The 114,542-nt window shown below is 64.4% G+C and carries 108 protein-coding genes, 3 tRNA genes and 3 pseudogenes (2 of these 114 running past the window's edge); 48 read left to right on the top strand and 66 right to left on the bottom strand.

Annotation, left to right across the window (positions count from 1 at the left end; translation table 11 throughout):
• From HBA99_RS09360 to HBA99_RS09335, 7 genes and pseudogenes are all read left to right on the top strand, one after another.
• Positions 1-1,690: pseudogene (locus HBA99_RS09360) on the top strand (DUF4132 domain-containing protein); its annotated part reaches 1,265 nt to the left of the window's first position; the annotation flags it as partial.
• Positions 1,691-1,711: 21 nt separating this feature from the next.
• Positions 1,712-1,927: pseudogene (locus HBA99_RS25105) on the top strand (hypothetical protein); the annotation flags it as partial.
• The gene (locus HBA99_RS09355; RefSeq protein ID WP_070951156.1) at positions 1,924-5,109 is read left to right on the top strand and encodes a DUF4132 domain-containing protein; all 3,186 of its coding nucleotides are present in this window, start codon (positions 1,924-1,926) and stop codon (positions 5,107-5,109) included. The pseudogene HBA99_RS25105 and the gene HBA99_RS09355, both read left to right, overlap by 4 nt.
• 19 nt (positions 5,110-5,128) lie before the next feature.
• A complete protein-coding gene (locus HBA99_RS09350; RefSeq protein ID WP_070951157.1) occupies positions 5,129-6,217 on the top strand; it encodes an ATP-binding protein in 1,089 nt (362 codons plus the stop codon).
• Positions 6,214-8,490 carry a DUF5682 family protein gene (locus HBA99_RS09345; RefSeq protein ID WP_070951158.1) on the top strand — a complete coding sequence of 759 codons (2,277 nt, stop codon included), beginning with the start codon at positions 6,214-6,216 and terminating at the stop codon, positions 8,488-8,490. The genes HBA99_RS09350 and HBA99_RS09345 overlap by 4 nt, the downstream gene beginning before the upstream one ends.
• A 26-nt stretch (positions 8,491-8,516) precedes the next feature.
• Complete coding sequence (locus HBA99_RS09340) at positions 8,517-9,635, top strand: VWA domain-containing protein (protein ID WP_070952271.1); 1,119 nt, start codon at positions 8,517-8,519, stop codon at positions 9,633-9,635.
• On the top strand, positions 9,628-11,577 hold the full coding sequence (locus tag HBA99_RS09335) for a hypothetical protein (RefSeq protein WP_070951159.1): 1,950 nt from the start codon (positions 9,628-9,630) through the stop codon (positions 11,575-11,577). The genes HBA99_RS09340 and HBA99_RS09335 overlap by 8 nt, the downstream gene beginning before the upstream one ends.
• A gap of 401 nt (positions 11,578-11,978) precedes the next feature.
• Here the strand turns inward: HBA99_RS09335 and HBA99_RS24815 are convergent, their stop codons facing one another.
• A complete protein-coding gene (locus HBA99_RS24815) occupies positions 11,979-12,197 on the bottom strand; it encodes a cold-shock protein (protein WP_070951160.1) in 219 nt (72 codons plus the stop codon).
• A 61-nt stretch (positions 12,198-12,258) separates the two neighbouring features.
• Here HBA99_RS24815 and HBA99_RS09325 point away from each other — a divergent pair, with 61 nt between their 5' ends.
• Complete coding sequence (locus tag HBA99_RS09325) at positions 12,259-12,690, top strand: DUF2628 domain-containing protein (RefSeq protein WP_081347705.1); 432 nt, start codon at positions 12,259-12,261, stop codon at positions 12,688-12,690.
• Between the two features lie 34 nt (positions 12,691-12,724).
• On the opposite strand, the gene HBA99_RS09320 is transcribed toward HBA99_RS09325, so the two are convergent.
• Positions 12,725-13,039, bottom strand: a complete 315-nt coding sequence (locus tag HBA99_RS09320) for an HNH endonuclease (RefSeq protein ID WP_235732351.1) — start codon at positions 13,037-13,039, stop codon at positions 12,725-12,727.
• A gap of 74 nt (positions 13,040-13,113) precedes the next feature.
• Between HBA99_RS09320 and HBA99_RS09315 the strand changes: the two genes are divergently transcribed.
• Both HBA99_RS09315 and HBA99_RS09310 read left to right on the top strand, forming a co-directional pair.
• On the top strand, positions 13,114-13,332 hold the full coding sequence (locus HBA99_RS09315; protein ID WP_070951162.1) for a hypothetical protein: 219 nt from the start codon (positions 13,114-13,116) through the stop codon (positions 13,330-13,332).
• Positions 13,333-14,253: 921 nt separating this feature from the next.
• On the top strand, positions 14,254-14,730 hold the full coding sequence (locus HBA99_RS09310; protein WP_070951164.1) for a hypothetical protein: 477 nt from the start codon (positions 14,254-14,256) through the stop codon (positions 14,728-14,730).
• A gap of 94 nt (positions 14,731-14,824) precedes the next feature.
• Here the strand turns inward: HBA99_RS09310 and HBA99_RS09305 are convergent, their stop codons facing one another.
• Together HBA99_RS09305 and HBA99_RS09300 are read right to left on the bottom strand one after the other, a co-directional pair.
• Complete coding sequence (locus HBA99_RS09305; protein WP_199253019.1) at positions 14,825-15,187, bottom strand: DUF4333 domain-containing protein; 363 nt, start codon at positions 15,185-15,187, stop codon at positions 14,825-14,827.
• A 6-nt stretch (positions 15,188-15,193) separates the two neighbouring features.
• Complete coding sequence (locus HBA99_RS09300) at positions 15,194-15,544, bottom strand: hypothetical protein (protein WP_131822789.1); 351 nt, start codon at positions 15,542-15,544, stop codon at positions 15,194-15,196.
• Positions 15,545-16,369: 825 nt separating this feature from the next.
• Between HBA99_RS09300 and HBA99_RS09295 the strand changes: the two genes are divergently transcribed.
• Positions 16,370-17,107 carry a hypothetical protein gene (locus tag HBA99_RS09295; protein ID WP_070951166.1) on the top strand — a complete coding sequence of 246 codons (738 nt, stop codon included), beginning with the start codon at positions 16,370-16,372 and terminating at the stop codon, positions 17,105-17,107.
• Positions 17,108-17,136: 29 nt separating this feature from the next.
• On the opposite strand, the gene HBA99_RS09290 is transcribed toward HBA99_RS09295, so the two are convergent.
• The 13 genes and pseudogenes from HBA99_RS09290 to HBA99_RS09230 all read right to left on the bottom strand — a co-directional run bounded on the left by HBA99_RS09290 (position 17,137) and on the right by HBA99_RS09230 (position 27,284).
• Positions 17,137-18,012 carry a deaminase gene (locus HBA99_RS09290; RefSeq protein ID WP_070952273.1) on the bottom strand — a complete coding sequence of 292 codons (876 nt, stop codon included), beginning with the start codon at positions 18,010-18,012 and terminating at the stop codon, positions 17,137-17,139.
• 68 nt (positions 18,013-18,080) lie between these two features.
• Positions 18,081-18,359, bottom strand: coding sequence for a hypothetical protein (locus tag HBA99_RS09285; protein WP_081347573.1), 279 nt, complete (start codon positions 18,357-18,359; stop codon positions 18,081-18,083).
• Between the two features lie 149 nt (positions 18,360-18,508).
• Positions 18,509-18,724 carry a hypothetical protein gene (locus HBA99_RS09280; protein ID WP_070951167.1) on the bottom strand — a complete coding sequence of 72 codons (216 nt, stop codon included), beginning with the start codon at positions 18,722-18,724 and terminating at the stop codon, positions 18,509-18,511.
• A gap of 13 nt (positions 18,725-18,737) precedes the next feature.
• Positions 18,738-20,237, bottom strand: a complete 1,500-nt coding sequence (locus HBA99_RS09275) for a terminase large subunit domain-containing protein (RefSeq protein WP_070951168.1) — start codon at positions 20,235-20,237, stop codon at positions 18,738-18,740.
• Complete coding sequence (locus HBA99_RS09270) at positions 20,237-20,512, bottom strand: hypothetical protein (protein ID WP_070951169.1); 276 nt, start codon at positions 20,510-20,512, stop codon at positions 20,237-20,239. Before HBA99_RS09270 ends, HBA99_RS09275 begins: the two co-directional genes overlap by 1 nt.
• Positions 20,513-20,602: 90 nt before the next feature.
• A complete protein-coding gene (locus HBA99_RS09265; RefSeq protein WP_131822791.1) occupies positions 20,603-21,202 on the bottom strand; it encodes a hypothetical protein in 600 nt (199 codons plus the stop codon).
• A gap of 268 nt (positions 21,203-21,470) precedes the next feature.
• Positions 21,471-22,175: a hypothetical protein gene (locus tag HBA99_RS09260; protein ID WP_070951171.1), complete on the bottom strand. Its 705-nt coding sequence runs from the start codon at positions 22,173-22,175 to the stop codon at positions 21,471-21,473.
• Positions 22,172-22,498, bottom strand: coding sequence for a hypothetical protein (locus HBA99_RS09255; protein ID WP_070951172.1), 327 nt, complete (start codon positions 22,496-22,498; stop codon positions 22,172-22,174). Before HBA99_RS09255 ends, HBA99_RS09260 begins: the two co-directional genes overlap by 4 nt.
• A gap of 439 nt (positions 22,499-22,937) precedes the next feature.
• Positions 22,938-23,486: pseudogene (locus tag HBA99_RS09250) on the bottom strand (recombinase family protein); the annotation flags it as partial.
• A 341-nt stretch (positions 23,487-23,827) separates the two neighbouring features.
• Positions 23,828-24,286 carry a hypothetical protein gene (locus tag HBA99_RS09245; RefSeq protein WP_070951173.1) on the bottom strand — a complete coding sequence of 153 codons (459 nt, stop codon included), beginning with the start codon at positions 24,284-24,286 and terminating at the stop codon, positions 23,828-23,830.
• Positions 24,283-24,777 carry a hypothetical protein gene (locus HBA99_RS09240; protein WP_070951174.1) on the bottom strand — a complete coding sequence of 165 codons (495 nt, stop codon included), beginning with the start codon at positions 24,775-24,777 and terminating at the stop codon, positions 24,283-24,285. The genes HBA99_RS09245 and HBA99_RS09240 overlap by 4 nt, the downstream gene beginning before the upstream one ends.
• 458 nt (positions 24,778-25,235) lie before the next feature.
• Entirely contained in the window at positions 25,236-26,873 is a 1,638-nt protein-coding gene (locus HBA99_RS09235) for an AAA family ATPase (protein WP_070951175.1), read from the bottom strand.
• Between the two features lie 171 nt (positions 26,874-27,044).
• Positions 27,045-27,284: a helix-turn-helix domain-containing protein gene (locus HBA99_RS09230; RefSeq protein ID WP_070949257.1), complete on the bottom strand. Its 240-nt coding sequence runs from the start codon at positions 27,282-27,284 to the stop codon at positions 27,045-27,047.
• 53 nt (positions 27,285-27,337) lie between these two features.
• On the opposite strand from HBA99_RS09230, the gene HBA99_RS09225 reads away from it, so the two are divergent.
• From HBA99_RS09225 to HBA99_RS09215, 3 genes are all read left to right on the top strand, one after another.
• Positions 27,338-28,003 carry a hypothetical protein gene (locus HBA99_RS09225; RefSeq protein WP_131822793.1) on the top strand — a complete coding sequence of 222 codons (666 nt, stop codon included), beginning with the start codon at positions 27,338-27,340 and terminating at the stop codon, positions 28,001-28,003.
• The gene (locus HBA99_RS09220; RefSeq protein WP_070951177.1) at positions 28,000-29,406 is read left to right on the top strand and encodes a site-specific integrase; all 1,407 of its coding nucleotides are present in this window, start codon (positions 28,000-28,002) and stop codon (positions 29,404-29,406) included. The genes HBA99_RS09225 and HBA99_RS09220 overlap by 4 nt, the downstream gene beginning before the upstream one ends.
• Positions 29,407-29,494: 88 nt before the next feature.
• Positions 29,495-30,826 carry a hypothetical protein gene (locus HBA99_RS09215; RefSeq protein ID WP_070951178.1) on the top strand — a complete coding sequence of 444 codons (1,332 nt, stop codon included), beginning with the start codon at positions 29,495-29,497 and terminating at the stop codon, positions 30,824-30,826.
• 92 nt (positions 30,827-30,918) lie between these two features.
• Here HBA99_RS09215 and HBA99_RS09210 read toward each other — a convergent pair.
• The 4 genes from HBA99_RS09210 to HBA99_RS09195 form a co-directional block, all read right to left on the bottom strand.
• Positions 30,919-30,993, bottom strand: a tRNA-Val gene (locus HBA99_RS09210).
• Between the two features lie 31 nt (positions 30,994-31,024).
• The gene (locus HBA99_RS09205; RefSeq protein ID WP_070951179.1) at positions 31,025-31,486 is read right to left on the bottom strand and encodes a peroxiredoxin; all 462 of its coding nucleotides are present in this window, start codon (positions 31,484-31,486) and stop codon (positions 31,025-31,027) included.
• Entirely contained in the window at positions 31,486-31,911 is a 426-nt protein-coding gene (locus tag HBA99_RS09200; protein WP_030095376.1) for a DUF3052 domain-containing protein, read from the bottom strand. Before HBA99_RS09200 ends, HBA99_RS09205 begins: the two co-directional genes overlap by 1 nt.
• 91 nt (positions 31,912-32,002) lie before the next feature.
• A complete protein-coding gene (locus HBA99_RS09195) occupies positions 32,003-32,560 on the bottom strand; it encodes a hypothetical protein (protein WP_070951180.1) in 558 nt (185 codons plus the stop codon).
• 140 nt (positions 32,561-32,700) lie between these two features.
• Between HBA99_RS09195 and aceE the strand changes: the two genes are divergently transcribed.
• The 8 genes from aceE to HBA99_RS09155 all read left to right on the top strand — a co-directional run bounded on the left by aceE (position 32,701) and on the right by HBA99_RS09155 (position 42,333).
• Positions 32,701-35,499 carry a pyruvate dehydrogenase (acetyl-transferring), homodimeric type gene (gene aceE / locus HBA99_RS09190; protein WP_070951181.1) on the top strand — a complete coding sequence of 933 codons (2,799 nt, stop codon included), beginning with the start codon at positions 32,701-32,703 and terminating at the stop codon, positions 35,497-35,499.
• A gap of 51 nt (positions 35,500-35,550) precedes the next feature.
• Positions 35,551-36,831, top strand: coding sequence for a PucR family transcriptional regulator (locus tag HBA99_RS09185; RefSeq protein ID WP_070951182.1), 1,281 nt, complete (start codon positions 35,551-35,553; stop codon positions 36,829-36,831).
• 159 nt (positions 36,832-36,990) lie between these two features.
• On the top strand, positions 36,991-37,899 hold the full coding sequence (locus HBA99_RS09180) for an ACP S-malonyltransferase (protein ID WP_081347574.1): 909 nt from the start codon (positions 36,991-36,993) through the stop codon (positions 37,897-37,899).
• A 126-nt stretch (positions 37,900-38,025) separates the two neighbouring features.
• Positions 38,026-38,325, top strand: coding sequence for a meromycolate extension acyl carrier protein AcpM (acpM, locus tag HBA99_RS09175; RefSeq protein ID WP_030095371.1), 300 nt, complete (start codon positions 38,026-38,028; stop codon positions 38,323-38,325).
• A 5-nt stretch (positions 38,326-38,330) separates the two neighbouring features.
• The gene (kasA, locus tag HBA99_RS09170) at positions 38,331-39,584 is read left to right on the top strand and encodes a 3-oxoacyl-ACP synthase KasA (protein ID WP_046253323.1); all 1,254 of its coding nucleotides are present in this window, start codon (positions 38,331-38,333) and stop codon (positions 39,582-39,584) included.
• Positions 39,585-39,614: 30 nt separating this feature from the next.
• Positions 39,615-41,036 (top strand): acyl-CoA carboxylase subunit beta, encoded by a 1,422-nt coding sequence (locus HBA99_RS09165; protein ID WP_030095369.1) that lies wholly within the window; start codon positions 39,615-39,617, stop codon positions 41,034-41,036.
• Positions 41,033-41,866 carry an alpha/beta fold hydrolase gene (locus HBA99_RS09160; protein ID WP_070951183.1) on the top strand — a complete coding sequence of 278 codons (834 nt, stop codon included), beginning with the start codon at positions 41,033-41,035 and terminating at the stop codon, positions 41,864-41,866. The genes HBA99_RS09165 and HBA99_RS09160 overlap by 4 nt, the downstream gene beginning before the upstream one ends.
• Before the next feature lie 59 nt (positions 41,867-41,925).
• Positions 41,926-42,333 carry a DoxX family protein gene (locus HBA99_RS09155; RefSeq protein ID WP_070951184.1) on the top strand — a complete coding sequence of 136 codons (408 nt, stop codon included), beginning with the start codon at positions 41,926-41,928 and terminating at the stop codon, positions 42,331-42,333.
• Positions 42,334-42,338: 5 nt separating this feature from the next.
• On the opposite strand, the gene HBA99_RS09150 is transcribed toward HBA99_RS09155, so the two are convergent.
• Both HBA99_RS09150 and HBA99_RS09145 read right to left on the bottom strand, forming a co-directional pair.
• On the bottom strand, positions 42,339-42,869 hold the full coding sequence (locus HBA99_RS09150; protein WP_070951185.1) for a DUF3145 domain-containing protein: 531 nt from the start codon (positions 42,867-42,869) through the stop codon (positions 42,339-42,341).
• A 178-nt stretch (positions 42,870-43,047) separates the two neighbouring features.
• Positions 43,048-43,866: a serine hydrolase domain-containing protein gene (locus HBA99_RS09145; protein ID WP_070951186.1), complete on the bottom strand. Its 819-nt coding sequence runs from the start codon at positions 43,864-43,866 to the stop codon at positions 43,048-43,050.
• Positions 43,867-43,890: 24 nt separating this feature from the next.
• On the opposite strand from HBA99_RS09145, the gene HBA99_RS09140 reads away from it, so the two are divergent.
• Complete coding sequence (locus tag HBA99_RS09140) at positions 43,891-44,979, top strand: S-(hydroxymethyl)mycothiol dehydrogenase (RefSeq protein ID WP_070951187.1); 1,089 nt, start codon at positions 43,891-43,893, stop codon at positions 44,977-44,979.
• A 7-nt stretch (positions 44,980-44,986) separates the two neighbouring features.
• On the opposite strand, the gene HBA99_RS09135 is transcribed toward HBA99_RS09140, so the two are convergent.
• The gene (locus tag HBA99_RS09135; RefSeq protein ID WP_070951188.1) at positions 44,987-46,051 is read right to left on the bottom strand and encodes a GGDEF domain-containing protein; all 1,065 of its coding nucleotides are present in this window, start codon (positions 46,049-46,051) and stop codon (positions 44,987-44,989) included.
• 75 nt (positions 46,052-46,126) lie between these two features.
• On the opposite strand from HBA99_RS09135, the gene HBA99_RS09130 reads away from it, so the two are divergent.
• Entirely contained in the window at positions 46,127-47,500 is a 1,374-nt protein-coding gene (locus tag HBA99_RS09130; protein WP_070951189.1) for a styrene monooxygenase/indole monooxygenase family protein, read from the top strand.
• Here the strand turns inward: HBA99_RS09130 and HBA99_RS09125 are convergent.
• Genes HBA99_RS09125 through HBA99_RS09110 form a run of 4 tightly spaced genes read right to left on the bottom strand, consistent with a single transcriptional unit; the run spans position 47,497 to position 52,446 of the window.
• Positions 47,497-49,251 (bottom strand): AMP-dependent synthetase/ligase, encoded by a 1,755-nt coding sequence (locus HBA99_RS09125; RefSeq protein WP_070951190.1) that lies wholly within the window; start codon positions 49,249-49,251, stop codon positions 47,497-47,499. The genes HBA99_RS09130 and HBA99_RS09125 overlap by 4 nt on opposite strands.
• Positions 49,248-50,459, bottom strand: a complete 1,212-nt coding sequence (locus HBA99_RS09120) for a lipid-transfer protein (RefSeq protein WP_070951191.1) — start codon at positions 50,457-50,459, stop codon at positions 49,248-49,250. The genes HBA99_RS09125 and HBA99_RS09120 overlap by 4 nt, the downstream gene beginning before the upstream one ends.
• Before the next feature lie 8 nt (positions 50,460-50,467).
• Positions 50,468-51,628, bottom strand: a complete 1,161-nt coding sequence (locus HBA99_RS09115; protein ID WP_070951192.1) for an acyl-CoA dehydrogenase family protein — start codon at positions 51,626-51,628, stop codon at positions 50,468-50,470.
• Complete coding sequence (locus HBA99_RS09110; protein ID WP_070951193.1) at positions 51,628-52,446, bottom strand: CoA transferase; 819 nt, start codon at positions 52,444-52,446, stop codon at positions 51,628-51,630. The genes HBA99_RS09115 and HBA99_RS09110 overlap by 1 nt, the downstream gene beginning before the upstream one ends.
• Before the next feature lie 81 nt (positions 52,447-52,527).
• Here HBA99_RS09110 and HBA99_RS09105 point away from each other — a divergent pair, with 81 nt between their 5' ends.
• Positions 52,528-53,112 carry a TetR/AcrR family transcriptional regulator gene (locus HBA99_RS09105; RefSeq protein WP_070952275.1) on the top strand — a complete coding sequence of 195 codons (585 nt, stop codon included), beginning with the start codon at positions 52,528-52,530 and terminating at the stop codon, positions 53,110-53,112.
• Here the strand turns inward: HBA99_RS09105 and HBA99_RS09100 are convergent.
• Positions 53,096-54,016 (bottom strand): alpha/beta fold hydrolase, encoded by a 921-nt coding sequence (locus HBA99_RS09100; RefSeq protein ID WP_070951194.1) that lies wholly within the window; start codon positions 54,014-54,016, stop codon positions 53,096-53,098. The genes HBA99_RS09105 and HBA99_RS09100 overlap by 17 nt on opposite strands.
• A 102-nt stretch (positions 54,017-54,118) precedes the next feature.
• Between HBA99_RS09100 and HBA99_RS09095 the strand changes: the two genes are divergently transcribed.
• Together HBA99_RS09095 and HBA99_RS09090 are read left to right on the top strand one after the other, a co-directional pair.
• A complete protein-coding gene (locus HBA99_RS09095) occupies positions 54,119-54,760 on the top strand; it encodes a TetR/AcrR family transcriptional regulator (RefSeq protein WP_131822794.1) in 642 nt (213 codons plus the stop codon).
• A gap of 72 nt (positions 54,761-54,832) precedes the next feature.
• Positions 54,833-56,335, top strand: a complete 1,503-nt coding sequence (locus tag HBA99_RS09090; protein ID WP_234798034.1) for a carotenoid oxygenase family protein — start codon at positions 54,833-54,835, stop codon at positions 56,333-56,335.
• On the opposite strand, the gene HBA99_RS09085 is transcribed toward HBA99_RS09090, so the two are convergent.
• On the bottom strand, positions 56,332-56,844 hold the full coding sequence (locus tag HBA99_RS09085) for a MarR family winged helix-turn-helix transcriptional regulator (protein WP_070952277.1): 513 nt from the start codon (positions 56,842-56,844) through the stop codon (positions 56,332-56,334). The two genes, HBA99_RS09090 and HBA99_RS09085, sit on opposite strands and share 4 nt — an antisense overlap.
• A gap of 92 nt (positions 56,845-56,936) precedes the next feature.
• On the opposite strand from HBA99_RS09085, the gene HBA99_RS09080 reads away from it, so the two are divergent.
• A complete protein-coding gene (locus tag HBA99_RS09080) occupies positions 56,937-57,911 on the top strand; it encodes a quinone oxidoreductase family protein (protein ID WP_070951196.1) in 975 nt (324 codons plus the stop codon).
• Here the strand turns inward: HBA99_RS09080 and HBA99_RS09075 are convergent, their stop codons facing one another.
• The 4 genes from HBA99_RS09075 to HBA99_RS09060 form a co-directional block, all read right to left on the bottom strand.
• A complete protein-coding gene (locus HBA99_RS09075) occupies positions 57,912-58,427 on the bottom strand; it encodes a hypothetical protein (protein WP_070951197.1) in 516 nt (171 codons plus the stop codon). It lies immediately after the preceding gene.
• Positions 58,420-59,883 carry a GMC family oxidoreductase gene (locus HBA99_RS09070; RefSeq protein ID WP_070951198.1) on the bottom strand — a complete coding sequence of 488 codons (1,464 nt, stop codon included), beginning with the start codon at positions 59,881-59,883 and terminating at the stop codon, positions 58,420-58,422. Before HBA99_RS09070 ends, HBA99_RS09075 begins: the two co-directional genes overlap by 8 nt.
• A 325-nt stretch (positions 59,884-60,208) precedes the next feature.
• Entirely contained in the window at positions 60,209-60,592 is a 384-nt protein-coding gene (locus HBA99_RS09065) for a hemophore-related protein (protein ID WP_070952278.1), read from the bottom strand.
• A 507-nt stretch (positions 60,593-61,099) separates the two neighbouring features.
• Positions 61,100-61,558: a MarR family winged helix-turn-helix transcriptional regulator gene (locus HBA99_RS09060; protein ID WP_070951199.1), complete on the bottom strand. Its 459-nt coding sequence runs from the start codon at positions 61,556-61,558 to the stop codon at positions 61,100-61,102.
• Between the two features lie 252 nt (positions 61,559-61,810).
• Here HBA99_RS09060 and HBA99_RS09055 point away from each other — a divergent pair, with 252 nt between their 5' ends.
• Together HBA99_RS09055 and HBA99_RS09050 are read left to right on the top strand one after the other, a co-directional pair.
• The gene (locus tag HBA99_RS09055) at positions 61,811-64,294 is read left to right on the top strand and encodes a glycogen/starch/alpha-glucan phosphorylase (protein WP_070951200.1); all 2,484 of its coding nucleotides are present in this window, start codon (positions 61,811-61,813) and stop codon (positions 64,292-64,294) included.
• 32 nt (positions 64,295-64,326) lie between these two features.
• Positions 64,327-64,962 carry a cysteine hydrolase family protein gene (locus HBA99_RS09050; RefSeq protein ID WP_070951201.1) on the top strand — a complete coding sequence of 212 codons (636 nt, stop codon included), beginning with the start codon at positions 64,327-64,329 and terminating at the stop codon, positions 64,960-64,962.
• An 85-nt stretch (positions 64,963-65,047) separates the two neighbouring features.
• Here HBA99_RS09050 and HBA99_RS09045 read toward each other — a convergent pair whose 3' ends face one another.
• A complete protein-coding gene (locus HBA99_RS09045) occupies positions 65,048-66,187 on the bottom strand; it encodes an acyl-CoA dehydrogenase family protein (RefSeq protein WP_070951202.1) in 1,140 nt (379 codons plus the stop codon).
• A 75-nt stretch (positions 66,188-66,262) separates the two neighbouring features.
• On the opposite strand from HBA99_RS09045, the gene HBA99_RS09040 reads away from it, so the two are divergent.
• Positions 66,263-66,562 (top strand): hypothetical protein, encoded by a 300-nt coding sequence (locus HBA99_RS09040; protein ID WP_070921716.1) that lies wholly within the window; start codon positions 66,263-66,265, stop codon positions 66,560-66,562.
• Here the strand turns inward: HBA99_RS09040 and HBA99_RS09035 are convergent.
• From HBA99_RS09035 to HBA99_RS09020, 4 genes are all read right to left on the bottom strand, one after another.
• Positions 66,559-67,590, bottom strand: coding sequence for a M4 family metallopeptidase (locus tag HBA99_RS09035; RefSeq protein WP_070951203.1), 1,032 nt, complete (start codon positions 67,588-67,590; stop codon positions 66,559-66,561). The two genes, HBA99_RS09040 and HBA99_RS09035, sit on opposite strands and share 4 nt — an antisense overlap.
• 81 nt (positions 67,591-67,671) lie before the next feature.
• Entirely contained in the window at positions 67,672-67,935 is a 264-nt protein-coding gene (locus HBA99_RS09030) for a protealysin inhibitor emfourin (protein ID WP_030095271.1), read from the bottom strand.
• Positions 67,936-67,945: 10 nt separating this feature from the next.
• Complete coding sequence (locus HBA99_RS09025; RefSeq protein WP_070951204.1) at positions 67,946-68,980, bottom strand: M4 family metallopeptidase; 1,035 nt, start codon at positions 68,978-68,980, stop codon at positions 67,946-67,948.
• A gap of 94 nt (positions 68,981-69,074) precedes the next feature.
• Positions 69,075-70,661, bottom strand: coding sequence for an ABC-F family ATP-binding cassette domain-containing protein (locus HBA99_RS09020; protein ID WP_070951205.1), 1,587 nt, complete (start codon positions 70,659-70,661; stop codon positions 69,075-69,077).
• A 187-nt stretch (positions 70,662-70,848) separates the two neighbouring features.
• On the opposite strand from HBA99_RS09020, the gene HBA99_RS09015 reads away from it, so the two are divergent.
• On the top strand, positions 70,849-71,796 hold the full coding sequence (locus HBA99_RS09015) for a hypothetical protein (protein ID WP_234798036.1): 948 nt from the start codon (positions 70,849-70,851) through the stop codon (positions 71,794-71,796).
• A 2-nt stretch (positions 71,797-71,798) separates the two neighbouring features.
• Here HBA99_RS09015 and HBA99_RS09010 read toward each other — a convergent pair whose 3' ends face one another.
• Together HBA99_RS09010 and HBA99_RS09005 are read right to left on the bottom strand one after the other, a co-directional pair.
• Positions 71,799-72,500, bottom strand: a complete 702-nt coding sequence (locus HBA99_RS09010; protein WP_070951206.1) for a hypothetical protein — start codon at positions 72,498-72,500, stop codon at positions 71,799-71,801.
• A gap of 113 nt (positions 72,501-72,613) precedes the next feature.
• Positions 72,614-73,282, bottom strand: coding sequence for a M15 family metallopeptidase (locus HBA99_RS09005; RefSeq protein WP_109494120.1), 669 nt, complete (start codon positions 73,280-73,282; stop codon positions 72,614-72,616).
• Positions 73,283-73,332: 50 nt separating this feature from the next.
• Here HBA99_RS09005 and HBA99_RS09000 point away from each other — a divergent pair, with 50 nt between their 5' ends.
• From HBA99_RS09000 to HBA99_RS08990, 3 genes are all read left to right on the top strand, one after another.
• The gene (locus HBA99_RS09000) at positions 73,333-74,367 is read left to right on the top strand and encodes a catalase family peroxidase (RefSeq protein WP_070951207.1); all 1,035 of its coding nucleotides are present in this window, start codon (positions 73,333-73,335) and stop codon (positions 74,365-74,367) included.
• A complete protein-coding gene (locus tag HBA99_RS08995; protein ID WP_070951208.1) occupies positions 74,367-74,897 on the top strand; it encodes a cytochrome b in 531 nt (176 codons plus the stop codon). The genes HBA99_RS09000 and HBA99_RS08995 overlap by 1 nt, the downstream gene beginning before the upstream one ends.
• Before the next feature lie 66 nt (positions 74,898-74,963).
• On the top strand, positions 74,964-75,788 hold the full coding sequence (locus HBA99_RS08990; protein WP_046253297.1) for a glycoside hydrolase family 16 protein: 825 nt from the start codon (positions 74,964-74,966) through the stop codon (positions 75,786-75,788).
• 7 nt (positions 75,789-75,795) lie between these two features.
• Here the strand turns inward: HBA99_RS08990 and HBA99_RS08985 are convergent, their stop codons facing one another.
• Positions 75,796-76,566, bottom strand: a complete 771-nt coding sequence (locus tag HBA99_RS08985; RefSeq protein WP_070951209.1) for a S1/P1 nuclease — start codon at positions 76,564-76,566, stop codon at positions 75,796-75,798.
• Positions 76,567-76,690: 124 nt separating this feature from the next.
• Between HBA99_RS08985 and HBA99_RS08980 the strand changes: the two genes are divergently transcribed.
• A complete protein-coding gene (locus HBA99_RS08980; RefSeq protein ID WP_070951210.1) occupies positions 76,691-76,957 on the top strand; it encodes a hypothetical protein in 267 nt (88 codons plus the stop codon).
• Here the strand turns inward: HBA99_RS08980 and HBA99_RS08975 are convergent.
• On the bottom strand, positions 76,954-79,314 hold the full coding sequence (locus HBA99_RS08975) for an arylsulfatase (RefSeq protein WP_070951211.1): 2,361 nt from the start codon (positions 79,312-79,314) through the stop codon (positions 76,954-76,956). The genes HBA99_RS08980 and HBA99_RS08975 overlap by 4 nt on opposite strands.
• Positions 79,315-79,488: 174 nt before the next feature.
• On the opposite strand from HBA99_RS08975, the gene HBA99_RS08970 reads away from it, so the two are divergent.
• Positions 79,489-80,304: an RsiV family protein gene (locus tag HBA99_RS08970; protein WP_070951212.1), complete on the top strand. Its 816-nt coding sequence runs from the start codon at positions 79,489-79,491 to the stop codon at positions 80,302-80,304.
• A gap of 101 nt (positions 80,305-80,405) precedes the next feature.
• Here the strand turns inward: HBA99_RS08970 and HBA99_RS08965 are convergent, their stop codons facing one another.
• Positions 80,406-81,815, bottom strand: coding sequence for an SNIPE associated domain-containing protein (locus tag HBA99_RS08965; RefSeq protein ID WP_070951213.1), 1,410 nt, complete (start codon positions 81,813-81,815; stop codon positions 80,406-80,408).
• A gap of 482 nt (positions 81,816-82,297) precedes the next feature.
• Between HBA99_RS08965 and HBA99_RS08960 the strand changes: the two genes are divergently transcribed.
• The gene (locus HBA99_RS08960; RefSeq protein WP_131822796.1) at positions 82,298-83,068 is read left to right on the top strand and encodes a hypothetical protein; all 771 of its coding nucleotides are present in this window, start codon (positions 82,298-82,300) and stop codon (positions 83,066-83,068) included.
• Between the two features lie 149 nt (positions 83,069-83,217).
• Here the strand turns inward: HBA99_RS08960 and HBA99_RS08955 are convergent.
• The 6 genes from HBA99_RS08955 to HBA99_RS08930 all read right to left on the bottom strand — a co-directional run bounded on the left by HBA99_RS08955 (position 83,218) and on the right by HBA99_RS08930 (position 89,643).
• Positions 83,218-83,291: transfer RNA gene (locus tag HBA99_RS08955), tRNA-Ile, on the bottom strand.
• A gap of 75 nt (positions 83,292-83,366) precedes the next feature.
• Complete coding sequence (locus HBA99_RS08950; RefSeq protein WP_070951215.1) at positions 83,367-84,920, bottom strand: DUF4153 domain-containing protein; 1,554 nt, start codon at positions 84,918-84,920, stop codon at positions 83,367-83,369.
• On the bottom strand, positions 84,917-85,933 hold the full coding sequence (locus tag HBA99_RS08945; RefSeq protein WP_070951216.1) for a sensor histidine kinase: 1,017 nt from the start codon (positions 85,931-85,933) through the stop codon (positions 84,917-84,919). Before HBA99_RS08945 ends, HBA99_RS08950 begins: the two co-directional genes overlap by 4 nt.
• Positions 85,930-86,592 carry a response regulator transcription factor gene (locus HBA99_RS08940; RefSeq protein ID WP_081347708.1) on the bottom strand — a complete coding sequence of 221 codons (663 nt, stop codon included), beginning with the start codon at positions 86,590-86,592 and terminating at the stop codon, positions 85,930-85,932. The genes HBA99_RS08945 and HBA99_RS08940 overlap by 4 nt, the downstream gene beginning before the upstream one ends.
• Before the next feature lie 163 nt (positions 86,593-86,755).
• Positions 86,756-88,132, bottom strand: coding sequence for a metallopeptidase TldD-related protein (locus HBA99_RS08935; protein WP_070951217.1), 1,377 nt, complete (start codon positions 88,130-88,132; stop codon positions 86,756-86,758).
• Positions 88,129-89,643 carry a TldD/PmbA family protein gene (locus HBA99_RS08930; protein WP_046253285.1) on the bottom strand — a complete coding sequence of 505 codons (1,515 nt, stop codon included), beginning with the start codon at positions 89,641-89,643 and terminating at the stop codon, positions 88,129-88,131. The genes HBA99_RS08935 and HBA99_RS08930 overlap by 4 nt, the downstream gene beginning before the upstream one ends.
• 53 nt (positions 89,644-89,696) lie before the next feature.
• On the opposite strand from HBA99_RS08930, the gene HBA99_RS08925 reads away from it, so the two are divergent.
• The 3 genes from HBA99_RS08925 to HBA99_RS08915 are packed head-to-tail and all read left to right on the top strand — an operon-like array spanning position 89,697 to position 92,627.
• On the top strand, positions 89,697-90,563 hold the full coding sequence (locus HBA99_RS08925; protein ID WP_070951218.1) for a carbohydrate ABC transporter permease: 867 nt from the start codon (positions 89,697-89,699) through the stop codon (positions 90,561-90,563).
• The gene (locus tag HBA99_RS08920) at positions 90,550-91,365 is read left to right on the top strand and encodes a carbohydrate ABC transporter permease (RefSeq protein WP_070951219.1); all 816 of its coding nucleotides are present in this window, start codon (positions 90,550-90,552) and stop codon (positions 91,363-91,365) included. Before HBA99_RS08925 ends, HBA99_RS08920 begins: the two co-directional genes overlap by 14 nt.
• A complete protein-coding gene (locus HBA99_RS08915; protein WP_070951220.1) occupies positions 91,365-92,627 on the top strand; it encodes an extracellular solute-binding protein in 1,263 nt (420 codons plus the stop codon). The genes HBA99_RS08920 and HBA99_RS08915 overlap by 1 nt, the downstream gene beginning before the upstream one ends.
• Positions 92,628-92,707: 80 nt before the next feature.
• On the opposite strand, the gene HBA99_RS08910 is transcribed toward HBA99_RS08915, so the two are convergent.
• The 3 genes from HBA99_RS08910 to HBA99_RS08900 all read right to left on the bottom strand — a co-directional run bounded on the left by HBA99_RS08910 (position 92,708) and on the right by HBA99_RS08900 (position 96,327).
• Positions 92,708-93,514, bottom strand: coding sequence for an energy-coupling factor transporter transmembrane component T family protein (locus tag HBA99_RS08910; protein WP_030095245.1), 807 nt, complete (start codon positions 93,512-93,514; stop codon positions 92,708-92,710).
• Positions 93,511-95,511: an ABC transporter ATP-binding protein gene (locus HBA99_RS08905; RefSeq protein ID WP_081347709.1), complete on the bottom strand. Its 2,001-nt coding sequence runs from the start codon at positions 95,509-95,511 to the stop codon at positions 93,511-93,513. The genes HBA99_RS08910 and HBA99_RS08905 overlap by 4 nt, the downstream gene beginning before the upstream one ends.
• Before the next feature lie 84 nt (positions 95,512-95,595).
• Entirely contained in the window at positions 95,596-96,327 is a 732-nt protein-coding gene (locus HBA99_RS08900) for a VIT1/CCC1 transporter family protein (protein ID WP_070951222.1), read from the bottom strand.
• A gap of 59 nt (positions 96,328-96,386) precedes the next feature.
• Here HBA99_RS08900 and HBA99_RS08895 point away from each other — a divergent pair, with 59 nt between their 5' ends.
• On the top strand, positions 96,387-97,103 hold the full coding sequence (locus tag HBA99_RS08895; RefSeq protein ID WP_030095242.1) for a DUF5642 family protein: 717 nt from the start codon (positions 96,387-96,389) through the stop codon (positions 97,101-97,103).
• 365 nt (positions 97,104-97,468) lie between these two features.
• Here HBA99_RS08895 and HBA99_RS08890 read toward each other — a convergent pair whose 3' ends face one another.
• The 5 genes from HBA99_RS08890 to HBA99_RS08870 form a co-directional block, all read right to left on the bottom strand.
• Positions 97,469-97,813 (bottom strand): type 2 periplasmic-binding domain-containing protein, encoded by a 345-nt coding sequence (locus HBA99_RS08890; RefSeq protein ID WP_070951223.1) that lies wholly within the window; start codon positions 97,811-97,813, stop codon positions 97,469-97,471.
• Positions 97,720-97,971: a LysR substrate-binding domain-containing protein gene (locus HBA99_RS25100; RefSeq protein ID WP_420063452.1), complete on the bottom strand. Its 252-nt coding sequence runs from the start codon at positions 97,969-97,971 to the stop codon at positions 97,720-97,722. Before HBA99_RS25100 ends, HBA99_RS08890 begins: the two co-directional genes overlap by 94 nt.
• Positions 97,943-98,194: a helix-turn-helix domain-containing protein gene (locus HBA99_RS25095; RefSeq protein ID WP_165615224.1), complete on the bottom strand. Its 252-nt coding sequence runs from the start codon at positions 98,192-98,194 to the stop codon at positions 97,943-97,945. The genes HBA99_RS25100 and HBA99_RS25095 overlap by 29 nt, the downstream gene beginning before the upstream one ends.
• Positions 98,195-98,202: 8 nt before the next feature.
• On the bottom strand, positions 98,203-98,691 hold the full coding sequence (locus tag HBA99_RS08875; RefSeq protein ID WP_070930511.1) for a hypothetical protein: 489 nt from the start codon (positions 98,689-98,691) through the stop codon (positions 98,203-98,205).
• A 165-nt stretch (positions 98,692-98,856) separates the two neighbouring features.
• A complete protein-coding gene (locus HBA99_RS08870; protein ID WP_165615225.1) occupies positions 98,857-98,994 on the bottom strand; it encodes a hypothetical protein in 138 nt (45 codons plus the stop codon).
• A 620-nt stretch (positions 98,995-99,614) separates the two neighbouring features.
• Here HBA99_RS08870 and HBA99_RS08865 point away from each other — a divergent pair.
• Positions 99,615-100,247 carry a PAS and ANTAR domain-containing protein gene (locus HBA99_RS08865; RefSeq protein WP_081347710.1) on the top strand — a complete coding sequence of 211 codons (633 nt, stop codon included), beginning with the start codon at positions 99,615-99,617 and terminating at the stop codon, positions 100,245-100,247.
• A 159-nt stretch (positions 100,248-100,406) separates the two neighbouring features.
• Here the strand turns inward: HBA99_RS08865 and HBA99_RS08860 are convergent, their stop codons facing one another.
• On the bottom strand, positions 100,407-100,727 hold the full coding sequence (locus tag HBA99_RS08860) for a MerR family transcriptional regulator (protein ID WP_081346935.1): 321 nt from the start codon (positions 100,725-100,727) through the stop codon (positions 100,407-100,409).
• A gap of 135 nt (positions 100,728-100,862) precedes the next feature.
• Here HBA99_RS08860 and HBA99_RS08855 point away from each other — a divergent pair, with 135 nt between their 5' ends.
• On the top strand, positions 100,863-101,351 hold the full coding sequence (locus tag HBA99_RS08855; RefSeq protein ID WP_070923926.1) for an Hsp20/alpha crystallin family protein: 489 nt from the start codon (positions 100,863-100,865) through the stop codon (positions 101,349-101,351).
• A 784-nt stretch (positions 101,352-102,135) separates the two neighbouring features.
• Here the strand turns inward: HBA99_RS08855 and HBA99_RS08845 are convergent.
• Positions 102,136-102,208 (bottom strand) — tRNA-Asn (locus tag HBA99_RS08845).
• A gap of 225 nt (positions 102,209-102,433) precedes the next feature.
• Between HBA99_RS08845 and HBA99_RS08840 the strand changes: the two genes are divergently transcribed.
• On the top strand, positions 102,434-102,682 hold the full coding sequence (locus tag HBA99_RS08840) for a hypothetical protein (protein WP_030095233.1): 249 nt from the start codon (positions 102,434-102,436) through the stop codon (positions 102,680-102,682).
• Positions 102,683-102,693: 11 nt separating this feature from the next.
• On the opposite strand, the gene dnaG is transcribed toward HBA99_RS08840, so the two are convergent.
• Positions 102,694-104,598 (bottom strand): DNA primase, encoded by a 1,905-nt coding sequence (dnaG, locus tag HBA99_RS08835; protein ID WP_070951225.1) that lies wholly within the window; start codon positions 104,596-104,598, stop codon positions 102,694-102,696.
• 25 nt (positions 104,599-104,623) lie between these two features.
• A complete protein-coding gene (locus tag HBA99_RS08830) occupies positions 104,624-105,913 on the bottom strand; it encodes a deoxyguanosinetriphosphate triphosphohydrolase (protein ID WP_070951226.1) in 1,290 nt (429 codons plus the stop codon).
• Positions 105,914-105,973: 60 nt separating this feature from the next.
• Here HBA99_RS08830 and HBA99_RS08825 point away from each other — a divergent pair, with 60 nt between their 5' ends.
• From HBA99_RS08825 to HBA99_RS08815, 3 genes are all read left to right on the top strand, one after another.
• The gene (locus HBA99_RS08825) at positions 105,974-108,007 is read left to right on the top strand and encodes a TPM domain-containing protein (protein ID WP_070951227.1); all 2,034 of its coding nucleotides are present in this window, start codon (positions 105,974-105,976) and stop codon (positions 108,005-108,007) included.
• Positions 108,008-108,075: 68 nt separating this feature from the next.
• Positions 108,076-108,756 carry a GntR family transcriptional regulator gene (locus tag HBA99_RS08820; RefSeq protein ID WP_070951228.1) on the top strand — a complete coding sequence of 227 codons (681 nt, stop codon included), beginning with the start codon at positions 108,076-108,078 and terminating at the stop codon, positions 108,754-108,756.
• 50 nt (positions 108,757-108,806) lie between these two features.
• Positions 108,807-109,829, top strand: coding sequence for a 1-aminocyclopropane-1-carboxylate deaminase (locus tag HBA99_RS08815; RefSeq protein WP_070951229.1), 1,023 nt, complete (start codon positions 108,807-108,809; stop codon positions 109,827-109,829).
• On the opposite strand, the gene HBA99_RS08810 is transcribed toward HBA99_RS08815, so the two are convergent.
• The 4 genes from HBA99_RS08810 to HBA99_RS08795 all read right to left on the bottom strand — a co-directional run.
• On the bottom strand, positions 109,826-111,220 hold the full coding sequence (locus HBA99_RS08810) for an aspartate aminotransferase family protein (protein ID WP_046253259.1): 1,395 nt from the start codon (positions 111,218-111,220) through the stop codon (positions 109,826-109,828). The genes HBA99_RS08815 and HBA99_RS08810 overlap by 4 nt on opposite strands.
• Positions 111,221-111,233: 13 nt before the next feature.
• Positions 111,234-112,640, bottom strand: coding sequence for a glycine--tRNA ligase (locus HBA99_RS08805; RefSeq protein ID WP_046253258.1), 1,407 nt, complete (start codon positions 112,638-112,640; stop codon positions 111,234-111,236).
• 100 nt (positions 112,641-112,740) lie between these two features.
• The gene (locus HBA99_RS08800) at positions 112,741-113,637 is read right to left on the bottom strand and encodes a metal-dependent hydrolase (RefSeq protein ID WP_109494306.1); all 897 of its coding nucleotides are present in this window, start codon (positions 113,635-113,637) and stop codon (positions 112,741-112,743) included.
• Positions 113,638-113,640: 3 nt separating this feature from the next.
• A protein-coding gene (locus HBA99_RS08795) for an MlaD family protein (RefSeq protein WP_064408424.1) crosses the window boundary here: on the bottom strand, positions 113,641-114,542 show its 3' portion. It continues 298 nt past the right edge of the window; 902 of the gene's 1,200 nt are visible here — the last part of the coding sequence; its start codon lies beyond the right edge, outside the window; its stop codon occupies positions 113,641-113,643.

Genomic DNA, 114,542 nt, shown 5'->3' with positions numbered 1-114,542 from the left:
CGAGCGCGGCAAGCTGTCCGGCTTCGATTTCCAGTCGATTCTGCTCAGCGGTCCGCCGGAGCTGGCCCGCAAGCTCATCGAGAACCGCTGGGTGCCACTTTGGTGTTTCTCGGCTGGCTATTGGTTTCCAGCAGCCCTGCACCGGCACGGACCGGAACTCGGCGGGCTGGCGACCCGGCTGGCCGAGAAGGAACCGGAGTCCGCATCGGCGGTCTTGGGGCCGATCATTACTCGCGAGGTTGCCGAGACCCACGCTCTCTGGCTCGCCGGAAAACGCCGACTCCTGTCCATCGCCGCGCGGACCTACTTCCGTAGGCACGGAGCCGCCGTAGCCCCGATGTTGGTACCGGCGGCGTTGGGTCCACTGCGCGCCCTTCGCGAGAGCACCCACCTAGCACTGCGGTACCTGGCCCGCACCGACAGCCCCGCGGCGGTCATCGAGTCGAGCCGTCACTATGGCGATGCCGCCGCCAACGCCATCGGCGAGATCGTCGGGCTAGATCCCCTACTGGTGTTTCCGAAACGGATACCCTCCGTATCTGATTGGGCTGCAGGGGCGCTGCTGACGCCCGTTACGCTCACCGACGGAACGTCTCTGCCGACCGAGAGCGTGAACGTCATCGGGGTCATGCTGATGATGTCGAGCCCCGATAATCCTTACGCCGGGCTCACCGCTATCGCCGAAATCTGTGACACCGCGACACTGCGCCGGCTGACTTGGTCGCTGTACGAGGCGTGGGACCGCATTGGCGCACCCACCCGGCACTCGTGGGCGCTCGACGCCCTAGCCTGGTTTGCCGACGACGAGACGGTCGATCGGCTCAACGACATCATCCGGCGCTGGCCGGGAATAGGACGCAGCGCCAGAGTCCCCCACGGACTGGACGTGCTGGCCAACATCGGATCCGACCACGCTCTGCTCACCATCTATCGCATCTCTCAGCGCGAGCGCTCAAAACCATTGAAAGACAAGGCAAACGCTAAGATACAAGAGATTGCGTTGAGCCGGTCACTGTCCGCCGAACAGATGGCAGACCGTCTGGTACCCGACCTTGGCCTCAGCGACGCCTCAGCCCTGGCACTGGACTACGGCAGCCGGGCGTTCACAGTCCGATTCGACGAACGGCTGCAGCCTGTGGTGACCAACGAATCAGGTTCGGTGTTGAAGGCCCTACCCAAACCGGGTAAGGGCGACGACGCCGTCCGCGCCGACGACTCTTACCGGCGTTTCTCCGCACTGCGCCGACAGGTGCGCATCGTGGCGAAGGAACAACTGCGCAGGCTCGAAGACGCCATGATTCACGAACGACGTTGGAGCGTTGAGGAATTCGAATCACTGTTCGTGTCGCATCCGCTGTTGATCCAAGTCGTCAGGCGCCTGCTGTGGGCTGCCTTTTCGCCAACCGGGCAGCTGAGCTTGTTCCGGGTGGCCGAGGACCGGACCCTTGCCGACGACAATGACTCCCTGATGTCCCTCGCCCCGTCCCACGCTGTGGGCATCGCGCATCCACTGCACGCCCCTGAGCACATGATCACCTGGGGCAGGATATTCACCGATTACGAACTGCTTCAGCCCTTCCCGCAGATCAACCGGCCGGTGATCAACGCTACCGAGCAGGATCTACGGGAGCAGGAACTCTCCAGATTCGCACAGGTCACGGCAAAGACGTTCTCGCTCACCGCACTCAGCAGCCGGGGATGGGAGATCGGCCAGATGTTCGACGGTCCATTCCGCCGGCAGATCTCGCGGTCTGCGCCCGGCGGCCGCCTCGTCGATATCTGGCTCAACCCGGGCATCCCTGCAGACCCACGGGAGATCGAAACCCAAGAAATATCGGTGCGACTGGATCGAGGCACGTTCGCCGAAACAGGTCTGGTGTTCGCTTCGGAAATCATCACCGACGTGACGGGAGCAACTGCACAATGACCCCATTTTCATTGCCAGACAAGTGGCTCAACCGGGTGATCCCGTGGCGCGGGTGGGGCCATCCGCAGGCCCTCAAACCGATCGAGAGGGTCAGCGCCCGAGTTTGTTTCGAAGCCCAATCGGTGGAGATCGACAAGGAGCTGGCCCGGTCGTCCACCACCGATCAGGTCCGCGACAGTATCCGTGCATGTGATTGGGATAAACCCGATCTCAAGCTCGCACTACCGGCATTGCTCGGGTTTTCCGGGTCGGTCGGCCTGCTCGCCTGGACCTTGGACACATACGGAACCACTCCGGCGATTCAGGCATGGGCGCAGTCCACGCATTTCGGTTCCTGGTACCGGGGCCTGACGTACCAGCCGGACCCCGCGGTGTCCTGGCGAACCGCGCAGCCCGAGTTGCTGCGGCGGACCCTCGCCACACTGCCCGAGGCGGAGTACCGCCTCGCGGTCACCGAGCTTCGCGATCCTGCGATTCATCCCGTGCACGCGGCCTATATCGCCCCGACCGAACCGGACCTGGTCGCCGCAGCGCTAGCCCTCACTCCGATCGACCATAGGAGCTTCGATCTGCTGCTATGTGCGGTGGAGACGGAATCGCAGGTACACGAACTGGTGGTGAACACGCCGACCATCTACACCCCACCGAGCAGCATGCCCAGCTTCGCGACTGCTGCGGTGCGCGCCGGCACCGCGGTAACCGAGGCGATCGCAGCCGCCTTCAAAAACGGGGCCGACACCGACGGGCGTGTCGAGTTGATGGACCTCCTCGCCCACTGCCCGACACCCGAAGCATTCCGGCAGCTCCTCGGATACGCTGGCACCCGAGGCGGCTACGGCGCCATCCGATCCGCTCTCGAGCGCCACCCGAGTGTCGGCCTACCTGCGCTGGCTCACTCAGGAACCGAAGCCGCCGCAGTCGAGCTGCAGGCCTACGTGCTCACCCAGCCCGAGCAGATAGCCACTGCGTCGCCCGCGCTGGACGATGCCACCAGGGCAACCATCGAGAAGATCACGGCAATGCAAGATGCCCTGCCCGAATCCGACTCGCCACCAACGATTCTCCTGAATCCACCGTGGATCGGCCGGAAGAAGGCCGCCAAACCGCCGGTATTCGAGCTGCGGGCCGAGCTGGCCGTAACCTTTCATTGGCCGCCGGGAGAACGCGAGCGTCTTTTGGCCAGGCAGCCCACCTTCCGGTTCACACCGCAGTACATGCCGTCCTGGCAGCGCCTCGCCGAAGGCAGTTACTCGGATTGGCAGATGGAAGGGGCACTGGTCGAGCTTTCTGGCGATGATGCGTTGGCGTTGGTGCGTCACTGGGCACCAACTGCCCGTTACTGGGATGCGGGATGGCTGCCCTATGCGCTGGCACGCTTCGGCGCGGATGCCTACCCCGCCGCCGTACGTGCGCTCGACAAGAGCGCGGTGGCGGCCGCCTACACGCTGATTCCGGTGCGCAGTCACGAGGTGGCGCCCCGGATGGCCGAATTCCTGCTGCGCCGCGGCAAACTCCGCACCGTTGCCCTGGATTGGCTTCGCTGTCACGGGCTGGACGCCGTGGCGTATCTGGTACCTGCTGCGCTGGGCAAGGCGGGAGCCCGTCGCCGGGGCGCCGAGGCGGCATTGCGCCGACTGGCGGCGAATCACTCGGAGGAGGTCGTCGACCGTGCGCGCAGCTATGGCGATGAGCCCGCCGCCGCCATCGCCGTGCTGCTGGACACCGATCCACTGACCATCTTGCCGGCCCGGGTCCCCGCACTACCCGCTTGGCTCGGACCGCAACTGCTTCCGCAGATCGCCTTGCCCGGGCGGCACTCGGCGTTGCCCCGGGAGCTGGTTCCGGCGCTGATCACCATGTGTCAGCTCGGCGATGCCGACGCGCCTTACCTCGGGTTGGAAACCGTGGCCGCAGTGTGTGATCCGGGATCGCTGGCGCAGTGGGCGTGGGCACTGTTCCAGCAGTACCGCCGGATGGACTATTCCAGCAAGGATGTGTGGGTTCTGCGCCTGCAGGGTTGGCTGGGCGATGACGACACGGTGCGTTCCCTCTCGCCACTGATCCAGGCTTGGCCGGGTGAAAGCGCACACCAGCGCGCGGTTGCCGGTCTGGATGTGCTCTCCGACATCGGGACCGATGTCGCGCTCATGCACCTCTACCGCATTTCGCAGAAGGTACCGTTCAAGGCGTTGCGGGCCAAGGCCGCCGACAAGATCGAGCAGATCGCCGACGAACTGGAGCTGACCCCTGAGCAACTGGGCGACCGGCTCGTCCCGGATTTCGGTTTGTCCCCGCAAGGTACGGCCACGCTCGACTTCGGGCCCCGACAGTTCGTCATCGGATTCGACGAGAGCCTTAAGCCCTACCTCACCGACGCCGACGGCAAGCCACGCAAGGCCCTGCCTAAGCCCGCGGCCACCGACGACCCGGACCTGGCAGCCGCAGCCACCAAACAGTTCTCGGCCCTGAAGAAGGACGTGCGGGGCGCGGCCTCCGATCAGATCGCCCGGCTGCAGCGCGCCATGCGGTATCAGCGCCGCTTCGACGCCGCGGACTTCCGCGCCTACTTCGTGTCCCATCCCCTGGTCGGCGTGCTGGTACGCCGACTGGTGTGGGGCGCCTACGAGACTGCAGAGCCCAATTCGCCACTGCTGAAGAGCTTCCGGGTCGCCGAGGACAACTCCTTCGCCGACGCCGAAGACAATCCGTTCGAATTGGACGAAAACGCTGTCGTCGGTGTGGTGCATCCCGCCCAGCTGGCCGCCGAGCTGCTGGCCGCCTGGTCCGAGTTGCTCGCGGACTATGAACTGCTGCAACCATTTCCGCAACTGAGCCGTCCGGTATACCGACTCACCGACTCCGAGAAGTCCACCAACGTCCTATCCCGGTTCGACAAGCTGACGGTGCCGTCGCGCGTGCTGCTGGGCCTGGCCAAACAGGGCTGGAACCGTGACACTCCCGCCGATGCGGGGGTGCAGAACAGCGTCATCCAGACCCTGCCCTCGGGTGCCGAGGTGAGCATCGACCTTGATCCGGGGATTCCGGTGGGCGAACCGGACATGCTGGGAGACCAGACCATCCAGCGAGTCTGGCTGTCGTCCGGGACTTACGGTGATATCGACCCCGTACTCATCTCCGAAATCCTGGCGGACCTCACGGAGCTGGAGCGGCACCGATCATGACTGACGCGAGAGGACCACTGTGACAAGTGATCTGCAGAGGCCACCGGCCGAGATCCGGTACGCCGAGGAACTGCGGCGGCTGCGCGACAACGACCCCGACGACCGGCCGCCCGGCTGGGCGCTGAGCATGCGAACGGCCAGAGCCTTCATTCTCGGCGACCGCACGCTCGGTATCGAGCGCAAATTCGTCGGCGATCCCTCCCTGATCGATCGCGCGCTGGTCACCCTGGCCACCAACCGCGGTCTCATGTTGGTGGGCGATCCGGGAACCGCGAAATCCTGGCTGTCCGAACTGATCGCAGCCGCCGTCAGCGGCGAGTCCACCTTGGTCATCCAGGGTGGCGCCGCCACCACAGAGGATCAGATCAAGTACTCGTGGAACTACGCGATGCTACTGGCACAGGGGCCCAGCCCGGATTCGGTGGTACCGGCCCCTCTGCTATCGGCCATGCGCACCGGCAAGGTGGTGCGCTTCGAGGAAATCACTCGCTGTCCCTTGGAAGTTCAGGACAGTCTGCTCTCGGTACTCTCCGAGCGCGTGTTGGCCATCCCGGAACTGCACGGCGCCGACGGGCTGGTTTTCGCACGGGCCGGCTTCAACGTGATCGCCACTGCGAACACCCGGGACCGTGGTGTCAACGAGATGAGTGCCGCGCTCAAGCGACGTTTCAACTTCGAGACGGTGTTTCCGATCAGGGATATGGAGACCGAGCTGGCCCTGGTCACCACCGAGTCTGCCCGGATGCTCGCGGAGTCCGGCGTCACGATCGCTCAGAGCCCCGACGTGCTGGCGGTCCTGGTGACGATATTCCGCGAATTGCGAACGGGCCGAACCGCTGACGGCACCCCCATCGAATCGCTCAGCTCCGTGATGAGCACCGCGGAGGCCGTGTCGGTGGCGCACGCCGTGGGTATCCGGGGCTGGTTCCTGCGCCGCGAGGCCGGGTCTGCCGCCGATATCGTGGAGGCCATCTCCGGCACTGCTGTCAAGGACAACGCCGACGACCTCACCAAGGTGCGCACCTACATTGACCACCACGCCGCCCGGCGAAACGGAAAGGCCTGGAAGGACTTCTATCAGGCCCGACACCTACTGAGCGCCGATTGACCGTCCACTTCATCGGGGTTCGCCACCACAGCCCGGCATGTGCCCGGCTGGTGCGCGATGTGATCCGCAACGTCTCTCCGGCTTACGTTCTCGTCGAAGGCAGCGCCGACTTCAACGATCGAATCGACGAGTTGCTGCTGGGACACCGATTGCCGATCGCCCTGTTCAGCTTCCTTACCGGCCCCGACGTCCACCGGATGATCTGGGCACCGTTTTGCGACTACTCCCCGGAATGGGTGGCGCTGACCACGGCCAAGGCCGTGGGCGCCGAGTTCCGGTTCATCGACCTTCCGGCCTGGCATCACGCTTTCGAGGAAAGAACCAACCGTTACTCCGATGCCGATGCCCGGCATATTGCCGTCACCTCCCGGCTGTGTGCGGAGTTCGGGATGGACAACAACGACGTGCTGTGGGATCACCTCGTCGAGGTGCCCGGGGCCGAGTACCACACCCTGGCCCGGTACTTCGACACCCTGCGTGGGGACGCGCGGGGTGGGGACTCAGATGCGGCCCGCGAGGAGTACATGGCCCAGTGGATTTGCGCCGCAAAATACTTCGCTCGTGGACGCCCCATCGTGGTGGTGACCGGAGGGTTTCACCGACCGGCGCTCGTTTCACTCACCGCCGAACGCGATGATCTGGCGCAATGGCCCGCGGTACCCGCGTCCCCGGAGGGCCACCGCGTCGGCAACTACCTCATCCCCTACTCCTACCGGCGCCTCGACGCGTTCTCCGGCTATCAGTCGGGTATGCCCTCGCCGGGCTACTACCACCAGGTATGGCACAACGGTGCAGAAGCGGCCGGCCAGCGGCTCATCGCGGATGTCGCCGGCCGGCTGCGTGAACGTCATGTCCCCGTCTCCACCGCGGATCTGATTGCGGCCCAGTCCCTCTCCGAGGGCCTGGCCCGGCTGCGCGGACACCCCGTGCGCGCCCGCGCCGATATTCTCGACGGGTTGGCGGCCGCCCTGATCACCGAAGACTTACCGGCTCCGCTGCCGTGGGCTGCCCGCGGTGTGCTGCAGACCGGAACCCATCCCGCCGTCCTGGAAATGCTCGCGGCCCTCACCGGCACCGCCCACGGCGAGCTTCATCCCGACACCCCGCTGCCGCCACTGGTACCCGATGTCGAGCGACTGCTCGCCGAACACGATCTGACGCCGCCTCGTCAAGTCCGGCTCACCCTGACCGTCGAGGCTGACCTTGACCGCAGCCGCATCCTGAACCGTCTTCGGGTGCTGAGCATCCCGGGGTTCGAGCGCATCTCGGGACCCACCGCCGGCACGGACCCGGCGACCACGGAACGCTGGGAATTGCAGGTGCGGGATACCCAACTTCCCAAACTTCTGGAGGCCAGTGCCCACGGCGCTACCCTCGGCGCTGCCGCGGCACATGTATTGCGCGAATCGGTGGCCGATGGCAGCACGACACCGGCCACGCTCGGCCCGGCGCTGTTCGACGCCGTGCTCTGCGGCAGCGACGAGGTGCTCGGCGAGCTCGTGCCCCCCGCTGCCCAGGCCATCGCCGACAGCTACGACCTGGGCGGGCTCGGTACCTTCCTGTCCGCGCTGCTGGCCTTGTGGCGCCACGACTGGATCTACCAGGTCCGCCAGCACGACCGGTTTCCGCCGCTGATCGCGGCCGCGGTACGCAGGATCGAATGGCTGGCCGAGTCGGCCCGGGCACGCACACGCGACGCCGATCGCCGCGAAGTCGCCGCCCTCGCGGCCGTCTGCGATGCACTGACGCACGCCGGTGAGGCGGCTGCCCTCGACAGACCCGCCTTCCTGGACACCATGGAACGCATCAGCCAAGACCCACAGGCTCCACCTGATCTGCGCGGTGCGGCCCTGGGCGTCCGCTGGCGGCTGGACGACGAGGCTGCCGTCGATCCGGTGGACATGGTGCGGGCCCTGAGCCTGCCCGAGACCCTCGGGGACTTTCTCGTCGGCGTGTTCGGTCTTGCGCGAGAACAGGTTCTGCACACTCAGGACGGCTCGGGATTCGACGTGATCGCCGCCCTCGACCACATCGTCGAGGATATGACCGAACGCGATTTCCTGGCGGCTCTGCCCGCCGTGCGCCAGGCCTTCGAGTACTTTCCGCCGCGCGAGCGCACCCGCATCGCCGACCGGATACTGGTGGCGCGTGGCCGGGCGGCCGTAGGACGGGCATGCGTACGCACCGAGTCCGATCCCGCGCTGCTGGCGTATGCCGCGAGGATCGAGGAGCGCATCGACAACCTGCTGTCGGAAGCGGGACTGAACCCGTGAACCAGCAGGAAGACCCGAACGAGCTTATGCTGCAACGCTGGCGCCTGATTCTGGGTGAGCCGGGCGGCAACTGCGCCCGGCTCACCGGCGACATGGCCGGCCGCGATGCCGCGCTGTCGTGGCTGTACGGACGCGACGACGAGCTGGCGGCTCGCGGCACCCGGCCGTCAGGTGAACGCGCCGGAGGCGACGGTGAGTCGCTCGTCGGCACCGTCGAGTGGATCAACGAGGTGCATCGGCTCTTTCCCCGCGACACGATCGAACGTCTGGAACGAGACGCCTTGGAGCGCTATCAGATCCAAGAGATCGTGACCAATCCCGACGTGCTTGCCCGCGCCCGCCCCAACCAGACCCTGCTGCGCGCCGTGCTGCGAACGAAACATCTGATGAACCAGGACGTGCTCGACATGGCCCGCAAGCTCGTAGCGGTCGTCGTGCAGGATCTCATCGACAAGCTGTCCATCCAAGTGCGGGAAGCATTTTCGGGTCCGCGACTACGCCGGCGTAGCATCCGCGGCAGCTCACGGGATCTGGATGTGCGTGCCACCATCCGGCGCAACCTGCGTCACTACGACACCGAGCACCGCCGCATCGTGATCGAACGGCCGCTGTTCACCTCTCGCAGTCGGCGCCATCTCGAGAAGTGGCAGATCATTATGCTGGTCGATCAGTCCGGTTCGATGCTCGGATCTGTCATCCACTCCGCGGTCACCGCGAGCTGCCTGTGGAACCTGCCTGGGGTGAAGACTCATCTCGTCGCCTTCGACACCTCGATCGTCGACCTCACCAGGGATCTCACCGACCCGGTGGAGCTGCTGATGAAGGTCCAGCTGGGCGGCGGCACCGATATCGCCAAGGCGGTGACCTATGGTGCTGGGCTTATCGAAAACCCGCAGCGCACCATCTTCGTGCTCATCAGCGACCTGTTCGAGGGCGGGGACCCGCGAAGCTTCACCGGCCAACTCCGTGCCCTGGTCGAGCAGGGCAGCAAGGTGTTCGCACTGGCCGCGCTCGATGAGAACGCCGAGCCATCCTATGACCGCGCAGTCGGCCAGCTGCTGGCCTCCTTCGGGGTCGAGGTTGGCGCCCTCACGCCCGGGCATCTGGTCGACTTCCTCGCCGAATGTTTGGCCGCGCATGGCTGAAAAACCGTGCCGTCCAGACCTCGACATCATCACCGAGGCGGCGCTCATCGGGCTGACGAATAAGGGCCTGGTGAAACGCGCCCAGCGCGAACTGGATTCGGAGACACCACCGGAGATATCACAGGCACCTGACGGCACCGTCACCGCCCGCTGGCACGACGGAAACGTCTCAACACTGGCGGTGGACCGAGCCCTCACACAGGCCGACTGCACCTGCGGAGCAACCACACTGTGCCGGCACCGCATCGGCCTGGTACTCGGATACCAGCGGGCCGCTCAGGACACAGAAGATGCCAAGGCAGGTTCCGACTGGTCACCCGCGATGTTCACCGACGCCGAACTGGCCGCGGCATTCGGTGCGGCCACCATGAAGGCCGCCGAGCGCCGCCGAGCCGCCGGCTATCCGGCAACGGTTCGGCGCGGTCAACCACCCACGGTAGAACTACCCTCCAGCACAGTTCGTTTCATGATTCCCGAACATCTCGACTTCGCCCTCACGGATGCGGACAAGCAGGCCTCCGCGGTGACCGTTGTGCTGGCGGTATGGGCGTTCCGCCTCGCGGACGCGATCGATCCCGGCACAACGCGCCTAGAGATCGAGGTCGCATCGACCGCCGAGCGGGACGAAAAGCCCACCGCGGAAGCCCGCGATCTCGCCACGGAGCTGTTGCGCTCCGGAACCGTCAACGTCACCGACGTGCTGTCGGGGAAGCTCGATCGAGCAGCAGCGGACCTCGACCGCGACAACATCCGATGGCTTGCCGACACATTGCAGGACCTGCATACCCAATTGAGCGCGTATCGCACCCGCCACGCCGCATTCTCTGATCTGCGAGTGGCCGAGCTGTTGGCCGAAGTGCATGCTCGCAGTCTGGCATCCAGCAGCCCACGCCTGACCCGGGCACAGATCCTCGGCACCGGGGAAAAGGCCTCCACCCGAATCCGGTTGACCCGTCTCACCGCGCTCGGCGCGCGTCTCACCCGAATGGACGACGCGGTATCGGCGACGGTCTATCTAGTGGGCGACTCGATCCCGATGGTCATCCACCGCAGCTGGCCCGTCGACGACGATCCGGGCTTCGCCGGCGAGGTGGTGGGACGGAGGCGCATCGCGGGCACCACCCTGCAGCGGCTCGCCAGTTCTTCGGTGGTAACCGAGTCCGCAGTGCGGCACGCCAATCGCGGACTCGAACTCACCCGCTCGGCCGTGGCCAAGACGTCCGTGCTCCCGCTAGGACGCGCCTGGGAATCGCTGCCCGATCATCTGGCCCACCACGAATTTTCCCTCCTAGAACGCGAAATCACCTCACAACCACCTCGATTCGTCAGGCCGCGGATCGAGGCCGAGTTCGTCAGGGTGTTCGCGGTACACCGGGTGGTGTCCATGTCCTACTCCCCCGGCGATCAGCGCTTGGTGGCCGAGGTTGCCGACGCTCACGACGGCCGGGCACTCATCGCCGACGAATATCGCTCAGTGGCACCGGGAGCGCTCGACGCCCTGCACCGCGCCTTGAGCATGATCAGAGAACAAACCCAACCGGTACTTCTCAGCGGGATCGCGCGACGTTCACACGGGCGCCCGATCGTGGAACCACTGGCCGCCCTGTTGGGCACCGAGGTGTCCGTGTTCGATTTCGCGCCGGCCACAACCGGCGCACTGCCGGAGCACCACGACGTTCCCCCCGATCCGCTGCACCGCTCAGTGCTGACAGCACAGTCGCTATTGTCCCAGATCGCGCACACCGGGCTGGACCACTGCCGTGCCGGTATACAGCAGCAAATACATTCCTGTGCAAACGATCTCGCTGCTGTGGGATTCCATCAAACAGCTTCTACGCTGCGCCAATTCGGCAAGGCCCTGAGCTCCGCAGATAGCATCGAGGCACCCCATCGCTGGTTCGCCGCGGCGATCCGGGTCCTGGCGATACTGGAACAGCTCTGAGTACAGGGCGTGGCTGCCTCCCATGTGGTGTGCGACCCGCCAGAAATCGAGCCCGAAAATGCTCCGCGCATCCGTGGCGAGTAGGGGGCGGTGACTGCAGGTCTGCGCCAGCGTCTGCAACGATACCTGCATGTGGGGACGAAAGTTGGTCGATAAGGCCCACTCCCACCGCACGACAACCCTGCCGCACTGAGTAGGTCGGGCGTCAGCGGCGGCTTCTACTGTCTGGCAATCTACTCATCGAGCACGATCACCGAATGGACCGACTACGACGATTCCGCTCTATGTCCCAAGTGTGGAATCGATACCGTGCTCGCCGAGAACTCGCGGTATCCGATTACAGCCTTCCTCACGAGGATGCACCCGCGCTGGGCCGGAACCGTCAATCGGTTCGATGGCGATCAGAGCCGACGCACGCAGGTAGCGACGTACCGGAAGCTGTCCTGCCGCTTCTGCTCGAAGTCGAACTCGACGCGCTCCCCTTCGTTGAGCATCCGGAAGCCGTCGTCCTCGATCGCCGGGTAGTGCGCGAACGCATCCAACCCGTCAGGTAGCTCAAGCGACGTGATCGCAGCCCAGCTCCTCTCAGACTTGAAGAACTTCACAATGCCTTGCGCCATAACGTCAGCATGGCTGCCAGTGTCGATCGCATCAACCTGGAAGTTTGCTAGATTGCTGACCGTGACGGACGATCGCAGCGACTTGTCGGCATACTGGCGGCTCAAGTTCGACTTTTATGACCGCTACGGCACGAGATTCACGCCGCAGGCAGTTGCCGCAGCGAAAGCGCGGCCTTTCGCGGTCAGAATGCGTTCCTATTTCAACCTGCCGGCCTTGTTCTTTGGACCCATCTACTTCGTTGTCAAAGGCATGTGGCGCAAGGCAATAACAGTGATGCTGTTTGGCTTGCTCCTGGGGGGCGCCGTGTACCTGGCGTTCCCGGGGCTGGGTTTTGGTGGGTTTAGCACCAACGGTGTGGTGTACATGATCCTTGCTGGCCCTGCCTATTACCGTCATCGGGTAGTGGGCAGCAGATCGTGGAATCCGTTCGATGGGATCGGATGGCGCTTCAATCGCGAGATGCGAGAAGACTGGACGCTGCGCCGCAAGTAGGTCACAGCCAGTCGGTGTGAGTCCACCCGCAGCATTACCCGCGGTCCTCGGTCCTGGCTTTGTGGTCATTGCAGAGCTCGCAGGCAGCGCGCAGGTTGTCCCAATCGAACGCCAGATCTGGCAGGCGCGACGCGGGCTGCTCCTTGTCCACCACGGTGGCGCGGCCCGTGCAGATGCCCTCGTACTGGATCCGGCAGAGGTAGCGGTCTCGGTCCAGGATCTTCGGGACCAGCTCTCGCCATCGGCGTTGACTAGTGACCCGACTGGAAGCTGTGCGTGGACCGCTCCATGCCTGCGTGTGCTCAGGGCAGTAGCGGGTGAAGCGGATCAGGTTAGGGCATCCGGACACTGGGCACGGCCGCGAAGCTCTAGGCATTGGCCCTCTCCGCCCCGAGCAGGTACGGCACTCGATAGCGTTTGCCCATGGGCGACTGCTTCCAGAAGATCGGCGACCTTGATACGACGGCCGAAGAAGCTTCGGCGCTGGCCAAATCGGTTCGTCGCTGGCTCATCGCCGAAGGCGTGGCTTCTGGCGATCTCACGGACTGCGTGTTCGACGGGCTGGGGGTCACAAGATCCCCTATCTCAGTGGCAAGCTCTAGTGCTCACGCAGATGTTGCCCGCCTGGCACTCACGCACTAACCAACGCAATATGAAGAGACGTTCAGCAAAGTGGCGGCCAGGCTCAGGGAGGAGCTTCTGTGGGGATTGCACTGATGGCGCTAGCACTGATAGCAGTGTTACTCGGATGCTTCGGCTGGCAGTTGGCCCGCAAAGCGGGCCACAGGGATGCCCGTCGCACGCCAGAAGCCAGTAAGCCGCACCAACCTACAGCGTCACGATCTGAGAGCCCCAGGCCGCGGGCCCCTGCACGGCGACGCCGTGACCCTTCAGGCAATACGCCCAGATATGGCCCAGGATCCGGGACCGACACGGGATCATTCGGCTACTTCGGCGGATTCGGTTCAGACCACAGTGGCGGTGGTGGATTCTGCGATAGCGGCGGATTCAGTGATAGTGGAGGCGGGTGCGACGGCGGTGGGGGCGGCTGAACGCGGCCGAAATTCCGGGTCCACGGTCAGTGCTTGGCGTTATAGTGCGCGGCGAACTGCTGCGCGAGATCCGGAACGCGGACATCGCCAAGGACCGCGGTGAACGGCTAGATGTTTGGTACGGGCGCGAGCAGAAGAAACTCCCGGTATCCCCTACCCGGATCGCCCGTCTTTGCAGCACCGGGATTGCAGCCATCGATCAGCCTACCGCCGGCGCGCTCAGCCCAGCTTGTGGGATGCGCAGAACGCGCGGGCGGCCAGCAGTCCGGCCGCGATAGCGGGTATGTCGTCGGTGGCGACGGGAAGCGTGGCTCCAACGATCGTCACCTGGTCACCGGTGGGCGTGCGGCGCATACGGGTCTCAGCCGGAGCCCACGCGCGGCCGACATGAGGAACGAGCACCCCGCGAGCCCCGGCTAGGTCATCAAGGTCACTGGGTCGCTGATGGTCGTGGTGGTGGCTGGCGCAGGAGACTCCCTTGGCTGCTTGCCCTGATGTTAATGTTTGCTAGATGATCAAATTCCGCCGCGCAGTGTTCGATGTGATGATCCCGTTCAATGTAGTGGCGGCGCTGTGGGTGTGGGTGGGCCGTGGCCTGTTCGGCGCAACGCTGGGCTGGATCTCGCTACTCATGCTGGTGTTCATCGTCCCAGTTCTCGTCGTAGCGTTGATTGCCTCGACAGCCCTGGCGTTCTCGCAGCCCGGAAGACCGGTGCGGCTTTCCTCCGCCCAGGCAATCGCCCAGGCAACGTTTTGGCTGATCATGCTGATACTCGGTGTTGTGATCGTCGATGTCGATGACCAAAGCCGCGAAGAATCCATTCTGATCAATATCCTCGGATGGAGTCCCGAATTGCTCGGTATCAGCCTGGAATTAGAGAAGGTGCTCGCCTTCAGCGCGGTGGCCTGCTGGCTGGTACTTGTTGGATTGCTGGCGTGGGACCGAGTCAGCAAGCAACCCTATTCTGACGCGACTGGACTGCCGTAAGTCTTGCCCCGCACGGATGCCTCACCAACCGACTACGGCTTCCATCATTGGTAGTTAGATGTCGTGCAGACCTTTAAGTAGTCAGAATTCGCGATTACTCCGGGAGTGGGTGGTCATCGACCTTTATACGGAAGTCGACCTTATCTCCCTCAATCTTTGTGACAGTGAGGGTCAGGACCGCTTTCTGTCCGCCCTCGCTCATCACGCATCGTTGGGTAGCGCCAACGGTCGCATCAAGAGGCCCTTCGCATACAACTGATTCCACCTTGCCACCAAATTGAGCCTCAAGGCGCTGAGCCGCGATCTTTCCGGCCTGTTCTTTCGGAATCTGCCTTACGGATGAGGTCGGTGGCGTTTCGGACGTTGCCGTTCCGGCATGCCACGTCGACTTGACTGAACACCCTGGCACCACAAGGAGGGTCAAGATAAGAGCCACCGATGCCGGTCTGTATTGCATTATCGCCTACTCGCTTTCTTTCACGAGGATCGAATCGAACAGCTTTCTGAAATCCAGTGCACAATCTTCAAATACAGGCTTTGGTGCCGTCAAAAGGAAACTTAAGACACGTGGTTTGAATTCTGGAAAAGTAACCAGAATCTCGCTCTGGATTATCGCAACACGACCACCCGCAGGCAGCGTGGCCTCGAACCAGATTTCTTGACCGTATATTTCGGGGTCACGGTCAGAGATGAATTCACCACGACCAAGCCGAATCTCATCGTAAGCTTCAGCTAGAACTGCGCGGCGATTAGAAGCAAGCACCTCCAACGACGGTTCCACGTTAGGGAGTTCCACGACCGCTTCGCGACCCAAGCGAGATATCGAACACCTAACCGAGGTCGAGCGGTCACGAGTTCGACCTCCAACGGTGACCTCCGAAACGCAGGGCACTCGTGGTCCAGGCAAGGATGAAATCCTAAGTAGAGCAAGGCCGTAAGCCGAATCTCGTCGGGTCACCGCCCTGGCGCCGAGCCGGCCACCTGGCGCGTCCCCACTCGGAAACGTCACGTCCACGCTGATCTACCCGAAGCGACAGGCCTATACCTGTCGCATGCAGGCAATGAACACCTGCCGCCAAATCCAGACAATAGAGCATAGTTTGCTACAGAAGCAAGAAAAGGAAATCCAGCACACAGGAAGGTCGCGCTCCAGGCCGTGCGGACTAAATCTCGCTTTGTCCAACAGTCGCTGGTACCAGAGTGACTACACGGACTCCATAGACGCCATGGAGACCGTGGACAGAAAGAAATGGGTCAACGATGGGTCAACCACAGGCAGCCACCAAGGACAAAAATCCCTTCTACCCGCACTTGTTGGTGGGCGCGGAGGGTTTCGAACCCCCGACCGCTGGTGTGTAAAGGAGCCGGAGAATATGCACCTGTGTTCGAGCCTGTCGCATACGTGCAGATAGGTCCGCAGACGGTGTCAACTGCGTAGGCCCCAGTGCAGCGCCGTATGTGCCCGTCTTGGCAACTTGGCGGCAACTTGGCGAACAGACATTCGAGCCCGGGAAGAGGCGGCGCGTGCCATTGGAAGATCTACCCCCGCCCAGACCTGATCGGGGCTGCGAAGTGGATGTGCGGTCGAGGCTTTCCGAATGCACACACGAGCTCGCACCGGAGCACTATCGTGCTACGAATGACCGCCAATGATGCGGACTCGGAGTCGTCGCCCCTAAAGCGACTGACGAACAGCGAGGCACTGGCGAACGCCCGTTACAAGCAAGAGCAGGCTTTCAACCCCCCGACCAATATCGAGGCGTTGGTGCTGAAAATTATTGGCGGCTGGGAGCAGTTGAAGGCCGCGGTCAACATGTGCAGGTTTGTGGAGGCCGGGCCGGAGGCCGCACCGCTCGGCTCTGAGAATCTCCCAGCGGCCATGAACAAGCTGGCGAAGAAGTCCCGGCTTCGTTGGCCGCATGATCGATTCGCGTCAAAGGTGCACCACTGCGACCAGGTCCGCCAGAAGTTCGCACACTTCTTTTACGTCAGCGCGATCGTCGGTGAAGAGCCGCCGGATCGAGTGCTGTACTTCACACGCCTTGGCCAGGCGGGAGATTCGTACAAAGCGCAAGGGCCATCACTCGGGTTGCAGTGGCGCGACGACGAGTGGGCACAGCAGCACCGCCATGAAGACAGCATCACCGAGAAGGAACTGCGCGAGACGCTCGCGGAACTGAAGGAGTTGATCGATTGGTGCCGGGCTCTGCTACGCCTCGCTGGCATCCTTGAGCACAGTCCCGATATACCCGACGATCATCCGATCAACACGTCCGAGTGGTGGATACCGTGGCGCACCGCGAAGGAGCCCTTGCTGGTCTTCGGCGATCTCCGGCTCCCCGATGAAGCTGCCACTCCGACATCTGAGGCGGAGTAGACGGCGTTCTCTTAGGAGTTGGGCAGCGGTCACTTAGTCGGATCGGCTTCGGCCAGCCGAATTTCCCACTTGATAGAGACGGAGACATGCCCGGTGCCTCCGTACTCGGGCGGTGGTTCGATTTTGGTGACTTTGCACAGCACGTGCCCATGCTCGTTGCGCATCACACCTATAGACCCCACCGGGATCCTTGGAGAATAGCTCTCGTAGTCGAGCGCGTCTGGGTCATCGATGTCGCCGAATTCCTTGGCATAGCGTGCCAGCGCGACGACGCCTGGGATGCCTCCATACATGTAGATGGCCGAGGCACCGCAGTTGGCCCACTTCGTTTCCCATGAGGGCGCGTCGGCCTGCTCATCGACACTGATGGTGAACAGGCCGCCGTTCGTCGTGTAATCGAACTTGGCCCCCGCGCTCATGCCGGTTCCCCGCGTGAACACCTTGGTGAAGTCCTCGCTGGCGCTGTGGGCCTGTTTCCGAAGGTCTGCCGGAAAGTCCCGGAGCCTGACGCCGTTGTCGCGCAGGTACTTCCACCCGAGTCGGTTGACCTGTGGATTCGGATCGTATTGACCTATGTGGACGACGGTGATGCCCGCGTCGGCAATGAGTGTTGCGCACGGAATTCGGGAGGCTGTCCTGGAGTTTGCGCATGGTTCCAGGGTTGTGTAAAGCGAGGCCCTGGCGAGATCGATACCGGCCTCGCGAGCCTTCCGGAGGGCTACTTGTTCTGCGTGTTCACCGTCAATCTCGCCCTTGTATCCGGTTGCGAGGATGGTGTTGCCCCGCGTTATGACGGCACCGACGCGAGTGTTGCCAGGCGATTTCAGCGCCTCTTCGATAGCTCGTTTGGCGAACCCATATTCGTCCGTGATCGAGGACTCGTTGTCTTCCGGGTCTGGGGCCATACGGTAGATCGTGACAGAGACCGCCGCCGGACAGGCCTCGAACTCAAGTGTGCCCTGGTGGGTGGCGGCTAGTCGTTCTGCCGCGCCTCGTAAGGGGCCTTGGGGCCGTAGATGATCCGGCAGTGCGGACCCAGTTTCGGTGCGTGGATCGCCGCCCCGCAATGGCAGGTCCACACGTGGTGTCGCCGCCCGCATTCGCACGGCGGGCAGCGCTGCGTCCAACCAGACTCCTCGACGCTGTGCCAGTTCGGGCAGTACAGCGGCCCGACGACCGTCCAGCCCTTGCCGTTGGGCACGAGATCGCCGACGTACGCGTTCGGGAACCTATCGCGCGACGGGCGAGCCATACGCCCGTTCTGCTTTCCGTCATTGTCCTTGATGTGCAGTGTGATGCCCTTGTTTCGAAAATGATCGAGAAATCGTTGACTTCGAGGTCAGGAACCATCGTGCGAGCATAGGGCTGGATAGCGTCTGCCAAGCCCGAATCAGTTGGTATTCAGTCGATCAGCGGATCGGACAGCCCTGGTATGTAGTCGCTCGGGCCATCGGTTACCCGCTGTCGGAGCATCCAGGCGAGGTTGGCTTGTGCCTGCGCTGCAAGAGCTTCCGGGCACTCGTCTGGGTCCTCACCGCGCTCTTGTGCGCGTCGGCGGGCACCGGACTCGTTGACCAATGCCTCCACCAGCGGGCGGCGACGGCGGACGATCTTCATGCGGGCCACAGCATCACCCGATCTTCCGGCTGACGTAGGACGCCAGCGAGGTTGGACTGGCGATGGGGACACCGAACGTCAGGCCGCCGCCTGCGGCGTGGATCAGGACATCGTGGGCGATGACGAGGGCGGCTACTCGGTCGGGCTGGTGTTGTCCGGCCTGCCATCCCACGGCCTGTTGTTCCCACTCGGGGTGGTGTCCGGCTAGGCGGCATGTTCCGACCTCCAGGGCTTGCAGCAGTGCCGCCGCGCGAGCCATCGCGTCGCCCTTGCCCCGGCCAGATCCCTTGGGGGGCCATGCCGTCACCGCGATGTGCCGGTCGGGCTTGGCGCGGGCCAGGGACTCCTTGACCACTCTCACGTAGGTTGTCCCCGCTGCGAAGGCCTCCACGCTGATCTCACTGGCACCTGTGTCCAGCGCCAGACGCACCGCGCGGGTGGCCCATTCATCAGAGGTCATCCGGCCGGACACGTCGGCAATCAGTGCCGTGGTGCCGTCGCCGGACAGCGAGGCCGCGACGATGCCCGTCTCATCTCCCTGGCCGCTGTCGGCGGGATCGACGCCGACGACGGTCTTGATCATGCCCGCAGGGGCCACCGGCAGACGCCAGGAGTCCAGCCACGCGCTTTTGACCAATCCGCCTTCGGGGGTGCTCGGAACACCGAGATACATCGCAGCCCAGACACGTTCACCGACACCGCGCCGGATCTCTGCGAACTGCTCGGCGGTGCGACCAATCGCGGAAACCATCGCCACCCCGGTGCGTTCCCGGTTCAGGGCGTCGGGCACACCGGCGGTGCTGATGGCCGGAATGTTGATATGACGCCACCGGCTGCCTGGTTCGGCCAGCAGCTCGCCCGCTAGGTCGAGTTCGTGCCAACGAGTGAGGACCACGATGGCGCTGCCACCGGGCATAAGCCGGGTGAGTAACGACCCACGAAATTCGTTGATCAAGCGACGCCGGTACGCCGGTGAATCGGCTTCCTGTGCACCCTTGATCGGATCGTCAATTACGAGCACGTCGGAGCCGAAGCCTGTGCTTGCCGAAAGGATTCCACCAGCAAGCATGCCGCCGCGATGACCCTCGACGCGCCAACGTCCGACGGCTTTTTTGTCGGCGGCCAGTGAGATCCCGACCAGCTCGGTGTTCTCGGAGATCAGCCGTCGCGCCGCTGCCGAGTGTTCCTCGGCCAGATCATCGGCGTAGCTCTTGATCATGACCTCGGAGTCGGCGTTGTTCATGAGCGCCCACACCGGCAGTACTTGGCTGGTCAGAACTGATTTCCCGGTGCGCGGTGGACACGTCAGGATCACCCGCGCATCCGGCTGCTCCACCGCCGCCGCCAGCTCGTCGCTGATCAGCTGAATCGTCGGTGTAATCCGATAACCCGGTATCAACCGGGTTGCCAACTCGGCCGGCGATCCCGGCCGTCGCCGGGACCGCACCGCTGCCACGGCGCGGGCAGCGGTCAAGGTGTTGATCGGGGGCACTGTGGTGGCGGCGGCGGTCATCAGAGCACCTGGAATTCACGGCACCGAGTGTGCGGCGACGGCCGCTCAGTACCAAGACAAAAAGGCTTCTTGACGAAATTGCGGCCACCGATCTTGATGCAGTAGACCTTTCCGCGTTCAAATAAGTCGATTAGTGCCTCGCCCTGGCTCTGCAGTCCGCCGGGCAGATGGCGACGAATATCCGCCCAGGCAACCAGATCATCGGTGAGCCGGGACAAGATGCCTTCCCGGATCTGCTCATTCAGGGTGACAGGTGATACAGCGGCGGCGGTCATGTCGGGCTCCTCGGGTGTCGTTGGTGTTCGGACGGTTTGGTGTCGCCGTGTGGCCCCGAGGCAGGCCACATGACGGTGGTGATGTGGGGGTCAGAAGCGGGTGAACGGCATTGTGCCGTGAAGTCGTGGGGCGGCTCCGGCCTTGATATTTGCGAGGCCGAAGGCGGCGGTGTCACGCGTCAGGCCGAGGGCTTCCAGAACGGCCAGGTGGTCAACCTCCCCGTTCGAATAGATCCGGGAGGCAAGTGCCAGAACGGATGGCCAGCACCGCTGGAGCAGGTGATTTTCCGCTGCGTGATCGACCCGCGCCGCTCCACCCGAGCCCGCGTAGGCACGCAGCATCTGGTCGTGATCGTGGCAGCCCCCAGCGGCGAGTACGGAGTCCACCTGTCCGGGGGTCGGGCGATCACCGGCCAGCCATCGAGCTTGCGACCATGGCCCACTCCACGCGACCGTGGGGATGTGATCGCGGGTGAAGGCCTCGCGGAAGCGGGTCCGGCCGTGCAGCGGCGCGACGCGCCCTCCGAAAACTCCAGCGGCGGTTACCTCGCCGCCTCGCAAGACGCCTCGGACCGCATGTCCGGCCTCGTGCGCACAGAGGTCAAACACATCAAGTTCGCGTGGTTTCATTCGGCGGGCGAAGTCTTCGCGGGTGACCAATCGCGGTCGTGTCGTTGTGGTGCGTAACATGATCGGATTTCCGTTCTCTTAGTGGTGGTCTGCGTTGAGTAAGCGCCGAGATCGATGACCGGTCCACAACCAGCCGCCACCGATCCCGGCGCTTACCGGAGGGCCGGAGATCGCCCGCGAGGTGGAGTCTCAGACCGATGACGCAGAGCTGGACCTTCGGCCAGGTACCGCTCCAGGCACGATGAGCAGGTCCAACGGTGCACTGAACCTTTCCACATCAGGCATGGGCCGTGGCATACACGGCACTGACCTGCAATTTCGCGGCGGCTCACGGCGCTACTCCGATCCGGGCCAACCGGCGGGTAACGCGCTCGGCGCGCTCGGTGGCCTGGCGCTCGCGCTGCTGGCGATTCCAGTCCTCGATACTCGGAAGGCTTTGTCTCTGAGCGATCTTGGGCACTGCGCGTTCGAGGCTCAACACCGCCGAATCGAGCCCGCGCAGGGCACGTTCGACGCGTTCGGAGGCGCTGGGATTACCGCGCAACGCATATGCATCCGGTGGATGAGCACGGTCAAGCACCGCGCTCAGCGCGCCGCTGACTTGCTTGGCATAGTCAGCAAGGACATCTGCCCACGATCCGCTAATCAGCACATCAGCGGTGATTTCCGGCTGAGTCGGTCGCGCCGCACGGTCTCCCGCAGCACGCCGCGTCTGGCCGTCAACGGCGGACGACTCCGCGACCAGCCCCGAACCGACGTGGACAAGCTCGGCGACAGCTTCATTCACAGCCTCGACGAGGCGACGGGCCGCGCGTGGTTCGGGGAGCTTTGAGGTGGCATAGGCAGCAGGCGTGCAAACATCCCGGACTTCGACGGCGAGGTTGAATGTGCCAGTTAGATGAATCGGCAACCGCTTGCGGCGGCGATCCCGAAGCTCAGCCTGAGATGCCTTGGCCTTGGGAGCCCCAGCGGCAGAAGGCATCAACGGACTCACCGGTGGCAGACCGAGCTTGGTGCGTCTCTTGGCGATCATCGGGCCACCGCCTCACCGAGGGCATTGTGTGGGCGATCCACGCCCGGTGGGGTCAGTGAATCGACCTCGGCATCGATGGCCTTATGTGCTCCCTGTCGCAGGGTGGCAACCAAGCGATCCACACCCGGCGCGCTCAGGGAATTGACCTCGCGCTCAAGGACCTTTCGAGCGCGGTGAAAGGCAAGTCCCTGATGACATGCGATCACCTGGGAGTCGGTGTCCGGCGCTCCACGCAGTTTGAGATTTCCGAGCAGGGCACGCCAGGACGCGTCCGAGCGGGAAGCCGGATCAACGGCAACGGCAACGGCAGTTGTTGTGCTCATGCCCGAAGAGTACGGCGCGTGAGTGCAGAAGCACAGAAGCGGCGACGCCGAATATGTTGTTGGACAAGGTAATAACGCGGCATTGTCCGACAGGGCTTTGCCAACGACGAGGGACATTAAAAGCATGGCGGCATTGTGATCACCGCCTAGTGACCGCAGGGGAGCGCGCAGAAAATTGTTGGACGCTCCGGCGTGTCGCGGGCGTGTCGGTTCACGCTCGGTCGGCCACCAAGCGGTCCGTGCGGGTGAAATGCCAGCTGGTTCCGGGGTATACACCCGGCTCGGCGTGTGCTGCCTGGAGGTTGCGCATGCGTGCAGATACTGCCGACGGGGCACGTCCAAGCCGCTCGGCCAGTTCTTTCACCTCATCGTGCTCGCGAGTGAGCTTGCCGCGCTTGCGGAACAGGTCATCCACGGCGATCACGTCGGCTTCGTTCCACCGCATGTTGTAGACGGTTGCGCGGGATACGCCGTACTCGCGCGCAAGCGCCGTCGCGGACTCGCCGTCGGCCATGCGTCGGTCAACGTCTGCGGCCTGTTCCTCGGATAGGACGGGCACTCGGCCTTTGTAGACCCCCTTGGTCTTAGCGATAGCGATTCCCTCACGCTGACGCTCCAGCGTGAGGGCGCGCTCAAACTCGGCCACCGCGCCCATGACGCTCAGCATCAGCACGGCGCACGGATCGCTGGTATCGCCGAAGGTCAGGCCCTCTTTGACGAATCGAACCCGGATGCCCTTGGCGGTCAGCTGGTCCACGGTTTGGCGAAGATCGACCAGCGAGCGGGCCAATCGGTCCATCGAGTGGACAGCCAGTGTGTCGCCCTCGCGGAGGTATGCGAGGCACTCCTGCAGCGCTGGCCGGTTGGTGTCCTTGCCCGATGCGTGATCGGTGAACGTCTTGTCCACCTGGATACCGTCTAACTGCCGCTCAGTGTTCTGGTCGGTGGTGCTAACTCGCACGTAACCGATGGTCTGGCCCTTGCTCATGTCCGCCCCTCTAGTGTCTATTTGAACTCTAAAAGTCATATTAGAACACTGTCGATCAATCCGCAATGGACTCTATTTAGACGCTCGATGCGGCGGTCGGCACTGCCTCGCACGGGTCTAGTCCAGATAGACGCGCAGGCCAGGGCGCTACAGGACGCGAAGACCGTTGTCTGCGGGGACGCCGCGACCACGAGCCAGGATGGTGCCGCCGAACTTTGGCCCACGATTGAGTGGTGCTGGCGCGCACTTCCGGCAGCCGACGGACGGCACTGGGTCAGGTGCCGGTTCGGGCTCGGGTTCAGGGTCGGCCGCAGTCAGATCACGCAGACGGGAAAGAACATTCATCGGTTGGCCTCGCGCCACAAGTCGATGATTTCCATCGCCGCCGCCTCGGCTTCGGCGAGGACCTCACGCGGTACGTCGGCGAAATCATCATCAGCGGGGTCGCTTTCGGGGCTCAGCTCGCCGGAGCCGGACAAAATGGCTTCCGGCGGGGTATCGGCACCGCCGATCGGCACAGCGGCCTCCGAAGGCGCATCGGGGTTCTCACGACGGTGTGCAACTGCTGCCCATTCGGAAAGTTCGTTGGCCTCGATACCTCCGGCCGCCAAGACGCCCGAGGCGACCTGAACCTGCAAGTCCCAGAGCGGATCACCTGCGCCGACCACGACGGCGACAAGCGCCTGAAGTTCCTCAACCATCTGCTGTTCAAGAGTCGCCGGGTCGAGCTTGCCGTCGGACACATCGCGGGCGACTGATGTTGCGGCCCTGATCAGGTCGGCGGTTGTGGTGGCGCTCATCGTTCGATCCCCTCGAATTCGGCATCAATGGTGGGGGTCTGTAGCTGCAACTGGCGTTGGTCGTCGCGGGCCAATAGCGCTTGCTCCAGTTTGTCGAGCAGCGCCACAGGGTCGGTGGTCACGTTGACATCGACCTGCTGAGAAACCGAGACGTGCGCGCCCATCAGCTTGCATTGCTTGTCGATGGTGTCGTTGATGGCTCGTGCCGCTGCGATGGTTTCGGTCAGGTCTCCTCGCTGCCTTGCCTCGGCCATGCACCCGAACAGGGTTGCCTTGGTAATCCGGTAGCCCTCGTGGGAATCAAAACGCAGCCCCGCAACGGTTCCCAGAGGGTTGCGCTGGCGATGACGCTCCACCGCTTTCTTCGCTGCCAGCAGACTGGGGTAGCCCTCGGAGTCCGCGATTATCTGCCAGGTCTGCCCGGTTGCCCGCATGTCGGAAGCGCGGGCAGCGCGGGCATAGGAATCCTGTCTGTTCTCTCGTGGTGCCATGCACCCATTGTGTTCCCATTACGTGCATCTACAACACTGTCGCACGGCGGCATTGTCCGTTCTGCGACTTGGTATTTCGGGAAGCGTCGCCACATCTTCACCGCCTCCACAGCTCTCGAACGGTCGGCGGGTGAGCTGTGGTGCCGTCATGTCCTTACAGCCCTCCACACCCATCTGACTCCACCGCCTCCGCATCCCTCCAGCGGTATCGGTGCCCTTTTCGTTTGGCCGTTCATAACCGTGCCCACGTCCGTACCCCTCCCCTATAGGGAGGGGTACCACGGGACGATAGGGATGGTCTCCTATCTGACCCTCCCGAGGGGACGATAGAAAATGCAGTTCAAACATGGTTTTCATGCGGTGCCGTACCCCTTCGCCCCCTCGGTGGGGGACGAAAGATTTTGGGGCGTCGTACCCTTCGTATGGGGACGATAGAAAATGCAGGTCGCAAGGCATTTTCACGATCTCGGTTCCTTGACCCCGTCGCCGGACTCCGCTCGACCGAAAAGCGCCGGGCGCTTGGTATCCGCAACATTCATGGGGTCCATGCCGTACGGGGTGAGCTGATAGAGCTGCGACCTACCCTCATGTCGGCAGACAACGCGCGGATTGGCCTTCTCCTGCATCAACTTCCCGAGCGCGTCGTCGGTGATCTCCGTCTTGCCGCCCACGGCCTTGCGGATGGCCGACTTGTTCATGACCTCGGTTCCGTCGGCGTGACTGTCGGCCAGCACCTCCAGGATGCGCTCGATGCGCTGGTCCACCGTTGCCTCCTTCTTCGCTGCGACACGGTCACCGCCTGCGTACGTCAGGTGCCCGGTGCTGTGCGCGTATGTCAGCAGGCCCTCTTTCACCTCACGCTCAGCGCCTCGAACCTTGTCGGTGCAGAAGTACCGGAGCTTGTCCCCGGTGACCTCATTGGCCTGGACGACGATTTTCCAGTTGGCATCCGACCAGCCGAGCATTGAGGAATCCCCGCGCGCCCGTTCGTTCGCATGGCCCATGTGATGGTGAACCAGCACATCGTTGACCCCGGCTTCGGCCAGCATTTCGGTGAACGGGTACAGGAACCTTCCGGTCTCGCGGTTCTCGTCCAAGCCCATCGCTTCCAGCACCGGTTTGAGGCAGTCGAACACCACGAAATCGCAACCCAGATCGGCCAAACGTCGGGTCCACAGGCTGCGTAGCCGGTCGTTGCCCATATCGAACAGACCGGCCTGCCCGCGCAGTGTGACGACATCGGCCACCGCGCCGACATTTCGGACGCCTTGCCGCCGTAGCCAGCCGCGCAGCATGCCTTTGGTCATTTCATTGTCGATGATCACGATGCGCTCGGCGCGCTGTGACACCTGGAACACATCAAGGAACGAATCGCCGTCGGCGAGAGAGCGCATCAGGTTGCCGCTCAGCGTTGTCTTGCCGCCCCCAGCTTGAGCCACGCACAACACTTTCGCCCCGCCACCCGGCCAGACGTTCGCGATCCGAAACTCGTCGTCATCGTCCTTCTCTGCGAGCAAATCGCGCAGACTGGTTACCGGGGGTAGTTCAGTGTTCCCACCCTCGCGCTCGACGGCAATGGCACGCGCCATGCTGTCCACTTGCTTGCGGCGGTCCTGGCGAATGGCGGCGGCACGGATCTTGAGCGCCGCCATCTCATCTGGCTTGAGCTTGTGCAGCGCTTCCAGATGCTCATCACCGGCACCTGCCTCCACCGCATCCACGCCACAGAACATCACCGTGGGCGGGTCGGTGACAGGGTCCCGGAAGGCGTCGTGGCGCTCAAACTTCCACACGAGCTTGCTAGCCCATGGATGTGACAGCTCAGCCAGGCTATCTAGCGCGAACCAGTGTGGCTTCCAACGGTTCTTGCGATCCTCGGTGACGGCCTCCACTTTCATTTTCTGCTGACGCTTCGCCTCGGCGGCGGGATTGTCGAATGGGTTATATCCCGGCTGCCCGTGTACGCGGCCACGCGGGTCCGACGGCATCTGCGAACGGCTGTCGGTGCTTGGTCCGACAAACTGGCCCACCCCGTTATGGCTGTGCCCGTTGGCCTCTGACCCGGCCACAATGCCGTCGTTCTTGATACTCTTCATTTGTTCGGTCTTCCGTAGATGGGTCGAGCATGACTCGGTGTCGTTGGCCCGGCGGGGTGGTGCCCGCCGGGCGCACCGATTCAAGGCGGCGGTTCTGGCCGCGATTCGCTTGGCATAGCGGTTATTCCATCGACTCGGGGTGCACAGCTCTCGCCGGTGCTCATGCCTCGACTAGACAATGCCGCAGTCCTGCGGGTCGAGCATGCGCAGCAATGAGGCAGTGGGAACGCGAATGCGACGGGTGCCCAGCTTGATTGTGGGGAGCAATCCGTCGCGCGCCATGTGATAGGCGTACGCGTGGCTTACTCCGATGTATTCGGCTGCGCGCCTGACACTTACGGTCGTTCCTTCTGCACGCAGATCGTCCAGAGTTAGAGGCCGTGCGGCTGGAGCTTCGGTAGTGGTGGTCATGCAACTAGCATCGGGGGTTGCCTGAGGAATGTACATAGGTTACATTCCTCATTATGCGAAGGGTTAAGCGCGGAAACTTGAGTCGCGGCGACGTGGAGTCGACCGATTCCGGCGAACCCGGACACAAACCTGGCCGCGTTCCCGAACCCCATGAACGCGTGCGAATTAGGCTGCACGGGCATCCGCAGACCTACGTCGTAAGGGCCGAAACCGGTCCCGACGGACCACAGCTCACCGAGCTGACCATCACTGCCGACGACGGCGCGGTGGACTACGCGATCGTGCAACCCGTGGTGCGACGCCTAGCGGCGACGGCAGTGCAATGGCATCACCGCATCGGCGGCCTGATCGCCGCACCTGGTGACACTGCCCAGACCCTCACGCGTCCAGAGATGGGGACCGACGATCAGCTGAACATGGTTGCGCGCCTTGTCTATGAGGCGCGCGAGCTGGGCCTGCCGGTGCGCAAGACCGTCAAGGAACAGATGCATCTGAGCTTCGGCACCCTCGACCGGCTGATCCGGCGTGCGAAAGACGAGGGCCTGCTCGATGACGAGTCGTTGCCCAAAGCGCCCCCACCGCGCCAGCGTGACGCGAGCCCCAGCACACCGGAACAACGGAAACAGAAGCGGCAGGAGAACGCAACGGCTGCTATCGCCAAGGCGCGCGAACGCCTCCACCAACCGAAACCCACCAACGTCAAGGAGGACGACCAATGAGCACGGAGCAGGGCAAGCCCAAGCGCACTCGACGGGCAGAACCGATCAGCCAGCACACCGCCAAGAACGGGACAGTGAGTTACTGGTTCCAGGTCGATGTGGGGACTAAGCCTGATGGTGGCCGTGACCGCCGTAAGTTCACATTCCGCACCAAAGCCGAAGCCCGGCGCGAGTTTCGGCGCATCACCAGCGAGGTCTCCTCAGGCACCTACAACAAGCCTACGGCCATCACGGTTGACGAGGCGTGCGACGAGTGGCTGGCCGGTCGGCGCGGCATCCGGCGCGTCACCATCTACAGCTATGAGAACGATCTGAAACCCGCGCGGCGCTACCTCGGCGGCAAGAAGCTCCAACAATTGACCAAGACTGACGGCGACAGCCTTGTGCAGTGGATGCTGACCGAAGCCCGCACCTCCCCCCGTCACTACCGCGCCGACTCCCTCGCGGGCCGGGTGGTCGCTCTGGTATCCGAACACCCGGAGGGAATCACCTCCGCCGATCTTGCCGCCGCGCTGCCCGGCGACGTGCACTCTGCACTTTCGGCTCTACTGGGCACAAGACGGGTAGCCCGCCTGAGGCGCGGTGTGTACGCCCCCGCTGCTGAGGACAGCGCTGTCACCGCCGAGAAGCGCGGTCTGAGCGCGCAGACCGTCCGCTCCACGTTGACGGCCTTCTGCGCCGTCGTCCAAAGCTATGTCGATCAGGGTGTGTTGCCGCGCAACGTGATTGCGTTGGTCGAACGGCCAAAGGATGCCGACCCCGACGACAGCCAGCGCAAAGGGGACGCCGACAGTTACGAGCAGACGGTGAAGTCGTGGACTCTGGCCGAAGTCGGCCAGTTCCGCGAAGCTGTATCCGATCACCGGCTGTACGCCTGCTGGCTTCTTTCGTGCTACGGGCTGCGGCGCTCCGAGATACTGGGTCTGCGTTGGTCGTTGGTAGACCTCGACACCGGGACACTCTTGGTGCGACGCAGCCGGGTGGCCGTAGGCAGTGAAGCTGTAGAGGGTGCACCCAAGTCAACGCGCAGCCGTCGCGATCTGCCGCTTCCTGCGGACGTGACCGAGGCCTTACGTAGCCTCAAGACAGCCCAGAAACGCGAGGCCATGGCGCTCGGCGTGCCGTGGTCCGATGACCGTCTAGTAGCCGTGCGTGAGGACGGCGAACCGCTGCGCCCTGAGTCCTACACCGACGAGTTCCAGCGGCTGCGCTCGCGGGCCGGGCTGCGGCGGATCAAGCTGCACGGCTTACGCAACACGTCGGTGTCACTCATGCTCGATCAGGGACATCCCCCGCACATCGTCGCAGCGTGGCACGGTCATGACCCGGCGGTGGCGTTGTCGATCTACGCGGACGTGAAAGCCGACGAGTTGCGCGCCGTAGGCGCTTCTCTGTTCGGGTAATCGCTCAAGTGACCTAACCTTCCCAGCGGCAGGACGCCGGGCGGGGCGGCGGCCCGAGATTGTCGGAACGCGTCAATACGATGCTGAAATGTCCATTGCGTCAGATGACGACGACACATCCCCACCCGCATCCGTCGATCCTCCACGCCCAGGCTTCCATGAACGAGATGCGTCGGCGATTGCCGAGGAGGCCAGACTCGGTGAGGAGGGGCCGCTGCAAGTCGAGCGCGTACAGGACTTCTACCGGCAGATTTTCGAGCTGGTCGAGGATGAAGTGTGGCCCGGCGCACCGGTTGGTCCGTTCGGCGACCAGTGGCGCGGTGTCGGTGGCGCGCAGTCGACCTTTTATCTGATGAACGTCGCTACGGTGCTGTGGGAGTTGATGCGGAACGCCTCGCCGGGTGTCGGTCGAACGATTACTCAGCGCCTCAAGACGGTGCTTCGACCGACTGACGATCACTCTTACGAGGAGGCGCTGGTCGAACTAGAAATCGGTGGCATGATCGCTTCACGCGTCAGCCCAGTTCTGCTCGAACCGTTGGTGCCCGACTCGTGGAGGCCAAGTCACGGCGAGCAACCGATGTCCCCCGATTATGGAGTGCGGGTGCCCGAAGGGCTGGTCACCGTCGAGGTCACGGTGTGGCACTGGGAGGCATACGCGGCGTGGCACCGGATGAACCAAACAATCCACACTGCGTTGTCGGCACGCATGCTGAAACGTGGCATCGCACGGAACGTGCGCATCGAGCTTCCGATTGGCTCACCCCAGGAGGCTGTTGAATACCTGTGGAGCCATGAGTTCTGCGACCGGGTGTGCGACACCGAGTCCGGCAACATCATGACTGCCGATGGAGTTGCGCCGCGCCCGATCCGAGCATCCTGGCGTCCGATGCTGCACTTCCCCGACCCCGATAACATCGACTGGAATGCCGTTGCGGCCAACGGCGGGCTGCCCTTCGCCGCCGGACCGAACATCGGGCAGATGTTCGGGTATTCGATCAACCCATGTATCGGCGACGATGATCGGAATGACGCCCTCGGCTCTCTCCGCAACTCGATCGACCGCAAGAAGCGCCAGCGAGACCCCAACTTGCCGCACTTCGTTGCTCTGGCCTCGACCTTCTCGCAGATTGCGTTGGGGCCGAACGAGTTTGGCGATACCTGGGACGTGTTTGGCCCGCTGATTAAGGAGCGGTTGTGGCCGAACCCCCGATATAAATGGTTGTCCGGCGTTCTCCACCACCGACACAGCCGCGTCGCAGCGCCATCCGACTTGGCGTACTTCAATGACTACAACCCGAACCCGAACGCAGCCATCCCTGCGCCGGACACACTGGTGCGAGCACTGACGGGCGAAGCTGAGTTCCACCTGATGTGGCAGCGCCCCCGACGACCCGAGGCCCGGCCACGTGACACATGACCCATTGGCAACTTCCTGGCAACTTGGCGGCCGATCAGGTACCCGCCACTGCGTCCGGCCGCCGCAAAACACACTGCTGACCTGCATAAACTTGGTGGGCGCGGAGGGTTTCGAACCCCCGACCGCTGGTGTGTAAAACCAGAGCTCTACCACTGAGCTACACGCCCGGTCCACGTCGTCACCAACGTGGGAATCAGCTCACGAATGTAGCGCGGCCAGCGCTTCTACCCAACCCGCCTGGTCACGGGCTTGTCCGGGGTCCAGCATTTCGGCGAATCGGATGATTCCGTCGGCATCCACCACGAAAGTCCCGCGGTTCGGATATCCGGCCTTCTCGTTGAGCACCCCGTACGCCTCGGCAACGGCTCCGTGCGGCCAGAAGTCGGACAGGATCGGGAAGGTGAAGCCGCTGTAGCTCGACCAGATCTTGTGGATCGGCCCGGCACTCACCGACAGTCCGATGATCTGCACGTCGTCGTTCTCGAAGTCTCCGATGTGGTCGCGCACATGGTCCAGCTCGCCCTGGCAGACCCCGGTGAACGCCAGCGGGAAGAACACCAGCAGCACGGCCTTCTTACCGCGAAAATCGGTCAGGCTGACGGGCTGGTTGTTCTGGTTCCGCAGGGTGAAATCGGGTGCGACGGTCCCGACAGGCAGCATCAGCGCCGCCCGCCGCGGGATGACTTCGGCTGCACCAAACGCGTCGCGCTCCAGTCCCCCAGATTGACCGAGGAGGTCTGTACCAGGCCCGCCGGCGGTGCCGACTCGGCGATTTCCGAGGGCTGCACATGGCCCGGCTTGCCGGTCTTGGGCGTCAACACCCAGATCACGCCGTCCTCAGCCAGTGGGGTGATGGCGTCCATCAACGCGTCGACAAGGTCGCCGTCGTCATCGCGCCACCACAACAGGACCACATCGATGACGTCGTCGGAGCTCTCGTCGAGAAGCTCCGAACCGCATGCGTCCTCGATGTCAGCCCGGATGTCGTCATCCGTGTCCTCATCCCAGCCCAGCTCCTGCACAAGCTGATCTCGCTGGATGCCCAGCTTGTGGGCATAGTTCGAGGCGTCAGCCGCCGCGACCACCGTTCGGCCCCTCCTTATTCACGGGTGCGTGCTTTCGCACTTGGGATGAATGCTCACATCGTCGCATGCCAGTGGCAATCCTCGTCAGGCACTATCGGCCTTTCGTCTGCAGAAGCGGTTCGCAGATCTTCCCGGCACGCTCGCGCGCGTCGTTGAAACTACGGACCACGGAGTTGAGAGTGCCACTGCTCAGCCGATTATCGAACGCCCCGGCCAGTTTTCGGGACTGATCGACGTACTGCGTCAGCGCATCGCGTAGTTCGTCGGTCTGCGCCTTCGCCTTGACGGAGTCGATCTGTCCGGCGCTGGTGTTGAGCGCATTGATGACCGGGCCCACCTTGGCCTCCGCGCTCGACCCGTAGCCGCCCTCGTCGTTCATGACGGAGATGAGCTCATTGCCCGCCGAAACGGCGGCATTCGACGTCATCGCGAACGTCTCACACGCGTCGGCCTGAGCCTGCGCCCGCGACGTCTCCTGACGCTTGGACTCCTCGGACCGCGACGTCTCGATGGACTGCGATATGTACGTGCGGTACTCCGACACCGATTCGCTGGGCGCCGACGCCTGCCCTCCCGTAGTCACGGTGCAGCCCGCCACCACCCCTGCACAGATGGCCGCCAGCGCGATCCACAGCGCCGCCATACGCATGTCACGACGGTACCTGCTGGAGGCGCTCTGGACCTGGTGACTGGACCAGACTCGCTAGTAGCAAGTGACTTGCGGCACGATGGGAGTACCGATCTGATTGTGACTGAGATCTGCACCCCCACCCCTAAGGAGCAGAAAAGTTGACCACGGAGTTCGCTCGCCAGGACCTGGCCGGAAATTCAAGTGCGGCAAGTCCATCCGAGAACACAGGGCGCGTTCGGGTGATCCGCGAAGGTGTGGCGTCGTACTTGCCCGATATCGACCCGGACGAGACGACCGAGTGGCTGGAGTCGTTTGACGGTCTGCTGGCCCGCTCGGGTCCCGCCCGGGCGCGGTACCTGATGCTGCGGCTGCTGGAGCGGGCGAACGCCGGTCGGGTGGCCATCCCGGCGTTGACGTCCACCGACTACGTGAACACCATCGCCACCGAGAACGAGCCGTGGTTCCCCGGCGACGAGGACACCGAACGGCGCTTCCGCGCGTGGATCCGCTGGAACGCCGCGATCATGGTGCACCGCGCGCAGCGGCCAGGGGTCGGTGTGGGTGGCCATATTTCGACCTATGCCTCCTCGGCGGCCCTCTACGAGGTCGGTTTCAACCACTTCTTCCGCGGTAACGCCCACCCGGGCGGCGGCGACCAGATTTTCATCCAGGGCCACGCCTCCCCCGGCATCTACGCCCGCGCCTTCCTGGAAGGCCGGTTGACCAGCGATCAGCTCGACGGATTCCGGCAGGAGAAGAGCCACCCGGGCGGCGGCCTGCCGTCCTACCCGCACCCGCGCCTCATGCCCGATTTCTGGCAATTCCCAACGGTTTCCATGGGCCTGGGACCGATGAACGCGATCATGCAGGCACGGTTCAACCACTACCTACGCGACCGCGGCATCAAGGACACCTCCGATCAGCGGGTCTGGGCGTTCCTCGGCGACGGCGAGATGGACGAGCCCGAATCGCGTGGCCTGGCGCATATCGCCGCAACAGAGGGCCTGGACAACCTGACGTTCGTCGTCAACTGCAACCTGCAGCGTCTGGACGGACCGGTGCGCGGCAACGGCAAGATCATCCAGGAGCTGGAGTCCTTCTTCCGCGGCGCCGGCTGGAACGTCATCAAGGTTGTCTGGGGCCGCGAATGGGACGCCCTGCTGCACGCCGATCGTGACGGCGCGCTGGTGAATCTGATGAACACCACTGCCGACGGCGACTACCAGACCTACAAGGCCAACGACGGCGCCTACGTCCGCGAGCACTTCTTCGGGCGCGATCCGCGCACCAAGGAGCTGGTGAAAGACCTTAGCGACGCCCAGGTTTGGAATCTCAAGCGCGGCGGTCACGACTATCGCAAGGTGTACGCCGCGTACCGGGCGGCCACCGAGCACAAGGGCCAGCCGACGGTCATCCTGGCCAAGACCATCAAGGGCTACACCCTGGGCAAGCACTTCGAGGGCCGCAACGCCACGCACCAGATGAAGAAGCTGACCCTCGACGACCTCAAGGATTTCCGCGACAAGCAGCGGATCCCGATCTCGGATGCGCAGCTCGAAGAGAACCCGTACCTGCCGCCGTACTACCACCCCGGCCCGGAGGCTCCGGAGATCCGGTACATGCTGGACCGGCGCCGCGCCCTGGGCGGATTCGTCCCGTCCCGTCGCACCAAATCGCGCCCGCTCACGCTGCCGGGCTCGGAGACCTACGCCTCGATCAAGAAGGGCTCGGGTAAGCAGGAAGTCGCCACCACCATGGCGCTAGTGCGAACCTTCAAGGAACTGTTGCGCGACAAGAACATTGGTAGTCGGATCGTCCCGATCATCCCCGACGAGGCCCGCACCTTCGGTATGGACTCGTGGTTCCCGTCGCTGAAGATCTACAACCGCAACGGCCAGCTGTACACCTCGGTCGATGCCGAACTGATGTTGGCGTACAAGGAAAGTGCACAGGGGCAGATCCTGCACGAGGGCATCAACGAGGCCGGTTCCACCGCCTCGTTCACCGCGGTGGGCACGTCGTACTCGACACACGACGAGCCGATGATCCCGCTGTACATCTTCTACTCGATGTTCGGGTTCCAGCGCACCGGCGACGGGCTGTGGGCCGCGGCCGACCAGATGGCCCGCGGATTCGTCCTGGGCGCCACGGCCGGGCGAACCACGCTGACCGGCGAGGGGCTGCAGCACGCCGACGGCCACTCGCTGTTGCTGGCCAGCACCAATCCCGCTGTGGTGGCTTACGATCCGGCGTTCGCCTACGAGATCGCCCACATCGTCGAACATGGCCTGCAGCGGATGTACGGCGAGAACAGCGAGAATGTGTACTTCTACATCACGCTGTACAACGAGCCGTATGTGCAGCCGGCCGAGCCGGAGAACGTCGATGTCGAGGGCATCCTGCGCGGTATCTACAAGTTCCGCGTGGCGCCCGAGGCGCGCACACATCAGGCACAGATCCTGGCCTCCGGGGTGTCGCTGCCCGAGGCGCTGCGCGCGGCGGATCTGCTGGCCGAACAGTGGGATGTGGCGGCCGATGTGTGGTCGGTGACGTCCTGGGGTGAACTCAACCGCGACGGCCTGGCCATCGATCACCAGGCGCTGCGTCATCCGGACCGCCCCAAGGCCGTCCCCTACGTGACGAAGGCACTGGAGAGTGCCCAGGGACCGTCGGTGGCCGTATCGGACTGGATGCGGGCGGTGCCCGAGCAGATCCGCCCGTGGGTGCCCGGCACCTACCGGACACTTGGCGCCGACGGATTCGGCCTGTCCGACACCCGGCCCGCCGCACGCCGGTACTTCAACACCGATGCCGAGTCTGTTGTGGTGGCAGTGCTCGAGGCATTGGCCGACGAGGGCGCGGTGGACCGCGAGGTCGCCATCCGGGCCGCCGCGCAGTACAAGATCGATGACGTGTCGGCCGCCGACGTCTCTTTTAAGGACACCGGTAGCGCCTAACTTCCCTGAATTTGGCGGTTTCCCACTAGGAATCCGGGGTACCTTTTAGGGATGCCCGACAATTCGGCGACCTCTCCTCGCGGATTTCGCGCGGCCCGCAAGCCCCGCGAAAGGGCCGAGGTGCCCGAGGCACTCCTGCACCGGATCAAGCAGTACTCCGGCCGGCTCTCGACCGAGGCCGTCCATGTCATGGAAGAGCGCTTGCCCTTCTTCACCGACCTGGAGGCCTCGCAGCGGTCCAGTGTCGCGCTGGTGGTTCAGACGGCGATCAACAACTTCGTCGAGTGGATACGCGACCCCGAAGGCACGGTCGGCTTCACCATGCAGGCCTTCGAGGTGGTCCCCCAGGACCTCGCCAAACGCCTGGCACTGCGCCATTCCGTCGACATGGTGCGCACCGCCATGGAGTTTTTCGAAGAGGTGCTGCCCCTGCTCGCGCGCAACGATGAGCAGCTGGTGACGCTAACCGAGGGCATCTTGCGGTACAGCCGCGATCTCGCATTCGGGGCGGCCAGCGTGTACGCGGAAGCCGCCGAGACCCGTGGAGCCTGGGACTCCCGCCTGGAGGCGACGGTGGTCGACGCGGTGGTACGCGGCGATACCGGACCGGACATGCTGTCGCGTGCCGCCGCACTCAACTGGGACACCACCGCGCCGGCAACGGTCATCGTCGGCACTCCCCGCCCGGAAATCATCGCCAACGCAACCTCCTTGGTTCATGAGGTCGCGCAGCGGCACGGCCGCGGGGCCCTTGCGGTCATCCAGGGAACCCGGCTGCTCACCATCGCGTCCGGTCCGATCACGGCCCATAACAAGTTCGTGGTCGATCTGTTGACGGTCTTCTCCGACGGTCCGGTGGTCATCGGGCCCACGGCGGGCACCCTCAGCGCCTCACACACCAGCGCGGTGGAGGCGCTCTCGGGGATGGATGCGGTGTCGGGGTGGCGGGGCGCACCCCGCCCGGTGTCCTCGCGCGAGCTTCTGCCCGAACGGGCGCTCCTGGGCGACAAGGCCGCTATTGCGGCCCTCAATACAGAGGTGATGCGCCCGCTCGGCGACGCCGGCCCGGCGCTGACCGAAACTCTCGACGCCTACTTAGATTCCGGGGGCGCGATCGAGGCGTGCGCACGCGCGCTGTTTGTTCACCCAAATACTGTGCGCTATCGACTTAAGCGAATCACCGATTTCACCGGTAGGGACCCAACGTCCCCGCGTGACGCCTATGTGTTGCGCGTCGCGGCAACCGTCGGCAGACTGGCTCAGGAGCACGCCGAGGTGTTCACTCCTGAACCAGGAATCACACCAGTCACAATCAATGTCATTAAGGCTTAGACGGGTTACTCGCTGGTCACCTGCGAGGTCCCACATTGCGAGACGGTATAGATCGGGTCGCAACGGATGCTTTTTTGTAGGCATCCCACAAATACTTAAGACAAGATTCATTTTCTCTTACACGGCGCAAATGGCCCTTCACAGTGTTCTCTTAAATACGTGATTGCGCTGCTCGCTCCCGGACAGGGATCCCAGACTCCCGGCATGCTGACACCGTGGCTCGAATTGCCCGGTGCCACCGACCAGGTTGAGCAGTGGTCGAAGGCCAGCGGACTCGATCTGGTGCGCCTGGGTACCACCGCCACCGTCGAAGAGATCACCGATACCTCGATCACTCAGCCGTTGGTCGTCGCACTGACCCTGCTGGCCTACGACGAGCTGACCAAGCGCGGCCACCTCAACGCCAAGACCACCGTGGTCGCCGGTCACTCCGTCGGTGAGATCGCCGCCTACGCCATCGCCGGGGTCATCTCCGCCGACGACGCCGTCGCCCTGGCCGCCACCCGTGGCGCCGAGATGGCCAAGGCCTGCGCGCTGGACCCGACCGGTATGTCCGCCGTGCTGGGCGGTGACGAGGCCGAGGTGCTGGAGCGCCTGGAGGCCCTGGAGCTGATCCCCGCCAACCGCAACGCCGTCGGACAGATCGTCGCCGCCGGCCGCATCACCGCACTGGAGAAGCTGGCCGAGGATCCCCCGGCCAAGGCGCGCGTGCGCCAGCTCGCCACCGCAGGCGCCTTCCACACCCACTTCATGGCTCCCGCGCAGGAGGCGTACGCCGCCGCAGCGGCCGCGATCCTCCCGTCCGAGCCGGTCACCACCTTGCTGTCCAACTTCGATGGCACCCCCGTCACCTCAGGCGCCGACGCCATGGAGAAGCTGGTCAACCAGCTCACCTCCCCGGTGCGCTGGGATCTGTGCACCGAATACTTCAAGACGGCAGATGTACAGGCCGTAGTGGAGCTGCCGCCCTCAGGTGCGCTGGCCGGCATCGCGAAGCGTGAGATGCGTGGCGTCACCAACCAGGCCCTGAAATCCCTCGAAGACCTCGACTCCCTGGCCGAGCTGTAAGCGGCCAAACCACCAATAAGTAGTACCCAGGATGGGCGGGCAGTGCCGCCCACTCATCCCGTTCCACAACACAGAGTTCACCCCAGGGCTGCACCCGCAGTCCACAACACCGAAGGGAGCCACCGAGTGGCCACCGCAGAAGAAAAAGATCGCATCGTCGCCGGTCTCGCCGAGATCATCGAAGAGGTCACTGGTATCGAGCCCTCCGAGGTCACCCTCGAGAAGTCGTTCGTCGACGACCTGGACATCGACTCGCTGTCGATGGTTGAGATCGCCGTCCAGACCGAGGACAAGTACGGCGTGAAGATCCCCGATGAGGATCTGGCCGGTCTGCGGACCGTTGGCGATGTCGTCAACTACATCGAGAAGCTCGAGCAGGAAAACCCCGAGGCCGCAGCCAACATCCGCGCGCAGCTGGAGGGCTAGGACTAGTGACAACCCCTTCCACTGCCAACGGTGGCTTCCCCAACGTCGTTGTGACGGCTCTCGCCGCAACGACATCTATCGCGCCTGACATCGAGGGCACGTGGAAGGGATTGATCGCCGGGGAGAGCGGCATCGAGGTTCTCGAAGACGAATTCGTCGAGAAGTTCGGTCTGCCCGTGTGGATCGGTGGGCACCTCAAGGAGCCCATCGACAACCACATGACCCGGTTGGAGCTTCGCCGGATGGCCTACGTGCAGCGCATGGCGCTGCTCGTAGGCCGTCAGGTGTGGCAGAACGCCGGCACGCCCGATGACATCGACAAGGACCGCCTCGCCGTCGTCATCGGTACCGGGCTCGGCGGTGGCGAGCGCATCGTCGAAACCTACGACACCATGAATGAGCATGGCATTCGCAAGGTTTCGCCGCTCGCCGTCCAGATGTGCATGCCCAACGGTGCCGCCGCGGTGGTGGGCCTGGAGATCGGTGCCCGCGCGGGCGTCATCACGCCGGTGTCGGCGTGTTCCTCCGGCTCCGAGGCCATCGCGCATGCGTGGCGCCAGATTGTGATGGGCGACGCCGACATGGTCGTCTGCGGTGGCGTGGAGGGCATGATCGAAGCCCTGCCGATCGCCGCGTTCTCGATGATGCGCGCCATGTCGACCCGAAACGATGAGCCGGAGAAGGCTTCTCGTCCGTTCGACAAGGACCGCGACGGATTCGTGTTCGGCGAGGCGGGTGCGCTCATGGTCATCGAGACCGAGGAGCACGCCAAGGCTCGTGGCGCGCAGATCCTGGCCCGCATCATGGGCGCCGGCATCACCTCTGACGCGTACCACATGGTGGCCCCGGGCCCCGATGGTGTGCGCGCAGGTGCGGCGATGACCCGCGCAATTCAGACAGCAGGCCTGTCCCCCAAGGACATTGACCACATCAACGCGCACGGCACGGCCACCCCGATCGGCGATGTCGCCGAGGCCAACGCCATCCATGTCGCCGGTGTGCAACACGCCGCGGTGTATGCGCCCAAGTCGGCGCTCGGCCACTCGATTGGTGCCGTCGGCGCCCTGGAATCGGTGCTCACCGTGCTCGCACTGCGCGACGGCGTTATCCCGCCGACGCTCAATCTTGACAACCTTGATCCCGAAATCGACCTGGATGTCGTTGCGGGAGAGCCGCGTCACGGGGATTTTAAATACGCAATCAATAACTCGTTCGGATTCGGCGGGCACAACGTTGCGCTTGCCTTCGGTAAGTACTGAAGTCAAGTATCCGATTTAGAGAGGCTCAAGATGACGATCCTGGCTCCCGAGGCCATCGACGAATCGCTCGATCCGCGCGATCCGTTGCTCCGGCTGAGCACGTTCTTCGATGACGGCACCGTCGAGCTGCTGCACGAGCGTGACCGCTCGGGTGTGCTGGCCGCCGGTGGCACGGTCAACGGAGTCAGGACCATCGCCTTCTGCACCGATGGCACCGTCATGGGCGGCGCCATGGGTATCGAGGGGTGCCGTCACATCGTCAACGCCTACGACACCGCCATCGAGGAGCAGAGCCCGATCGTGGGTATCTGGCACTCCGGCGGTGCCCGTCTGGCCGAAGGGGTTTCGGCCCTGCACGCCGTCGGGCTGGTCTTCGAGGCCATGATCCGCGCCTCGGGTTACATCCCGCAGATCTCGATCGTCGTCGGCTTCGCCGCCGGCGGTGCGGCGTACGGCCCGGCACTGACCGACGTCATCATCATGGCGCCGGAGAGCCGCGTGTTCGTCACCGGACCCGACGTGGTCCGCAGCGTCACCGGCGAGGACGTCGACATGGCCACCCTGGGTGGTCCCGAGGCCCACCACAAGAAGTCGGGTGTGTGCCACATCGTCGCCGACGATGAGCTGGACGCCTACGCCCGTGGTCGCAAGCTGGTCGGATTCTTCTGCCAGCAGGGCGTTTTCGATCGCAACCGCGCCGAGGCCGATCACACCGATCTGCGCGCGCTGCTGCCCGAGTCGGCCAAGCGGGCCTACGACGTGCATCCGATCGTCAACGCGCTGCTCGACGGGGACGACCCGTTCGAGGAGTTCCAGGGCAAGTGGGCACCGTCGATGGTCATCGGCCTGGGCCGCCTGGCCGGTCGTAGCGTCGGCGTGCTGGCCAACAACCCACTGCGCCTGGGTGGCTGCCTGAACTCCGAAAGCGCCGAGAAGGCAGCGCGTTTCGTGCGCCTGTGCAACGCGTTCGGCATTCCGCTGATCGTGCTCGTGGACGTGCCGGGCTACCTGCCTGGTGTGGGCCAGGAGTGGGGCGGCGTGGTGCGTCGCGGCGCCAAGCTGCTGCACGCGTTCGGTGAGGCCACCGTTCCGCGCGTCACGCTGGTGACCCGCAAGATCTACGGCGGTGCCTACATCGCCATGAACTCCCGCTCGCTGGGCGCCACCAAGGTGTTCGCGTGGCCGGACGCCGAGGTCGCCGTCATGGGCGCCAAGGCCGCCGTGGGCATCCTGCACAAGAAGCAGCTGGCCGCCGCCCCCGAAGAGGAGCGCGAGGCCCTGCATGAGGAGCTGGCTCTCGAGCACGAGCGGATCGCCGGTGGCGTGGATCGTGCCATCGAGATCGGCGTCGTCGACGAGGAGATCGAGCCGTCGCAGACCCGCGCGGTACTGACCCGCGCCCTCGCCGAGGCGCCGTCGCGGCGCGGCCGGCACAAGAACATCCCGCTGTGACGGCCGGCACCACGGTCACGGTCGACGGACACCGGCTGGCATATCGCCAGTTCGGTTCCGGGGACCGCGTTGTGGTGCTGTCCCACGCCTTCCTCACCTCGCACTATCTGGAGCATGCCTGGGCCAAGGAATTGGCCGAGCGTGGTTTTCGGGTGATCTGCCTGGATCTGCTCGGCACCACCGCCGATGAGCGCCCGCTCGAGCCGGACCGTTACAACTCACAAGCCTTGGGCCGCCAGCTCATCGGCGCCCTGGATGCCCTGGGTATCGAGCGCGCGGTGCTCGGTGGCACCTCCGTCGGCGCGAATATCTCGGTGGAGGCCGCGGCGTTGGCACCCGAGCGGGTGGCCGGACTGCTGCTGGAGGGTCCGTTCCTGGAACACGGTATCGGCGTCGCCGGTTACCTGTGGTCCGCCGGGCTCACCCTGTTCACTCTCGGTCGGCCGCTGGTGTGGCTGGTAGGCGCGGTGGCCCGATCGTTCCCCGAAACCGAGCAGCCCACGCTGGGCTTGATTCGCTCGTTCCTGACCGCCCCGCCGTCGCGCTCGGCGGCGTTCATGAAGGGCATGCTGGTGGGCCGCATGGCACCGCCACGCGCGATACGGCGGGCGGTTGATGCGCCCACCATGATCCTCTCGCTTACCGCGGACCCGCTGCACCCGGCGGCGGACGCACACAATCTCGCCATCGATATTGTTGGTGCGCAAGTGGTTTCGGCCGGAACGTTGGCCACCTTGCGGTTCTGGCCGCGCCGGGTGACACCCGCGATCGTGAGCTTCCTGGTGGAGACGTTCGGCATCGACGTCGCCACGCGACAAGCCGACGCCTAGCTATACCCGTACTGTTAGAGTGACGTTTCGTTCACATAATCGACAAGGGAGTCTGGGGAATGGCACTTCGGCGTAAGAAGGCACTCAAGTTGCTTGTCGACGGTCAGCCGACCGCGACGCTCGTGACGACGAAGGTCGGGCCGAGCCTGTTCCAGCGACTGTCGGCGCTCATCGAGAATCTGGTGCGTCTGGGCGTTCGCCTCGCTGGCATCGGATTCCGGGCGGGCGGCGCCGGACTGGCAGCCACCGGTGTCGCGCATTTCGTAGCACCCCAACCGTTCGAGTCCATCTCCAAGGTCGCCTTCCCGGAGGACACTCGCCGCTGGGTGTACCAAAACGGCTTTACCGAGCTGCTGCTCGGACTCGCGCTGGCCTTCCGCCGCACCCGTATCGTGGGCAGCCTCGGCGGCCTCGCCTACATCGGGTTCCTGATCAGCCGCGTGATCGGCAACGCGAACAAGGGGTAACCGGCTTAGCCGACTCCGCGCAGCCAGGTCACCTCGGCACCGTCCCCGCCACTGCGGTACGGCTCCAGCGCGTCATCCCACGCGGTGCCCAGCATGTTGTCGAGCTCCGAGGCGATGCTGCCTGCGTCGGATTCCATCAGCCCGCGCAGGCGCATCTCGCTGACCATGATGTCGCCGTTGGCGCTGGTGCTACCGCTCCACATGCCCAGCTGTGGCACGTGACTGAAGCGCTGGCCGTCCACGCCATCGCTGGCGTCCTCGGTGACCTCGAAGCGCAGCACGGGCCACGAGCGCAGGGCGTTGGCCAGGCGCGCACCCGTACCGACGGGGCCTACCCAGTTGGTGACGGCGCGCAGCTGCCCCGGCATGGCCGGTTGTGCCTGCCAGCGCAGCGAGACTTCCGCCGGACGGCTCGATGAGATCGACGACAGGGTCGACGACAAAGCCCACTCGACGTGCGGGCACACCGCAGCCGGAGAGGCATGGACATACACCACGCCGGTTGTCGAGTCGGCGAACTGAGGCGACGCGTGCATTCGTAGTGCTCCTTTGTCTTCGACGAGGACGTCTTCCCCAACGACTCGCGAAGCTTTCAGAGCGTGTTACCGAATTACACCAATGTGCCTTGTGACACCATTGTGCCCTGTGGTGCGCGTGTTGCGCCAGTCCTAAGCCCCAATTTGAGGTAACGGCTTCCTGAGAGTTTGAGAACCTCTACCCGAACTCGGCCAGCACCGTGTCGGACAACTGTGGCCACAGCTGGTTGGCCCAACCGTCGAAGGGCCGGTCGGTCAGCACGACGAGGGCCAGGTCCGTGACCGGGTCCACCCACAGGAACGTGCCGGACTGCCCGAAGTGGCCGTAGGTGGCCGGTGAATTCTCGGCGCCCGTCCAGTGCGGAATCTTGGTGCCCTTGATCTCGAAGCCCAGGCCCCAGTCGTTGGGACGCTGCACGCCGTAGCCGGGCAGCACACCGTCCAATCCCGGGAAGACGACATTGGTCGCACGCTGATGCGTCTCGGCTGTCACCAGACGCGGACGCAACAGCTCTCCGGCGAAGGCCACCAGGTCCACGACGGTGGACGCTCCCCCGTATCCGGCGGTGTCGGCTCCGCCAGGCAACACCGTGTCCCCCATACCGAGTGGCTCGAACACCGCCTCATGGAGGTACTGACCGAACTCGATGGTGGACCCGGCCTGCACCGTATGCGCCAGCACCGCGAAGCCATAGTTCGAATACACCCGGCGAGTGCCGGGCTTGGCGATGACGGCGTCGGAGAGCATCGACAGGCCTGAGGCGTGCGCCAGCAGATGTTCGACGGTCGAACCGGGCGGGCCGGCCGGTGTCGCAAGCTCCACGGCACCTTCTTCCAGCGCCACCTGTGCGGCCCGGGCCACCAAGGGTTTGGTGACCGACGCGAGCGCGAATTGGTGCGTGACAGGGCCGGTTTGGGCCCTTATCCCCTCCGGCCCCACCACCGCGGCGGCGACGGTGGGTACTGGCCAATCGGCGACGAGGTCGAGGGCACCCATGCTTGGGACTGTAGCGTCTGACGCATGTCTCAAACTGTGCGCGGTGTGATCGCTCGGTCGGTGAAGGCTCCGGTGGAATTGGTGGACATCGTGGTTCCCGATCCGGGCCCCGGTGAGGTTGTGGTGAAGGTGCAGGCGTGCGGTGTCTGCCACACCGATCTGACCTACCGCGAGGGCGGTATCAACGACGAGTTTCCGTTCCTGTTGGGCCATGAGGCAGCCGGGATCGTGGAGACCGTCGGCGAGGGCGTAACCGCGGTCGAGCCGGGTGATTTCGTCATCCTGAACTGGCGTGCGGTGTGCGGGGTGTGCCGGGCCTGCAAGCGCGGACGCCCGCAGTACTGCTTCGACACGTTCAACGCGACCCAGAAGATGACGTTGACCGACGGCACCGAGCTGACCCCCGCCCTGGGCATCGGCGCGTTCATCGAGAAGACGCTGGTGCACGCCGGCCAGTGCACCAAGGTCGACCCCACCGCCGATCCGGCCGTGGTCGGCCTGCTGGGCTGCGGTGTGATGGCCGGTTTGGGTGCCGCCGTCAACACCGGCAACGTCGGCCGTGATGACTCGGTCGCGGTCATCGGATGTGGCGGGGTCGGGGACGCCGCCATCGCCGGCGCCAAGCTGGCCGGGGCACGCAAGATCATCGCCATCGATACCGACGACACCAAACTGGCCTGGGCCAAGGACTTCGGCGCCACCGACACCATCAACGCCCGCACGGTCGAGGACGTGGTAACCGCGGTGCAGGAACTCACCGATGAGTTCGGCGCCGATGTCGTGATCGATGCGGTGGGCCGCCCGGAAACCTGGAAGCAGGCGTTCTACGCCCGCGATCTGGCCGGCACCGTCGTGCTGGTGGGAGTGCCCACCCCCGACATGAAACTCGAGATGCCGCTGATCGACTTCTTCTCCCGCGGCGGATCGCTGAAGTCCTCCTGGTACGGCGACTGCCTACCCGAACGGGACTTCCCGACACTGGTCAGCCTGTACCAGCAGGGCCGCCTCCCCCTGGATCGCTTCGTCACCGAACGCATCAGCATCGGCGATATCGAAGAAGCCTTCGAGAAGATGCATCACGGGCAGGTGCTGCGCTCGGTGGTCGTGCTCTAACGGCGGATCAGTGCTGGGGATCTAGCATCCCGCGCGAGCTTTTCACCTTGTACAGCTCGTAATCTGCCTGTTGGACAAGCGAATCCAGGTCAAATCTGCCTCCGGTTCGCGACTGCCAGGCGGCGCCGACGCTGACGCTCCACGAGTCGATCCCCGCGCGTGGGGTACTCACACGGCGAATGGTGGTGTCGATGTTCTCGGCGCGGCCGGGAAACGCCACCACCAGAAATTCGTCACCGCCGATGCGGGCGGCGATCTCGCCGACCCGTGTGCTCGCCGTGAGCATGGCTGCCACTGCCTTCAAGATCTCATCGCCGGCGCCGTGGCCGCGGGTGTCGTTGAGTTCTTTGAGCCCGTCCACATCCATCAGGACCACCACCACGTCGACGGCGTCGACGCGGCCCCGGTGCAGCAGGTCGATCGCGGTGGTGACACCACGACGGTTCAGCAGACCCGTCAGCGGATCACGGTTCGCCGAAACCGCCGCCGCCAGGATCGAGTCTCGGCCTCCTTCGAGCACCACCTGGATGATCGCCGGCAGCAGCACCACGGCGGCCAGGGCGGGTGCTCCGTAGGTGAACTGCTCCGACCAGGTCGCACCGTCGACCAGGATGTTCATCGCCACCAGCACACCGAACAACGCCAAGGCGAACCCGCAGTGGATCACCAGTGCGCGCCTACCCAGGAAAAACGTGGGAAGAAGGCCCACCAGCCCCAGGTACACGACCGCGCACAGTCTGGCGGTCGGGTCGGAAAACACCGCGGCGGCTATCGCCAGAGTCACGTCTGCCCACGCCACGAACGCGACCATGCCGCGCCGAGTCGGCCACGATAGGAAGATCCAACACAGGCCGACGATCACTGCCATGGCGGCCGCGATGGCCTGGATCGTACGAGGCCACACCCCCTGTGGGCCCAACGGGTTGAACTGGGTAGACCCCGCCAACAGCACGATCGAGAAACACAGGACCCCGATGCCAATCTTCAGCTGCCTCAACAGCCCGGCGCCTCGAAGCGCATCGGTAACCAGCAGGTACTGAAACCCTGGCTCGAGCTGTTGCCGATTTTGCACACCCGATTATGGACCTTGCAATCACCATGAGCAGGTGCCTTTCGCGCATAAGATCGCACGCCGATAGTGGCGTGCATGACGACACGACATGGGCGCACGGCGGCGATCATCGGCGCCGGGCAGACCGGCGCCACGGCTGCTCTGGGACTGCTGGACAAGGGTTTTGACGTCACCATCTACAGCGACCGGGACCAGCGGAGTTTGCGTGAGGACGTGCCCGCGACGGGCACCGCGCTGATCTTCGGCGAGGCCCAGCGCGCTGAGGCCGGTCTGGGGCTCACCAGCTACCTGGATCCGGGGCCCACCTCTACCGGGCTCAGCGTGCGCCTGGTCGACGGCAACGAATCCGGCCGCCCCGAGGTCATCGCGTTCGATGCCGACTTCGATCGGGGCACCCAGGGTGTCGCCGTCGATACCCGGCTCAAGGCCGATGATCGCCTCACCCAGTTCCAGGAACGTGGTGGACGTCTGGTGGTGGAGCAGGTGGATCCGGAAAGGCTCGACGCGATCGCCGGCGCGCACGACCTGACGCTGGTGGCGACCGGCCGCGGCGGGTTGTCCTCTCTGTTCCCGGTGGATCCCTCGCGCACGGTGTATGACCGTCCCCAACGCCGGCTGCTCATGCTGACCGTCGCAGGCCTTGGGCACGGGCCCGATGTCTTCGCGCACCGGGGGCCTGCTGGTGGACGCCACAGCGCGTTCTCGTTCATCACCGATCAGGGCGAGGCGTGGTGGGGCCCCTATTTGCATAAGGACGCCGGGCCGTCGTGGTCGTTCCTCACTTGGGCCAAACCCGGTAGCGACTGGGAACGGCGGTACTCCGCCGTCGACAGTGCCGCCTCTGCCCTGCAGGCCGTCACCGATGTGCATCGTGAGTACATCGACTGGGACTTGCCGGAAGTGTTATCGCTCAACGTCATCGAAGAAGACCCGCATTCGTGGATCACCGGCGCGGTCACCCAATTGGTGCGGCACGGAGTGGGGCACACCGCCGGCGGACATCCCGTGGCGGCGCTCGGTGATACGGCCGTGGCCTATGACCCGATCGCCGGTCAGGGTGCACAAGGCGGCCTGGTGCAGGCGGCCGCACTGGTCCACAAGGCCGCCGCACACGACGGCCCCTTCGACACTGCCTGGCTCACTGCGGCTTTCGAAGAGTTCTACGACCGGCGGGCACGTGCCGCGCAGCTGGTGACCCGGCTCTATCTCGGCGATGACGAGCTGCACGACTACGGCGACCTGTTCTTCGCGGCGGGTCATGTCCACGAGGGATTCGCATCCAAACTCTTCGGCCTGCTCGACGATCCGAAACCCTTCGAGAGAGTCACCTCGATCGAGTCGGCCAAGGAGCTCATCACCGAATGGGCCGGGGAACCCGCCGATGCCATCCTGGAACGGTTCTCCCCCGCCGGCCGGTTCGCCCGGTCCGGGCTGGTGCGCGCCGCCTAGTACATCGAATCAATGACGTCGCGATAGCGTTCGGCGATCGGCTTGCGTTTGAGTTTAGTTGTCGGCGTGAGGTATTCCGACCCTGGCTCCCATATCTCGGCCAGCACGGTGAACCTCTTGATCTGTTCGACGCGCGAAAGGGTGCGGTTGGCGTTCTGCACACATTCGTCGATCGCCGCACGCACCGTCTCATCGGTGATGAGATCAGCGTGCGACCCACTCAGGCCGCGTTTTTCGGCAAAGCGTGCCAGCGCATCGGGGTCCAGCGTGATGAGCAGGGTGTTGTAGGGCCGTCGATCCCCGATCACGGCCACCGGACCGGCCAAGGGTGTGCTCGCCGTGATCGCGTTCTCGATGTTGGTCGGCGACATGTTCTTGCCGGCCTCGTTGATGATGATTTCCTTCTTGCGATCGACGATCTTGAGATACCCGTCCGCGTCGAACTCGCCGATATCACCGGTGTGTAGCCAGCCATCGGAATCGACAGTTTCGGAGGTCTTTTCCGGCATCTTGCGGTACCCGCGCATGATGTTCCGGCCACGCAACAACACCTCGCCATCGGAACCGAGTGATACCTCGACACCCGGAACGGGCACACCCACTGTGCCGATCTTGATCCGATCGGGGCGGTTGATCGTCCCCGCGCAGGTGCATTCCGTCATGCCATAGCCCTCGCAAATCGGGATGCCCAGAGCCAGCAGGTATTCGTGGACCTCGATGGGAATCGGTGCCGCACCGCTGGCGCCCACCTTCACCTGATCCAGGCCGATCCGGGAACGAATCGACGACAGCACCAGGCGGTCGGCGAAGGCGTACCGGACCTGGTCGAGAACACCGAGCCGCTGGCCTTCGGAGGTGGCGCGGGCCTTTCGGCGGCCCACTTCAATGGCCCAGTGCGCCAGGGTTCGCCGCAGCGGGCCGGCCTCCTCCAGCGCCGCGTCGAGCCCCATTTTGGCCTTCACCCAGACGCGCGGCACGCCGAGAAAGAGGGTCGGGCGCACGTCGGTCAGCGCGGTCAAGACCGCCTTGGGGTCCGGGACGGTGGTGATCTGCAGGCCGTACAAAAGATTCTGATAGTGCGTGAGCCAGCGGTTGGCGGCATGGGCGTCCGGGAGATACGAGACCGCGCGGTCGTCGAACCCGAGCGGCCCCAGCTCCTCGGTGATGCGGGCGTTCTCGATGAAGTTGGTGTGCGTCAGCTCGACGCCCTTGGGTGGACCGGTGGTTCCCGAGGTGTAGACAATGGTCAGCACGTCATCCGGACGCACCGATTGCCAGGTGCCCTCGAAATCGAAATCCACGGCGGGCGTGAGTGATTCCAACGCCACCGCACCTTCGGATGCACCGTCTACGCAGACAATGTGTTCGACCTTGCCGCCCTGGCCGACCGCCGCGCGGAGCTGCGGTAGAAATTGCCGCTCACAGATGACCACCCGGTTGTCGGCGTTGTCGAACTGATACGCCAAGATCTCGGCCGGGTTGGTGTTGTAGACGGAGAACGGCGTTGCTCCACAATGCAATACCGCGGTGTCACACAGGTGAAACTCCGGCCGGTTGGTCAGCATCAAGGCAACGGTGTCACCCGGACCGACGCCCAGTCCGGCCAGGGCCGCAGCGATCTCGCGGACCCTGTCCCGGTACTGCCTCCAGGTGATGGTCACGCCGTCACCGACGGTGCGCAGCGCGACCCTCTCCGGGTACTGTGCGGCGGTCTTCTGGAACGCCTCACACAGCGTCGCCGCGCGGGTCACCGATTGGCCGGGCGGTACGCCGTGACGACCACTGAACCGCCGAGGCCGATGTTGTGCTGCAGCGCCACCCCGTCTTTGGTCGCGGCACCGGCGACCTGGCGTTTGTCGGCCAGCCCACGCAACTGCCAGTTCAACTCCGCGCATTGGGCCAGCCCGGTGGCGCCGAGCGGATGCCCTTTGGAGATCAAGCCGCCCGACGGGTTGACCACCCACTTACCGCCAAAGGTGGTCTCCTCGTTGTCGATCAGCTTGCCGGCCTCACCCTGCTCGCAGAACCCCAGCGCCTCGTACACCAAGACCTCATTGGCCGAGAAGCAGTCATGCAGCTCCACCACATCGATATCCTCGGGACCGATCTGGGCCTGCTCGTACACGGTCGCGATGGCCGCCTTGTTCATGTTCGCACCGACGATGCCCGCCGCGGTTCCGTCGAACGTATCGGCACGGTCGGTGACTGTCGCCTGCCCCACGATCTCGATCGCCTGCTCGGCCAGTCCGTGTTTGTCCACGAAGTCCTCGCTCACCACCACCGCGGCCCCCGAGCCGTCGGAGGTCGGTGAGCACTGCAGCTTGGTCAGCGGACCCACGATGGTGCGCGAGGCCAGGATGTCCTCGAGTGAGTACTCATCCTGGAATTGGCTGTATGGGTTGTTGACCGAATGCTTGTGGTTCTTGTAGCCGATCCACGCCAATTGCTCGGCGGTCAAACCATATTCACGCATGTACTCCTCGGCCGCCGCGGCGAACATCCACGCGGTCATCGGGAACTGCGGCTGACTCAGCTCACCCAGGGCGGTGATCTGCGGCATGAGCGGCGACTCACGATCGGTGAACTTCATACCCAGCGAGCCGGGCTCCATCTTCTCGAATCCCGCCGCCAGTACGGCATCGGATTGGCCGGTGCGAATAGCGTTGGCCGCCAAGAATAGTGCGGTCGATCCTGTCGAGCAGTTGCTGTTGACGTTGTAGATCGGGATTCCGGTGTGGCCGAGCTCGTAAAGGGCGCGGTGTCCCGAACACGAATCACCGTAAACGTTTCCGATGAATGCCTGCTCAATGTCGTCGTACCGCACACCGGCATCATCGAGCGCCTTGGTACCGGCCTCCTTGACCATGGCCGGGTAGTCCCAGCCCTCGCGCCGTCCCGGCTTCTCGAACTTGGTCATGCCGACGCCGACGACGAAGACCCGGTTGTCGTTCTTACCCATGATTCTCCTTACAGCGATCGACTGATGATTTCTTTCATGATTTCGCTTGTGCCACCGTAGATTTTGTTTACCCGGGCGGCCGCGTAGGCTCGTGCGATCGGGTATTCCATCATGTACCCGTACCCACCGAAGAACTGCACACACCGGTCGACCACGGACACCGCCTTGTCGGCAGCGATCAGCTTGGCCATCGACGCGGTGGCGGGGTCGTTGCTGCCGTCGATGTACTGCTGGATGCAGTAGTCCACCGTGGTCTTGATGGACAGCACCTCGGCTTTGAGTTCGGCCAGCTGGAACTTGGTGTTCTGGAACTTGATGAGCGGCTTGCCAAATGCCTCGCGCTCCTTGGTGTACTTGATGGCCTCGATCAAGGCGCCCTCAGCCATTCCGGCACACACGGACGCAATGATCAGCCGCTCGCGGGCAAGCTGCTCCATGAGCTGATAGAAGCCCAGGCCATCCTTCTCGCCAAGACGGTTGGCCACCGGCACCCGCATATCGGTGAAGAACAGCTCGCGGGTGTCCTGGCCGTGTTGGCCCACCTTTTCCAGCACCCGGCCGCGCTCGAACCCGGGCAGGTCCTTGGTTTCCGCGACGATAAGCGAGACACCCGCCGCCCCCTGGGACGGATCGGTCTTCGCCACGATCACCAGCAGATCGCAATGGGTTCCGTTGGAGATGAATGTCTTCGATCCGTTGACGATGTAGTGATCACCATCGGGAATCGCCGTGGTGCGTATCGCCTGCAGGTCCGATCCGGTGCCCGGCTCGGTCATCGCGATGGCGAGCACCAGATCTCCACTGATGATGCCCGGCATCCAGCGTGCCCGCTGTTCTTCATTGCCATAGGTGTTGATGTAGTGCGCCACGATCGGGGAGTGCACGGCCCACCCGGTGGAGGTGTCCTGCGCGAGCGCAAGCTCCTCGCCAACCACTGCGGAGAGGCCGAAATCTCCACCGGCACCGCCATACTCCTCGGGCAGGTCCAGGCCAAGCAGGCCGGCATCACCCATCTTGTTCCAGAATTCGCGATCCACTTGGTGCTGCGCACTCCAGCGTTCCTGATTGGGTGTGGACTCCTTGCGCAGGAATTCGGCGGCGTGCTTGCGCAGGTCGCGGTGCGCATCAGTCTCCCAGGATGCACGGTAAGCCGGGAACAGTTCGGACATTACTTCACTCCATTCAGTGGGATATCAGCCTCGGCGGCAATGATTTCCAGTTCGGCGATGGTTTTTCCGGAGAACGCGGCACGCAGGCTTTCGTGCGTGCCGTCTGCCCCGAATGTCTTCAGGGTGCGCGCGAAGAAGTGCGATTCGAGCGCGCCGAGCGCGACGTGCCCATCGGCGCATTCGTAGATTCCGTATCCGGGGAACGCACCGCCCAGGATCGCCTTATCCCCCATCAGCCCGTGACGTACCGCCCCGCCGGCCCAGGCCGCGGCATCTGCGAGCGCGACACGGTAGGCGGCGCCGCCACCGGATCGGGCACGCGCCTGTAATGCGGCCAGCGCGGTGCTCACCGCGCGTTCGGCGCCCAGCAGATCGGCCAGCGGCACCTTGGGCATATGCGGCGGTGTCAGTGTGCCCTGTGCCGCTTGATAGTTGAGGTCGTGCCCCGGATCGTCGGCGAGAACTCCGTCGTGTCCGACAATTTCGATGAGCGATAACCGTGGGAACTGCTCGTGCGGTGCCGCCAGCCTCAGGCGCTGCAGCGCCGTGGGCCGCATCGAGGTGATCAGCAGGTCGGCATCGACCAGCAGCTCGTCAAGCTTTGCGCGGTCACCCGTGTCCTTGAGGTCCAGCGTGACGACCGTCTGCTGCCCGGCGAGCTCCGCATACCAACCGGCCGCGGCCCGCGCCAACGGGTCACCGCCGGGAGGCTCCACCTTGGTGACCGAGGCACCAAACTCGGCCAAGCGGGCACATGCCGCGGGACCAGGCAGATTGATCGCCAGAGACACCACATTCACGCCGGTCAGGGGCAGCACTGTCAGAGACCTCCTCGTCGAGACGATACAAGTGTATCGTTTTAGATTCGTTTGTAAAGGGGGTGCGGTAGCATGGACCTCATGGCAAACCCGCGCGCGGCCGACGAGGACCTGACCGCGAAGGCCCGTATTCGCAATACGGCACTGGATCTCTACGCCCAGTACGGCGAGGAGCGAATCTCACTACGCGCGGTGGCATCCGAGGCCGGAGTGACTCTCGGGTTGGTGCAGCACCATTTCAAGACAAAGGCAGGCCTGCGTGAGGCGGTTGACCAATTGGTGGTCGACTACTTCGTCGAGACGCTCCGATCGGTCGAGGCCGAGAAGGACCCACGCAAGCTCGCCGCCGCCCGCGATGCGGCGGTACGACGCATGCTCGAGGCGAACCCGCCCGTCGTGAACTATGTGCGCCGGGCGGTGCTGGAACCTTCCGATGAACAGATGCATCTGCTCGACGCACTGATCGGGCTGACCCGAGACGAGGTGGCCACACTTCGCAGGGAGGATATGGCACCTACCGACCGCGCCGAATCGACTCAGGTGGTCTCCGTACTGGTTCGCCAAATGGGCGACATGTTGCTGCAGCCGCTCATCGATGCCGCCTGGGATCGCGTGACCCCCGGAAAGACCCGCAAGCCCACGCTCTCGATCAAAGTGCTCGACTGATCGCAGCGCTCTCCCCTACCCGCAGTAGCCGTTCCACCTCGCTGTTGAAGATCGAGATCTCTTCGATGTTCACGCAGTGGCCCACGCCTGGGACCTTCACGTAGTCAAAGAGATACCCCTTGGCGGATAAGCGCTCGGCGATGAGGTCCGAAGACGCAACGGGTGTCAGGCGATCGTCGGTGCCGACGAGGACGGTGGTCGGCACCGTCAGCGAGTCCAGACCCGACAGCACGTGCAGGTGGCCCAACGCCGTGAGCCAGATCGCACGAGTGAACCGGTCGGTGGTCGCCACGATCCCGAGCACGAAGTCGACCACGGCGCGCGGCGTCCGCGCAGCGACCACCATCCGGCGCGCCGCGGGGCGCAGCAGCCAGGCCGGCGGCAGGGGGATCGGCATGGTGCGCCCGCGTCGGAGCAGTGGGCGACGAAGTGCCGCGAACCTGTGCGCAAACGGCACGATTCGCGTTTGGGCATCGAACTTTTGGGCCACGGTATCGGTGAGCAGAACCGCCTTGGCGTACTGCCGCACCAATCCGGGATGGCGTTGCGCCCAGGCCATGATGGTGATTCCGCCGAAACTGTGCCCTACCAACACCGCACGCCGCCCGCGCACCGTGGCCGCGAGCACCTCCGCGAGGTCGTCACCCAGCACCTCCGGGCTCACCCCACGCGCGCCCAGGAAGCTTCTGCCGAAACCCCTTTGGTCATAGGCGATAACGCGATACCGATCGGCGAATTCATTGATCTGGGCATTCCAGTATTCGACCCGGCAGGCAAATCCGTGGATCAGGACCAGGGGCGGCCCATCCTGCGGGCCATAGCAGCGCACATGGATCCGGGCGCCATCAGCCGTAGCGACCTCCGTGAGGCCGAACGGAACATCGGGATCGCGCAGGGTCGTCATTGACCGTCCTTACAAGGCAATACAACTAATAAAGGAAACGATACATTTGTATCGCACGAGTGAATTCCTGGCAAGAAGACGCCGGACGGTTACGGTGTTCGAGTGCCACCACGCAAATCCAGTGCGTCAGGACGCAGCCCAGGATACCGCCCCACCGACGACGAGCTCCTCGATCTGGTGCTGCCGGTTATCGCCGAATATGGTTGCGGCGCAGTGACTATGGAGCAGATCGTGGCCACCGGCGAGGTGACCAAGCAGACGTTGTACGCACATTTTGGCTCCAAGGACGGGCTGCTCATCCGGCTCGTCAGCCGCGAGGCCGCCTTGATGCGCACGATCTTCGACGACGTGTCGATGCCAGAGAACATCGACCTGAACGATCCGACGGCATCACTGAGCGCCGCCCTGGAGCCCTTCTTCGTCCATGCGGCCGCCCGCCCACTGGGCATGCGATTACTGGCCGATTCCACCGCGCCTCGGGTGCCCGGGTTTGACGAGCAGGTTCTCACCGACGCCGTATCCCGCATCATGTCCGTCTTTCAGCTCGGGGATCCGGCGCAGGACGAGGCCGCGGCACACCGTCGCCTGCTGCTGGCGACCATGAGTGCACGCGCCATCATGTCGGGAGTGCTGACCGCGATCACCCACCACATCGACCCTGCGGTGGCGGTGCGCACGTGCGCGACCTTCATCATCGCGGGAGTCTCGGCCGCTTATCCGGCCGCGCTGATCACCGACTCGTAGTCGCCAGTTTCGGGCCTTGCCATACCCCTTCATGAGGTCTACCGTCGAGCTTGACCAAACGTTCTAGCTTCAATGACGCAGCCCAAGGATGTCGATATGGCCATAGACCTACTTTCCGACGAATACGTGCTCCCGGTCGATCGGGAGACGACGGCGACCGCTTTGCGCGTCACCGGTGAGATACCGAAGTTCCTGAATGGGCGCTACGTCCGCACCGGGCCCAATCCCCTACCCGGACAATATGACCCCAACAACTACTCGGTGTTCGGCGCGACCGGCGACGGCATGGTGCACGGCGTGCGGCTGCGCGATGGCCGCGCCGAGTGGTACCGCAGCCGCTGGGTGCGCACGCCGAAGGTATCTCGACTGCTCGGCGAGAGGCCGAAACCGGCCAACTACCGGGCCGGTGTGACGACGGTGTCCCCGCAGACGAATGTGTACGGCTTTGCCGGCAAGACGATCGTCAGCGCCGAGGGCGGTCTGGCCCCCTACGAGCTAAATGATGACCTGGAGACCATCGGAACCTGCGATTTCGGCGGCACGCTCGAAAGCGGTTACACCGGGCATCCCAAGCTGGATCCGGTCAGTGGCGAGTTACACGCAGTCACCTACCAACTCGTCGGGCCGGCAGTGGCGCGTTATGTGGTGATCGGCCCCGATGGCACGGTGCGCAGGAGCGTGCCCCTGGACGTGCCGGGCAGGCCACTACTGCACGACATCGCCCTGAGCCAGAACTACGTGATGATCTTCGACTGCCCGCTGGTGATCGACCTCAACCTCCTGACCCGCCGTATCGCGCCACCATTCGTCAGCCGCATAGCCGCCGGGCTATTGGGGCGGTTCGAGCCGCCCGCGTTGCTCGGTCCGCTGGTGGCCCGGGCACCCTTACCTAAGACCGCCGAGGTACCGCTGCGCTGGAAAGCCGGTCATCCCAGCCGCATTGGGGTGATTCCCCGTCAGGGCCCCGCGACGGTGCGCTGGTTCGAGATCGAACCCTGCTATGTGTTCCACACCCTTAACGCGCACGAGGACGACGGCACCATCGTCATCGATGCCTGCCGGATCACCGGCCCCGACGAGGACTCGGAGTACAACATCGCCGACGTGCTGGGGACGGGGCGCCCACGGCTGCACCGATGGGAGGTCGACCTGGAGACCGGAGTGGTCAAAGAATCATGGACGGACGAACGCCTCCAGGAGTTCCCCATGGTCGACCCACGGCGGATCAGCCTGCCGCACCGATACGGATTCACCACCAGCATCGGCGACACCGATATGGACACCCTGGAAAGCCTCGATGACGCACGTGCCGCACTGATCCGCTACGACCTCACCGGCGGCGGCACCGCCGAACACAAGCTGGAGGCCGGACACATTCCCGGCGAGTTCTCCCCCGTGCCGCGTTCCGCGGATGCCGAGGAGGGTGACGGGGTGCTGATCGGATATGAGTACGACCGCAGCACTCAACTGAGCAACATGTTGATCGTCGATGCTCAGTCGATGGAAAAAGTTGCGACCGTTCACCTTCCGGCGCGGATACCCTTCCAGTTTCACGGCAACTGGATACCGGCCTAGCCCCCGGCCGCCACGATCCGCACACCGTCCCTACCGGAGGCCAGTAGGTCCTGCAGCACCTTCTCGACAACCTGCAGGTCGGCATTGCTGTAACGCTGCAAGAAGTCGCGCACGCCATGCTCCATCTCCTCGTGCAGGGTGCTGTGCACGTTGACGACGATGCCGCCGTCAGCGGTCACGATGAGCTCAATCTCCTTGCGGTTACCGGGAATCGGCACACGTTCGACCCAGCCCGCGTCCACCAGCCGCTGCACATGCTTGGACACCGTGCCCTTGAGCTGGCCCGAGCGCGCCGCCAGACCTACCACACTGACCGGCCCCTCGGCGATCGCCGCCAGCAGATGTAGCGACAGTGTCGGCAGCGTTCTGATGAGATGTTCCATCCGGGGTGGGCACCGCTGCGCCATGAAATCGCGTTCAGCATCAGAGTCCTCGTCCGGTTCGAACTTGTCCCCCACCGCACCCACCAGCGTGTTGATGCTGGCGATCAGCGCCGACTTGGTTTTCATGGAAACCATATTGCCATCCGGCGGCTCGCACCGTACATTGTTCATATGGTTTCGATGGAAACCATTTCTCCAGAAACTTTGAGGAGTGCGCCATGAAGGCAGCAGTCGTACATGAGTGGGGGCAGCAGCCCGCATACACCGACTTCCCGGACCCGCGGCCCACCGACGGCGCCGAGGTCGCCACCGTCGAGGCATCGGCCCTGACCAACCTGACCCGGGCCGTCATCTCCGGGAAGCACTACAGCAGCAAGGAGATCAGCCTTCCCGCGATCGCCGGAGTCGACGGTGTCGTGCGGCTGGCCAATGGCAAGCGGGTGTACAGCGGATCACTCGCGCCGTACGGGATGATGGCCGAACGCACCATCGTGTACCCGGCCGGTGCCGTCGAGGTGCCCGAACACGTCGATTCGGTGATAGCCGCCGCAATCCCCAACCCGGGAATATCGGCCTGGTTGGCCCTGACCCATGGCGCCGCCGTCCGGCCCGGTCAGCACGTGCTGGTGCTCGGAGCCACCGGGGTCACCGGCTCGCTGGCGGTGCAGCTCGCGAAATCGGTATTCGGTGCCGGGCACGTGACGGTCGCGGGCCGTAACGCCGATCGGTTGGACTGGCTGCGCACGGTGGGAGCCGACGACATCATCACGCTGGGCAGCGATGACCTCGCCGAGGGCATCACCGCGCGGCACACGGAACGCCCGTTCGATGCGGTGCTGGATTATCTGTGGGGCTCCCCCGCTGAGCAGACCCTTAACGCGCTGGCGGCCAGCCATCCGTCGGCACATTTCCACGCCACCCGCTTCGTGCAGATCGGCGCAATGACCGGGGAGACAATCAGCGTGAATGCTTCCACCTTGCGCAGCACCGGCATCACGTTGTCCGGTGTCGGGATCGGCAGCGTGCCACCCGAAGCTCTGCTGCAGGCACGCACCGAGGCGTTGCCGAAGCTTTTCGCCATGGTCGACGGCGGTGACCTGCAGCTACAGACGCTGGCCCGGCCGCTGGCCGATATCGAGACCGTCTGGGCGGCGAAGGAGCCGTCCGGGGTGCGAGTGGTGGTTACTCCGTAATCAACGCCCCAGCACCACACCTCGGGGAACGACGCGCACGAAACTTGTTTCCGTGTTGGGTATCTTCCGGTCTGGATCCCGGCAGGTCACGCTCAACATCGCCCCGGACGCTGCGGCAATCGTCCATAACGGAATCCATGTGCCGCCGTGGGCCGCACTCTCGGGTGGAATATCGTCCGGGGGCGACAAGAGTTCCACCTTCTGGCCCTGTGCGTCGGTGACCTCGCAGCGCAACGCAGTCTTATCCCAGCCGGTCGTGCCTTTGATGTCGAGCACCGCATCTGCAGGCACAGCCACCTTTTTTGACCAACCAAATGGGATGCGGACACCGGGGTCGTCTTGAATTGGATCATCATCCATATCGACCACCACAGCACCGGAAGTTCGAGTACTCGCGGCCTCCGAGTTTTTCTTAGGCCCGGGGCGATCGTCCGAACAACCCACCGTCGAAAAGGTGATCACAGCCAACAGGATCGATGTTGTCGAACGTATATGCGCGAACAATGTTTCACGCATCGAAAACCTTGCGTGCGATTACTTCTGCCATCCCAATCACGGTCGGGTTGGTCGCCGGGGACGGCGCATCAGGAATGATCGATGCATCCACAACTCGAAGACCTTCGAGACCATGCACGGCACCAAAGGTGTCGACTACCCCAAACTCCGACCCCACGGGCCCGATCGATGCGGTGGCAACAGGATGATGATAGGTATCCAGGAAACTCAAGGCATCGCGGATAAGTTCGCTGTCAGTCGCCTCCGATCCCGGGGAGATATTGCCAGTAATGATGCTGGCCAATGGTTCAGCGGCAGCGATCTTCTGCGCCAACCTGATTCCCTCAATGAGACGGACGGTGTCCCGCTGCTCCCCGAGGAAGTTCAGATCGATCACTGGTGCCGCATCCGGATCCCTCGATGCCAAGGTGACTGAACCGCGAGAGTCCGGTCTCGTCACCGAGACGGCAAGTACAAACGCCGACCCCGTCCGGCTGGCCTTCTGATCGATGAGATGGGTGGCCGTGATGTGCAAGTCCAGTTCTCCTGGTTCGGCTAGAGAACTGGCGGTCCAAACCTTTCCCCCGATAACGGGTTCTTGTCTCCCGATCTTCGCGGGGTCCGCACCGAACGCCACGTAATAGAAGGGATGGTCTTGAAGTCCCCGACCCACCGGCAGGTCCCTGACGACACCGATACCCAGCCGCGCCAAGTCCTGAGCCGGCCCGATGCCGGATCGCAAGAGAATTGCGGGCGATCCGTAAGCCCCCGCCGAGAGAATGACCTCATCGCCAAACACCCTCTGTCGGTTCGCCAGCAGAACACCGATTGCGCGGCTTGGCTGCTCGCTGTCGAACAGAATGCGATCCACCGTTGTGTCACCACGAATGTCGAGGTTGGGCCGGGCCCACACGGCATCCGTGAGATATGCGAGCGCCACGTTGTAGCGGACACCTCCGATGTTGTTCACGGGATACGGCCCGTAGCCACCGGGGTGCGATGTACCGAAGCCAGGGCTCTTCGGTAGACCGACAGCGGCGGCCGACTCCAGGAAAAGCCTCTGCATATCGCTTATTTCATCGAGCCCCAGGGTATGAACCGGCACCTTGGACCGTGACAGTGCTTCCTCGAAATCAGCCACCGTGAACGCGTCCGCACCGGCCTTGCGCCATCGCTGAATATCCTCCCGCGTCGGCGGAATGAATACGGAGCCATTTACCGAGGAGCTGCCACCGAGAACCTTCCCGCGGTATAGGTGCACCTCGTGATCGAACTTGCCCTTGGTAGACAGATATCCCCAGTCAGCTCCGGTGAATGCACCCAAACGCGTGGCGTCCCGCACCGACGAGGGAAAGTCGGCACTTCCATAGGCGGGTCCCGCCTCGATCAGGGTGACCGAGCGAGCGGGATCCATCGACAGCCGACTGGCCAACACCACCCCCGCCGAACCGCCGCCCACCACAATTACGCTACGCATACACGCTCCCAACTCTATTGATCGCACTGTTCACAATCGGCCACGTTCGGTATTACCGGGGCAGCGTCGGCCCTCGGCGTTAAATAGTGAACTCCGCCAGATTCGGCTGACATCAACATCAGCATAATTCCATGGAATACATCCACTGGCGAGGCCCATACTTGTGAGAGAGGCCACTAAACATCACCGCGACCATGAGGAACTTCCAGAGCAGTAATCGCGACAGGGCGCGAAAAATTGGCAAAAGCGTGAATTCGCGTCGCCGTTAGAAAGTAAAACTATAGATGTCGGATACCCACGTGCCAATCCGAGAAGGCATCACGCCTCACTGTGACGCAGGCACGCCCCATCCGCAACGAATCATGAGATCTTTCAATGGCTGGCGTAGCCGCGACATCGAGGCGGCCACGTCTGGATGCCCGGCAAGATAGGCCTCGACCTCTTCACTGGGTCTGACATTGTCCGATTTCATACGGGTATACGCATCACGGACATCAGGGTTCTCGTCCATGTAATCGGCCGTTGCCAGCGCAACACCCGCTGCCACCCGCTGATAACCGGCCGCATCACAGTTGATCACGGGTTCCGCGTCAGGATCAGCCGCCGAGACGGGTACGAAACCCGTTAGCGCCATCACTGCGGCCGCAGCCGTACCGACAAGAAAAGCGCGACCCACTCGACGGGCATCGACAGAGGAAGGCAACAGCATGACCACTCGGCTCCTTGTACTCAAATTAGTATCGATTTCCCGACCGGTAGCGGCCACCGGGTCGCTCCACCGGTACGCCCCCGGGCGTCGGGGGCCGCGGGACCGGTCCCCGACATACCGATGGCCCATTACTGCCGCATTGCGCAGGTGGAATGAAACTCGAATCAAACGACATGCCGCGGGGCACGCACAGAGCCATCGAATTGTCGTAGATCAAGCCCGCTGGGCATGCGGGCGCAGACAAGTCCGTGACATCGCGCTCGGCAACTGTGAATTCGCCGAACATCACAGCAGAGATAGCCGCCATCGAAGCCACGGCCACAGTCACGCGCGTTCGGAAAAAGCTGTTCACCGCGCCCCTATTGTTAATAGAAAATGAACAAGCGAATTATTGTGAACAACGCCGTTCATCATGGGCTTTTCCGGCCCGCTTATACGCTCACGAATAACTATAATCCATGGAATGTAGTTGCGCTGACTTCCCTCCGCCAGGTCCGCGCGGCGGCGTCAACTGACGTCGCACGGGGTATCGGCCGTGAGGCTGACCGCCCGCAGCCTCACCAACGTCGAAGCGAATTCCTCGAGGACTTTCCCCGTAAGAACCTCGCCCATCCTGCGATCGAGCTCTGCATCGAGTACTGCATGTGCACGCAGCAACAGACCCCTGCCGATTGGCGTCAGTTCCACAATCATCGACCGTTTGTCCGCGGGGTTGGGCCGCCGTCGGCAGAACCCCGCCGCCTCAATCCTGTCCACCAGCTTGCTGGCCCCGCCCACCGTGATGGCCAGATCACCGGCTATGTCCTGAACACGGCAGCATTCACGTGCGGCCATGATGTTCATCGGCTCATACCACGACAGCGGCAGTTCAAGCTCGGAGCGCAAGCGAGCGTCAACCGCATTCCATAGCTCGGTCTCGAGCCGGATCAGCTCGTTGAACACGCTTCGTACGTTCGGAGTCAGCATCACGAACTCAGAATGTTTGCGCCACCCATGACACTGGAATCCTAGCCGAGACAGGCATTGCCAGCACATCTACACCCTCACCCGGCATTGGTGCCAGGCTCCACACTCGGGAGCATTTCCGATTCCCGTGTTCAAAAGTTTGCTGCCCTGCGACGGCGGATCTGCGAATGACTGATGACCGGCAATCTCGCGTTCACGAGAACGACGCCTGTTACCGGTCCCCCGTGCGCCATTCGATGGCACGGTGTTGACATGACGCACTCTGCCGAGCTTGACCATGACGAGCACTCCCGCACCGGCTTGAATGCCGACACTCTGCAGAGAGCCATCATCGATCATCTGCGGTATTCGATCGGGCGCCCGGCAAGCGTGCTCACCCCCGCGCACTACTACCGCGCTCTGGCACTCGCGGTCCGAGATCGCATGCAGCAGCGCTGGATTGCCAGCATGCAGACCTACCTGGATCTGAGCCGCAAGGTCGCGGTGTATCTGTCGGCGGAGTTCCTCATGGGGCCGCAGCTGGGCAACAACCTGCTCAACCTGCAGATCGAACAGCAGGCCCGCGATGCCCTCTCGGCGTTGGGCCAGGACCTCGACGAGGTGCTCGAGTGCGAGGAAGAGCCGGGTCTGGGCAACGGCGGCCTGGGCCGGCTGGCGGCCTGCTACATGGACTCGCTGGCCACCCTGGATCGCCCCGCGATCGGCTACGGCATCCGGTACGAATACGGGATTTTCGATCAGGAGATCCGCGACGGGTGGCAGGTCGAGAAGACCGACAACTGGCTCGACAACGGAAACCCTTGGGAAATCGCTAAACCCGACCTTAACTTCATCGTCGGATGGGGTGGCCACACCGAGCAGTACCTGGATGAGGACGGGAACTTCCGGGCACGCTGGGTCCCGCAGCGCTTCCTCAAGGGCATCCCGTACGACACCCCCATCCAGGGCTACGGCGTGAACACCTGCAACACGCTGACGCTGTGGAGCGCCCGCGCGGTGCAGTCCTTCGAGTTGGACGCCTTCAACGCCGGCGACTACTACAAGGCCGTCGAGGACGAGGTGTCCTCCGAAACCGTCACCAAGGTGCTCTACCCCAATGACGAACCCGAGGCCGGTAAGCGGCTGCGGCTGCTGCAGCAGCACTTCTTCGTTTCCTGCTCGCTGCAGCGCGTGCTGCACATCCTGGAGGATGTGGCCGAGCGTCCGGTCAACGAGCTGGCCGAGCAGTTCGCCCTGCAGCTCAACGACACTCACCCGTCAATCGGTGTGGCGGAGTTGATGCGGCTGCTGGTCGACGAGCGCGGCCTGGGCTGGGACGAGGCCTGGGAGATCACGGTGGCGGCCTTCGGGTACACCAACCACACCCTGCTGCCCGAGGCGCTGGAGACGTGGCCGCTGGGACTGTTCGCCGAATCACTGCCCCGGCACCTGGAGATCATCTACGAGATCAACCGCCGGTTCCTGGACGAGGTCCGCTCCCGCTTCCCCGGTGATGACGCCCGGGTGCGCCGCATGTCGCTCATCGGCGAGGAGGGCGGCAAGAGTGTGCGGATGGCGCACCTGGCCACCGTCGGCAGTCACGCCATCAACGGTGTGGCCGCACTGCATTCAGAACTTCTCAAGGAGAGCGTGCTCAAGGACTTCTACGAGCTGTGGCCGCAGCGGTTCAGTAACAAGACCAACGGGGTGACGCCGCGCCGGTTCCTGGCGCTGGCCAACCCGGGGCTGCGTGAGCTGCTCGACGACGCCATCGGTGAGGGCTGGATCGCGGATCTGGACCGGCTACGCGAACTGGAACCGTACGCCGAGGACTCGTCGTTCCGGATGCAGTGGCGAGAGGTCAAGCGCCTCAACAAGGCCCGGCTCGCCGAGTACGTGCTGGCGACCACCGGGGTAGATCTGGATCCCAACTGGATGTTCGATATCCAGGTCAAGCGAATCCACGAGTACAAGCGTCAGCACCTCAACGTGCTGCACATCGTGACGCTGTACCACCGGCTCAAGCAGAACCCGGATCTGCGGATCGCACCGCGCGCCTTCATCTTCGGCGGTAAGGCCGCGCCCGGGTACTTCATGGCCAAGCGGATCATCAAACTCATCAACGCGGTCGCCGAGACCGTCAACAACGACCCGCACGTCAGCCAGTACCTCAAGGTGGCGTTCCTGCCGAACTTCAACGTCAAGAGCGCGCACCTGATCTACCCGGCGGCCGACTTGTCGGAGCAGATTTCCACGGCGGGCAAGGAAGCCTCGGGCACCGGGAACATGAAGTTCATGCTCAGTGGGGCGCTGACCATCGGCACGCTCGACGGCGCCAACGTCGAGATGCGCGAAGAAGCCGGAGCCGAGAACTTCTTCCTCTTCGGGCTGACCGTGGACGAGGTGCAGCGCCTGGTGCACGAGGGGTACCGGCCCGAGGACTTCGTCGAACTCAACGATGAACTCCGCGCCGTGCTGGATCTGATTGCCAGCGGCCATTTCTCGGGTGGAGATCCGTCGGTGTTCGCGCCGATCGTGGACTCGCTGCGTAGCCACGACCCGTTCCTGGTGCTGGCCGACTATTCCTCGTACATCGAATGCCAGCAGCGGGTGTCCGACGCCTGGCACGACGTGACGGCGTGGACGCGGATGTCGATCCTCAACACCGCACGCGGTGGCAAGTTCTCCTCGGACCGAGCCATCGCCGAATACTGCGAGCAGATCTGGGGTGTGCAGCCGGTCACCGTGCAGGTGTAGGCGCTGCCGGGTTAGGCACTTAGTGTTGGGGAGTGACAAGCTTCGTCGCTCCTCAGTGGGACAGTTCAGCCTTGGTGGTCATCGATGTGCAGGCGGCGTTCGTCTCCGGCGCCATGGCGGTGCCCGGGACCGCTGATCGAATTCCCGCGCTCGGTCGGCTGATCGCGGCCTTCCGCAAGGCCGGTCGCCCGATCGTGCACGTGGTGCGGCTCTATGTGCCGGGCGGCACCGACACCGATTTGCCCCGTCGCGCAGACATTCTCGCCGGCCGCGAGGTGGCCGCACCCGGCACCGAAGGTTCCCAGATCCCCGTCGAGCTGCTGCCACACGACGCTCAGCTGGATCCAGAGCTGCTGTTGGCGGGCGGATTTCAGGAAGTCGGCCCCACGGAGCACATTGTGTTCAAGCCCCGCTGGAGCGCCTTCTACCGGACCGAGCTGGAGCAGCACCTGCGTGACCGGGGTGTTTCGACCATCGTGGTGGCGGGCTGCAATCTGCCGAACTGCCCGCGCGCCACGCTGTTCGACGCCTCCGAGCGGGATTACCGCGCGGTGCTCGTCGAGGACGCCACCTCACAGGTCACACCCGAGCGGCTGCACGACCTGACACTCATCGGAGTGAACGTCTCCGACGTGGCGTCGGTGGAACAGGAGCTGGCGCGGGTCTGAGGGCGCCCAGGGATTCCCGGGACATGCCGCTAGTGCCCGCGTCTATGCGACAACTCTCGCGGCGGTGCCGGTTTTAGCCCCAGCCTCAGGAGAATCCGTCGATCTGGGAGAGCACCCGCATCATCACCTCGTCGGCGCCGCCGCCGATGCTGAGCAGACGCTGATCCCGGAAGAACCGCGAGGTCCACGTCTCGGTCATGTACCCCATGCCGCCGTGCACCTGCAGGCACCAGTCGCCGGCCTCACGAACCAACGGCCCGGCGGTCAACTTGGCGATGGTGACCTTGCGCGTCACGTTCTCCCCCGCCATGTACCGGCCGGCGATATCGCGGTTGTAGACCTCCAGCATGTCGGCCCGTGCGGCCAGCCCCGAGTACTGGTAGGCCAGGTGCTGATTCTTGGTCAGTGGTTTGCCAAACACGTGGCGCGCCAACGCATATTCCTTGGTGCGCTGCAACGCCCTGTTCACGCTGGCGGGTATGCCGTAGGCGCCGAACATGCGCTCCATGACGAACTGCGACATCTGCTGCTGGAACCCGCGGCCGATTTCGCCGATGGTGTTGGATACCGGCACCCGCACGTCGTCGAAGGTGATCAGACCGGTGTCGGAGGCATGCATGCCCAGTTTGTCGAGCTTGCGCACCTGGTATCCGGGCGTCTTGGTGGGGACGATGATCTGGCTCATCCCCGCATACCCACCCTCGTCCGACGTACGCGCCAGCACGCACAGCCAGTCGGCCTGAACGGAGTTGGTGATGAACATCTTGGAGCCGTTGATCACCCAGTCGTCGCCGTCGCGGCGGGCGTGGGTCTTGATGCCGGCGACATCGGATCCGGCGTCGGGCTCGGTCACCGCGATCGCGGCGATCTGCTCGCCCTGCAGCGCCGGTGCCAGGAATTCGCGCTTGAGCTCATCGGTGCCGTGCTTGTGCAGCGAGGGCGTCGCCATCGCGATGTGCACTCCGAAGGCCATCGGGAAAGACCCGTGGTCCACCCGGCCCAGTTCCTCGGCCAGCACCAGCGTGAAGAGGTGATCGGCGCCCTGTCCGCCGTATTCGGGGTCGTATTCCAGGCCGACCAGCCCCAGTTTGGCCATATCGGCGATCACGTCGTGTAGCGGCATCATCTGCTCGCGTTCCCACTCGTCGACGTGGGGGTTGATCTTCTCCTCGATGTACCGGCGGACGGTACCGCGGAAATCGTCGTGCTCGGACGAGAACGTCATCGGTCTCTCCTTCATGGGATGTGAGGTCCCATCTTGCCTCAGCCGAGCGAGCTAACATGGTGGAGGAGGTTCGTCATGCGGTTCGCAGCAGTGGTGGTGTCGGCGGTGATGGCGCTGTCACTTGCGCCGATGGCGGCCGCGGACCCCAACTGGCCGGTGGCCGGATCCGGCTCGGCCAGCGAAACCATCTCGGCGCTGGAAAGTCAGGGGTACGAGGTCCAGATCAACTGGGTGAACGGCAACACCTTGACCCCGCTGGTGTACTGCACCGTCAACGGGATCAACAACCCCGACCGCTCGGGCACGCAGGTCAAAGCCAACACGACGGTCTATGTCGACGTGTCCTGCCCCAACTACTGGGATGTGGGCGACTAAAGCCCGACCTCGGTCCAGGCGTCGTCGACTGCGCTCGCGGGTGAGTCAGCACCGGGACGGGCCGCCGCGATCTGCCGGGTGAGTTTGGCGAAGGCCTTGAATGTCATGTTCTTGCGCGCCTTCGGGCTGGTCAGCGCCTCGTACCAGACCGTCCCCACCGCCTCCCAGGATTTGGCGCCGTGTGTGGTGGCCGCCAGGTAGAACGCGTGGTTGGGGATGCCGCTGCCGTCATGCGGGTCGCTGCCGGGCACATAGTCGCGATAGTGAGCGGGTTGCGGCGAAAGGCAGTGCTCGGCACTGGGATCGGCCAGATCACGCAGGCAGGTGTAGCCCTTGGCGAGGGCGCGCGGGCCCAGGATGTCCTTGCCGATCAGCCAGTCGGCCTTGTCTGCGGTCTGCCCTGCCTGCCATTGCCGGAACATCGAACCGAAGACATCCGAGACACCTTCGTTCAGTGCCCCGGCCTCGTTCTCGTAGTTCAGGCCCGCGGTGAATTGCGTAACCCCGTGTGTCAGTTCATGACCGATCACATCGTTGGCCTTGGTGAAGTCCAGAAACAGCTGGCCGTCACCGTCGCCGTAGGCCATTTGCGAACCGTTCCAGAACGCGTTGGCGTACTTGACGCCGTAGTGCACCGACGAGATCAGCGTCATGCCGGCGTTGTCAACGGAGTTGCGCCCGAAGCACTCCCGATAGAACCGCACGACGTCAGCCGTTTCGGTGAACGCCCGCTGGACGGTGGCGTCCTTGGATGCGGCTGGATCGGCTACGGCGACACCTGGCAACGAGGTGGTCTGCCGGCAATCGAACACCGGCGTTTCGGGGACCTTGGCCAGTGCCGTGATGGCTGCGCTAATGGTGTTGCCGCTTGCCGTCCGGGTGGCTCGCGTGTGCGCATTACGCAAGGTGCGCCAAGACAATTCGGATGCCGCGGTGTCCAGCAGCGCGACCCGTGAGTCTTCGGCGATGTCACCATCCTCAGCCAGTCGGGTCAGTACGGCCGGGGGGATGATGAAACGGTTGCACATTGCGAATCAGCCTACCCGGCAATGCGGATGCCCGCTCGGCGCGCGCGGTGAACTGTCAGGTCCCGCCGCGCGATCCGTCCGTCAGATTCGCTCTTTGACGACCTGACGGACGGCGTCGGGCAGCAGACTTTCCGGGATGGCCCGTGTGGTCCGATCAGACCCGCTGACCCGGGTCACCGTGTAGGTGAAGCGGTCGGCACCCGGGTCGCCCGGAAGCGACCCGGGGCTGTCCAACAGTCCATCCAGTGCACGTCGCGCCTCGGGGTCCAAGCTCTGGTCAGTACACGTACCGCTGGCCGGAAGCCCGGTGAATCCGCCCCGTCTGTCGATGAGGTACTCCACCATGACGGCGACGCTACAGCCCGACCGCGGTCCACGCGTCGTCAATCGCCTTATGCACCGATTCGGCGGCCGCGTTGGCCGCGGAGATCTCGCGCGTCAGGTTGGCGAAGGCCTTCATCTTCATGTTGGGGCGGGCCTTCGGGCTGGTCAGCGCCTCGTACCAGACGGTGCCCACGCCCTGCCAGGAGTATCCGCCGTGCTTGGTCGCCGCAAGGTAGAACGCGTAGTTGGGGATGCCGCTGCTCTCATGCGGGTCGCTGCCGGGCACGTAGTCGCGGTAGTGCGACGGCTGCGGTGCCAGGCAGTGCCGGGCGCCCGGATCGGACATATCGCGCAGGCAGGTGTAGCCCTTGGCGAGGGCCCGCGGTCCCATGATGTCCTTGCCGATCAGCCAGTCGGCTTGATCGGCTGTTTGTCCGGCACTCCACTGCCGGAACATCGATCCGAACACATCCGACATGCTCTCGTTGAGGCCACCGGCCTCGTTCTTGTAGAGCAGGCCCGCCGTGTACTGGGTGACGCCGTGCGTCAGCTCGTGGCCGATCACGTCGTTGGATCCGGTGAAGTCGACGAAGATCTCGCCGTCCCCGTCGCCGTAGGTCATCTGCGAGCCGTTCCAGAACGCGTTGGAGTAGTTCACGCTGTAGTGCACGGAGGACACCAACGTCATGCCTTCGTCGTCCACGGAGTTGCGCCCGAAGCAGTCCTTGTAAAACTTTGCGACCGCAGCGGTTTCGGTGAACGCGTGCTTGGCGGAGGTATCGGTGGAGCTGCCCGGATTCGCGATCGTGACACCGGGCAGCGAGGTGGTGTGCTTGCAGTCGAACACCGGGGTGCCGGGGGCGGTGGCCAGTGCCTTGGCTACCGCGACGAACGCATCGGCCCGGGCCAGCAGCCCAGCCTGGGTGGCCTCGGTGTGCGCGTCGCGCAATGTGCGCCAGGCCGTTTCGGATGCGGCCGTGGCGGCCAGGGCCGTCCGCGAATTGTCGGCGACGCTGTCATCGTCGGCCAATCGCAGCAGGACATCTTGGGGGATAATGAAACACATCGTGAGTCTCCTTGACATGGCCGCGGGTGCGCGGTTCTGGAACATGACAAGCTCAGCGTGCGTATGAAGTAACCCTGCGGACGTGCGTACCGCACTACCCGATTTCCGGTTCCGTCCTCCAGTCCGTCTGCGCGGCACCGATGTCCTCAAGGAATCGAAGGTCGTGGCTGGCCACGACGACGGCTCCCCGGTACTCCCCCAGCCCCGACACCAGGGCGTCGTAGGAGGCGAAGTCCAGGTTGTTGGTGGGTTCGTCGAGGAGCAGCAGCTGCGGCGCGGGGTCTGCCAGCAGCACCGCGGCCAGCGTCGCCCGGAACCGTTCGCCACCGGACAGCGCACCGACCAGCCTGTCGGCGGTATTGCCGCGGAACAGAAATCGCGCCAGCCGTGCGCGGATGGCATTCATGTCGGCATGCGGGGCACGGCCGGCCACGTTGTCGGCGACGCTGAGCGCATCATCCAGTAGGTCGAGACGCTGCGGAAGCAGACCCAGCGGAACATGCACCGTTACAGTGCCTTCGGCGGCCGGGATGCTTCCCGCGATGGTGTGCAGCAGCGTGGTCTTTCCCGAACCGTTGGACCCAATCAGCCCCACCCGCTGCGGACCGCGCAGATCCAGATGTGCCGCCACCCCGTGGCGCAGCACCAGGTTCTCGGTGCTGACGACCACGCGGCCGGCGGGCACCTCGGTGCCCGGCAGATCGATACGGATGGCGCGGTCGGCCCGCAGCCGGGTCTGTGCCTCATCCAGGTTCTCGCGGGCCTTATCCAGCCGGTCGGTCTGGGTTTGTTTGAGCGCTGCCGCCGATTCCTGCGCGGCCCGCTTGCGCAGCCCCATCACGATCTTGGGTTCGCGCTTGTTGGCCTGCATCTTGGCGCCGTAGCGACGCCGCTGTGCGATCACCCGTTCGGCCTCCGCCAAGTCGCGGCGCTCGCGGCGCACGTCGGCCTTGGCCGTTGAGATCGCCTGGGCGGCGGCCTCCTGTTCGGCCGTGATCGCGGCCGCGTAGTCGCTGTAGCCGCCGCCGTACCAGGTGACAGCGCCCTCACGCAGATCGCCGATGCGCTCCACATGTTCCAGCAGTTCACGGTCGTGGCTGACCACCAGCAGCGTGCGCTGCCAGGACGAGACCAGTTCGTACAGGTGCCGACGGGATTCGCCGTCGAGGTTGTTGGTCGGCTCGTCGAGCAACAGCACATCGGGGCGCCGCAACAGCAGCCGGGCCAAACCGAGCCGGATCACCTCGCCTCCGGACAAGTCTCCGAGGGTGCGGTCCAGCACCGCAGCGGGTAATCCGAGACGGTCCAGTTCGGCGCGCACTCGCTCGGCCAGGTCCCAGTCGTCGCCGACGGTGTCGAAGTCGGCCTGGTCGGTGGAGCCGTTCTCGATGGCCGCGATGGCCGCCAGCACCGGTGTCAGACCGAGCAGCTCGGGTACCGATTGGTCGGCTCGGATGGTGAGATCCTGTGGCAGGTAACCGATATGGCCCGAGGTGTGCACCATTCCCGAGGTCGGCGACAGCTCTCCGGCGATGAGCCTGAGCAGCGTGGACTTGCCGGAGCCGTTGACTCCGACCAGCCCGGAACGGCCCGCCGGAACCAGCATGTCGAGTCCGTCGAGAACGACGGAACCGTCGGGATGTGTATAGGTGAGCGCGTTCGAGGAAATGACAGCAGACATGGAGTGGGCTTCCTGTGAGGTGGGGTCGCCGAAATCGCGCGAGGGCGCGTCGGCGCAATGCCAGACCTCACAGATCCATGTCGTACCTTTCGTCGGGGACGAGGACGCCAGCCAGGGTAGGCGCAGCGGGCTTGGGCGGCAAGGGAATTTTCCTCCCAGGTCAGGGCCTCGCGCGTAGCATGCTGCCATGCCGGCCGATGCAGCGTCGGAGGAGCCAGCGCGTCAACCTGATGATGCGCCGGGAAAAGTCGATGCCCCGGCCGCCGCGGACCCGCCGGATACGGTGTCGATCCTTCGTCCCGTCATCGCCGTGATCACCACGGTGGGAACACCGTTGACGATGATCACCGCGCTGCTGCTGTATTTCGGTTGGGCGCGCAGCGACGCGCAGTCCCGGTGGATGGGCATCGAGGTGAGCCTGTTCCGATTCACCACCCAGGACTATGTGCTGCGCAGCATCAGCACCCTGTATCTGCCGATCCTGGCGTCGGCGGTCATCGGAATCGTCTGGCTGGCAGCGCATCGCGCGGTGACCGAGAAGATTGAGCGCGACGGCATGACCGACGCGATCCGGGTGATCTGCCGGGTGACCATGCTCGGCGGGCTGGGCATCGCCATCCTGGGCGTGGTGCTGCCCGCCTTCACGCGCTCTTGGGAACCCGGGACGGTGGTGTGGCCGCTGATGATCGCGATCGGCACGGCACTGGCGGTGTACGGCAGACATTTGAGTCGCCGGGGGCAGGAAAGCGCGCGACCACGCAATGCCATTGCCCGTCCCCCGGATGTGCTGGAGGCCGTGCTCGTCGGCATTGTAATTGCGGCAGCGATGTTCTGGGCCGTGCAGGGATACGCCGACATCGTCGGGCGGGGGTATGCGCAGCGCTACGAAGCGTCGGTGTCGTCGCTGCCCCGGGCGACGGCGGTCAGCGAGAGCCCACTGGGTATCGATTCGCCCGTGGTGCGTACCGAGGAGATCATCACCGGACCCAAAACGCTGTACCGCACCACGGGATTACGGCTGCTGGCCGAGTCCGGGGGGCGGTTGTTCCTGATGACCGAGGGGTGGACCGTCCAGAACGGCAGCATCGTCGTGCTGGACGAGGACGATTCGGTGCACTGGCAGTTCTCGCACTGACCTCACCGCGTCGGTGTGGTGGTGGTTGCCGTGCTCGAGGTGGTCGTGGCTGACGTCGTGGTCGATGTTGTGGTGCTCGATGTCGTGGAACTGGTTGTGGAGGAATCGGTCTCGTCCGGGGGCACGAAGCTGTTGTTGTCCTTCGAGCATGCGGTCCGGCCGTCGGTCTGCGGGTAGGTCAGCTCGGGCTGGCGGCCCGGGTTCGCCTCATGCCAGGCAAGGAGCTTGCTGACCATGGCCGCGATGGTGTCGTCGACGCATTGGGCCGGTCCGATCTCGACACCCGCACCGCGCGCCGCGAAGGCCTTGGTCGCGACATCCCATTGGCTCTCTTCGCCATTCACCGCGGCCCGGCATACGCCCACCGCGGCGTCGTAGAGGTTGCCTTCGGGTTTCTGGACGTTCTTGAGGCTGTCGCAGTCGTGTTTGAGGAAGTAGACGTAGACGTCCCAGCCCGGTGTCGGGAAGGCAGGGTCTTTGGGGCCGTAGGGCACCCACGCGAGCCCGTCGTCCTTGGGCGTCTTGCCGGAGGTGGACGACCCACCGCCGCCGGTACTTTCGTGCGAACCGCCGCCGTCGTGGGTGATCGTCGTCTGATCGGTGACGGTCTGCGTCACGGTGCGGGTGACCGTCTCACCGGCGCCGCCGCAGGCAACCAGAAGGGAACCCACGAACACTGCGAGAGGAATTGGCGATGCAGGCATGACAACCTCCCAGCGGGATCGTTCGACCCGAAAGGGAAATTACTCCGGTAGAGCGGTATCGCACCGGGTACTGGACTACTCAATTTCTCCCGAGTAGTGGAACAACCGTGTGGTCAGTTGACGGGAGCGTTGAGGAAGGGGCGTCCCTCACCGGCGCCGGGCCCGTCGAAGTGCCACCACTCCCCCGAGTAGACCTGCAGGCCGCCCGCCTGCATGGCGCCGCGCAGGCGGGCGCGGTTGGCCTGCTGATCGGCGCTCACACCGTCGGTGGCGTAGGCCAGGGACCGCGGTGAGAAGTCGTCGAATCCGGTACCCATATCGACCAGACCGCGCGCGTTGGCCAGGGTGACGTCCACCGAGCGTCCGGCCTCGTGGCTGCGGGCGTATTGGCCGGGCTTGGCGACCCAGTTCGGGTTAGGCACCACCTGGAACATGCGGACCTGCACCTCATGGGGGCGGTAACAGTCCCAGAAGACCAGCCGCTCGCCATTGGTGCGCAGGGTGTCGGCGGCAGTCTTGAGGCCGGGGGCCATCGACTCGTGCACCAGACAGCGCGCGTTGGCCGGGTACAGCTGCACGCCGGTGAAGTTGTTGGTGGTGGCGTAGCGCAGATCGATGATCGCGTCGGGGACGACGCTGCGCACGTCCAGCAGTCCGGCGGCGCGGGCAGCGTCGCTCACGGGTGGGATGTCGGGGTCGGCGCTGGCGGGCGCGAGCTGGCCGAGAGCACACCCGAGACCGAGGGCTGCGTATCCGAGACCGAGGATGAGACGCTTCATCATCGTTTCATTGTCCTCGGTGTGCTCTCAGATTCGCGTATTAGGCTCGTTTCGTGGTCGCACCCAAGCTGGACCGGCGCATGTTCTTAGGTCTGGTTGCCGCCGGCGCCGTCACCGTGACGGGACTGGGTGGCTTCCTGGCTCTGGAGGGTCGCGGCGGGCTGCGACTGACCGGGCGCTCCTTTATCGACCTGTTCGAGTCGACCGGCGGCACATTCGTCGGGTACCGGCGCAATCACGCCAAAGCTCTTGCGGTGTCGGGCCGTTTCGAAAGCAACGGCGCGGGCGCCGAGGTCTCGTCGGCGTCGGTGTTCGTCAAGGGTGTGCATCCCGTCGTCGGGCGGTTCTCGGTGGGCGGGCAGAACCCGCACCAGCCGGACACCGGGTCTGGACAGGCGCTGGCCCTGGAGTTTTCGCTTCCCGGCGGTGAGCAGTGGCGCACCGCGATGGCGGCCGCACCGGTATTCATGGCGCCGACCCCCGAGATGTTCTACGGGCTGCTGGCGGCGCGAACCTCGGGCGACAAGGAGAAGGTGGCGGCCTTCATGCGGGACAACCCGCCCGCGGCGGCCGCGCAGAAGCTGATCGAGGCGGCGCCCAAGGCGTCCTCGTTCGCGCAAGCCAGCTATTCCAGCCTCAACACCTTCATCTTCGTCACCAAGGACGGTGCCCGGACTCCGGTGCGGTGGCGGGTGATTCCCGACGGAGACGAGTCCGGCGCCCCGGTGAAGAACGGGCCCAATTGGATGTTCGAGGCGCTGGCCAACCGGGTACGTCGCGGTGAGCTGCGGTACCGGTTGGTGCTGCAGGTCGGTATGCCCGGTGTGGATCCGACGCACGATCCGACGTTGCCGTGGCCACCTGATCGTGAGCAGATCCACGTCGGAACCCTGGTGTTGGGGCACGCAATCCTCCAAGAGCAGGAACTCATTCGGGATACCAACTTCGATCCGACGGTGTTGCCCAACGGAATTGAGATATCCGATGATCCGATCCTTACCGCGCGTGCCGCCGTCTATGCGGAGTCGTTCCGGCGCCGCGCGCGGGAGACGCCCGCGCCGGTGGAGCAGTTCGGGCAGGACATGTGATGACTGAATCCACGGGTGCCGAGCGTTTCGGATTGGCCGCGCAGCTTCTGCATTGGCTGATGGCGGTTTCGATCATCACGATGTTGGTGCTGGGCGCGCTGCTCGTCGGGTCGCTGGGCGACTATCCGATGGTGCTGGCCTGGCATAAGGCCGTGGGTGTGGTGGTGTTGGTGCTCGCGGTGCTGCGCGTCGGGAACCGGATCTGGCACAAGCCGCCGCCGATGTCCCTGGCACAGCCGGAACGGTTCATCGCGGCGGGTTCCGAGCTCGCGATGTACACGCTGTTCCTGGCGCAACCGGTGATCGGATGGGCGCTGGTATCGGCGTCTGGGGTTCCGGTGACGATCGCTGGATTGCATTTTCCGTCGATCGTGCCGACCAGCATCGGGTGGTACGGCGTGCTGCGCGAAGCACACGCATGGGTGGCGTACGCGTTGCTCGCCTGCATAGTTGCCCACGTCAGCGCGGTGCTGTTTCACACGATCGGGTTGCGGGACGGGTTACTCTCCAGAATGCTTCCGCGCCACTAGCAGCCAAAATAGGCGGGGCTGCGTTCATCGGCGGGTTTCAACCATTATCGTTTCGGGGTGCCCGAAATGGATCGCCGTAAGTTGATACTGACCATGGGCTTCGGCATCGCCGCAGCCGCCCTGCCCCTCCCGACGGCTCAGGCCGACCCGGGACGTAGCCCGGCGGCACCGCCCGATGCCCAGTCCAGTGGCTTTGTCTTCCGCGACGAATTCGACGGTCCTGCCGGTTCGGCCCCCGATGGTTCCAAGTGGGTGGCCGCGAAGTTCCGCGAGAAGATCAAGAACCCGGTGTTCTGGGACCGCCCCGAAAACATGGGCGAGTATCGCGACAGCCGCACCAACATCTTCCTCGACGGAAAATCCAACCTGGTGATCCGCGCGACCAAGGAAGGCAACAAGTACTTCAGCGGCAAGCTGCACGGCACCTTCCGCGGCAACGTCGGTCACACCTTCGAGGCGCGCATCAAGTTCAACTGCCTGACCGACGGCGCGTGGCCGGCATGGTGGCTGCTCAATGACAACCCCGAGCGGGGCGGCGAGATCGACCTTGTGGAGTGGTACGGCAACCGTGACTGGCCCTCGGGCACCACAATCCACGCGCGCCTGGACGGCACCTCGTTCGAGACGCTGCCGATGCCGGTGGACAACAACTGGCACACCTGGCGCTGCACCTGGACCGATGCCGGGCTGTACTTCTGGATGGACTACCACGACGGCATGGAGCCGTACCTGACGGTCGACGCCAATTCCCTTGATGATTGGCCGTTTAACGACCCGGGCTACACGCTGCAGCCGATGCTGAACCTGGCGGTGTCCGGTTCCGGTGGCGGCGATCCGTCGGGTGGTTCCTACCCGGCAGAGATGCTCGTCGACTACGTGCGGGTCTGGTAGATCCGCGCTAGCTCAGCGTCGCATTGATCAAGCGCGCCAGGCGATCACCGGCCAGGCGCAGCTGCGCCTCGGCGATCGGCCGGTATTGGTTGGTGTAGTCGGTGCCGATGGTCGAGGTGTTCGGGTAGACGCCCACCGCGATGTGGCAGGTGTCCTGCGCCCAGTCGACGGGATCGGTGCTGCCGAGATCGGGGGCGGGCAGCGCCTGGATCACCTGGGTGTATTGAGCGTCGTTGAGGCTGCGGGTGTTCAGTAATCCGCTGTCCCACACCGAATGCAGGTTGGTGGAGCGGCCGTTGTAGGTCAGCGGGATGTCGTTGCCGCCGCGGTCGCGGGCGTAGGCGTCGTGCATCGGCTGGTGGATGTCGCCGACGAAATGCACGACGAACTTCAGCGCCTCCTGGCGTTCGGTATCCGTTTTGGATGCATCGCCCAGGATCGCGGTCTGGTTACGAATGGCCTCGATGACGTTGTTGCCGTTGTCGCCATTGATCGCGGGCACGTATTGGCAGTTGTTCTCGGCGATATCGGCGTAGTGCCAGGGTGCGGTGTTCGGTCGGCTGGGGCGTACCTGGTCGGCCCAGTTGGCCACGCCCGCGAGCGTCGGGGTGGCTTGTCCGGCCAGCAGGCGAGAAACCTCGGCGCGGGCGGCGGGCGTGAGCTGCGCATCGGCGACCGCGCCCACGATGCTGTGCCCCTGCGGGCCCCACGCGGAAGCCAGCGGTGCGGTCACGAGCATCAGCGCGGCGGCAACCACCAACGCGCCAAACTTTTTCATCACCAGTCCACGGTGACACAGTGTGGCCGCGATGGCGCAAGTAGACACCTACTCGTTCTGTGAGTTCACCGCTTCGTCAAGTTGTGGCTGCCCAGAGCATGCGACGGCGCGTAGCATCCGATTCGTGAGCATCTGGCGGCGTATCGATGGCAAGCACACCGGTGTTGGTCGTGACGAGCCGGTGGCCGAGTGCGGTCAGGAAGTCGCCGAGGCCGCTGCGGCGCCAGGCCCCATCTACATCTGGGACGGCACGACGCCCGAGAACCGGCAGGGCGGATTCGCGATCGAGGAGTATCACCCCGGTTCGGCGGTGACCGCGCAGATCGTGATCAAGGCTGAAAACAAGCCGCCGTTCGGTCAGTGGGAACAGCTCACCGACTGGCCCGCCTAGTCCTTGGCGAAGGCGATCGCGAGTTTCTTCTCCAGGTTTTCGTACGGCTCACCCGAGATGTCGACGACCACTTGCGCGATGGTGCCGCCAGTGAAGGCATAGGGCGCCTTGTACTCCGAGGACACCGCCGACCCGCTGTTGCGTCCGATGGACAGGCTCGCCCCGGCCAGACCGAATGTGCCGGGGTGGATTTCGACGGCACTGAGCGATCCGACGGCTTGTTCGTCGATAAACAGGGTCACGTCGCCGAGCGGAGTGTGGCTGCCCGCGACGGTGCCGGTTTTGGCGAAGCGCGCCCCGAGCACGTGCGCACCCAGCGGTACGGCATCGGCGGAGGAGACCTTCTGCTCCTTCTCCCCCATGAAGTTGTAGATGTAGTGCAGCTTCCCGTCCTGAATGAAGAGCACATGTCCGCCGTGGGCGCCGCCCTGTTTGAAGATGACGCCCTCGGCGCCTGAGTCGGTGGTGACTTCGGCGAGAATTGAGAAGGACTGGCCGCGAATGTCGACGGCGGCACCGATACCCAGTTCGGCCGTGTTCGGGTAGTAGGTGAAGGACTTGCGCTCCCCCACCAGGTAGGGCCGCCACCGAGTGAGGGTTTCCAGGATGTTCAGGTCGGCCAGCGGCAGGCCGTTGTACTTGGCGGCCTCGTCGAACCAGAGTTGTTTGAGCTCTTCGAGTTTCTCCGGGTGCGCGTCGGCGAGGTCGTGGCATTGGCTGCGGTCGGATTCGATGTGGAACAGCTCCCAGCGGTCCTTGTCGAAGTGCGACCAGCCCGAGGGTGTGGCGGCGTGCACGGTGTTGGCGTACCAGCCCTTGTGCCAGACGCCCCGGGTGCCGAGCATCGTGTAGAACTGCGTGTCCTTGCCGGTGTCGGCGGTCGGATCTTTCAGCGCCGCGGTGAAACTGATGCCGTCGAGCGGTTTTTGGGCGATGCCCTTCACGGTCTCGGGCGGGGTGATGCCCAGCAGGTCGTAGATGGTCGGGGTGATATCGCTGACGTTCACGTAGGTGTCGCGCACTTCACCGTGCGCGGTGATTCCCTTGGGCCAGCTGATGATTGCGGTGTCGGCGATACCGCCCTCGTGGGAGGCGTAGCGCTTGTACAGCTTGTAGGGGGTGTTGAACGCCATCGCCCACCCGATTGGGTAGTGGTTGTAGGTGTCGGTGCCGCCCAGGTTCTCGTAGAAGCGCAGGCTCTCCTCGACGGTGTCGATGTAGCCGTTGAAGAACTTGACCTCGTTGACCGATCCGTTGGGGCCGCCCTCACCGCTGGCGCCATTATCGGAGATCACCACGATGATGGTGTTGTCCAGCTGGCCCGATTCCTCCAGATAGTCCAGGACACGGCCGATCTGATCATCGGTGTAGCTGAGGAACCCGGCGAACACCTCGGCCATGCGCGAGAAGAGGCGCTTCTCCTCATCGTTGAGCGAGTCCCAGGGGCGCACGGTGTCTTGCAACGGCCAGGGTTCGCCGTTGGGTCCCTTCACGTCCAGATACGGGTTGACGGGCGATAATTCGGTGTCCGACGGGACGATGCCGAGTTTCTTCTGGTTCTCCAACACGATCTCGCGATACAACTCGTAGCCCATGTCGAATTTACCGGCGTACTTGTCGGCCCATTCCTTGAAGACGTGATGCGGGGCGTGGCCGGCGCCGGGGCACACGTAGGAGAACCAGGGCTTGTCGGGGGCGATCACCTTGGCGTCTCGGATGAATTCGATGGTCTTGTCGGCGATGTCCTTGGACAGGTGGTAACTGTCCTCCGGGGTGGCGGGCGGCTCGACGGGGTGGTTGTCGTAGACCAGGTCCGGGTACCACTGGTCGGTCTCACCACCCATAAAGCCATAGAAGCGCTCGAAGCCTCGTGAGAGTGGCCAATGCCGTTTGGTGGCGGCGAGATTCGACTCTTCGAGCGGCGTCAGGTGCCACTTGCCGACGCAGTAGGTGTTCCAGCCCTTTTCGGCGAGTACTTCGGAGAGCAGTGCGGTGTCGAAGGGTATGCGGCCGCTGCAGTTCGGGAAGCCGTCGGTGAACTCCTCGATGGTGGCCATGCCGACGGTGGTGGCGTTACGGCCGGTCAGCAGCGAGGCACGGGTCGGTGAGCACAACGCGGTGGTGTGGAACTGCGAGAGGCGCACGCCGCGCTCGGCGATGCGGCTCATGGCGGGCATCTGCACCAGGCCGCCGAAGCAGTCCCAGGTCGCGATGCCGGTGTCATCCCAGACGAGGTACAGGACGTTGGGTGCGCCCTCGGGCGCGGTGGGTGCGGCGTAGGGAGTCCAGTCGGGCTCGGAATCCCTTATATCCAAGGCGATTTTCCCGTTGAAACCAGCCTCTGGCGATCCCGTCATGGCCACTCCCTCGTAGGGGTTCAAGATCCAAGGACGCAGTGATCGTAGCGAGGTGACGGGGCTGCTGAGAGGGCTTCTATCCGATTATCAGGAGCTTCAAAGGCGCAGGTCGGTTCGGTGGCTCAGTTCTGCGGTCCGGGCACTTGGTTCACCTTGCGAAGTTAGAGTGCAGACGTGCCCTACTTATCCATACGCTCGGTAAGCGTGTCCGTACTGGCCACGGCTGCCGCCATCTTCGGTTTTTCTGGCGTAGCGGGGGCAGCGCCACACGACTACTGCGCCGACCTCAAGGGCAATAACACCGGCACCACGTGTGAGATCCGCCTCTCGGACCCCGGGTACAGCGTCGACATCACCATTCCGCTGAACTACCCGGAACAAAAGCCGATCGCCGAGTATGTCGCCAAGACGCGCGACGCGTTCCTCAACACGGCCAAGTCCAATACCGCGCGCAGCACGCCGTACCAGTTGAGCATCAAGCCAACGGCATACACCTCGGCGATTCCGCCGCGTGGCACGCAGACCGTAGTGTTCAAGGTGTACCAAAACACCGGCAGCGCGCAGACCACGTTCAAGGCATACAACTGGGATCAGAGCTATCGCAAGCCGATCCTGTACACGGTCGCGCAGGACGACAAAGAAAGCGCGCCACTGTGGCGGGTGGATGATCCGCTGAAGACCGTCGCGCCGATTGTCCAGGCTCAACTGCAGCAGCAGCTGGCACCGCCGCCGGTGGCGACTCCCACGCCGACGACAACCTCGGGACAGCCGACTACCACCACGTCGACGACTACTACGACGCCACCGCCTCCCCCGCCGCCGCTGCCGTTCTCACCCGCGTCGCTGTACAACGCGTCGAACTACCAGAATTTCGCGGTGCTCAACGACGGAGTGATGTTCTTCTTCGACCAGGGCGCGATATTGCCCGACTCATACGGGGCATTGCAGGTGCTGGTGCCGCGGTCGGCTATCGATCCGATGATTGCGTAGGGCTTCACAATCATCGAGACCTCACAGCCAGCGCCGGAGAACGGGTAGCGCTTTACCTTATCTAGGAGGTGTGGGCTTACGCGCTGCTAAACACCAACCAGCTAGAGACTCGTGTCTGGCGCTCCTTGACTGATCCTGTACTCCTCCGCTTCAGGCGAAGGGTTGTATTCGACCACCTCGCCCACTGTGTCTTTCAGCACGTCAAGAACCTCACCGGGCGTCGCGTAGAAAAACTCCCTGCGCAGGTTCACCCGATTGACCCGCTTGTCCGCGAACGCCTGATGGAGCTGCGATTCCACTAACACAGCGTCATCGGCGAAGAACAACGCATGGACATCAAACCGGAACGGCACAGAAGCGTCGCCAAGTTCGCGCACGCGGTCCATCGGCTCAAGGCGCCGAGTCATCCCGATCTTGATCATGTTGGCGCCAAACGCACCAATGTTGGATATGACATAAACGAATCCCGCCCGAATATTCGCCTGTCGGTAATCTACGTTCTCAATCGCCCGTACGACGTCTGCGAGCTTGACCCGAAGTCTCGCTACACCGTCGTAGTCATCGTTTTTTTCAAGCATTGCAATAGCATTCGAATAGTGCGCCAGTTCCTTCTCTAGCCGCTCACGTTCTCGCCTCAGCTCTTGCTCAGCCTTCCGTTGCTCGGCAAGCTCGGCACGCCGTTCCCTCTCAGCCTCCTTCTCCGCCTGGACACGCATGTGGAAATCAGCAGCGAGCTCCAATTCCCGCAGACGCAGCCAGTGATACTGTTCCGCAACCCGGAGATCGATCATCCGGCCCTGCTGTGCAATCTGGTCCATGGCCTTCCGAAGGCGAGCCTGCGCTGCGGGCAGGTTGCCAGCCTTCACTGTCTTGACACAATTCTCAGCCTCTGCGTTGTAAGCACGCAGCATGATGCGGGACATTTCGCTCACAAACTTCCTACCCTGTGCGGCAGAGTTGTTGAATGTGAAGCTCGTACTCGCCAAGATCGCAGTCTTGGTTCGTACAGTGTCCTTGATCTGTGCACGCGTCTTATCGAGTTCATTCCGTAAAGCAACGGAAGACTCCGCAGGATGACGGTATTGGTAAAGACCCACGTCTTGAAACTCCACCAAACCTTGCGTTTCGACGAGTTGTTCACGTGCACATTGGATTTCCTCCTCCAGACCTTCTCTAACGTCTCGAAGTTTGTCGACCTCGGCAACAAGACGCTTCGTTTCCTGTTCGAGTTCTACCGCTTCCAGCGCCCCCAGCCGCACAATCTGGCTCCGAAGCTGGTCCACCTCTCGCTGCAGATCCTCGGCCCGCTTCTTCGCGCCGAAGAACGACACCTTCGTCGCAACATTCGATTCGTGTGTGTTTGCATCCGGAGGCTGAGATGGTGCCTGGTTTGCGGGGACTGCTTGAGGTTGTGCGTACGGCGCGGTATGACTGGTCCACTGCGTGCCGTCCCAGTAGCGGAGAAATCCTGGCGCAAAAGCATCGGGATACCAACCAGCCGGTGTGTTCACTACAAACCCCATCAATCAAGACTTGCTGAATCTAGGCGCAACTCAGACTTTCGAACATGCTCGGTGTGATGATGCCTCCTGCGTAACCGCTTTTAGGCAGGATTCCCGCAATAGCCAGCCGCCCCCCGGTTCCCCTGTCGAGCCGCCCCTAGAGTGGTCGACCGCCATCTCGGCGGTAAAGAGTCCGACGAGCAGTAGACAATTACACATCGGCTCCAATGCATGACCGGCCGGCCGAACCCTCGATAGATGGATCCAGGTCAGGATTCGTGGATACGATTCCACCTACTAGTGCCCGTTACTTGCTGATGCGCTCCCCCAACGCCTGACTACTGCTCGGAACCCGAGCAACACTTGGTACATCGGCTTAGGTGGCGGCCAAATCATCGTGTTCGTTGATCGCAACCGTAACCAGATCGCCAACGTCGCGCACACGCACAGATGTCGAGACTCGGCGTGTACACCGGAGCTATGGTTCGGTCGTGAGCGACCCAAGCGAACCACAACCAAAGGTAGTTAGGCCCGCCAGCATCGAGTCTCGAGCAGCCGTGGGAACGCCCCGGATTTCGGTGCGCGACTACATGGCTGGCCAACACCTGTGGAACGCGCGTTACGAAGCGTGGCTGTGCCGCGAGCGCGAAGACAAGATACTGACCAAGGCGGGCGTCGATCGGCCCCATCGGTCGCACGCAATGGCGGCTGTTTTGTCCGCGGTGGCGTTTCTAGAGGCGATGGTGAATGAAATCTGGCAGGACGCCGCCGACAGTCAGCCAGGCCAGCGAACGTCTCACACCCAAGGCATCTCGGACCCTGCACTGACCATCATGCGCGAGCTATGGACTGGCAAAGAACATGCCGAGCGTGCAATGTCCACTCTCAGCAAGTATCAACTTGCGCTAGTTTGCGCTGGCCAAGACCGGATAATTAAAGGCAAGGAGCCATACCAGAGTGTCGACGTGCTCATCGACCTACGAAATGAATTGGGACACTTTAAACCTCGCTGGTGGCACGGCGACGGAACTGACGAAGCGCGGTATTTGGCATCGTTGCGTGACAAGTTGGCGGGGCGCGAGAACCGTCAACCGATCGGAAACCCCTGGTATCCCCATAAGGTGCTCGGCGCTGGCTGCGCAGACTGGGCCTGTAACTCGGCAATTGATTTCACAAGGGAGTGGCACAGTCGCATCGGCCTGACATACGACTTCGATGAGTGCTACATGCTGCCATTTGAACCAGTCGAAATCGGAGAATAGAGAAGCTTTGACGGCCCAACCTGTCAGCTGATTGAGAGGTGGCCTGAGGGCACTGACATAGCCGATCCATGCCCTGTGCGCCACTCTGCCGCAACACTGCAGCCGTCCCTCTTCAGCGACCGGCTAGCGGCTGTCCGTAGGGCACTTTGTAGGGCGGGCGGGGCTCGAACCCGCGACCAATGGATTATGAGTCCACGGCTCTAACCAACTGAGCTACCGCCCCTAGCAGCAGTGAACTCTAGCGGAGCGGTGTCAGCCGCTCCGACCCCGGACCCGCTGATTAAGAGTCAGCCGCTCGCTACCGTCCCGGCATGTTCTGATCCACGTTGCACGACGCCGCCTTAACCTCGGCAGATCGCACCTTTGCGCGGCTCACGTTGTACTCGTACCAGGGCGCCGTCTCCCGCAAGTGATACGCAATCTTGCCCTGCACGCAGTCCCGCACATCCTCGGGTAGCGACTTCGTCGCCGCGAATGCATCCGACGACAAGCTCCCCATGTACCACTGATCGATCTTGCCGGTCTGCTCAAAGAACTCGACGTTGCGCTGCGCCACGTAGCTTTCCGGGTTGAAGATCGCCAGCCCCAGCATGCCGAACGAACCGACCGCCACCACCGCGGTGGGCAACCACCGGGCACTCATCCGAATCCCCGCCACCAGAATCAGCACCAACACGATGGCCATGCCCAGCTCAATCCAGCGCACCAGCAGCCGCTCCACGCTGAACCCGTACGCCTTCTCGTACAACGACATCCGGTGAATGGCCGAAACCACGATCACCAGCGTGGTCACGCACAGCCCACCGATCAGCACTCGCAGGAACAGCCGGTCGCGGGCATCATCACGCCCCGCCACTCTGATCGCGACCGCGATCACGCCCAGCACCAGGATGGTGACGAACAGCAGCTGCCAAAAGCCCTGCCGCGCATACTCTGCGTAGGTCAACCCCTCAGTGACCTGCACATGCTCATCTCCCCCGAACAACACCGAAATCTGCACGCCCACAAACGCGATGAACAGCAGATTCAGCGCGGCCAGCGGCAAGCTCCACTCCCAGCGCGGCAGCTTCTTGGGCTCCGTCGGCGCCAACCGGTCAAAGCTCGGCGGCTTGGACAGCACGTAGATGGCACCCAAGGCGAACCCGCCGACCAGCACGCCGACGACAACCCGCCCGACCACATCCCCGAAGGACACGAACGGCAACACGCCGCTGATCAGCGCCTTGAACCGCGCGTCGGCGTCGGCCAGCAGCGCCCCGAAGGCTGCCACCAGGCCGAGCGTGATCAGCACGACGATGGCCGCCCGGTCCGGGTTGACCTTGCGGCCACGCGACATGGTGCGAGTCCCCCGGCGCATCCAGCCCGCCACCCGGAAGGGCGCCCTCAGCATCACGAACTGCCCGTACACCAACCCTGTCCACGTCCGTGCCGGAGCCAACGCATAGACGAATAACGCCCCCGATGTCAGGACACACAGCGCCACAAGCCATCCCGCATCCCGCACGGTCGGCACCACCGCCAGGCACAGCGCGAGCACCAGCGCGCCGATGCGCGTGGGCGTCCACTGCACCTTCTGCGTTGCGAAGGCGGCAAGGGCCACCGCGAACGCTGTCAGCGTCCAGCCCAGGCCCGGGAGCGAGGACCGCCAGCACAGCGCCGCAACTAGACCCGCCCCGATACCGCTGAGCAGCGCGCCCTGCGTCATCTTCGAGCGGATGTCCCGGGGCCAGGCCGTCAGGAACTTCGTCGGCGGCCCGAAGATCGGCACCGGCGGGCGCGGCACGGGCGGCCCCGCGGGCGCACCCGGAATCGGATATGGGTATGGCGGCGGCACCATCGAACCAGTGGTCATGAATTCCCCTCCTCGGATTCAAACTGCGGCAAGGTGACCCGCACCCGACAACCGGGCGCGTCCACGATTTCGATGCGGCCGCCATGCAGATCGACGGCCCATTGCGCGATGGCCAGCCCCAAACCGGTGCCACCGTCGCGCGATCCCCCGTGGGTGAATCGTTCAAACACTCGTGATCTTTCGTGCGGCGCGATGCCGGGCCCGGTGTCGGCGACCTCCAGCAGCAGCGCGTCGTTCTCGGTGCGTGCGAACACCGACACCTGTCCCCCGGGCGGGCTGTGCCGCGAGGCGTTATCCAGCAGATTGGCCACCACCTGGTGCAGCCGCGCGGTATCGGCGACCGCTTGCAGATCGAACGGCTCGACCGTCACGTGATAGCGCACCTGACGCCCGGTGGTCTTGGCCTCGGCCACCGCCCCGTCGACGAACTCGCGCACCGCAAACGGTTCGCGTTGCACCGGAACCGAACCGTTCTCGAGTTTGGACAGGTCAAGTAGGTCGTCCACGAGCCGGCCCAGCCGTTCGGTCTGCGCCAGTGCGGTTTTCAGTGTCGCCGGGTCCGGCTCGGCCACCCCGTCGACAATGTTCTCCAACACCGCCTGCAGCGCCGTGATCGGTGTGCGCAGCTCGTGCGAGACATTGCCCACCAACTCGCGCCGGTACTTCTCGGCGGACTGCAGCTCGGCGGCCATGTGATTGAAAGCCGTTGCCAGCTGGCCCACTTCATCACGCGAGGTCGAACGAATCCGGCGCGAGTAGTCGCCCTGCGCCATCGAACGCGCCGCCGCCGTCATATCGCGCAGCGGCGAGGTCATACCGTGCGCCAGAAACCACGTCACCCCGAAGGACACAAACAACGCCAGCGTGAGCGCGTACCGCAGCTTCCATTCGGCGGTGATCCACAGCAGGCAGGTGGCGATCAGCAGCGCCACCCCCACCAGCACCGCCGTCTTGAACTTGAAGGAGCGCAACGGATCCAGCGGTCGCGGCAGCAGTTCCAGCAGTTGGCTCATCGCGGTACCTCCAACGCGTATCCGATGCCGTGCACGGTGCGGATCAGCTCTTGACCGAGCTTGCGGCGCAGCGCCTTGATGTGGCTGTCGACGGTGCGCTGCCCCGAAGGCAGCCCCTCGCTCCAGCCCCACACCTGATCAAGCAGGCGCTCACGGCTGATCGCCACCCGCGGGTTATCGGCCAGATAGGCCAGCAGATCGAACTCGGTGCGGGTCAGGTGCACCTCGTCGTCGCGGTGATACACGCGGCGCTCGGAGACATCGATGCGCACCTGCCCGATGCGCACATCGGTGCTCGGCGGTGCGACCCGTTCGGTGCGGCGCAGTAGGGCCGCCACCCGCGCCACCAGCACCCGCATGCTGAACGGCTTGGGCAGGTAGTCGTCGGCACCCACCCCCAGCCCCACCAGCATGTCGGTTTCGGTGCCGCGCGCGGTGAGCATCAGTACCGGGATCAGGGCGTGCGCCTGCACCTGGCGGCAGACCTCCAGACCGTCGAGCCCGGGCAGCATGACATCGAGCACCATCAGGTCCGGCGGGGTTTCGCGGCAATGCCGCACCGCGTCCAGGCCGTTGTCCTCGGTGTCTACGGCATACCCCTCGGCGCGCAGCCGCGCGGAAATGGACGCACAGATCGTTGGCTCGTCGTCGACAACCAAGATTCTTCGCTGGCCTTGCACATGAACAGCCTATTTGACGGTTGTGGTGATCGCTGGAGCCTTTTGTGAAGGTTCTGTGGAGGTAGCTTGCCCGCCGAGACCGAGGTTGTGGCGCGGATGTGCGAGACGAATCCGCCACAACCTCGGTGTGGACGAACAGGCCCTACTGCGCGGCGCTGACCGAGGACATGTGGAAGTCCGGGATCCGCAGCGCCGGCATGGCCTGGCGGGTCGCGTAGTCGCTCCACTCGCGCGGCAGCGTGTACTCGGTGACGCCTACCTGCGTCACCCGCCGCAGCAGATCGATCGGGCTCTCGTTGAACCGGAAGTTGTTGACGGCGCCGGTGATCTGGCCATCGCGCACCAGGTACACCCCGTCACGGGTCAACCCCGTCAGCAGCAGCGTCGTCGGGTCGACGTCGCGGATGTACCACAGCGTGGTCAGCAGCAGACCGTTCTCGGTGGCGGCGATCATCTCCTCCAGCGTTGCCCCGCCTCCCCCGGTCATGATGAGGTTGTCGGCGCCCACCGTCGGCGCGGCATCGAATTCCGCGGCGTCGGCACGCGAGTAGCTCAGCGCGTTGATCACGCCGTCACGCACCCAGTCGACGCGTTCGATGCCGATCCCGTTGTCGAACACCGACAACGACTCCCGCGAGATCGGGGTCGCCACAAACGGGCTGCTCTCCAGACCCGGGTACGACGGGTCCGAGTACACCGTGACCGGCAGCTCGGTCAGCCGCTCCCCGATCCGGGTGCCGCCCGGCCCGGCGAACGCGTTGCGGCCCTCGTGCGCGCCGCGCCCGCCCATCGTCCATACCAGGTACTGCATGAGGTCGCCGGTGGCCGATGGCGGCAGCAGCGTCTCGTAGCGACCGGCCTTGAGCTCGATCTGATTCTGCGCGGCGGTCAGTCGTTCGTTGAGCTGGCGCAGCAGCGATGCGGTGGGCACATCCACGAATTCGGGGGTGCACACCCCGGCCCAGGCGCTGCCCACGCCGCGCTTGGCGTTGATCTCCACCTGGCCCGTCGGCTGGGTGAACCGGCGGCGCAGCCCGGTCGACGAAGCCAGGAACGTGGTCTGGCGTTCATGGCGGGCGTATCCGTACAGGGTGTCGGGGCCGTCGAAGCCCGTCGACAGGTCGGCCGCCAGCGACCCGAACACATGGGCGCCGGTCGGTGAGATCGGCGCATCCCAGCTCTCCCCCGCACCGTCGCCGGGTCCGAGCAACGGCATGGCATCGCGCGACGGAGACGCCGCCGCGGCCTCGGCCTGGCTGGCCGCCACCAGATCCGCGAGCGCGGCCGGATCGGCATCCTCGGTGAGCACCGAGCCGACCCGAGTCTGATCTCCTTGCCGCAGAATCGATATCACCGCGATACCGCGCTTCACCGACTCACCGTTGGTGGTCATGGAGCTGCCCGCCCAGCGCAGCGACGCCTCGCTGCTGTCCTGGACCAAAACGATAGTGTCGTCGGCGCCGCCACGCCGCGCGGCCTCGGCCAGGACATCCTCGGCGACCTGCTGTGCGGGGATCACGCGGCACCACCTTCCTGCTTGGTGTTCAGAACGTTGACGCCGCGGAACAGTGCCGACGGGCAGCCGTGGCTGACCGCCGCCACCTGCCCGGGTTGGGCCTTACCGCAGTTGAAGGCGCCGCCCAGCCGCCAGGTCGATTGGCCACCAACGGCTTCCATCGAACCCCAGAAATCGGTGGTGGTGGCCTGGTAGGCGACATCGCGCAGCTGTCCGTCCAGCTTGCCGCCCCGAATGCGGTAGAACCGCTGCCCGGTGAACTGGAAGTTGTAGCGCTGCATATCGATTGACCACGACTTGTCGCCCACGATGTAGATGCCGTCCTCCACGCCGGAGATCAGATCGTCGGTGCTGCGCTCTTCCGGGGAGGCCTGCAGCGACACGTTGGCCATGCGCTGGATCGGCACATGGTGCGGCGAGTCGGCGTAGGAACAGCCGTTGGAACGCTCCTGGCCCAGCCGCGGCGCGAACACACGGTCCAGCTGGTAGCCGACGAAGATGCCGTCGCGCACCAGGTCCCAGCGCTGCGAGGCCACGCCTTCGTCGTCGTATCCGACCGAGGCCAGGCCATGCACCTCGTTGCGGTCGGCGGTGACGTTCATGACGGGTGAGCCGTACTTCATGGTGCCGAGCTTGTCGGGGGTCGCGAACGAGGTGCCCGCATAGGCGGCCTCATAGCCGATGGCCCTGTCGTATTCGGTGGCGTGCCCGATGGATTCATGGATGGTCAGCCACAGGTTGGTGGGGTCGATCACCAGGTCGGTGCGGCCGGCGACGACGCTGGGCGCCTTCACCTTCTCGGTGAGCAGTTCCGGGATCTCGCGCAGCTCGGCGCTCCAGTCCCACACGCCGTCGCTGCCGATGGCCTCCCAGCCGCGGCCCATCGGCGGGGCCAGGGTGCGCATGGTCTCGAAGGACCCGGTGGCGGCGTCGACGGCGATGGCGTCCAGCTGCGACATGACCCGGACGCGCTGCTGGGTGATGGATGAGCCGAAGGTATCGGCGTAGAAGGTCTGCTCCTTGACCGCCGTCAGCGACGCCGAGGCGTGATCCACCCCGTCGGAGGCCAGTAGCCGGGCCGAATACTCCTGCAGCACCGCGATCTTGTCCGCCTGCGGCACACCGAACGGGTCGATCTCGTACTCGGACACCCACTGGACGTCGGCATAGACGGGCTCGGCCGCCAGTTCGACGCGCTCGCGGTTCAGGCTGCGCAGCCCCCGGGCGACGGCCACGGCCCGGCGCGCGGTCTCGGCCGCGGCGGTCGTGTCGAGCTGCACATGCGAGGCGAACCCCCAGGTGCCGTCGACGATCACCCGTACCGCCAGCCCGATGGTGCGGCCGGACACCGCGGTCTCGACCTGCTCGTCGCGCAGCACCAGCTCCTCATTGATCAGCCGATGGATGCGCAGATCGGCATAGCTGGCGCCGGCGGCGCGCGCCGCGTTCAGGGCAGCATCGGCGAGTTCAGCGCGAGGTAGCGCCAGGAAATCGGAATCTACGGACCGAGTCACGCGCTCAACCGTACCTATGCCACACCGGTGGCGGCGCGCGGTTTAATGTCCCCGTGAGTAGGTCGCGGCAGACAGCCGTCGCATATGGGCTGCTGGCCCCCAGCCTGTTCGGGGTGGCGGCGTTTCTCCTGTTGCCCATCCTGGTGGTGGTGTGGCTGAGCCTGTGCCGCTGGGATCTGCTGGGCCCCATCGAGTTCGTCGGCCTGGGCAACTGGCGTTCGGTGCTCACCGACGGCGCCTTCGGCCACTCCCTGCTGGTGACGCTGCTCTTTGTGGCGTTGGTGATTCCGGTGCAGACCGTGCTCGGTCTGGCCGCGGCGACGCTGTTGGTGCGTGGCCTGCCCGGCACCGTGCTGTTCCGGACCATCTACGTCATCCCGTGGATCTGCGCGCCGCTGGCCATCGGCGTGCTGTGGCATTGGATGCTCGCGCCCACCGATGGCGCCATCAACACACTGCTCGGGCAGCGCATCGAATGGCTCACCGATCCCTCGCTGGCACTGCCGGTGGTTGCGGCGGTCAGCGTGTGGACGAACGTCGGCTATGTGGCGCTGTTCTTCATGGCGGGTCTGCTGGCCATCCCAGGCGATGTGCACAACGCGGCCCGGGTGGACGGCGCGACGGCCTGGCAGCGGTTCCGCCGCATCACCCTGCCGATGCTGCGGCCCACCTTCTTCTTCGTTCTGGTCACCGGGGTGGTGAGCGCGGTGCAGACCTTCGACACCGTGTACGCGCTCACCGGCGGCGGCCCGCAGAACCGCACCGACCTGGCCGCGCACCGCGTCTACGCCGAGGCATTCGAGTCCGCCCACGTGGGACGTTCGGCCGCCATGTCGCTGATCCTGTTCCTGATCCTGGTCGCCGTCACGGTGATTCAGCACCGCTACTTCCGGACGCGGGTGAGCTATGACCTGGTCTAGGAATGCTCTCGTCTATCTCCTCCTGATCCTCGGCGCGGCACTGACTCTGGGGCCGTTCCTGTTCGCCCTGTCGGCATCGCTGAAGACCACGCGGCAGTTCTCTGCCGACTCTCCGTTGGCCCCGCCGAATCCGTTCACGATCGCCAACTACACCGGGCTCGCCGACGCCGGGTTCGGGCGCGCGGCCCTGGTGACAGTGTTGATGACGGCGATCATCGTGATCGGCCAGCTGACGTTCTCCGTGTTGGCCGCGTATGCCTTTGCGCGACTGCAGTTCCCGGGGCGCGACGGACTGTTCTGGGTGTATCTGGCCACGCTGATGATTCCGGCGACCGTGACGGTGGTGCCGATGTACCTGATGCTGACGCAGGTGGGGCTGCGGAACACATTCTGGGCGTTGATCATCCCGTTCATGTTCGGATCGCCCTACGCGATCTTCCTGCTACGTGAACACTTCCGCACCATCCCTAACGACCTGATCCGTGCGGCCCGCCTGGACGGCGCCAGCACGCTCGACATCCTGTGGCATGTGGTGGTGCCGGTCAGCCGGCCCATCCTGATCACGCTGACCCTCATCACCGTGGTGTCGCAGTGGAACAACTTCATGTGGCCGTTGGTGATCACCAGCGGAGGCAACTGGCGAGTACTCACCGTGGCCACGGCCGGGCTGCAATCGCAGTTCAACGCGCAGTGGCCCATCGTGATGGCGGCGACCACCGTGGCGATCGTGCCGTTGGTGATCCTGTTCATCGCGTTCCAGAAGTACATCGTCCGTTCCATCACCTTGAGCGGACTCAAGTGATGAAATCGTCTACCCGCGCAGCCTTGGTCCTTGGGCTGGTGACGCTGCTGCTCTTCGGAATTGCGGTCTGGCTCGGAATTCCGAAGACCGCTCACGGCAAAACGGTGGTCACCGTCCGGGTGTGGGATGAACAGGTGGCCAAGGCCTACCGCAGCTCATTCGACGAGTTCAGTCGACGCAACCCCGACATCGAGGTCGCCGTGACCGTGACGTCGTACGCGAGTTACTTCAACAGCCTGCGCACCGATGTGGCCGGGCACGGCGCCGACGACATCTTCTGGCTCAGTAACGCCTATCTCTCCGATTACGCCGACACCGCGAATCTCACGCCCATTGAGCCGCAGGAGGACTGGGACCCGTCGGTCGTCGCCCAATTCACCCGCAGCGGCAAGCTCTGGGGTGCCCCCCAGCTCAGCGATGCCGGGATTGCGCTGTACTACAACAAGAATCTGCTCGACGAGGCACAGGTCGATCCCGCCGAACTGGCGGAGCTGCGCTGGGACGCCGACCCCGCCGTCGACACCCTGCGGCCGATGCTGCACCGGCTCACCGGGCCCGGACATTGGGCATATAACGCCGCCAACGACTTACAGGGCATCTACCTGAACTACCTGGGATCGGCGGGCGCCGTCTTCCAGAAGGACGACAGGTTCGCGTTCGCGAACCCGCTGGCCGAGATGGCGTTCACGTACCTGGTCGATCTCATCAACGTCGACAAGGTGGCCCCGTCGGCGGCCGACACCAATGCCAACAACGACTTCTCACGCAACCAATTCCTGCAGGGGCGGATGGCGCTATTTCAATCGGGCACCTACAACCTGGCGCAGATCCAGGCCAACGCAACCTTCCCGTGGGGTGTGGCGATGATGCCGGCGGGGCCGCAGGGCCGGGTCAGCGTCACCAACGGCATTGTGGCCGCCGCCAATTCGTCCTCACCGCACCCCGAGGCAACCAAACGGGTGCTGGCCTGGATGGGTAGCGCGGACGGGAATTCATTTCTCGGCCGCAGCGGCTCGGCCATCCCCGCGGTCTTGACCGCACGTGAGCCGTACTTTCAGCACTGGGCGGGCAAGGGCGTCGACGTCGCTCCGTTCTTCCAGGTGCTCGAAGGTCAGCAGATCGCGGCTCCGGGCGGGCAGGGATTCGGGGCCGGATTCGCCGCGCTGAAGCCGTATTTCGCCGAGATGTTCCTGGGCCGTCTGGATGTACACACCGCACTGCAGCAGGCACAGCAGGCGGCGAACAAGGCGCTGGAGAAGTAGCGCCGCGCCGAGTGTGCGGATACGGTCGAGATTCCGCCAAAAATCGACACCATCGGCACACTCGACGCCAACCTCTCGCGCTACAGCACCTCGAACAACACGACGGCGGTTCCGACCGCGATGAGTACCAGTAGGGCCACGGCGTCCCACCGGCCAGGCCGGTGCGGATGCGCCGCGATCTGCCCGCTGCCACCGCGCGCGGTGATGGCATCGCCCATTTCGGAGGCACGCCGCAGCGCGACAGTGATGGCCGCGGTCAGCATGTCGACCACCTCGGCCACCCAGCCCAACCCGCGCCTGCCCTCACGCACCTGCGGCGGACGCAGCCTGCGGGCCGCGATGAGCACCCGGAACTCGTCGGACAACATGGGGAACGAGCGCAGTGCCAGCGCCAGCGTGGCGGCGCGCTCGTCGACGGGAATGCCGAAGACCTTCAGCGGGCGCCCCAATAGCGCCACCGCGGGCGCGATCTCGGAGACATTGGTGGTCCACGACACCATGGCTCCCGTGCCGAGCAGCACAATCGCCACGGCGGTCGTGCGCGCCACAGCGAGCACACCGTGGAATCCAATGGTGAGTCCGCCGATATGCCAGAACGGCGGCCCGCCGCTGAAGAACACCGTGAGGCTGCCACCGATCACCAGCGCCAGCATCCAGATCGGGATGGTGGGCACCGCACCGCGCGGGATGTGCGCCAGCCACGCGGTGATGATCACCAGAGCCGCCACCGCGCCGATCGCCGTCCAGGTGGGAAACAACGTCAGCAGTACCGAGATGAGGAAGACCGCAATAAGTTTGGTGCCGGCCCACAACCTATGGATCGGGGAGGTACCGGGGACCGGGCGCAGCAGAACTACCGGGCGGCGCGGTGCACGTGTCGTCGTCATGAGCGGCTCCCCGAGTTCACCGATTCGGGCAGCAGCACCCCGGATTGCAGGTGCACCGTGCGCGGACACAGCTCCTGCATGCCATCGAAGTCATGCGAGATGACCACGATGGTGAGCCGTTCGCGCTCGCGTACCTGAACCAGCAGCCGCAGCAGACCCGCCTGCGACTCGGCATCCAGACCCGCCAGCGGCTCGTCGAGAATCAGGGCGCGCGGGGAACGCGCCAGCAGCCCGGCCAGCACCACCCGGCGCATCTGGCCGCCGCTGAGCTGATCGATGGGACGCTTGATCAGGTCTGCTTCGAGCCCGACGCTGGCCAGCGCAGTCACGATGCGGTCGGTATTGCGGACGGAAAATCCTGCCGCCGAGGCTATTTCGTAGTCGACGCGGCTGCGCAGCAGCTGCAACCGGGCGGCCTGAAAGCTGATGGCCACCGACCCGACCTGATCAGAGACCGGTTTACCGTCTAGCAGGCACTGCCCCGAGGTTGGTTTGGTGAGGCCGGCGGCGATCCAGGCCAGCGTCGACTTGCCCGAACCGTTGCCGCCATGGATCAGCACACCATCGCCCTCGTGCACCGCCAGCGACACATCGTGCAATGCCGTTTTCGCCCAGGGAGTTCCGTTGGCGTACTGATGAGCGACGGAATCGAATTCCAGAACAACGGGCGACTCGGTATCGGGCCGCGCGGCCGTGGTGGTGGGCACCGGCACCGTCTGAATCGCCGTGGTCGCCGTCTTGCCGTTGACCGCGCGCAAGGCGATCTCGCGGTCTGCGGCGGCGGCCTCGGACTGGAAATGGGTGATGTGCACCAACGACATCCGGTGCTGATCGGTGAGTCGGGACAGCACGCCCAGCAGATCCTCGCGCCCCTTCGGGTCGACCATGCTGGTGATCTCGTCGGCCACCAGCAGTGCGGGGTCGCGTGCCAGCGCCGAGGCCACCGCCAGCCGTTGCAGCTCCCCGCCCGAGAGCGAGGAGGTGCTGTGCTCGGCCATCCCCTCCAGACCGACTTCGCGCAGCAGGCCCTCGATGTCGACGTCGTGGTCGGCGGGCAAGCCCCACACCACGTCGTCGGCGACCTTGGTGCCCAGCACCTGACTTTCCGGGTGCTGCATGACGATTGCGGTGCCGCCGATGGCGCCGAGGCCCACCGAGCCCGGGCGCTCGATCTCCCCCGACGTCGGTTCACGCCCGGCCAGGATGCGCATCAGGGTGCTCTTGCCCGAACCGTTGGGCCCGGTGATCGCGACATGCTCGCCGACGTCGATGCTCATCGAAAGTGGCGCCAAGGCATCGGATTCACCGCGTGGATAGCGGAATCGCACATCGCGTAAGCGCGCGGGCACCGGACCCACCGCACCGGCCAGCGTCGGCGGATCAAGCTGGTGCACATCAGGAATCACGGCCAGGCGCTTGATCACGCGGGAGAGCACCCACCAGCCGAACAACGCGTTAAACAGGACGAACACGAAAACGATGCCACCGATGAACCACACCCAGTTGCGCATCGCGAAGTCGATGGCGTTCGTCGCATTCACGCCCACGGGCTCCAGGTGCGGGATGTGGCCGATCATCTTGAACAGGCCCTCCAGCGAGGCGCGCAGGGCATCGAAGAGCAGCGTGCGCATCCGGTTCAGCAGGGCCAGCGCACCGACTGCCATACCCGCGATGATCGCGCTGCAAATGACCCCGAGCACCGTCAGCAGCGGCATGCCGTGTCCGCGTCGACGCACCACACCGGTCAGGCCCCCGATGTAGACGCAATTGCCCATGGCGATCAAACCGCCGAGCCCGGCGAGCAGGAAGGCGATGACGCCGCCGGCCACGGCGGCGGCCAACAGCACGCGCACGCGGTAGCGATAGCCGAGTAGACCCATGGGTACGGCACCAAGTAGCTGGACTGCTCCCAGGATCGGGAGGGCGACCCCGACGATGACCATGGCGGCGGTGAGCGCGGCCATGACGGCCGCCTGCGCCAATTCATCGGGTTTCAGCGGCACCCTGGTGAAATTCACTTCACAATTCTGCCAGCCGGTGCGCCCGCTCTCAGCCCATTCTCAGCTTCGCGCGCCGCGGCGCTAGTTCACTGCGACGCCGATCAGATGACCTATCACGTAGGTGGCGCCGATAGCGATGGCACCGAATGCCAACTGCCGCAACGCGCTCAACCAGGGCGCTCGCGCCGTGAACCGCCCCGCGACCCAACCGGCGACCAGCAGGCCCACTCCCCCGCAGACCAACCCCGCCAGCAGTGACGCGAATCCCAACAGGAACGGGATCAGCGGCACCACTGCACCCACCGAGAAGGTCAGGAACGAGGAGATGGCGGCCACCCACGGCGACGGAGTGTCGTTGGGATTGATGCCGAGTTCTCGGGTGAGGTGAATCGTCACCGCGGTGTTCTCGTCCTGGTGGATCTCGTCGGCGGCCGCGGACGCGGTCTGCGGTGAGAGCCCGATATCGCCGAGCATGGCGATGAGTTCCTTCTTCTCGGCATCGGGGTGCAACTGGATGGCGCGGCGTTCCACGCTCGCCTCGTGCTCGATCTGCGAATTGGACGTCGATACCGACGTGAACTCACCCAGCGCCATCGAGAACGCACCCGCCACCAGGCTCGCCACCCCAGTCAGCACGATCGCGTGCGTGTCCAGCCCGCTAGCACCCACACCGGCAACCAGCGCGGTGTTGGTGACCAGGCCATCCATCGCTCCGAAGGTGGCCGCACGCAACCATCCCCCGGACACGTCTGGGTGCGTGTGGTCAAATTCATGCGGTAGTTCGGCAGATTCCGCAGAGCCGTCGAGTGCCACGATGTACGAATCTACTTCCAGGTTCCTGAAAACGCACTGCTCAGAGGGGAATTACCACTATGAATCGTTCACTGACCGTTTTCGGCACCGTGGTGCTGGCCGGCGGGCTGATGCTGGGCTGTTCGAGCAACGACAAGAAGGACGAGTCGGCGGGCTCATCGGCCAGCAGCAGCGCCACCACCTCCACGGCGGCCGCGAGCAGCTTCGATATCGCCAAGATCGACGCCATCAAGGACCAGTTCCCCGCCGGATACACCGTCGAGGTACAGCCCAAGACCACCGTGACCCAGGCGATGCTCGATCAGATGAAGGGCATCTTCGACAAGGCCACCTTCACCCCGCAGGAGTGCGCCGACAAGATGCTGGGCGCCTTCCCTCAGGTGACCGGTACGTCGATGCAAGGAGTCACCGGCGCCAAGGGTAACGGCGACCCGATGTCCAAGACGATGATCATCGCCGCGGCAATGGAGACGGTCAGCCCGATCCCCGCCGACACCACCAACGGGGCATGCGACAAGTTCTCGCTGTCGATCGCCGGCATGGCAGAGGGCACCGGCGAGAAGATCGACGCACCCGCAATCGACGGCGTCAAGACGACCGGGACGTCCACCAACATCAAGATCAGTGCGCCCGGTATGGAGAAGGAGATGGTGCAGATCGCCTACTCCGCTCAGCTCGACGACCATCACGCCGTGTCGGTGTCGGGCATGGGAGATGTCGACCGCAACGAGCTATCGGATGTCTTCGTGAAGGCCGTCAACGCCGTTAAGGGATAGGACGAACCGGGATGCCCGCCCCCGCAGCAAGGGGCGGGTATCCGGGCATTCCCCAGTACGCACCGGGCGGGTAGTACCCGTAGCCGTACCAGGCCGAGCTGGGCGCACCCTCACATTTGGAAGTGCTTCCGGCGGAGGCACATACGGTTGCGTGTGCGGTGCCCGCCCCGGGACTGGGCAAGATCATTGGCGCTAAAGCCAGAGCTCCGACAGCGAGTGTCGAGCAGAGAACTCGCGCCACATTACGTGGTCGCTTCATGGCTCCAGAATACGCCGCACCCGGGCGCTAGCTGACGGATTCTCGTCGCGCACTAGAGGCTGCCCCTACTTGCCCACTAGAAGCCAGCCATCTATTCGCCAGACCCTCAAGATGTTTCGGGTAGTTCGTGCACTGTCGGATCGTGTAGGAGTTTCAGAATGATATCGACGGCGGGATCATGTGATCCCGCACGGGTGAGAGCGAGTATCTGCGTCTGGATCGCGCGCGGGGTTTCTGGTGTATCTGAAGGTATTCTGTTGGCCACCAACGGCTTCAGCACGACCTCCGGCGGGGCGATGATGAAGCGCATCCGGGACGGCACAAATGCCGCGCATGATCCGGAAGCGACATGCGCAATCAGTCCGATCGTGGTGTTCGCGCTCGCGGTCTGCCGCGGGGTGAAACCAGCAGCTTCACACATGGATACGAGTTCGCTGACGAGGGCTTCCATGGCAGCGCGAATCCCTCGCCCGCAAGATCTCCGATGGCCACATACGGTTCCTGCGCCAGCCGGTGGTCGGCGGACAGCGCGACCACTATCGGCTCGGTCGTCACCATCGACGCTGTCAACCCCGTCAAATCACCAAGGGGGCCATACATTATCGCCACATCGACGTGCCCGGATTTCGTGCGTTCGATCAGTTCGTCGTATCGGTGGTCTTGCAGCCGACGTGAGCTCGACAGCGCGCGAGGTTCTGACCAACAACGTCAACCCTAGAGACTGCTCCAGCCTGCTGATCGCCTGACCCAGCGAAGGCTGGCTGATGTAGGGACGATCTGCCGCCCGCCCAAAATGCTTCTCCTGGGCAAGAACACAGAACTGCTGCAGCACCCGCGGGCTCAGGCCACTGCGGTGCCGGGGTCAACCGGTTTGTCGATGCCCACCGTGATCGACTTCGCACCGCAATGCAAAGTCAGCGACTGCATGATCGCTCCCGGAAGCACCTCGAAGGCAACGGTGTACGTCTCTTGGTCCCCGGCGAGAACGTCCTCCGGATTGCCCAGGAACTGCTCGATCTTCGGCAGTGGCACCACTACCCCCTGCGAGGTGGCCAGTGACTGGTCGGCGAGGGTGAATGCCGTCGACTTCTCAGTTCCGTTGTTCGTGACCAGAATTGAGAATGCCGCCCAGTATCCGGTCGGTCGCGGCAGGGACCCACGCGAGGTAAGCATCGGCACCATGTTGCCGAAGCGCACTACCTGCTGCACCTTGCAAGCCAGCGGGCCATCGCTGATCTCGGTATCCATCGGCGGGAGCGCTGGGGCACTCGAGCACGAGACGAGGGCACCGACCATCCAGAGGGCAAACACGCCGGCGGTGTTCCTCATAGCCCACCTCACGTTCGATCGATATACGACGCGGCCTGGTCACCGGATTCTCCAAGAAATTAGCCGATGACAAAAACATGCGCAGGTTGACCCCCGCCGTATCCGACGTCGTTCGTTGCACACGTACACGCACTCGCAACTCAGCCATATCTGCCTCGTCGGCGATCATCCGGGCAGCTTCCGCGGATTCCCACTGCGGATCAGGAGGTTGGCACCGGGCGGGTAGCCCGGCTCACGCGATATCGGCGGATCGTCGAGATTGCCTTTCCCGTTGTACTGCGCATCTCCCGTTGTACTGCGCATCGACCACAACGGGGCTAGGTTTGATGGAAGTTGGGTTCACAGCCACACGCAGGGTCATCAGCTCCCGGTGTAGAGCAGAACTCCCGACCTCACACTCCGCACAGGCGCTCCTGAAAGTTCGCGAATCGCACTATTGGAGCCAAAGACATTCCTATTCAATCTTTTTCACGTCCCCGACCACCGGCCGCCGAGATGCCCTACACATAGCTGAACGGCCCCCACCGAATTGCTTTCACGACGAATACGACTGAATCGCCACCTGGAAGGGCCCATGTGAATGTGCTTCCCACGCGGGTCATGACTGACCTCCTGCCCTGCCATCCGCCGACCGGATGATGAGAAGTACGAAGTACCCACTGGGGTGCTCGACCAAACGCCCCGCTGTGGGTGCGGCCCTGCGGGCCTGAAGCTCAGGGGGTCGAGGTGGTGAGCCGCGTCGTTTATGGGCTCGCTGCACCGGCGGTAAGGCGGATGTGGACCGACGGCGCCCGTGGCGAGTCGTGGTGTTGCGCTGGATCATTCCGCCTCCTACACACTGCGCTATTGCCCCGACAAGGCGCTTTGACCCGCATTAAGATCCGACCGTGACGCAAGATCTGTTCGGCCCAGAGCCGACGCCGATGGGGTGGTTCCGCTTCTATTTCGATGAGCAGCGATGGGAATGGTCGCCACAGGTAGCGCGGCTGCATGGTTACGACCAGTCCGACGTGGTGATCCCAACGACGGAGCTAGTGCTCTCGCATAAGCATCCAGAAGACCGCGCCAAGGTCGCCGACACGATAGACGCGATCACCCATACCCGAGGCGCCCTGAGCAGTCGGCACCGCATCGTGGACACCAGGGGCTCAGTGCATTGGGTCGTGGTCATCGGTGACCAGTTCTTCGACGAGGCCGGAGCGGTAGTCGGCACACACGGCTTCTACGTCGACGTGACCCCACCCGAGCACGTCCCCGAAGCTCCAGAGCACACCGAAGAACTGGTCAGCGAGCGAGTCGCTGAGATTGCCCACAATCGGGCCGGCATCGAGCAGGTCAAAGGCATGCTGATGCTGGTGTACAACATCGAGGAGGACGTCGCGTTCGGGCTTCTCACATGGTTATCGCAACAGCACAACATCAAGCTGCGCACGCTGGCAGAGCAACTCAGCACTGATTTACGTGGGGTCACAAGTTTTGACCAATCCGGCTTCGACCACGTCTTGCTCACAGCCCACGAGCGAGTCAACCGTGTGGGGATTGACCAGCCGCATTGAGGCGGCGAGACCGCAGCCACGCTGTTTTCTCAACGCGGGTTGCCCCGCATGAATCGCCTAGCGGGACCTCGCGGCAACCACGTTCTCGTCCTCGCCGTAACGAGACGTACCCGCCTACCGCGAGCTAAAAACCCTGAATTTCACGGCTAGTGTCGATCGCTACTGCGGAGCGGCGCCAGATCGTAGTGCGGTGTTGATGTCTTCGAGGTCCAGGATGCGTCCGATGCCTGCGATGTTGACTCCGGCCGTCACGAGAGTGACGATCCGTTCGATGCGTACCAGGTCATCGGCGCTGTAGCGGCGGGTGCCGCCCTCGGTGCGGGCCGGGGACAGCAGCCCGTGGCGTTCCCACAGCCGCAGCGATTGTGTTGGGGCGCCGGATAATTCCGCAGCGACCGTGATCCCATACACCCCGTGGTGGGGTGCGGGCACCTGAGCGGGGATCGCCGGGCCTTGCACCGGCAGGCCTTCATTGATCATCGTCACAACTTTTCTCGTTCGCTTACTTGCACTCGGCATCGTGGAGTGCTAAATAAATCTATATCAACTGGCATAGATAAACCAGTTGGTAGCGCACAGATGGCACAAGGGAAAGGACAGATGGAGGTGGCCACGATGCTGATGCGTACCGACCCATTTCGGGAGCTGGACCGTTTCACCCAGCAGGTGCTGGGAACCGCGGCACGTCCGGCGGCGATGCCGATGGATGCCTGGCGTGACGGGGATGAGTTCCACGTGGAGTTCGATCTCCCTGGTATTGCTGCCGATTCGCTGGATCTGGATATCGAGAACAATGTGGTGACAGTGCGCGCCGAACGCGCACCGCTGGATCCCGGCCGTGAGATGTTGGCCGCTGAGCGTGCACGTGGGGTGTTCTCACGCCAGTTGGTGCTGGGCAATAATCTGGACACCGGCCGGATCACCGCGGACTACCACGATGGAGTCTTGCGTCTAGTGATCCCGGTGGCTGAGAAAGCCAAGCCCCGCAAAATCGCCGTGGATCGCCCCGTGGCTTCCAAGGCGATCGATGACACCACAGTGATCACCGAGGAGGGCGACGCGGTGCGTGGCCCTAGCGCGGCCAAGGAGCCGGTCAACGCCTGATTGTGGGCCGCGCTCCAGCAGCTCGGCAAAGGACACACGCACCACCTCAGGGCACCTGGTGCCGGATTAGGTCCGTCTTGGCGCCAGGTGTCCTCGGGGAAACCGCCAGTGGGGACCTGAGGCCAGATTGATTCTCTGGCCACTTCCTGACCAAATTCCCAGGGCCGCAATGACATACGCATCGCGTATCCCAGCGGCCGCACGCCTGGATGGTCGGCCTTGTTGACAGCACAAAGGAGGTGAGCAATGACGCAGAGCACGACGATGGCGGCGCCGGCACCGCCGAGCCCGGCCGAGTCAGAGGTGCTGGCCACCCTGGACCTGGATTACGCCACAGGGCTGATGGCGCTGATCGCCGAAGTCGACGCCATATTCTGCGCCGCCGAAGCTCCCCCGTGCCAGCGGCCGGCGCCACCAGCGGTCGGGTGCGCCCTTCGCGGGCCCCGGCACGCTGGTCGGTCTCACCATCGCACTTCGCCGCGACGACACAGTGAACCAGTGCGGCGAGTCCACCCGACGCAGCGCAGCCCTCCGCCAACCAGATCCTCACGCCCACAACCCAATCCGATCACGATCAGGTGATAGCGAGGTGATGACACAGCTATTTACTACAGTGCCGGGCCAGCCCGCCCCGAAAAGACCACGCCACAGGGCATCGTCGTCTGCACCCACACGGGGGCGTGGGGCGGGCCGCCCGGCCCCACCCGATTCACATCGTGGCTCCACTCACAGGGGCAGAATCGCCGTCAGCTACACCACGAAATCGAAAATACCGCCTGACCTGCTCCCCCGCTTGGACTCGAACCAAGAACCGTCCGATTAACAGTCGGAAGCTCTGCCAATTGAGCTACAGGGGACTACCGGATCGCGTCGGTTTGTACCGCGAACCGAGGCATGACTTTAGCCTACGGGTAGGGGTGAAAGCCAAACCGTATGCCCGCCGCATCGCCCGATCACGAGCGACAAAGACGGTGAACATCGCGGTTGTCGCATAGAAGCGGGCAGATGTGACCTGCCTGACGCAGCCGTTCACAGCTGCGTCAGGCAGGATAGGGAGAACTTCGTTAGTTGGTGGAGGGTTCGTGATTCGGGTTTTGTTGGTGCTGGCCGCTGGCTACGTGCTGGGTGCGAAGGCTGGCCGTCGCCGATACGAGCAGATCGTCAATGGGTATCAGGCCGTCACCGGCAGCCCCGCGACCAAGAAGCTGATCGAGATCAGCCGACGGCGCCTGGCCAACTCGCTGTCCCCTGACCCCCACATGGTGGAACTCACGCCGATCGACGAGACAACCATGATCTTGGAGCCCGAGCCTCAGCTCGACAACAAGTAGGAGCGCTGCCCCTACACCGAGAGGTCGTCGCCGCTGACCTGCTCCAGCAGGCTGCGTCGATACGCCTCCAGCGCCACCAGGTCGCCGAATAGCGCGTGATACTCGTCGGCGTGCTCCACCGGTGACATCCGCTGCAGCTTCGACTTCACCTCGGCCACCTGCCGCCCGACCCACACCTCTTGCAGCTTGGCCAGCACCGACCCGATGTATCGCGGCAGCCGCTCATCGCTATCCACCTGGATGGCCTCGGCGGTCAACGCATTGATCAGCATCACCTGGTTCTGCGACGACGCGCTCTGTCGCACCCTGTCGATCCACTCCGCGCCGACGATCCCCGCCGCGGCGCCACCGGCCGCCTCGATCGCGGTGCGCACCGCCACATATCCGGGGTGGGTGAAGCTGTCGGCGGTCAGCGAGTCGAACACCGGACCGGCGAAGGCCGGGAACTGCAGCGCCGCCTTGAGCGCCTCGCGCTGCGGCCACAGCGTGGGGTCCTTGGGATCGGGCATGGCCACCTTGAGGGCCGCAGCAGGTTCAGAGCCGCGCACACGGCGCTCGGGTGACACCGATCCACCCTTGGCCGCCTTACCGGCCTCCTCACGCACCCGCGCGAGCACCTGGGCCACGTCGTCCCATCCCACCCAGCCGGCCAACTGCCGCGCGTATTCGTCACGCAGCGTCGGGTCTTTGATCCTGGCCACCATCGGCACACACCGGCGCAGCGCGTCCACGCGCCCCTCGGCGATCTCCAGATCCGACTCCGCCAACGCCGACCGAATCGCGAATGCGAACAGCGGGGTGCGACGCGCCACCAGATCCCGCAACGCCCCCTCCCCCGACTTGAGCCGCAGATCGCAGGGGTCCATGCCATCCGGCGCCACCGCCACGAACGACTGGCCGGCCAGGTTCTGCTCTCCCTCAAAGGCTTTCAGCGCGGCCGCCTGACCGGCGGCATCTCCGTCGAAAACGTAGATGAGCTCGCCGCGGAAGTACGAGTCGTCCATCATCAGGCGCCGCAGCATCGAGAGGTGCTCATCACCAAAGGCGGTACCGCAGGACGCCACCGCCGTGGTCACCCCGGCCAGGTGCATCGCCATCACGTCGGTGTAGCCCTCCACGACAACGGCCTGGTGCCCCTTGGCGATATCCCGCCTGGCCATATCGAGCCCGAACAGCACCGAAGACTTCTTGTACAGCATGGTTTCCGGGGTGTTGACGTACTTGCCGGGCATGGTGTCGTCGTCGAAGATCTTGCGCGCGCCGAAGCCGATCACCTCACCACTGCTGGCGCGGATCGGCCACAGCAGCCGCCGGTGGAACCGGTCGATCGGACCGCGGCGCCCCTCCTTGGACAGCCCCGCAGCTTCGAGCTCCTTGAATTCGAATCCCTTGCGCATCAAATGCTTTGTCAGGGTGTCCCACCCCGACGGGGCATATCCGCAGCCGTATTGTTTGGCCGCCGCGCCATCGAAATTGCGCTCGGTCAGGTACTGGCGCGCCGGTGCCGCCTCGGGTGAATCCAATGCGCTGGCATAGAACTCCTGCGCGGCCGCGTTGGCGGCGACGAGCCGCGCCCGGGTCCCCCGGTCACGCTGTGCGGCCGTGCCGCCACCCTCGTAGTTGATGGTGTAGCTGATGCGGTCGGCCAGCCGCTCGACGGCCTCCACGAAGCTGATGTGCTCGATCTTCTGGATGAAGGTGTAGGCATCGCCGCCCTCACCGCAGCCAAAGCAGTGGAACTGGCCGTGATTGGGCCGCACATGAAAGGACGGCGACTTCTCGTCATGGAAGGGGCATAGCCCCTTGAGCGAATCGGCACCCGCGCGCTTGAGCTGAACGTAGTCGCCGACGATGTCCTCGATCCGGGTGCGCTCACGGATCGCCGCGATATCGCGATCAGGGATGCGTCCGGCCACCGAGCCAGCTTAGCCAACCTCGCCGTCAGGCCCAGCTGGCTTGCACACCCTGACTATCGCGGTCTACCCGCTCGAGCCGGCTTTCGGTGTACGAGGCGATCTGATCAACCACCACCCGGGTGCGCGCCGCATCGTCGGCGGCGGCCTCGAACGCGGGCAGGAACACCGGATCCAGCGTGGCCGGAGCCCCCGCCGCCAGCCACTGCGCCACCCGATGAATGCGTTCACGCTGACGGGCCTGTACCGCGATATGCCGCGGATCGGACATGATGAATTGCAGCGCAAGCATTTTCAGCACCGCTACCTCGGCGGCAACCACCTCGGGCACGGTCAGCTCGGCCTCGAACCGCACCAGCGGCCCGTCGCCGGCCACCTTGCGGGTGGCCCCGATCGCGGCCGAGGCGAACCGGCCCACCAATTCGCTGGTCAAGCGCTTGAGACTGGTCGAGGCGGTCAAGGTGCCGTCATACGGACCGATCGCGGCGACCACCGGCAGCGTGGCCAGCCGTGCGGCGGCCTCCTCCAGTGCGCCCTGCTCCAACCCGCCGAACGACTTCACGCCCAACTCCGCGAGCACCTGGGCCTCGCCCCGCGAAGCCAGCACCCGCAGGTCGATACGCCCGGAGATGACGCCGTCCTCGACGTCGTGCACCGAATAGGCGACATCATCGGACCAGTCCATGATCTGCGCTTCCAGGCAGCGACGCCGCGGCGTCGCCCCGGCACGCACCCAGTCCAGCGCCGCGCCATCCTCGACGTAGGCGCCGAACTTTCCGCCGCCCGGCGGACGCAGCCACGGATACTTCGTCGCCGCATCCAGCGAGGCACGCGTGAGGTTCAACCCGGCGCTGTTGCCTTCGGCGTCAACGACTTTGGGCTCCAGCCGGGTGAGAATGCGCAGATTCTGGGCGTTGCCCTCGAACCCGCCACGGTCGACCGCCACCTCATCGAGCGCGCGTTCACCGTTATGCCCGTACGGCGGATGGCCGATGTCGTGCGCCAGCCCGGCCAGGTCCACCAGATCCGGGTCGGCCCCCAGGCCGGTGGCGATGCCGCGGCCGATCTGCGCCACCTCAACCGAGTGGGTCAGCCGGGTGCGCGGCGTGTCACCCTCACGCGGACCCACCACCTGCGTCTTATCGGCCAGGCGCCGGAACGCGGCGCTGTGCAGAACCCGCGCTCGGTCCCGCGCGAAGTCGGTCCGGTACTCCGAAGACGGGATGTCGACGATGGCCGCCGTCTTGGGTGTTTCGGTGACGACGCGTTCACGGTCGGAATCGGTATAGGCGTCCTTATAGGCATCCTGTGTACGCATCGTGGGCACCAGTCTGCCAGGACGGGTCCAAGCGCCGCGCGAGGCATTAGATTGGCGACCATGCGTCTGCTGCGTGCCCTCGGGAGCCTGCTGGGAGTCATGATCGCGATGCTCACGGTGTTTGCCCCCACCCTGCTGCTGGCACCGGTGGCCAGTGCCGACCCGCCCTTCCGGATACCCGCCTACGTCACCGACCGGGCCGGGGCGCTCAAGAACCCGACGAAGGTACGCAACGCGATCGATCAGCTCTACGACGCACAGCACGTGCGGCTCTGGGTGGTGTACGTCAAGGATTTCGACGGCGCCGACCCGGTGACATGGGCCAACAAAACCCTCACGGCAAGCGGATTGGGAGATCGCGACGCATTGCTCGCCGTGGCAACCGAAGAGCGCAGTTACGCGTTCCAGGTCGCATCGGAGATCAAGAACGTCAGCGATTCCGAGATCGAGGAGCTGCGCACCAACACGATCGAACCGGCACTACGCGCCTCGAATTGGGATGGCGCCGCCATCAACACCGCCAAGGGCCTGGAGTCGGCCGCCGCATCGTCATCCTCCATACCCTGGAAGCCGATCCTGGCGGCGCTGGTCTTCGGAGCCGTCGTGGTCGGCGCCTTCATGCTGTACTCCTGGTTCCGCAGTCGATCCCGTCGGCGCGCAGAGGTCGAGGCCGCGAAGGGTATCGATCCGACCAACGCCGAAGCTCTTGCCGCGCAATCGGTCGACGCACTCGATGGCCTGTCGAAATCGATTGTGGTGAACGTCGACAACGCCGTGCGCACCAGCGAGGCCGAACTCACGCTCGCAGTCGAGGAGTTCGGTACCGAGCAGACCGCGCCCTTCCAGCAAGCCGTCGATACCGCGAAAAAAGCCCTTGCCCAGGCATTCTCCGTGCGCAAGCAGCTCGACGACTCCGTCCCGGAGACGCCCACGGAGCAGCGCCGCCTGCTGATCGACGTCATCACCGCCGCCGCACGTGCCGACCGCACCCTCGACGATCAGTCCAATGCCTTTGACGCGCTGCGGAACCTGGTGATCAACGCACCCACCAAGTTGGACACTCTGACCCAGCAGGTGGTGGCCACGACCGCTCGGATACCCGAATCGCAGCGCGTTCTCGAGCAACTGCGCACCCAGTTCGATGCCGCGGCCCTGGCGTCGATCGTCGACAACATCACCGAGGCCACCGAGCGCACCACGTTCGCCGACTCCCGGATCACCCACGGCCGGGAACTCGCTGCCCGCCCCCTGGAGGGCCAGCAGATGAATCTCGTCGACGCCGTGCGTGGGGCCGAATCGGCGCTGAACCAGGCCGCCGCACTCTTGGACGCGGTGGACAACGCCGCCAACAACATCCGGCGCGCCATCGACGCACTGCCCGCGGCGATCGCGGACACGAAGTCGGGTATCGCCCAGGCCGAGGAACTTCAGCGGCAGGGATCGGTGCCCCGTGCCGACGAGCTGACGAAGGCCCACGACAGGGCTGCCGCCGCCGTGGCCGACGCCGAGAGAGTCGGGCCCACCGATCCGCTGACCGCCTTCACCCACCTGGCCGCGGCCGATGCCGAACTCGACAAGCTGCTGGCCGCCGTGCGGGAAGAAAAGGACGCCGCCGAACGCCGCGCCCGCGCGCTCGATCAAGCGATCGCCACCGCCCGCCAGAAAGTGAATGGCGTCACCCAGTACATCGGATTGCACCGGGGAGCTGTCGGCTCCGCCGCGCGCGGATACATCACAGAAGCCGAACGCAGCATCGCGACGGCCGAGGCCGCACGCCAGTCAGATCCCTCGAACGCCATTCTGTGGGCCAATCGGGCCACAGAGCTGGCGACGCGTGCCGAAGGCAGCGCGATACAAGAGGTGCGGGCGGCCCAGTCCTATTACAGCAACGGGTACGGCAACTACCGCGGATACAGCGTGGCGGGTGATGTCGCCGGCAACGTCGCGGGTGCCGTGATCGGCGGCATCCTGCGCGGCATGCTCAGCGGCGGATCAAGCCACCACAGCTCCTGGTCCGGGTCGGGGTCATCGTCGTATGGCGGCTCGTCCCGATCCTCAGGATCGAGCTTCCGTGGCGGCGGCGGCCGCTTCTAGCAGGCCATTCCCACCCGAAATTCACACAACACTTGACGCCACGCCGTCACCGATGTGCAATATATTGCATGCCGGTACCACCTTCGGAAGGCGTGATGGCACGCTCGCTACTCCGCGACGATGCCTATAAGGCGCTGCGCACGGCCATCGTGGACGGGACCCTGGCCCCCGGCGAGCGGCTGCGCGATGACGAGCTGAGCCGCTGGCTGGGCGTGAGCCGAACCCCGATTCGTGAGGCACTCTCCCGTCTGGAACACGCCGGTCTGGTCCAGACCCAACCGGGACGGCACACCATCGTCAGCCCCATCGACATCCGGGAGGCGCGCGCAGCGCAGTCCGTTGCCGCGGCGATGCACGAGCTCGCCGTGCGTGAGGCGATCGCCAACATCTCCGATGGCGACCTGGCCGCGATGCGGCACGCCAACACACGATTTGCCGCCGCCCTCGATGCGCACGATCCCGACGCCGCGCTGGCCGCCGACGACGAATTCCATGCCGTCGCAGTCGAAGCCAGCGCCAACCCGTACATCGCTGCCGTGCTGGAGCAGGTGACCCCCGTGCTGCGCCGCCTGGAACGCATCAGATTCGCCGGCCGCGACGGACGTCATTCCGTGGCCCTGCACGAGCAGATCATCGCGCGCTGCGAAGCCGGCGACAGCGAGGGCGCCGGACGTGCGGCCCGCGACAACTGGCACACCCTCATCCCGGCACCGGAGGCCGCCGAATCCGAGGAACGCGGCGCGAGCTGAACACCGCTCCCCCACAACGTCATTCTCAGCAGCCGAGTCAGGAGAACGCCTTGTCAATCCATGATTTCCCCCGTTACCCACTGACCTTCGGCCCCAGCCCGATCCATCCCCTGCAGCGCCTCAGCCGCCACCTCGGTGGCGCCAATATCTGGGCAAAACGCGAAGATTGCAACTCAGGACTCGCCTTCGGCGGCAACAAGATACGCAAACTCGAATACATCGTCCCCGACGTGCTGGCCAGCGGCGCCGATACCCTGGTGTCGATCGGCGGCTACCAGTCCAACCACACCCGTCAGGTGGCCGCCGTCGCGGCCGTGCTGGGGATGCGCTGTCACCTGGTTCAGGAACGCTGGGTGGACTGGGAGGACCCCGTCAACGACAAGGCGGGCAACATCCTGTTATCGCGGATCATGGGAGCCCAAACCCAGCTGGACCCTTCGGGATTCGATATCGGCATCCGCCAGTCCTGGGAGGACGCGCTCACCGCGATCGAGAACTCCGGCGCCAAGCCCTATCCCATCCCGGCCGGTGCATCGGAACACGAGTACGGCGGCCTCGGCTTCGCCAACTGGGCGTATGAGGTGGCCACACAAGAGGATCAGCTGGGAGTTTTCTTCGACACCATCGTCGTGTGCACGGTCACCGGGTCCACCCATGCGGGCATGATCGCGGGGTTCGCCGCACTCGCCGATGCCGGCGGACGGCCACGGCGAATACTGGGTATCGACGCATCGGCCACCCTTCCGAAGACCACCGACCAGGTCACCCGCATCGCCCGGCACACCGCCCAGCAGATCGGCCTCGAACGCGACCTGCGCCCCGACGAGATCACCGTCCTGGAGGGATGGGCGGGCGAGAAGTACGGCGTGCCCGTCGATTCCACCGTCGAAGCGATCAAACTCTGCGGGCGCCTCGAAGCGATGATCACCGACCCCGTGTACGAGGGCAAGTCGATGGCAGGCCTGATCGACCTCGTCAGCGCCGGGACGATCGAGCGGGGCTCGAACGTCCTATATGCCCACCTCGGCGGCCAGCCCGCGCTGAACGCCTACAGCAGCGTGTTTCCCGGCTAGCTCGCGTACCCGTCGGCGACGTTCAGCGCCTCGTCGATGATCGAGAGCCCGCGCCGCAGATCCTCCTCGCTGATGATCAGCGGAGGCGCCACATGCGTGCGGTTGAAATGCGTGAACGGCCACAGGCCACTCTTCTTGCACGCCGCCGCGAAGGCATTCATCGGCGCCGCGGCCTCACCACTGGCATTGAACGGAACCAGCGGCTCACGAGTCTGCTTGTCGCGCACCAGTTCCACGGCCCAGAACAAGCCGCGGCCACGGATCTCGCCGACGCTCGGATGCGTCTGCACCCAACGCTCCAGTTCCGGACGCACCACGCGCTCACCGAGATCGCGCACCCGTTCCAGGATCTTGTCGTCCTCGAACACCTTGATGGTCTCGACACCGACCGCGCAGGCCAGCGGGTGACCGGAGTAGGTCAGTCCACCCGGGTACGGACGGTGATCGAAGCTGGTGGCGATGGCATCGGAGATCACCACACCGCCCAGCGGGACATAACCGGAGTTGATGCCCTTGGCGAAGGTGATGAGGTCCGGCGTGACGTCAAAGGCGTTGATGGCGAACCATTCACCGAATCGCCCGAAGCCGACCATCACCTCGTCGGCGATGAACACCAAGCCGTACCGGTCGCAGATCTCCCGCACCCCGGCCAGGTAACCGGGCGGCGGCACCAGCACACCGTTGGTGCCGACCACCGACTCCAGGATGATCGCGGCGATGGTGGGCGGGCCCTCCAGGTTGATCACCTGCTCCAGATGCTCCAGCGCCCTTTGGGTTTCCTCCTCCGGCGAGGTGGCATGGAACACCGAACGGTAGGCGTACGGCCCGAAGAAACGAACCACCGAGTTGTCGCCCGGGTCGTTGGCCCAGCGGCGCGGCTCACCCGTCAGCGACATCGAGGTGGTGGTGCCACCGTGGTAGCTGCGGTATGCGGAAAGCACCTTGCGGCGACCGGTGTGGTGGCGCGCCATACGGACCGCGTGCTCCACGGCCTCGGTGCCACCGTTGGTGAAGAACACCTTGTTCAGGGTTCCGGGTGCACGCTCGGCCACCAGGCGGGCGAGCTCACCGCGCACATCGTTGGCGAAGGCGGGCGCAATGGTGGCCAACCGGCCGGCCTGACGCCCGATGGCCTCCACCAGACGCGGATGCTGGTGTCCCAGATTGAGGTTCACCAGCTGCGAGGCGAAGTCCAGGTACTCCTTGCCGGTGTAATCCCAGAAGGTCGCGCCCGCACCACCGGCGATCGGCAGCGGGTCGATGGCCGCCTGCGCGGACCACGAGTGGAAAACGTGCCCACGGTCGTCGGCGCGAACCTGCGCCTCGGCCGCCGGAGCCTCGATCGGCGCGCTGGCGGGATCGATTCCGATGTGATTCTGGACGTCAGTCATTTCTGCTCCTCGGCTAGCAGCCCTTGAGAGATTTGGCGAGATGATCGGCCACGCCGCCGATCGGAATACGCTGCTGGGTCATCTCATCGCGGTCGCGAACGGTGACGGAGTCGTCTTCGAGCGAGTCGAAATCGACTGTGACGCAGAACGGGGTGCCGATCTCGTCCTGTCGACGATACCTGCGTCCGATGGCACCGGCGTCATCGAAGTCGACATTCCAGCTCTGCCGCAGCTCGGCGGCCAGCGCCTTGGCGCGCGGGCTCAGGTCGGCATTGCGTGACAGCGGCAGCACCGCGACCTTGACCGGAGCCAGACGCGGATCCAGGCGCAGCACGGTGCGGGTGTCCACGCCGCCCTTGGCGTTGGGGGCCTCGTCCTCGTGATACGCATCGACCAGGAAAGCCATGAACGAACGGGTAAGGCCGGCCGCGGGCTCGATCACGTACGGGGTGTAACGGCGATCCTCGGCCTGGTCGTAGTACGACAGGTCTTCACCGGAATGCTTTGCGTGCGTCGACAAGTCGAAGTCGGTGCGGTTGGCGACACCCTCCAGCTCACCCCACGGGTTGCCGCTGAAACCGAACTTGTACTCGATGTCGACGGTACCGTCGGAGTAGTGCGACAGCTTCTCCTTGGGGTGGTCGTACAGCCGCAGGTTCTCCGGGTCGATACCCAGGTCCACGTACCACTGCAGCCGGGTGTCGATCCAGTACTTGTGCCACTCGGGGGCGGTCGACGGCTCGACGAAGAACTCCATCTCCATCTGCTCGAACTCGCGGGTGCGGAAGATGAAGTTGCCCGGGGTGATCTCGTTGCGGAAGCTCTTGCCGATCTGGCCGATGCCGAACGGCGGCTTCTGTCGCGACGTCGTCACGACGTTCTTGAAGTTGATGAAGATGCCCTGCGCGGTCTCCGGGCGCAGGTAGTGCAGGCCCTCTTCGGTCTCGATGGGGCCGAGGTAGGTCTTGAGCATCATGTTGAAGTCGCGGGGCTCGGTCCACTGCCCCTTGGTGCCGCAGTCGGGGCAGACGATGTCGGTCATCGGGACCGACTCGGGGTCGTCGATTCCCTTCTTCTCAGCGTAAGCCTCCTGCAGGTGATCCTGACGGTGCCGCTTGTGACAGTTCAGACACTCGACCAGCGGATCGTTGAAGACCTCGACGTGGCCGGAGGCCACCCAGACCTGCCGGGGCAGGATCACCGAGGAGTCCAGGCCGACGACGTCGTCGCGGCTGGTGACGACGGAGCGCCACCACTGCTTCTTGATGTTTTCCTTGAGCTCGACACCGAGCGGGCCGTAATCCCACGCCGACTTGGTACCGCCGTAAATCTCGCCGCAGGGGTACACGAGTCCCCGGCGCTTGGCGAGGTTGACGACGGCTTCGATCTTCTTACCGGCGGCGTTCGGCTTGGCGGCCACGATCTGCTCAGGCTCCTCTTGAGGTCCACAGGACTGCAGTAATTGTCCTGAACAGCCTAAGGGCCGGGCCAAGCGCGTTTTACCTCGGTGGCCGCAGCAGCTACTTCAGATGGTCCAGCAGGATGCCCTGGGGACCGAAGTACTCCTCGCGCCACTTCTCGAGCAGTGGGCCGTGATCGATGTCGTCGGGATGGAATCCGGGCCACAGGTAGCTGCGGATCTTGGCCCAGAGTCCGGCGAACAGCGGCGTGCGGGGCAGCCTGAGAACGCTGCGCAGGGTGCGCACCGGGTGACGCCAGGCCCACGGATCGGTGACGATCGAGGCCAGCAGGATCACCGTCCTGCTCAGGAAAAGTCCCAGCGTGACGGCCATGGCCGCGATCCTCATCCGCTCGGAACCCCCGACGTGGCGGTACACATCGAAGGCAACGGACTTGTGTTCCATCTCCTCGATGGCATGCCAATTGAGCATCGCCCGCACCTCGGGATCGGTCAGCTGCTGCTGTATCCACGCCACGCTGAGCACCTGCTCCCCGAGGATGGCCGTGAGGTGTTCGACCGCGGCCGTCACCGCGAGCGCGGATCGTGCCACCGGATCCGGCAGCCGGTCCCTGTGCTGCTTCATGCGCTTGACCAGCCGCGTGCCCATCCGGTCCATGAAGCCCGTCGCCCAGTAACCGCGACGCACCAGCTGCGTGTTGAGCTCACGGTGCTGAATGCCGTGCGTCATCTCCTGTCCGATGAATCCGGCGACCTGTTTCCTGAGCACGGGATCACCGATCTGACCGTCATAGCGGCGCACGGACTGGATGAAGAACTCCTCACCCGAGGGAAAGAAGCCGGACAGCAAGGCCACCAGATGGCTCATCGCGATATCGCCCGCAACGAAGTGGCGCCGCGACGGAGAAGCCCCGTCGAACGTGAACGCGATCCGGCGGGTGTGCACAGCGCGTCCGGCGGCCGATGACGGACGCGGTTGCGGATTGTTCGCCGGCATCATTTACCTCGGTGGCTCGATGGGCAGCGCCGGTCCGCCGTACGGCGTCGGGATCGTGTACCGGCCGGGCGGTGTCGGGTCGGATCGCGCACCCAGGTCGGCGCCAGGCGGCGGCCCGGCCGTGTCATCCCCTGCGGGACGCGGGGCGTTCTTGGCGCCCCGGACCAAGACGGCGGGATCGTCGTCGCGGCAGTACGTGTACAAGAAGGGCTCCGGATAGTCCGCCGAGGACGGTGGATGGCGAGGAGTGCCGTAGTCACAGGCGTATCGCGGATACAGGTCAGCCGTCACCCATAGGCCGTGCTCGTGCATGGTGCTGATGAACGCTTCCAGCGCCGAGCCGCGATAGGTGGGAAACAGGGCGTTCAACGCCGGTACCCGCACATACGACAGGTGCGCGTTGGTGGCCAGGTTGGCCAGCAGCTGGACCATGGTGTCGGAGTTGTCGGTGAACAGGTTGTCGGTGGCCGCAAGCACTCGCGGGGATTGATCGATGAGTTTCCGATAGCCACCGTCCATCGCGTTCATCCCTGCCAGGGTGCTGCGCAGATTGCGTGAGGTGACTGCGATTCCGTTGTTGACGTCCACCGCCGACGACAGCACCGTCCGGCTGTTCCTGATGGCGCTGACCGTCTCGGGGAGCACCGAATCCAGGGTGGACAGCAGGAACACCCCGCCGTCGACGATGTCGGTGAGCTTGCGGGGTCCCTGCGCGCTCAGGCTCAGTTCCGTCTTGATGCGCTCGATCTTGGCCGGATCCACTTGGGCGAGAACACCGTCTGCATGGGTCAGCAGCTGTGCCGGAGTGACCGGTATCGCGGTGCGGTCCCGGGCAATCACGTCCCCGCCGGACAGGAACGGGCCCTCATCGGATGCGGCGGAGAAATCGAGGTACTGCTCACCGG

Origin of the sequence: Mycobacteroides chelonae (assembly GCF_016767715.1) — a bacterium.
GTDB lineage: Bacteria > Actinomycetota > Actinomycetes > Mycobacteriales > Mycobacteriaceae > Mycobacterium > Mycobacterium gwanakae.
Note: the sequence above shows the minus strand (reverse complement) of the source record. Positions and strands in the feature narration are given on the sequence as shown.

Excerpts from the sequence above, each read along its gene's own strand:
- HBA99_RS09355 (WP_070951156.1), top strand. The coding sequence starts at position 1,924 with ATGACCCCATTTTCATTGCCAGACAAGTGGCTCAACCGGGTGATCCCG.
- HBA99_RS09340 (WP_070952271.1), top strand. The coding sequence starts at position 8,517 with ATGCTGCAACGCTGGCGCCTGATTCTGGGTGAGCCGGGCGGCAACTGC.
- HBA99_RS09335 (WP_070951159.1), top strand. The coding sequence starts at position 9,628 with ATGGCTGAAAAACCGTGCCGTCCAGACCTCGACATCATCACCGAGGCG.
- HBA99_RS24815 (WP_070951160.1), bottom strand. The coding sequence starts at position 12,197 with ATGGCGCAAGGCATTGTGAAGTTCTTCAAGTCTGAGAGGAGCTGGGCT.
- HBA99_RS09315 (WP_070951162.1), top strand. The coding sequence starts at position 13,114 with ATGGGCGACTGCTTCCAGAAGATCGGCGACCTTGATACGACGGCCGAA.
- HBA99_RS09310 (WP_070951164.1), top strand. The coding sequence starts at position 14,254 with ATGATCAAATTCCGCCGCGCAGTGTTCGATGTGATGATCCCGTTCAAT.
- HBA99_RS09305 (WP_199253019.1), bottom strand. The coding sequence starts at position 15,187 with ATGCAATACAGACCGGCATCGGTGGCTCTTATCTTGACCCTCCTTGTG.
- HBA99_RS09295 (WP_070951166.1), top strand. The coding sequence starts at position 16,370 with ATGACCGCCAATGATGCGGACTCGGAGTCGTCGCCCCTAAAGCGACTG.
- HBA99_RS09290 (WP_070952273.1), bottom strand. The coding sequence starts at position 18,012 with ATGGCCCCAGACCCGGAAGACAACGAGTCCTCGATCACGGACGAATAT.
- HBA99_RS09285 (WP_081347573.1), bottom strand. The coding sequence starts at position 18,359 with ATGGCTCGCCCGTCGCGCGATAGGTTCCCGAACGCGTACGTCGGCGAT.
- HBA99_RS09280 (WP_070951167.1), bottom strand. The coding sequence starts at position 18,724 with ATGAAGATCGTCCGCCGTCGCCGCCCGCTGGTGGAGGCATTGGTCAAC.
- HBA99_RS09275 (WP_070951168.1), bottom strand. The coding sequence starts at position 20,237 with ATGACCGCCGCCGCCACCACAGTGCCCCCGATCAACACCTTGACCGCT.
- HBA99_RS09270 (WP_070951169.1), bottom strand. The coding sequence starts at position 20,512 with ATGACCGCCGCCGCTGTATCACCTGTCACCCTGAATGAGCAGATCCGG.
- HBA99_RS09265 (WP_131822791.1), bottom strand. The coding sequence starts at position 21,202 with ATGTTACGCACCACAACGACACGACCGCGATTGGTCACCCGCGAAGAC.
- HBA99_RS09260 (WP_070951171.1), bottom strand. The coding sequence starts at position 22,175 with ATGATCGCCAAGAGACGCACCAAGCTCGGTCTGCCACCGGTGAGTCCG.
- HBA99_RS09255 (WP_070951172.1), bottom strand. The coding sequence starts at position 22,498 with ATGAGCACAACAACTGCCGTTGCCGTTGCCGTTGATCCGGCTTCCCGC.
- HBA99_RS09245 (WP_070951173.1), bottom strand. The coding sequence starts at position 24,286 with ATGAGCGCCACCACAACCGCCGACCTGATCAGGGCCGCAACATCAGTC.
- HBA99_RS09240 (WP_070951174.1), bottom strand. The coding sequence starts at position 24,777 with ATGGCACCACGAGAGAACAGACAGGATTCCTATGCCCGCGCTGCCCGC.
- HBA99_RS09235 (WP_070951175.1), bottom strand. The coding sequence starts at position 26,873 with ATGAAGAGTATCAAGAACGACGGCATTGTGGCCGGGTCAGAGGCCAAC.
- HBA99_RS09230 (WP_070949257.1), bottom strand. The coding sequence starts at position 27,284 with ATGACCACCACTACCGAAGCTCCAGCCGCACGGCCTCTAACTCTGGAC.
- HBA99_RS09225 (WP_131822793.1), top strand. The coding sequence starts at position 27,338 with ATGCGAAGGGTTAAGCGCGGAAACTTGAGTCGCGGCGACGTGGAGTCG.
- HBA99_RS09220 (WP_070951177.1), top strand. The coding sequence starts at position 28,000 with ATGAGCACGGAGCAGGGCAAGCCCAAGCGCACTCGACGGGCAGAACCG.
- HBA99_RS09215 (WP_070951178.1), top strand. The coding sequence starts at position 29,495 with ATGTCCATTGCGTCAGATGACGACGACACATCCCCACCCGCATCCGTC.
- HBA99_RS09205 (WP_070951179.1), bottom strand. The coding sequence starts at position 31,486 with ATGCTGCCTGTCGGGACCGTCGCACCCGATTTCACCCTGCGGAACCAG.
- HBA99_RS09195 (WP_070951180.1), bottom strand. The coding sequence starts at position 32,560 with ATGCGTATGGCGGCGCTGTGGATCGCGCTGGCGGCCATCTGTGCAGGG.
- HBA99_RS09185 (WP_070951182.1), top strand. The coding sequence starts at position 35,551 with ATGCCCGACAATTCGGCGACCTCTCCTCGCGGATTTCGCGCGGCCCGC.
- HBA99_RS09165 (WP_030095369.1), top strand. The coding sequence starts at position 39,615 with ATGACGATCCTGGCTCCCGAGGCCATCGACGAATCGCTCGATCCGCGC.
- HBA99_RS09155 (WP_070951184.1), top strand. The coding sequence starts at position 41,926 with ATGGCACTTCGGCGTAAGAAGGCACTCAAGTTGCTTGTCGACGGTCAG.
- HBA99_RS09150 (WP_070951185.1), bottom strand. The coding sequence starts at position 42,869 with ATGCACGCGTCGCCTCAGTTCGCCGACTCGACAACCGGCGTGGTGTAT.
- HBA99_RS09145 (WP_070951186.1), bottom strand. The coding sequence starts at position 43,866 with ATGGGTGCCCTCGACCTCGTCGCCGATTGGCCAGTACCCACCGTCGCC.
- HBA99_RS09140 (WP_070951187.1), top strand. The coding sequence starts at position 43,891 with ATGTCTCAAACTGTGCGCGGTGTGATCGCTCGGTCGGTGAAGGCTCCG.
- HBA99_RS09130 (WP_070951189.1), top strand. The coding sequence starts at position 46,127 with ATGACGACACGACATGGGCGCACGGCGGCGATCATCGGCGCCGGGCAG.
- HBA99_RS09120 (WP_070951191.1), bottom strand. The coding sequence starts at position 50,459 with ATGGGTAAGAACGACAACCGGGTCTTCGTCGTCGGCGTCGGCATGACC.
- HBA99_RS09115 (WP_070951192.1), bottom strand. The coding sequence starts at position 51,628 with ATGTCCGAACTGTTCCCGGCTTACCGTGCATCCTGGGAGACTGATGCG.
- HBA99_RS09105 (WP_070952275.1), top strand. The coding sequence starts at position 52,528 with ATGGCAAACCCGCGCGCGGCCGACGAGGACCTGACCGCGAAGGCCCGT.
- HBA99_RS09100 (WP_070951194.1), bottom strand. The coding sequence starts at position 54,016 with ATGACGACCCTGCGCGATCCCGATGTTCCGTTCGGCCTCACGGAGGTC.
- HBA99_RS09090 (WP_234798034.1), top strand. The coding sequence starts at position 54,833 with ATGACGCAGCCCAAGGATGTCGATATGGCCATAGACCTACTTTCCGAC.
- HBA99_RS09085 (WP_070952277.1), bottom strand. The coding sequence starts at position 56,844 with ATGAAAACCAAGTCGGCGCTGATCGCCAGCATCAACACGCTGGTGGGT.
- HBA99_RS09080 (WP_070951196.1), top strand. The coding sequence starts at position 56,937 with ATGAAGGCAGCAGTCGTACATGAGTGGGGGCAGCAGCCCGCATACACC.
- HBA99_RS09075 (WP_070951197.1), bottom strand. The coding sequence starts at position 58,427 with ATGCGTGAAACATTGTTCGCGCATATACGTTCGACAACATCGATCCTG.
- HBA99_RS09070 (WP_070951198.1), bottom strand. The coding sequence starts at position 59,883 with ATGCGTAGCGTAATTGTGGTGGGCGGCGGTTCGGCGGGGGTGGTGTTG.
- HBA99_RS09065 (WP_070952278.1), bottom strand. The coding sequence starts at position 60,592 with ATGCTGTTGCCTTCCTCTGTCGATGCCCGTCGAGTGGGTCGCGCTTTT.
- HBA99_RS09060 (WP_070951199.1), bottom strand. The coding sequence starts at position 61,558 with ATGCTGACTCCGAACGTACGAAGCGTGTTCAACGAGCTGATCCGGCTC.
- HBA99_RS09055 (WP_070951200.1), top strand. The coding sequence starts at position 61,811 with ATGACGCACTCTGCCGAGCTTGACCATGACGAGCACTCCCGCACCGGC.
- HBA99_RS09045 (WP_070951202.1), bottom strand. The coding sequence starts at position 66,187 with ATGACGTTCTCGTCCGAGCACGACGATTTCCGCGGTACCGTCCGCCGG.
- HBA99_RS09040 (WP_070921716.1), top strand. The coding sequence starts at position 66,263 with ATGCGGTTCGCAGCAGTGGTGGTGTCGGCGGTGATGGCGCTGTCACTT.
- HBA99_RS09035 (WP_070951203.1), bottom strand. The coding sequence starts at position 67,590 with ATGTGCAACCGTTTCATCATCCCCCCGGCCGTACTGACCCGACTGGCT.
- HBA99_RS09030 (WP_030095271.1), bottom strand. The coding sequence starts at position 67,935 with ATGGTGGAGTACCTCATCGACAGACGGGGCGGATTCACCGGGCTTCCG.
- HBA99_RS09025 (WP_070951204.1), bottom strand. The coding sequence starts at position 68,980 with ATGTGTTTCATTATCCCCCAAGATGTCCTGCTGCGATTGGCCGACGAT.
- HBA99_RS09020 (WP_070951205.1), bottom strand. The coding sequence starts at position 70,661 with ATGTCTGCTGTCATTTCCTCGAACGCGCTCACCTATACACATCCCGAC.
- HBA99_RS09015 (WP_234798036.1), top strand. The coding sequence starts at position 70,849 with ATGCCGGCCGATGCAGCGTCGGAGGAGCCAGCGCGTCAACCTGATGAT.
- HBA99_RS09010 (WP_070951206.1), bottom strand. The coding sequence starts at position 72,500 with ATGCCTGCATCGCCAATTCCTCTCGCAGTGTTCGTGGGTTCCCTTCTG.
- HBA99_RS09005 (WP_109494120.1), bottom strand. The coding sequence starts at position 73,282 with ATGATGAAGCGTCTCATCCTCGGTCTCGGATACGCAGCCCTCGGTCTC.
- HBA99_RS08995 (WP_070951208.1), top strand. The coding sequence starts at position 74,367 with ATGACTGAATCCACGGGTGCCGAGCGTTTCGGATTGGCCGCGCAGCTT.
- HBA99_RS08990 (WP_046253297.1), top strand. The coding sequence starts at position 74,964 with ATGGATCGCCGTAAGTTGATACTGACCATGGGCTTCGGCATCGCCGCA.
- HBA99_RS08985 (WP_070951209.1), bottom strand. The coding sequence starts at position 76,566 with ATGAAAAAGTTTGGCGCGTTGGTGGTTGCCGCCGCGCTGATGCTCGTG.
- HBA99_RS08975 (WP_070951211.1), bottom strand. The coding sequence starts at position 79,314 with ATGACGGGATCGCCAGAGGCTGGTTTCAACGGGAAAATCGCCTTGGAT.
- HBA99_RS08950 (WP_070951215.1), bottom strand. The coding sequence starts at position 84,920 with ATGACCACTGGTTCGATGGTGCCGCCGCCATACCCATATCCGATTCCG.
- HBA99_RS08945 (WP_070951216.1), bottom strand. The coding sequence starts at position 85,933 with ATGAGCCAACTGCTGGAACTGCTGCCGCGACCGCTGGATCCGTTGCGC.
- HBA99_RS08920 (WP_070951219.1), top strand. The coding sequence starts at position 90,550 with ATGACCTGGTCTAGGAATGCTCTCGTCTATCTCCTCCTGATCCTCGGC.
- HBA99_RS08915 (WP_070951220.1), top strand. The coding sequence starts at position 91,365 with ATGAAATCGTCTACCCGCGCAGCCTTGGTCCTTGGGCTGGTGACGCTG.
- HBA99_RS08910 (WP_030095245.1), bottom strand. The coding sequence starts at position 93,514 with ATGACGACGACACGTGCACCGCGCCGCCCGGTAGTTCTGCTGCGCCCG.
- HBA99_RS08895 (WP_030095242.1), top strand. The coding sequence starts at position 96,387 with ATGAATCGTTCACTGACCGTTTTCGGCACCGTGGTGCTGGCCGGCGGG.
- HBA99_RS08890 (WP_070951223.1), bottom strand. The coding sequence starts at position 97,813 with ATGGAAGCCCTCGTCAGCGAACTCGTATCCATGTGTGAAGCTGCTGGT.
- HBA99_RS08875 (WP_070930511.1), bottom strand. The coding sequence starts at position 98,691 with ATGAGGAACACCGCCGGCGTGTTTGCCCTCTGGATGGTCGGTGCCCTC.
- HBA99_RS08870 (WP_165615225.1), bottom strand. The coding sequence starts at position 98,994 with ATGCGCAGTACAACGGGAGATGCGCAGTACAACGGGAAAGGCAATCTC.
- HBA99_RS08865 (WP_081347710.1), top strand. The coding sequence starts at position 99,615 with ATGGGGTGGTTCCGCTTCTATTTCGATGAGCAGCGATGGGAATGGTCG.
- HBA99_RS08860 (WP_081346935.1), bottom strand. The coding sequence starts at position 100,727 with ATGATCAATGAAGGCCTGCCGGTGCAAGGCCCGGCGATCCCCGCTCAG.
- HBA99_RS08855 (WP_070923926.1), top strand. The coding sequence starts at position 100,863 with ATGCTGATGCGTACCGACCCATTTCGGGAGCTGGACCGTTTCACCCAG.
- HBA99_RS08830 (WP_070951226.1), bottom strand. The coding sequence starts at position 105,913 with ATGCGTACACAGGATGCCTATAAGGACGCCTATACCGATTCCGACCGT.
- HBA99_RS08825 (WP_070951227.1), top strand. The coding sequence starts at position 105,974 with ATGCGTCTGCTGCGTGCCCTCGGGAGCCTGCTGGGAGTCATGATCGCG.
- HBA99_RS08820 (WP_070951228.1), top strand. The coding sequence starts at position 108,076 with ATGCCGGTACCACCTTCGGAAGGCGTGATGGCACGCTCGCTACTCCGC.
- HBA99_RS08810 (WP_046253259.1), bottom strand. The coding sequence starts at position 111,220 with ATGACTGACGTCCAGAATCACATCGGAATCGATCCCGCCAGCGCGCCG.
- HBA99_RS08800 (WP_109494306.1), bottom strand. The coding sequence starts at position 113,637 with ATGCCGGCGAACAATCCGCAACCGCGTCCGTCATCGGCCGCCGGACGC.